Here is a 115,343-nt window from a genome sequence, read left to right as displayed (position 1 = left end):
CCTTGACCTTGTCGCCCACACGGATGCCCATGGTGTTGGGATCGATGAACCATCGTGGCCCCAGGTGCACCAGGATCTCTTCCCCGTCCCGGTCCTGCACCACCAGAGCCACCCCGGGGCTCATGCCCTCAAGGGGCACCACTTCCTTGATGGCTAGCACCGTGGCCTTGAACTTGTCCCGTTCCTGGGGATCGTAGAGCCGATCGTAAGCGCCCCCCTTCTCCCAGCCGCCCATGTCCAGCGGAGTCTGGGCCCAGGTCGGCGCGGCACCCATCCAAAGGCTGAGCGCCAAGAAGATCCACAAAACCCGAATGTGCTTGCATCGTTCCATGGTCTTACTCTCCCTTTCCTGTTCCGGTTTGCGTCAGTGGTTGGATGTGAGACGTCCGTTGTGAGAGGCGAGTGGTCCCTCTCTTCCAGGTTTGGCCCACTTCTCAATCGTCACCCATCGCATCCCGCGCAAGGCGGCCTTCTGGAACGGTCCCATGGCCGACTTTCTGCCGGTCCAAGAGGATGAGGTGATGGTAAAGGCCTTTTTTTTCCATCAACTCCTCGTGGGTTCCCTCTTCCACGATCCTACCTCCGTCCAGCACCAGGATCCTGTCCGCCCGTCGAATGGTGGACAGCCGGTGGGCGATGACGATACTCGTTCGGCCCGCCATGGCACTGTGGATGGCGCGCTGGATGCGCATTTCCGTTTCCGAGTCCACGTTGGAGGTGGCTTCATCCAAAATAAGGATGACGGGGTCTCGTGCCAACATGCGGGCAAAGGAGAGCAGTTGCTTCTGGCCCGCTGAAAGGTCGATGCCGCCTTCGCCCAACGGGGTGTCCAGTCCGAGAGGAAGGGCTTCCACCAGGTCGGAAAGCTGAGCCAGTTCCAGGATGTGTCGGAGCCGGGCTTCGGTCGGGTCCGCATCCAGGCAGACGTTTTCGCGAAGGGTGCCCGGTACGATGAACACATCCTGCATCACCAGGCCCATGCGGCGGCGCCACCACGCCGGGTCCAGGGTCCGCAGGTCGCAGCCGTCCACCAGCACGCGTCCTTCCAGGGGATCGTAGAATCGTTCCAGCAGGTTGATGAGGGTGGTCTTGCCCGCACCGGTGGGGCCGACGATGGCCAGGGTCCGTCCCGGATCCACATGGAAGGAGACGTTTCGAAGGACCGGCCGGTCCGGATCGTAGCCGAAGGTCACGTCTTGAAAGGTCACGGTGCCCTGGAGCTTTTCAAGACGCTTGGGAGCAGGCGGTGCGGGGAGATCGGGGCGGGTGTCCATGAGCTCGAAGATCCGCTCCGCCGAGGCCAGGGCCGACTGGACAATGGAAAATTTCTGACTCAATTCCCTGAGGGGCCGAAAGAAGAGGCGGATGTAGGAGATGAAGGCCACCAGCACCCCCAGGCTCACGGCCTGGCGCAGCGCTTGGCCGCCCCCGTACCAGATGATCACCGCCACCGCGGCGGAGTTGAGCACTTCGATGAAGGGGACGAACAGCCCGAAAAGATGGATCTGATGCAGGGCGGCCTTCCGGTGGGCCTCGTTCAGATCCGCGAAGCGCCGCAGAGTGTCTGCTTCCCGGCCGAAGATCTGGAGGACGGAAAGGCCGGCCAGTACCTCCTGCAGAAAGGCGTTGATTTGGGCCAGGCGGGTTCGAATCCGCCGGAAGGCTTCCCGGGCGAGCAGGCTGAACTTGAGGGTGGCGCCCAGCATGATGGGGATGAGGCCGATCAGGATAGCGGTCAGGGATGCGTCCATCCAGAAAAGAACGCACAGGATCCCCACGATGCGCAGGAGGTCGTTGAAGACCGTGACGATCACGGAGGTGAACATCTCGTGCATGTTCTGGATGTCGTTGGTGAGGCGCGTGACCAGCTTTCCCACGGGGTTGGTGCGGAAAAAGGGCAGGTCCAGTCCGATCACGTGGCGAAAAAGGTCCTGGCGGAGTCGGTGCATGATCCGCTGCCCGGTCCATTCCAGCAAGAGAACCTGGAAGAATTCGGCGGCAAAGCCCACGGCCATGAGTGCGCCGAAGAGGGCGGCGAGCTTGGAAAGCCCTTGGAGTCTCTGGGCCTGGGGGACGGCCTGGGCTGTGATGTAGCGGTCCACGCCCAGGCGCAGCAGGTAGGGCAGGGTCAGGTCCGCGGCCGATATGAGCAGGGAAAGGACCACGGCCAGGCCGATCTCCGATCCATGGGGACGCAGGTAGGGAAAGAGGCGCTTCCACAGACGCAAGTCCTGGATCTTGCCCAGATGACCTTCTTCGAAGTAGCCGTAGCCGTAGTGCATCGCAGCGTTGCCTCGGATTCCGTGCTATTGCGTCTGATGAAGCGCGATGGTGCGGTAGAAGAGGTTCCGTTCCATCAGCTGGTCATGGCTTCCCTGATCCGCCACCACCCCGCGATCCAGCACCACGATGCGGTCGCAGCCCGCCAGGGCCGCCACCCGATGGGAGACGATGAGACAGGTGCGGCCTTCCAGGTAGGGCTTGATGGCGCGCAGGATGGCGCGTTCCGTTTCCAGATCCACGGCGGACAGGCCGTCGTCGATGAGAAGCACCGGCCGGTCCAGAAGGAGGGCGCGCGCCAGGGCGATCCGCTGGCGTTGGCCGCCGGAAAGCCGCACGCCCTTTTCTCCGATCCGTGTTTCGTAGCCGTGCTCCATGGCCGTGATCTCGTGGTGAATGGCGGCCGCCCGGGCCACATCTTCGATCTCTTGGCGGGAGGCTTCGGGGCGGCCCAGGGCGATGTTGGCGGCGATGGTGTCGGAAAAGAGCGTCCCGTCCTGAGGGACGTAGGCGATGAGACGGCGCACGTCCGCCACGTTGAGGCGGTTTACGTCCGTGCCGTTGATGCGGTAGGCCCCGTCTTCTATGGGATAGAGCCGGGCCAGAACCTGGCAGAGGGTGGATTTGCCCGACCCGGTGGGCCCCACAAGACCTGTCACACCCACGGGAAGGGTGATGTGAACCCGGCGAAGCGCCGGTTCCGATCGCCCGGGATAGGCGAAGGTGAAGCCGTGCACCTGGATGGTCACCGGCGGTTGCGGGGGCGGCAGGGGGTTGGGGGGCTCTTGCAGGGCCGGGCGTTCTTCCATCAGGCCTTGGATGCGGCCCAGGCTGGTGAGGCCCCGCTGGAAAAGGTTGGCCACCCAGCCGAAGGCCATCATGGGCCAGGTGAGTAGATGCAGGTAGGCGATGAAGGCCACGAAATCACCCGTGGTGATGACGCCCTGGAGGGTAAGGCGCCCGCCGAAGAAAAGAACGAGAAGCAGGCTGGCATTGGCGGTGAGTCCCGCGAAGGGAAAGAGGGTCCCCTGGACCAGGGCGACCTTCAAGTTGTTGCGGATGTAGGCGCGGCCCACGGCGTCGAAGCGGCGGCATTGGGCTTCTTCCTGGGTATAGGCCTTGTAAAGGTGGATGGACGAAAACGTGGACCGGGCCCGCTCGGTGAGCTGGGAAAAGAGCTCCTGGACCCGCATGAAGCGCCTGTGAAGACGTGCCGACAGGAACCGCGTGGCGAAAGCCAACAGGGGCATGGGGGCCGTGGCCACCACCGTGAGGACGGGGTGGATGTAGGCCATGAAGGCCAGGGCCGCCAGGCTCATGATGACGGCGTCGGCGAAGGCCACCAGGCCCATGCCGCACGCCAGCTGTACCGAGGCCAGATCGTTACCCGAAAGGGCCATGAAGTCGCCGGTGCTCCGCCGGGAAAAGACGGTCCGGTCCAGATAGAGGATGCGCTCCACCATCTGATGGCGAAGATCCCGTTCCAGAAGACGGGAAAAACCCAGGAGCAAGATGCGCCACAGGTAGCGGAAGACGGCGATCAGCAAGGCCAATCCCGCGATCTCCGCCCCGTAGAAAAAGAGCCTGCCCTGGGTCATGCCCGGCCGGGCCAGGGCGTCCACCGCATGCTTGATCACCCGGGGGATCCAGACCTGGAGAAGATCCACGATCCACAGGGCGGCAAATCCCGCTGCCAGGCGCCCGGCCTGGTGGCGCAGGAACGGCTTCAAGACGTGGAGGGCGCCTGGGGACGCCCGGGATCCTGGAGAAGGGGGCATGGAGGGGTCCGTCAGTCGTGGTCCCACAACAGAGAACCGGATACCGAGAACAGAAACCCGCGATCCGGACGGCACCGGGTGCCGGCTCTGCTTTTGCTACCGAGCGCCGGCCGTTTCCGCCGCGGCTTGGACAGGGGCCCACTGCCGGGTGCGCAGCAGCCAGATCACCGCGTAGATCACCGGGGTGTCCAGGGCCGCGATGGTGAGCTTAACGACCCACTGACCCAAAATCAATGGCAGCACCGGCATGGAACCGTAGAAGGCGATGGTGACGAAGACGACCGTGTCGATGAGCTGGGAGACGGCGGTGGAAGCGTTGTTTCGAAGCCACAGGTGCCTGCCTCCGGTGAGCCGCTTGAGCAGGTGAAAGGCCCACACGTCGTGGTATTGGCTGAGCAGGTAGGCGGTAAAGGAGGCCACGATGATGCGCGATGTGCTGTCCAGGATCGTTCGGAAGCTCTCGTCATGGGGCCAGAAACCGGCGGGCGGCCAGGCGATGGCCAATCGCACCAGCACCAAGGAAAAGAGGAGGGCGAGAAAACCTCCCAGAACCGTGGAGGCCGCCCGCTCGCGCCCCCACAATTCGCTGATGACGTCCGTGATGACGAAGGTGATGCAATAGGCCAGAACGCCCGCGGGCACCACCAGCCCGAACACGGTGATGATCTTACTGGCAAGAACCGATGCGATCACCAGACTGCCCACGAAGAGGCTGTTGAGTACCAAAAAGGCCTTTTGATCCTTGCTTTCCATGACCGAATTCCAAGCTCCTTTCATTTGTCTGACGGTGACCGGTCCGCGGGATCCGGCGATCCGGGCGGTACCTGGCCGTGGAGGGACCGGCCCGTTACGCCTCCCGCAGGAGGCGGGCGAACTTTTTACCCTTTTCGTGGGCCACTTTCAAGTGCTCGGGGTGCTGGAGCACGTCCCCTTCGGCGTCCACGCCCCGCACAAGGAGCGAATCCCAAAGATCGGCTCCCAGTGCGTCGAAGAAGTACCGGGCGGTCAGCACCACCCCGTCGAAAAGCTTCTTTCCCCGGGTGGCCCCGGCGGCGATGAAGAATCCGCGCCTTTCGTATGCCTTGGATCCGAAGGGGGTTCCGTCGATCCAGTAGCGCTTCACCCACAGAGACTGACATCGGTCCATGAAGATCTTGGTGTGAGCGGAGACGGTGTAAAAGAAGACGGGCGAGGCCAGGATCACGCCTTGGGATCGGCGGATCGCATCGGCCACCTGATGAAAGTCGTCGTCGATGACACATCGGCCACCTTCTTTGCAGCCGTAGAGTTCCAGGCAGGGGGAGATCTTGAGGTCCCGAAGGTAAAATTCCTCAACGCGAGCGCCTTCCTGGCGTGCGCCTTCCAACGCTTTGCGGAGCAGCAACGCCGTGTTGCCATCTTTTCGGGGGCTGCCGTACAGGGCCGTGATCGTTGCCATGGTTACCTCCCAAGGCCGTGATGTGTATTGGGTTGGAAAATTTTGACACCAAACCCGTCCCGTGTCACATAAAAAGCGCCGACACCACCCATCACGGATTGTGGATGACGAAAGCGGGCGAGTCATGACGGATATGCGGGGGCGCCATCATCGTCTATCCCTGGGAAAGAGAGTGAGACGCTGCCGTTCGTTTCATTGTCTCGGCGTCCATCCCAACTGGGACGACTATGGGGACGACGAAAAGCGGGCGATCCGGCAAGCACCCACCCTCTATTACCCCAGCCGACTCTATGAAGAACTCTTTCGGGCCGGGGGCAAGGAGGTCTTTCCCCGAAACTACTACGCCTTCATGGGAAACAAGATCCGCCAGACCCAGCTCTTTCAGCTCCTGGACGTGCCCCACCCCCGCACGGGCATCTACTATGGACGGGACCGGGAAGAAAGGATCCTGGCCGACTTTTCCTTTCCGTTCGTGGCCAAAACCCCGGTGGGTTCGTCCCAGGGCCGGGGGGTGTGGCGGGTCGAGGACTCTTGCGCCTTGACGGCCTATGTGTCGGAACACAACCCGGCCTATGTCCAAGAATATCTGCCCATCGATCGGGATCTGCGCGTGGTTTTGCTGGCCGGACGGGTGGTGCACGCCTACTGGCGGATCGCCCGGCCGGGCGATTTCCGAAACAACGTGTCGTGCGGGGGGCGCATTTGCTTCGATGCCATTCCGCAGGCCGCCTTGGACTTTGCCCGGTGGGTGGCGAACGTGTGCCGGTTCGACGAGGTGGCGTTGGATCTCTGTCGGCACCACGGCCGGTGGTGGGTGTTGGAGGCCAACATGGCCTACGGCTTGGAGGGCTTTCATCGACGGGGTCTGGATATCTACCAGATTTTCAGGGAGCTGGACGAGGGAGGCTGGCTATGACCCGACCGGAACAGGCGGCTCAAAACCTGCAGCGGGTGAAGGAAAAGGTGCGCGAGGCGTCCCGGGTGGTGGTGCTCACCGGAGCGGGGATCAGCGCCGAATCGGGGGTGCCCACCTTCCGCGGGGCGGGCGGTTTGTGGCGTCAACACAAGGCCACCGATCTGGCCACGCCCGAGGCCTTCGCCCGGGATCCTCAACTGGTCTGGGACTTTTACAATTACCGACGCGAGGTCCTGGCGCCCTTGCAGCCCAATGCCGCCCACAAGGCCCTGGTGGCGCTGGAGGCGGCCAAGGAATCCTTCGTGCTGTTGACTCAAAACATCGACGGATTGCACCAGGCGGCGGGAAGTGAAAACGTGTGGGAACTGCACGGCAATATCTGGCGCGTGCGCTGTTCCCGGTGCGGGCAGCGCCGGGAAGACCGCCGGGTGCCGATTCCTTTTCCGCCGCTGTGCCAGGACTGCGGCGGTATGTGGCGCCCCGACGTGGTTTGGTTCGGGGAATCCCTGGATCCGGATCTGCTCCGCCGCGCCTACGAGGCCCTGGAGGAATGCGATGTGATGTTGGTGATCGGTACCTCCGGGGTGGTGCAGCCCGCGGCGTCCATGGGCCTATACGCCAAAGAAAACGGGGCGTTCGTGGCCGAGATCAATCTGGAGCCCACCCCGTACAGCCGGGCCCTTTCGGTGAGTCTGCAGGGAAAGGCCGGCGACCTGGTGCCCCGGGTGGTGGGCTGAAGGGCCCCGGCCTTGGCGACTGTTTGAACGGGTGGGCGCTTTGCGGCGCCGGCCCTTTTCGGGCAGGCCCTCAGATGTGGTCCAGAGATGCTCGCAGTTCCTGGAGGCGGCGCTTCACGGCCTCCAGTTGCTTCCATTGCGCATTCAGTTGCTCGGTCATCTGATCCAGCTCCGTGGCTCCCGCCTTTTTCATCTCCACGGCCTTTTCCAATGCCTGGCGAATACTTGCCGCGGTGGCGTCGATCTTTCCATTCAGGTTCCAGCGGAAGTCCAGAAAACTCTGCTGAATGCGGTATTTGAAGTCGCTGCGCACCCGCCCGCAGTTGGCATCGATCCGCTCCGGCAACTTCTTCAAGATATCCTTGAGCACCTTCGCCTGGGAAAGGCTCTTGGGCAGCAGTCGATGGGACAGGAACTCCAAGGCCTTGCCGATATCGAAGAAGCGGGGGCGGTCTCCCAGCAGGTAATAAAAGCGCGTCTCCGTGCTGATGGCCTCGTCGGCCGTTACCTGCTCGAAGGTCAAATCGAACAGTTTGGCGGAGGCCGCCTGCAGGTTGGCAATGATCTCATTGGCTCGGTCGGAAAACCGCTTGGAAATTTCCCCGTAATGTTCATTGAGGCGCTCTTCCTGGCGCACGATCCATTCGTCGAAGCTACGAACGATGCCCTCGCGCAGGGCGTTTTCCATCAGCTTCACATACTCGCCGGCCGGCAGGTGGCGGTTGCTTTCGCCGGTCTTTCGCAGATCTTCCAGCAGTTCCGGAATCGTCTCCTTGCGGAATCGGTCCATGTCCCGATCCAAAAGGTCCATGAGCCTCTTGATCTCGCCTTCATAGAGGTAGTCGTTATCGTGCTTCTGGTCGAGGATCCGCTTGAGTTCCCGGTCGAAGAGCTGGATCTTCTCCTCCAACTCCTGAAGGGGCGTGGCCGCGGCTTTTTGTTCCAGCTTGATGGCAAACTCTTCGTCCGCCAGATACTTGAAACCGCTCTGCAAGACCGACTGAAGCAACACCTTGCCCTTTTCCCGGGTGAGGAATTGGCCCAGCACCTGGTCGAATTCGGGCAGACGACTTCGCTGCAGCTTCTCCTCATCTCCGGTCAGCTTGCCTTCCAGGGCCAGCTTGGCCGACAGGGGGTGGATCTCGATGGACGTGTTGCCCAACGCCTCCTGGATGACCGCCTTGGAAAAAGCCATGGATTCCAGCAGGTCCGCTTCGTCCACATGATCGATCTTGTTTTGGATGAAGAAGATCTTTCCGACATACTCCCGGATATCCTTCAGGAAATCGATTTCTTCCTGGCTGATGGGAGGATCCGCCGCGAAGAGAAACAGGGCGGCGTCCACTTTGGGCAGAAAGTTGTAGGTCTCCTGGGTGTTGTTGGAGAAGATGGAGCCCACCCCCGGGGTATCGATGATATGGACGCCATCCTTTAGATAGGGCGAGGGATACGTGATCCGGACCTGCACCACCTGCTTTTCGTTGCCGGGATTGCCCTTTTCGGTGACGTAATCCGCCAGCTCTTCTCGGCCAACGGATCGCTTGTCTCCATTTTCGAAATGGACTTCCATGTGCTCGTCCTCTCCATGGCTCAGGACGGTAACGATGGAGGTGAGCGGTACCACGGCGGTCGGCAGCAGCCGGGTTCCCAGCAGGCTGTTGATAAAGGTGCTCTTTCCCCGTTTGAACTGGCCCAGCACCACCAGATAGAATTTGTTTTCCAAAAGCTTGCGCCGCAGAGCCTCCACGTTGTCACCGACGGCTTGGTCCGCGCGAAGTTCGGCCAAGCCCTTGAGATCCTCCAAGGCGGAAAGCAGATTCTCCGATTCGTGTCGAAATCGTTCGAGCATCATGGACAACCCTCCTGGAAAAACGCGACAAAGTCTCACGATAGGGGCTTTGTTTGGATCTCCAAAAACAAAAAACCCCATCGGCCGTGGCGGATGGGGCTCGCCCCGTCCTGCGATACAGACTTCCCCCACCCGCGTGAGTAGAAGTCATCATCCCAGAACGTGAGGGCGTTTCAGGCAGACTTCATTGCCTTTCGTTTTTCGACTTGTTAGCAGTCGCATGAAGGGATGTCAACTTGTTCGGTGTGCGCAAGGGCCTGTGGGCCCGTACCGCCATGCCTAGCTTTGCCATCAGACGGGGGCCCATGAGTCGCCGGCGGGGGAGAGGGCCGCCTGGGGGGTGTGGAATAAAGGGCGGTGTTCAGAGTTTTATGTGGCGCCGGTTCAATTCTTTCCAGTCCAGGCCGGCCTCGGTGACGATGCGCATGGCCCGGTTCCGGGGTGGAATGTTGTAGAAAAAGAGGCTCACGGCCAGGATCATGCCGAACCATTTGGCCTGTACCGTGCGATGGAAGAGGGTGACGAAAGCCAGGTAATAGAGCGATACGGCCAGATACATGGTGCGCTGGTAGGCGGTGGCCAAAAGGCCCTTCAATCGTTCCACTTCCGCCGGCTCAAGCTCCGGGAGGGCGGTCCGGTCGATCTTGGCCAGGCCGCGTTCCCGTGCCAGGTAGATGCCGGTGAGCACAACGGCGGCAACCAGGTAAAGCGCTCCTTGAAAAGTCATCTGCATGGATCCGGGCCTTCCGGTTTTCTTTTTGGGGTGGATGAGCCGCCTTCACCATGGCCGGCTCGCTTGGGGTGAGATAAGGGGGCCCCCGGCCGAACCGGAGAGGTTCGGCCGGTGCCGAGCTCGCAGCTTACGGTTTAGCGTACTGGGCGATGTTGGGAATCTGCATCCCGTGATGGAACAGATAGGCGATGATGGCCGCCACCGGGACGATGAACAGGAACAGGGCAACGAAGTAGACCCAAACCATCTTACCGAACTGGGCTTCCCTGAGCTTTTGGAAGTCGGTGATGACGCCGAGGCTCAAGAAGGTGAGCATGAAGAAGAGCTTCCGCATGCCCTTCTCGATGGGAACCGCTCCTGCCTTGACCGACTTGAGGAAAGGCATGGCTTCCGGAGCGCCGCTCTTTCCAGGTCCGAAGTAGATGGCCAGAAGGAACAACCAACAGAAGAAGTAGCCCAGAACGAATTTGGGAAACCGGTGCCACACTTCCGATGCGGGCACCGTCTCCCCGGGAACCCGGTCGATCTTATACACCCACACCATGGCCAGCACGAAGGCCCAGATGCCGATGAACATGTCGATCCACACCTTGGTCATCACCGCACTGGAGGTGATGATGCCCGAGGGCCACTGCACCTTGCCGTTGGAGTCCGCTTCGATCTTGTTGCGCATGAGTTCGTCCATGAGCTCTCCGGCTGCGGCGTCCGCCCCGTCGGTCTTGACCGACATACCCATGGCGGCTCCGGCCACCAGCGGATCGTTCGTGGTCGGCCACACATGGGTGAACAATCCCGGGAGCACCACCAGCTCGATGACGGCCCAAACCACCACCAGGGCGGAGACCATGATGGAGACCACGGGTCGGGCCCGCACCGCCCCGCCGGTGGCCACGGCCGCCGACACGCCGCAGATGGAAATGCCGGAACCCAGGACAGCCGCGGTCTTACGGGGCAGCTTGAAGATCTTCCGGGCGATAATGTAAACGCCGGGCCAGAAGATCATGTAGGCCACGATAGTGGCCATGCAGCCGGCCAGGAAGAGATCGAAGGTCAGCCCAGCGGCCTGCTTGCCCAGGTGTTGGGACATGGAAGACATCTTGATGGGCAGGTATCCCAGCTTGACGCCCAGGGTGACGATGGCCGTCTTGATGTACCATTCGGGCTTGGCCGCCTCCGTGAGAAACTCGGCGAATCCCTTAAAGAAGTTGCCGATGATCAGACCCACGATCAGGGCCAGGATAAAGGAGCCGCCGCCGCCCAGCGACAAGGCGAAATTGAGCCCATACTTGTGCATCTTCATCTTGTTGGCGGTGATGAAGGCATGGTGACCGACGAACCAACAGGCTATGGTGAGGAAGTAGATGATGGTCCAGCCGGCAAAGAATCTCTTGAGGTTCCACTTCATGCAGGCCGCGCCGATGCAGGTGGCGATGGTGAAAATCACGTAGGTCCAGATCACACTCCACCAGCCCAAGCCGGCGTAGAAGTCCTTGGCCGTCACGCTGTACTTCTTGCCGAGGGCGTAGAAGGCCCCGCTGATGGCCCCTTTCTTGCCCTCCGGAGAGAACACCCAGCTGGTGGGGTACGTGATCCACCCGACCAGATCGATGCCCGCGATGTTGACTAGGGAGAGGAAGAAAAACGCCAGACCCAGCCAGACCGCCCACCAGTCCTCCTGGGTCAGCATGCCCGTGTACCATCTTCTTTGGTCCTGGGTCATGTTGCATCTCCTTTCAAGATAAACGCTTCGTCGTCTTATGGTTCGCCTAGCCGTTTACCCAGATCACCCGATTGAAGTAGTGCTGAGAATATTGTCGGATCCACTGGGGAATGGTCGACATGTCGAAGGCCATCCAAACCTTGGCCTTTTCCCCCGAGCTCACGAGGCCCTGCTCCGTCAAGGTTTTGCGCACCTTGGCGTCCAGGTCTTCCAGCTCTGGAGCCGACAGGGTGATGGCCCGGTTGGATGCGACCCATTCCCGCCCATTGTGGGTCAGGGAGAATTGGATGGTTTTCATGATCGCCTCAATGGAAAATCGAAGTGGGAACGATAAGCAGCCCGATGATGAGTGCGACTGCCGCAATGGCAAACGACCACAATACCAGTTTGGTTTCGATGGGCGCCCATTCTTCCGCCCCGGCCAACACGTCCTCGGCTTCCAGGGCCGATCCGGTGAGGGACCCGGTCCCTGCGCTCTTGTCCATGGGATCTTTCGTTCCGGTTTGTGCCATGGTTCGACCTCCTTTTCTGAATGTTGTTGAATCCGATGACTCACCTCATTGCCTGCCCCCCGCCTTGTGGCAGCGCCCCAACAGACGGGTTTCGGCCATCCCGCCTGTGATGGAAACAGCCCATGTCCTGCCTGTTGGGCCCGGTTGAAGGCTCGGGGCGTCCCCCAGGGTTCTAGCCCTGGTCTGGATCCGGAACATGGGCCGAGACCCGGCCCGGATCTGCAAATGGGCAAAGAAAATGCCAGAAAAGGGGGCATGGGCAGGAATCTTGCAAACGGCTGTTTTTGTGTGAGAAAAAGAACGGAAGGTCCCATGCCCTGGGACGGGGACCCACGGGAAAGTGCCTCCGGGCGTTGGCACTGCCTCCGAGAGTTGACACCTCAGGTGCTTCCATCTTTTCTGCGGCCTGCGTTCGCTATAGAATCCCGCGCGGACTTGCGGTGGGGGTGGTCCTGGCGGTGGACGGGCCGTTGGGGTTCTCGGTAAGAAGGGCGTGCGCCCTGGGGGAAGGGGCGGACGGATGGTGCCGGAGGGATCGACCACGGCCGTGATCCCAATCGCCCGCAAGACGGCTCCTGTGGAAAGCCCCTGGGGCCGTGTCAGACAGCCTTCCAGCTCAGGAGTGGCCCATGAACAGTCCCGAACATCATGAAACGAGCGGTCGCTCGGTCTCCAGGCGTTGGTCGCTGAGTATCCAACAAAAGTTTCTGATCGGCACAGCGCTGATCCTGCTTGTCTTCTGCGTGCTGTTAGCCGCGCTTCTCTATGTCCAGGAAAAGAACTTGCTGGCGGAGACGGCCTACAACAAGTCCGAAATGGTGATGGCGGCCGTGGAGGCCAACCGCAATTACGTTCGCCACGTTCTCCGGCCCAAGATGTATGAGGTCCTGGGTGAGGATGCCTTCGTCCTGGAGGCCATGTCCACCTCCTACGTGAGTCGGGCGGTGATGGACCGGTTCCGGAAGACGCTTCCCGAATATGCCTATCGGCGAGTGGCGATTAATGCCCGGAATCCCAGCAGCGAAGCCAATCCGTTGGAACGAGAGATGATCCGCTATTTCGAAACGGACCGTTCCCGAACGGAGTGGCACGGAATCGTCAAGTTGAACGGGATCTCCTACTTTTACCGCTTCAAGCCGGTCTACTTTCAGGAGAGCTGCATGCACTGTCACGGGGACCCATCCCAGGCCCCCCAGGCCCTTGTGGACCGCTACGGGAAGGACCGGGGTTTTGGAAGAGAGCCGGGGGACGTGGCGGGTGTGACGGGAGTGGGAATCCCGGTGGAAGTGGCCATGGCCAAGATCAAGGGCATGGCCTTGTCCGTCGGCATGGTGGGCTCTGTTTGTGTGGCGCTGCTCTATGCCGTGCTGAGTTTCTTTTTCAACCGGGTGGTGGTCCACAACCTGAAAGACCTTCTGGGTATCTTCCAGCGGGGGCTGTGGACCGACGCGGAACAGAGGGAATTGGCTCAATCCATGGAGACCCGCGATGAGATCCAGGAACTGACCATCCTGGCCCGGACCATGGTGGGCCGTCTCAACGAAGCCCGGCGCCGCCTGGAACTCCACTCCGAAAACCTGGAGAGCATGGTGGCTGATCGGACTCGGGCTTTGCAACGATCCCAGGAAAGGCTCCGCCGGCAGGTCATCCAACGGAACCGGGAGTTGAAGACGCTCAACAGCATCGCCGAAATGACCACCCAGGCCAGGCGTTTGAGTGATATTTTGCCGGAGGTGCTGGAAAGGACCCTGGAGATCGTTCCGGCCCACGGGGCCGCCATCTACCTGCTCAAGGAAAACCCGGACCGCCTGGAGCTTCAGATTGCCAACAATGTGGACGATCCCCTTCCGGTCCTGCAATTTGACGCCGATCGATGCGCGCTGATTTTGGAAGAAGACCACCCGGACTATCCCACATCGCTCAATGAGGCCGCCTGCGGTCAGGTGAGCTTTTGCGAGGAGGCGGAGGGGGCGGCCCACCTCAACATTCCCCTGTGCTGCCGAGGCCGGGTGCTGGGCGTCATGACCTTCCACCAGGTGGATCTGGATGGTGTGAAGCCCGAAATGCAGGAGCTGCTCTTTTCCATCGGCCGCCAGATCGGAGTGGCCCTGGAAAGCCTGAACAACCTGGAAAAACTGCTGCAGAGCAAGGAGCTTTTGCAGACGGTGGTGGACGGCATCACGGATATGCTCGTGCTGCTGGACCGGGAAGGGCGTATCCGCATGGTGAACAAGGCCTTTCTCCAGCGGTTCGGCTTGGACATGGAGCAGGTGACGGGCCGGCGGTGCACGGAGGTGCACGTGGAGGGAGGGTGTGCCTTTTCCCCAAGCAGTCTGGAGGAGGTGCTTCGCACCGGCACACCCAAAACGGAGGAGGCTCACAACCGGCAAGGGGAGGTGTACCTGATCCACCTCTATCCCGTTTTGGACGAATCGGGGCGAGTGGATGGGCTGATCCAGTATGCCAAGGACATCACGCATCAGAAACGGGTGGAGCAAAAGATCCAACAGACGGAACGGCTTGTGGCCCTGGGCCAGCTCACGGCGGGATTGGCCCACGAACTCAACAACCCGCTGGGCGTGATACTCTGCTACACGGACCTTTTGAAGCGGCAGATGGCCGACTTTCCCATGGGGCTCAAGGACGTGGGAATCATCGAAAAACATGCCCTCAATTGCCAGAGGATCCTTTCCGATCTGCTCAAGTTCGCCCGGGGCCAGGCCGGCACCGAGCCCCGGCCCGCTTCCCTGAACCAGGTGGTGGAAGAAGTGGTTCAGATGATGGGCCACCAGTTTCGAAAGCGGGGGATCCGGGTGGAGCTCCACCTGGCCGACGATCTGCCGGAAATCCCTCTGGATGTGGAACGGATCAAGCAAGTTGTGGTCAATCTGCTCATGAACGCCCGCCAGGCCGTGAACGGTCGTGGGCTGGTGCGCGTTACCACCCGTCGCGATGGGGATGACCTGGAAATGCGCGTTTGGGACGATGGCCCTGGCATCGACCCGGCCATTCGGGACAAGATCTTCGATCCTTTCTTTTCCACCAAGAGTCCCGGGGAGGGAACGGGCCTGGGCCTTTCGGTGAGTTATGGGATCGTGCAGGACCACGGGGGAGACATCTCCGTGGAGAGTGAACCGGGACAGTGGACGGAATTCATGGTGCGCCTGCCGCGGGAAAGGAAGCCATCATGAGCAACGTGCACAAGGCGAGACTGCTCATTGTGGACGACGAAGAGGATATGCTGACGGGCCTTCAGCGCCTTCTGGGCTACGAGATGCCCCACGTGACGGTGGAGACCACGTGTCGCCCCTCGGAGGCCGTCGCACAAGTGGACGCGGAACTCTACGATGTGGTGCTTTTGGATATTCGCATGCCGGAAATGGACGGCCTGGAGGTCTTGCAGGCGCTTCGCCAAAAGGACCCGTGGCTCACGGTGGTCATGATGACCGCTTATGGAACCATCGAAGTGGCGGTGGAGGCCATCAAGAAGGGGGCTTACGATTTCGTCACCAAGCCCTTCGACAGGCAGGCCCTGATCCGCGTTTTGGAAAAGGCCATCGAGCGGAATCGCCTGATCCGGGAAAACCTCAACTTGCGGCGGCGGGCAGAAGAAAAGCCGCCTCTTGGGCAGTTCGTGGGCCAGTCGGTCCCCATGAGGCGTCTGTACGAGCGCTTTCAGGCCGTGGCCCGCACCGACTACGCGGTCTTGATCCGGGGAGAAAGCGGCACGGGAAAGGAGCTGGTGGCCCAGGCCGTGCACAGCCTGAGCCGACGTCGCCGGCGCCCGCTCATCTCCATCAACTGTCCGGCCATCCCGGAACATCTGCTGGAAAGCGAGCTCTTCGGCCATAAGAAAGGTGCCTTTACCGGGGCGGACCGGGATCATCGGGGCATCTTCGAAGAGGCCCACGGCGGAACGCTCTTCCTGGACGAAATCGCCGACATCCCGGTGAGCGTGCAGACCAAGCTGTTGCGTGCCCTTCAGGAGGGCGAGATCAGGCCCCTGGGGGACGTGAAGGCCAAGCAGGTGGACGTTCGCATCCTGTCGTCCACCAACCAGGATCTGGAGCAAAAGATCCGGGAGCGCACTTTTCGTGAAGATCTCTTCTACCGCCTGAACGTGGTGACGATCCAAACGCCGGCGCTTCGCCAGATCCGGGAGGACATCCCGCTGCTGGCCACCCACTTCGTGCGCATGGCCTGCGATGAAATGGGCGTTGCGATGAAGCGCTTTTCCGAAAACGCTCTGGAGGCGCTCATGGAAAGGGATTGGCCGGGCAACATCCGCCAGTTGCAAAACGTGGTGCGCCAGGCGGTCATGTTTTCTCCTGAAGACGTGATTCGATACGAGGACTTGCGACGGCTGGACGCGGCCTCCGAAGGCTGCCACGGCCAAAGAACGGACGCCTTGGAACCGGACGACGGGCGGTTCATGCCCTACAAGGACGCCAAGGAACGGGTTGTGGAAAAGTTCACCGTCCGGTACGTGAGGGATGTGCTGGAACGCACGGAGGGCAACGTATCGCGGGCGGCGGAGATGAGCGGGCTCACCCGGGCCGCCCTTCAGAAGATCATGCGCCGGTACGGGATCCGCTCCGAAGACTACCGCGCCCTTTCCAGCCACTCGCGGGCGTGATCCAGCGTCTTTTCCGTGATGGTGACGCCTCCCAGCATGCGCGCCAGCTCCTCCACCCGTGCCCGGTCGTCCAGGCGGGTGACCGAGGTGCGGGTGGAGTCCGCATCGCTTTCCTTGTGGACACGGAAATGGTGACGGCCGAAGCAGGCGATCTGGGGTAGGTGCGTGATGCACTGCCTATTGAAAAAAGACCGGCAGGGCGGAGATGGTGTGGAGACCAAGCCCTTCGGGGGCACCCCCAGTCTTGGGAGCGACCTTACCCGCGGTGCTTTAAAATCAGGCCGACGGCGAGAGGATGGCTTCCTCCGGCCCCTAGCTCAAGGATGCCAAGCGCTGTTCACTGCCTCGGACTCCACCATCACACCTTCCGTGCCGTCCAGGTGCACCTTGGCCGCCATTGGAAGGGGTGAAGAGGCTTTCGGTTACGGACTCAATCCATGGTGACGCCGAAGACGGAAACATCATATCTGTGGAACAGGCTGTCGCGGGTGACGATGCACAATCTTTCCAGTTGAGCCTGGGCGATCATCATTCTGTTAAAGGGGTCGCGATGGTGCATTGGGAGAGCGCCAACCGCATAAGCATGATCAGCGGTGATGGGCAAAAGCTCGAAGCCCTGATCTTTGAGGACGGGGTAAAAATCAGCTGGAATTTCCAGTTTTCCAAGCGCCTGTTTGATCCGTATTTCCCAGATCGCGGCAGCACTCACAACGACAAGGTTATCGGGATCTGCGATAGCGTTTCGTTCGGCATCGGATAGGGAAGGGTTGTCGTCCAGCCACCACAGAAGCACATGCGTATCAAGAGCAGATTCATTGGTTCACCATGCCGAAGGCTTCGGCCATATCATCCGGGAGCACGTCGAAGTCATCCGCGATTTTAATCTTTTCCTTTAAGGCGCCGGGACGGCGCGGCTGGCGGCTTTTCTCATACTTTACAAGGCGGGCCACCGGCTTTCCGGCCTTGCCGATAATCACTTCTTCTCCGGCCATGACTTTTTCAACCAATGCCGACAACTGCGCCTTTGCCTTGGAAATATCGGTAATCTGCATCGCAAGACCTCCTGCTCCTTTATATAGCCTGACCAGACCAGACCACTTTGTCAAGCGGGTTTCATAATGATCAAATGATAGCGCTTGCGGATTCTGGCTATCACGTGGCGAACCCTCTTCTCGACCGTATTGTCGTTGTTGCTATGTGAATCTCCAAGGCGCCGCCGTGCCCCTGTTCACGGATTTCTCATCACGGATAATGTGCGCGTAATAGTTGCGTTGCCACACAACACCCCCCGATGTGCCCTGCCGGCCGTTGATACGCCGGGTAACGGCGGATTTGAACGCACGGATGATTGTGGGGATGGAACCGGGCAACGGTTTGCCGGATTGTTCCACGGTAGGGGCACGGCGCCGCCGTGCCCCTACATCTCGTTTTCCTCCTCTCTGTCTGTGCAGTTAACAGATTCAGAGGAAACTTCTAATTCCATCTGAAGTATAACACGATCTACCTTTTGGGTTAAAAGCATGCAGTATGTGTTGCATGAATAACTTCACTAGACCCTACCTTTAGCTCATTAGGTGGGTTGTTTTGCTGGCAAACCGCTCAGTTTAGGCAAAGCCGACTGTCCTCGGGACTCCGATGGTGTCTGGGGCGCTATGGCGCGATAAAAGGGTTGTGGAAAAGTTCACCGTCCGGTACGTGAGGGATGTGCTGGAACGCACGGAGGGCAACGTATCGCGGGCGGCGGAGATGAGCGGGCTCACCCGGGCCGCCCTTCAGAAGATCATGCGCCGGTACGGGATCCGCTCCGAAGACTATCGCGCCCTTTCCAGCCACTCGCGGGCGTGATCCAGCGTCTTTTCCGTGATGGTGACGCCTCCCAGCATGCGCGCCAGCTCCTCCACCCGTGCCCGGTCGTCCAGGCGGGTGACCGAGGTGCGGGTGGAGTCCGCATCGCTTTCCTTGTGGACACGGAAATGGTGACGGCCGAAGCAGGCGATCTGGGGTAGGTGCGTGATGCACAGGACCTGAAACCGTTCCGACAGCTGCTGGAGCTGACGTCCCACCAGCTCCGCCGTGCGTCCTCCGATGCCCGTATCCACCTCGTCGAAGACCAGCGTTTCCGCTTCCCCCTGGTGGCTGAGAAGCGTCTTCAAGGCCAGGAGAATCCGCGAGAGCTCGCCGCCGGAGGCCACTTTGGCCAGGGGCTTGAGGTCCTCACCCGGGTTGGCCGACAGAAGGAATTCCACCCGGTCCACGCCCCGGGCCGTGGCCGCCGTTTCCCATGCCTTCAGGTCCCGGTCGGGAGGCGGCTGGACGGCGGCCTGGAAACGGGCCCGAGGAAGGTCCAAACGGGCCAGAACCCGCTCCACATCCTCCTGGAGGCGTTCGGCCGCTTCTTTGCGTCTGTGGGAAAGCGCCCGAGCCAGCTCCCGGTAGGTGTGGAAGGCGGCGGCGATCTCCTTTTCCAGCTGCGACTCTTCCCATTCCACCTCCCCATCGGAGGCCAGTGCCTGGCGCAGTTCGTCTCGCTTTCGGATCATGTGCGCCACCGAGGGGCCGTACTTGTTGGCCAGGCGGCCCAGAACGGCCAGCCGATCTTCCACCTGCGCCAACCGCCCGGGGTCGAACCGAATGGAGGACAGCACCTCCTGGAGCCCGTGGCTGAGTTCTTCCATGTGGATGCGAGCCTGTTCCACGTATTCCTGAAGGCTTTTGCGGCTGGGGTCGATGTCCACGATGGTTTGCAGATGCCGGTCGGTTTCGTCCAGCCGCTCCAGAACCGCTCCCTGGTCCCGGTAAACAAGGCCGTAGGCGGCGGAAGCCGCTTCGTGGAGAGTTGCTGCATGTTTCAAAAGCCGTCGTTCCGCCTCCAGGGTCTCGTCTTCGCCTTCCTGAAGTTGGGCGGCTTCCAGTTCCTGGAGTTGGAAGCGCATGAAATCCAGTTGCTCTTGCCGTTGGCGCTTCATCTGGCGCAGCCGCTTCAGAGCCTCTCTCTTTGCGGCCCACCGCTGGAAGGCCTGGGCCACCTGGGCCGCATCGTCGCCCAATTCCCCGTAGCGGTCCAGGAGCTCCAGATGGACCTCTGGATCGAGCAGGGTCTGGTGTTCATGCTGGCCGGAGATGGAAATGAGGCCCTGGGCCAATCCCTGAAGCTGCTGGACGGTGGACAATTGACCGTTTATAAAGACACGGTTTCGACCGCTGCGTGTGATGGTGCGCTTGATGAGAAGTTCCGTGGCGGGTTCCAATCCTAGAGGTGCCAGACGGGAGCGCAGAACCTCGGGGCTGTCGAAGGTGAAGATGGCCTCCACCGTGGCTTCTTCAGCGCCCGTTCGGATCATCTCCTGGGAGGCCCGGCTTCCCAGAACCAGGTTGACGGCGCCCACCAGGATGGATTTGCCGGCCCCGGTCTCGCCCGTCAGAATGGTCAGCCCCGGGTCGAGGGAAAGGTGCAGGCGGCGGATGATGGCAAAGTTGTGGACGATCAATTCACTGAGCACGGTGGGAGCTCTCTTGAACGATGGGGAAAGACGTTTTCTCTCGCCTCAACATCTGCTAAGTTCACCTCTTTTGCTCAATCCACAGCAGCAACGCCGGAGAAAGGACGGATGTCATCATGGGCAACTGGCTGAAGAGAGTCAAGGAGCGATTCCTTCCGGCCCCCCAGGAAGGATCGAGCCTCAAGGAGGATCCCTTCGGTTTTTCCGTTCCGGGACGCCCCCAGTTCCTGCTTCGTCCCCTTTTTGAGAAGCTCATGGCCAAGACGGCCATCCCCCAGGACCAACAGGAGATGCTGGAATCCTTGGCACGGAAGGGGACCGTTGTCTATGCCCTCAAGTACCGGTCCCAACTGGACTTCGTCTATGTGAACCTGCGGCTGCACCAGCTGGGCCTTCCGGCCCCCACCTTCCTGTTCGATCTGCGTCCCTACTTCTGGCAGAAACGCTGGTACACCCTGAAGCTCATCGCGCACAATTTCGCCCGGTTTCTAACCCGGGACGGCATCCCGGACCCTTACACCTCGGGCCAGTATGAAAAGCTGGTGAGACAAGGCCGTTCGGGGATCTTCTTCCTTCTGGGCGAAAAGGGCTATTACCAGCGAACGGTCATGGTGCAAAACGACCCGCTGGAGCACCTTTTCGATATCCAGAAAAAGATGGATCGCCCCATCTACGTGGTGCCGCTCATTCTGCTCTACAGCCGGGATCCCGGCAAGCAGCGGCGGGGGTTGGGGGAGATTGTTTTTGGCAACCCGGAACGGCCGGGCCTTCTGAGGAAGCTGGTCTCCTTCATCCGGAGCTATTCCTACGCGGTCATGGAAATGGGAGAGCCGGTCAATCTGCAGGAGGTGCAAACGGAGCTCTCCGAGGATCTGTGGGAACGGCGAAAGCAGATCTTTGAACTTCGGCGCGGGCTCATTGAAAGCATCGACGAGGTGCGCCGAGCCATTGTGGGGCCCCAGCTCAAGACCAAACTGGAACTCAAGGAGATCATCCTCCACCATCCCAAGCTGGAAGCCTTCATGCGCCGCCGGGCCAAGTCTTCGGGCGAGCCCGTCTGGAAAATCCGAAAAGAGGCGGACGAATACCTGGAAGAGATCGCCGCCGATTACAGCTATACGCTGATCCAGATGGGCGAGAAGGTGCTCACCTGGATGTGGAACAACCTGTTCGACGGGATCGAGGTGGACATGGCGAGCCTTAACCGGGTGCGAAAGGCCGCGCGCCACAACACCCTCGTCTACGTGCCCTGCCACAAAAGCCACATCGACTACCTGATCCTGTCTTACATTCTCTTCACGAACAACCTCTATTCCCCCTTCATCGCCGCCGGAAAGAACCTTTCGTTCTGGCCCCTGGGGCCCATTTTCCGCCGCGGAGGCGCCTTTTTCATCCGGCGCACCTTCAAGGGCGCTCGGTTCTATGCCGAGGTCTTTTCCCTGTACGTCAAGACCATGGTGCAGTGCGGGCACAACATTGAGTTCTTCATTGAGGGAGGCAGGAGCCGCACGGGGAAGATGGTTCTGCCCAAGCTGGGACTCCTGTCCATCCTGATCCAGGCGGTCCAGGAAGGCTTCTGTGACGATCTGGTCTTCGTGCCCACGGCCATCTGCTACGATCGCATTCCAGAAGAAGAGGTGTACGTCCACGAGATCAAAGGAGGCGCCAAGCAGGATGAAAACCTGGGGCAACTGGTTCGGGCCCGCCGTTTTCTCAAGAAGCGATACGGCCGGGTGTATGTGCAGTTCGCCGAACCCATGTCGTTGCAGCGCTATCTGGAACGGAACCGCTACGACCTGGAAAAGATGAGCGGCAAACTCCGCCATGCCATGTACCGGGATTTTGCCTATCGGATCATTTCCGCCATCAACGACGCGTCCCTGGTGACTCCCCATGCCCTGGTGTCCGCGGCCCTCTTGTGCCGATCCCGGCGCGGGGTTTCCAAAGGGGAACTGCTCACCACGAGCCAAAGCTTCCTGCGGTATCTGGAACAGAACAACGTGCGTTTTTCCCGCACCTTCCGTCTTTCCGAGCAGGTGCTGGACGAGACCATCCGGGATCTGGTCAAGAGCAAGATGCTGGAGCGCCTGAAAGACGAGGACGACGATCTGGAAGATGAAGTCTACACCTTGGAGGATTCCAAGCGGCTGGCGCTTGAGTACTACAAGAACAATGTGATCCACTTCCTGCTGCCGGCGGCCTTTGTGTCCACGTCCATCCTGAGCCAGGAGACGTTCCGGTTCAGCCTGAGCCAGATCCTGGAAGACATGGCCTTCATGAAGGATCTGTTCAAGTATGAATTCGTCTACGACATGGACGTGAGGGATACCCAGCTGGGCAAACGCGTGCTGGACATCTTCGAACGGCTCGGATGGTTGCGCCACCTGGAGCCCGCCGAGGATCAGCCCTATCTGCTCACCCACCGCGGTCTCACGGCCGCTCACGCCTTGCATGGGCTCATACGAAACTTCTTCGAAACCTACTGGCTCGTGCTCCGGTGCATGCGCTACGTGGAAAAGAAGCCCTATACCGAAAAGGATTTCGTCAAGAAGATCCTGGCGGCCGGGGAAAAGAACCTGAAGCTGGAACTGATCGAAAGACCGGAATCGGTGTCCAAGATCGTCTGCCGAAACGCCATCACCTACTACGTGGAAAAAGGCCTGTTGGAGCGGCGCGTCCACGAGACGAAGGGGCGGGACAAGACGGTGGAAAAGTTTGAGTTTGTAGGGGATCGGCAGTTGGTGCAGTTTTATGGACGTCAGATCAGCCGCCTGATGCGCGCCCCGCATCTGGCCCTGCAATAGGGGACCGGGAGGCTCGGCATCTTCGGGGCCAGCCGTACCGGCAAGGAGAGCGCTCCAGGAGAGGATTCCTGCTGAAAGAAAACGTGCGTCCGCTCTTCGTCTGGGAGGCTATCCTGGAGCGCTGCCCAGGCCTTGCCGCAGTAGGGGCGGGTTCTGAACCCGCCCCTCCAAGGCTCAAAAAGAGCCGCAGCTCAGCATGGCGGTCAGCCCCGCCCGCAAGGCCTTGTCTTCAGCGCCGGCCACATCGATCGCTCCGGCGGGACATTCCGCCGCACACACGCCGCACCCCTGGCAGACTCCCGGGTCCACCCGAGGGGGCCCCAGCCCGCGCACCTCGATGGCGCGGGCCTGGCAAACCGCCACGCAGCTCAAACACCGGCTGCAACGGCTCGGATCGATGGCGGCCACAAAGGCAGGCCGTTCCAGCTCCCCGGCCCTGAGGACGGCCAGCATCTTGGCGGCGGCCGCATCCCCTTGAACCATGGCCTCGGGGATCGTCTTGGGCGAATGGCACTGCCCGGCGATGAAGATCCCTTCCACGCTCGTTTCCACAGGGGCCAGTTTCACGTGTTTTTCCAAGAAAAAGCCGTCGCGGGTGAGCGGCACCCGAAGCAGGGCGGACAACGTCCGGTTCTCCGGCGAGGGCACGGTGGCGGAGCTCAAGACGAGAAGATCCACCCGGTCGTGAAGCCGCCGACCGGATCCCGGATCCCGCCAGCGGATATCCAGCGTGGATCGGCGCCCGAAACGCGTGGCCGCCACCTGCGGGGGATGGTCTTCCTCGTAGCGCAGGAATTGGATCCCCCTCTTCCTGGCCTCTTCATAAAGGAGCTCCGCCGTGCCGTAGGTGCGCACGTCCCGATACAAAATGGAGATGTGGACGTGGGGATGCCGTTCCTTGATCTCCAGCGCGTGGGAGACCGCCTGCTGGCAGCAGGAACGGCTGCAGTAAGGGCGCTCGTCGTTGCGGGATCCGACGCACTGGATCATGGCCACTCGCCCGGATCTGCCCAGGTCCAAGTCTCCCCGGGCCAATTGATCGGCCAACTCCGCCTGCGTGACAACGGCGGGATGGGTGCCGTAGCCGAAGAGCCCTTGGGGCTTGAGCGGCTGGGCTCCCACGGCGATCAGGACCACACCGGCCCGGTGATGCAGCCGGCGGCGGCCACTCTCTGGATCCGGAGACTGGACTTCCCATGTGAGGTCGAATCGGCCCAGGGATCCCGTGCAGGACAGCAGGCGGGCCCGGGTGAAAACCTGGATCCGGGGGTGCGTGCGAACCCGGCCGAGAAAATACCGGTAGAGCCGGTCCAGGTTGAGTTCGGGGCGGCAGCAGAGGGCGTGGCGTAGACGTCCTCCCAGCTGCTCCTCGGCTTCCACGATGAGGCATTCGTGGCCCGCATCGGCCACGTGGATGGCTGCGGTCAGTGCCGCAACGCTGCTTCCGAAAACGACCGCCGATTTGGCGATGGGCAGGTGTTGTACGGGCGCCGCCTGACTTGCCGTCACCTGGGCCACCACGCCCTCAATCAAGGCCTGGGCCTTGCGAAACGCCTCCTGCGGCCGTTCCTTGTGGACCCACGCACACTGTTCCCGAATGTTGGCCATCCTCACGTAGCCGGGCGGAAGCCCCGTCTTGGCAAGAACCGCCTGAAAGACACCCAGGTGGGTTCTGGGCGAACAGGAAGCGACCACCAGGCGGTTGAGTCTCTTTTGGATCGCCGTTTCAGCCATTCGGCGGGTGACGTCGGTGGAGCAGCTGAAGAGATTTTCTTCCGCATGGGCCACCCTGGGAAGGCGAGCCGCCCATTGGGCCAGCGACGCCGTGTCCAGCACGCCGGCGATGTTCGTTCCGCAGCGACAGATGAAGACACCGATCCGGATCTCCTGGTGCCCCCCGCCTTGTTCCGGCGTCCGGGAAGCGGCCCGCTCCGCTCCTTCTCGACCTTGTGCTTGTGGCTGGAGCGACGGCCCGTGATCGTGCCGGCTTACCGGCAGGCCGTTGAAACGGAGCCGCTTGGACGCGACGATGGCTGCGGCGCAGGCTTCTTGGACCGTGGTGGGAATGCTCTCGGGTCCCTTGATGGTTCCGCACACGTACACGCCGTCCCGGGGGGTGGACACGGAATGGTGTGCCTTGATGGCTGCAAAGCCCAGGGAATCTCTGGGAAGTCCCAGTCTGTCGGCCGTTTCCTGGGCTTCCGCCGACGGGCGCATGCCCATGGCCAGGACCACCAGGTCCGCTTTGGCAGTCCACGGACGGGCACCGTCGCTTCCCTGCAGTTGCAACCCACCGGAATCTCTCAGTGGAACAATCTCGCCCACCTTGCCTCGAACGATCCGAACCTTGTCCAAGGCCTGCACGCGGCGGAAGAAGGGTTCGCACTCGCGGCCGTGGGCTCGGATGTCCATGGCGCAGATGGTGACGGATTCCACATGGGGCATCCCGGCCAGGATCGCAGCATGCTTCAAGGTGGCCGAACAGCAGTAGCTGGAACAATAGGGGACTCCATGCACGGGATCCCGGGATCCCGCACACTGCACAAAGGCGATGTGCCGCGGTGGGCCGTCGAGCCCCGGTAGATCCAGGATGCCGCGCGTGGGCCCCGTGGAACTCAGATACCGTTCCAGGGCCACATTGGTGATCACCTGGGGCAGTTCCAGCCACTGGGGCGTGGCCAAGCTGTGGCGATCCAACAGGTCGAATCCGCCGGCCAGAATGACGGCGCCGGCCTCCAGCTCCAAGAAACGGGGCTTCTGGTCGAAGTCGATGGCCTGGGCGGGGCAGGCCTTGACGCACTTTTGGCACACACCGTGGGTGAAATGCAGGCAATGATCCGGGTCGATGGCGTGCACGCTGGGAACGGCCTGGGGATAAAGGGCCCGGATGGCCTTGGTGGTGCCCAGATGCACATTGAAGGGATCAGGGACCTTCACCGGGCATTTCCGATGACAGGTGCCGCATCCGATGCATCGGTTCGGATCCACGTATCCGGGTCTTTGTGTGATTCCCACGCGGAAGGAACCGGCACATCCGGTCACCACGTCGACGCGCGAGCGGACCAGCAGCGTGATGAGCGGGTGGCGGTTGATGGCGTAGAGGCGCGGGGACAGGATGCACATGGAACAGTCCAGGGTGGGATAGGTCTTATCCAACTGGGCCATGTGCCCGCCCAGGGCCAAATCCCTTTCCACCAGGACCACAGGATGGCCCAGGTCGGCCGCCTGGAGCGCCGCATGGATTCCCGCCACGCCGCCGCCCACCACCACGATGCGCTGATGTGCACCGGCGGATGGAAGATCGGTCCTGTTGAGACCCTCACCCATTCATCTCCCCCAGTGAGTGCTGAACCATGTCTTCGAATTCACAGGAATCGGAGGGATCCTGAGCCATGCAGCGTTCCAGCACGAGGATCCGCAATCGCCTCAGATGCCTCTCGCTCTGTTCGATCCGTTGCGCCGTGGCGGGATCCAGGTGCCCCGCCTCTACTGCCATCTGGCGGAGCACCCTGTCGATGTCGGCAAAGCGAACCCCCTGGGGGCAATGGAAGGAACACCGGTGGCATTGCATGCACAACCAGATGAGCCGCGATTGGAGAACCGTCTCCTTGAGTCCCATGCGCACCCACTGGACGATACGAGCGGGACTGAACTCCTGGTCCACGCTGCTCACCGGGCACGTGCCCGTGCAGATGCCGCACTGAAAACACAAAGACAGGGTATCGCCCCCGGGGCTGGCGCACACCTCGTCGGCAAAGCTCCTATCCCCCTTGTGGAGGTCCAGATCGAGCACCTGTTTTTCCATGATCGCTTCCGCTGTGTGCTGTGGTTAGGGTCATCACACCAAGACGATCGCCTGCGTGGGACAATGGTCCTGGCACTTGCTGCACTTGTCGGCCGCCTGCAACAGGCGCGTACACAAATTTTCATCGGCCAGGACAACCTGGCCGTTGACGACCCGCAGGGCCACCTTCTCGTCCGCAGCCGGACCTTTGCCCAATCGGCAGGCGGCGCTGTTGGCCAGGTTGTATTCGCAGACGATCACGCAAATGCCGCACCCGTTGCACCTGCTCACGTCGATGAGGTGCCCGGACTTGGCGCGCCGGGCCAGTGAAGCCAACAGCTCCTGCAAGGCCGCCGCCTTTTCCGCGTAGGCCGGCTCCTGCAGGACCGGGCATTCGGCCGTCGTGAGGTCTCCGGAAAGGAGGAAGCCGGCGAAGTCGGCACAGGTCATGCCGCACATCTGACAGTCCGTTTGGGGCAGACATTCCACAATCTTCTTCAGCACAGAACGTCCCCTTTCCACGGCCCGGCGAAGCGTTCAATGGTCCGAGCCCGCAGGCTCATACCGTCTTCGAGAAAGGCCAGATCGGCGTGGTGGGCCGATTCCGCCGGTTGGGGCCAAAAGCGCCCAGGGCGGGAAGGATCCAGGCCCCGATCGTCGCGATAGACCGTTCGGCCTCCGATGAAGAGCCGATGACAGCGGCTCAGGGCGTCGGCCCAGTCGGCCGGCGTGTCGTCGCAGGGTTCGGGATGGAGAGCGATGTTGGCGCGGGCGCCGGGCTTCAGGTGGCCCCGGTCCTGGAACCCGAGGGCCCGGGCGGGGTTGAGACGTGTGAGGCGAAACCAGCCTTCCACCCCCCAGGTTTCCACCACGGCCTCCACCAAGCCTCGCCAGTTGGCAATAAGGGCCAGGTTGGCATGTTGGCAGGACAGGGACGCCTGGTGGATCGTCCTATCCGTCACCCAGGAAAGGATGCGGGCCTCATTTCGGAAATCCTTGGGTTCCGTGACAACGGCTTGCAGCAGGAGCGGGGCTCCCACGTCCCAGCACCAGGGGCCCAGGGGGCCTTCCGGAGTCGTCCAGGTGAAGGCCAGACCTGGATCCGGCCAGGGGAGCCCCAGGTCGAAGGTGAAGGGGAGGGGACCCTGGTGCCCATGCGCCACATCATCGAAGGGGGACAGGTCCGAGCTGGACGCGAGCCGCTGCAGGTGCACGCCGGGAAATAGGCCCGGCATGTGGTCTTTTTCCATCTGGGCGGCCGGGATGACGAGCGGTCCGGGCATGCCCTCGAGAACTTCCTGGAAAAAGCGGAGGGCTTCGGCGGGCGATTTTTCCTTGAGCTTGTAGACCTCCAGCCGGTAGCGGATCCCCGGTTCCGGAAGAAAGAATCCGCGGCCTTGGAGCCGATTCGTCAGGCATGCAAGGGCCTGGCGGGCGCCGTCCGGATCCTTTTGTTGCACCCAGATCGCCAGATCGTAGACAGGCAGGGCGAGCCCGATGGAACGGTCCAAGGCCGGAATCCGCTCCCAGTCGCCGCGCACGGTTCTAAAAGAAACGGGCATGGCCCAGGGCTCATGGACATGGCCGTATCCCCTCTGGGCATAGCGTTCGGCCAGCGAAAAGGCGTCGGGGATCATCCCGGCGGCGCACAGCGTCCAGGCACCGGGAACGGCCATGTGGGCGCAAGGGTCCATGGCGGCGGCCGTGACCAGAAAACCGCGGGCGTCGATCTCCCGGTCCACCGATGGCGCCTCTTTCGGGTCCGCCACCCGTCCGTCCAGAAGGACCACGTCGGCGCGTTCCCCGTAACGGCCGCTTGCGGGGTCATAGAGGGTGCCGGATCGAAGCAGGATCGCCCCTTTGCTCATAAGCGCCTCACGGTCCCAAGCGAAGCCATTGTTGAAAGATCTCCACGTCCGAGGGCTGATCGGCGGTGCGGATGTGCTCCACGCACACCCCCACGCCGTCCATCCGAACGGCGTCCCCTGATGTGTCGATTCCCAGAAGTCCCACGTCCATCACCACTTGAGCCTCGGCCGTGGTCTGGGTTTCGTAGGTGGACACGGCCACCGTGGGAATGGACAGGCGCCCGATGGAGTCCTTCTGCTGTTCGGTCAAAAACCAAAAGCAGTCCCCCGAAACGGACAAAAGCACGTCCCCCGGTCTGGGTTCCCAGCGGCGCACGTCTCCCTCCAGGGACCATTCGGGACGGGACAGACCACCGCAGGTCACGAATTGGCGGATGAAGCCCAGGGTGTTGAAATCGGAAGCCAGGGGCATGAAGAAGGTGGGGGCCTGGCGATTCAGTTCCTCCACCCAGGAACACAGCTCTTCCAAAAGAGCGCCGCCCGCCTCGTTATGGGTCGTTCCCCGTCCCGCAAAGAACACCCGATACGAACTCTGTTCCAGTGCCTGGAGGACCTTCTTGACCTCCTTTGGAGAAACGCCGCTGGGCCGCGGGTCGGACCGCCCCTCCCAGGCGGCTCGAAGCCCCGCCACCAGCTCGGGCTCCTCTTCGGGGCGAACCACCAGCAGCGGGGTGATGCGTTCCATTTCCGTGTGCTGAATGTCCACAGTAAACGCGCGACGATCCTCCTGGCCCCGTTCCGTAAACCGGCCCCTTGGAAACAGGGCGTAGCGGGCCGGCAGCCGCGGGCAGCTCCTCAGGGGATTGGCTCCCCAAAAGAGCACGAAATCGGCTTGGTTCCGCACTTCCTCCAGGGTTGTCATGGGAACAGGGTGCTGGCCATAGATGTGCAAGGCCGTTTCCCACAGGGGGCCTTCGGAAGGAATCCAGAGAGTCGGCCGGCCGCGGCGCAGGTCCAGAAGGGCCGAAATGGCCTGCTGGGAGAGCTGGCAGAGTCCATAGACCACCACCCGGGAGGCCTTCGCCAGGATCTCCGTGGCGGCATCCAGGGCGCCTTCCAGGTGGGTAGGCGACCAGGAGGTTGCGCCCGTGCGGACGCGAGGGCCGCGGCATCGCTTCCTGGGAAGCCCTGCGCCATACTTCTTGTCACCCGTAAATCGCGCCAATCCCCACTGGCAGACGTTCGCCGCCTCAACCACCTGCCCGTCGCGCACGACCAGGTCGATGTCATCACAAAGGCACGCGCAGCCGCAACACACTTGGGATGTCAACCGTTGCTCACCCATGGTTCCTGCTTCGGTCGGTCCGTAATCCGTGATCCCTGTTCCAGGGCCGTCTTTGCCCGGACTCGGGACTGCTGACCCCACGGTAACGTCTTGCGCCGATGTGGTGCTCAACTCTGCGCTTCTTCTTTCCGCCGGGCCGCCAGGGCCCCCGTCTTGCGAAGCCAACGCGCGGCTTCCCCAGCGGCGGCACCGGCCTCCGTCACCGTCTGGGTGATGTCTCGCGGGCCGTGGCAGCTTCCGGCAAGGAAGACACCGGGGGTGGTGGCCGCCACCATGCCCCCCCAGTGGTGGGCTTCCTTATAAAACCCGTAGCGGTCCCAGTGCGGAGGCCGGCGCAGCACCCAATTTTCTTGGGCCTCGGCCGCTTCCAGACCGACGGCCAAAACGGCCAGATCCGCGCTCCATTGCTGGCGTCCTTCGCCGCCCGGCGCCTCGTAGTGGATCCGGAGGCGCCCATCGTCACCGCGTTCGATCCGATCCGGAAGGCTCTTGATGAACCGGATTCCCCTCTGCCGAGCCCGTACATAGAGGCCTTCGAAGTTTTTTCCCGTGGCCCGAACATCGTTGTAAAAGATGGTGACCTGGGCGGAGGGTTGGTGTTCCAGAACCAGCATGGCCTCCTTGATACTGGCCGTGCAGCAGTAGCCTGAGCAGTACGGCAGGTACCGTCTGTTCCGGGAGCCGGCGCACTGGATGAAGGCCACCGCGGCGGGCGAGTGGCCGCTGGGGGTGATGAGCCGTCCCTGGGTAGGCCCCGTGGAACAGACCAGGCGTTCAAATTCCAGGTTGGTGAGCACCTCCGGGTAATGGTTGTAACCGTAGGGGCCCAGCCGGGCGGCATCCAGGGGCTGGGCTCCCCGGGCCACAATGATCGCTCCCGCGTTCAGACGCCGTTTCTGGGGGGCCTCGGTCAGTCGGATCGCGTCCCGCTCGCACGCCTGCTCACACAGCCCGCAATCGATACAGTAATCCTTCTGGATGGCGGATCGCAAGGGAACCGCTTGTTCAAAGACGATTCCCACCGCCTTGGAAGGCCGAAGGCCGGCATTCCAGGGACTGGGAATGACCACCGGGCACACTTCGGTACAGGTCCCGCAGCCCGTGCACTTGTCCATGTCCACGTGGCGAGGCTGCTGCACGATCTCCACCAAAAAGTTCCCCGGGGTCCCGCTCACCCGCCTGACCCGGCTGGAAGGGATCACCGTGATGAGGGGGTGGGAGATGGTGTCCACCAGGCGGGGGCCCAGGATGCAAATGGAGCAATCCAATGTGGGGAAGGTCTTGTCCAGCTTGGCCATGAGCCCGCCCAAGGACAGATCCGCCTCCACCAGGGTCACGGGAATGCCTATGCCGGCCAGATCCAAGGCCGCCTGACACCCGCCCACACCCCCACCGATCACCACAACCCGTTGGGGGGGCTTGGCCCGAAACCTTTGGGGGAAAGGCCCGGATCCGTTGGGCAGGGGAGGGCGGCAGCTGGGCTGGGACCGCCCCGACCGGGAGTGCCAATGGGACTGAACCACGCCCGCCAAGGCGGTTTCGTCGGACACCTGCTTGAGGTCCAGGATCATCCATCGAGCCTGGGGGTTGTCTTGGAAGTAGAGATCCAGCACTTGACCCAAGAGGAAACCGGAACAGGCGCCCACCAAAACATCCACCGGGCTGCTGCGAAAGGCATGGAGATGTCCTTCCAGGGTGGAAAGGTCACAGAAGTGCTCCACCACCTGGGTGGGGACTCCCGAAGCGTTGAGCACGGACGCCGCCCGGGCCACATCCACGTGGGGGTGGCGTTCCGGGCATCGGCACAAGATGACCTTGGGTGCATTCATGCGTTACGCTCTCCCGGGATGCGAACTGGGAAAGGGTCCGAGAAAGGGCGGTTCGTCCTTTCCATCACCGTTTTCGCCTTGTCGTGCCGGGACGTTGTCCGGCAACAGCCAACATCCCTGAAACCATACGAAATGCGTGCTGTCTTCACTAGAAGCGCTCATCCCCAGTGTTTTCCTGGGGGCGTGTCCGAGAACGCCCAGATTGCTCCCGGCGGGCCCGTGCGGTCGGCCTGGCCAGGCCGCCGTGGGGGCGGGTTCCGAACCCGCCCCTACAAAGCTCAAGAAACATCACATGGCACAGTGGCATTGCATGTGCCAGAAAGGCGCAAAAGGCCAAGAGGCCATTGTCAGACAGCCTCGTGGGACGTCTCCTCCGTTTCCACAGCCTCTGCCAATCGGCGGATGGTCTCCTGGAAGACCGGGCCCTCCGTGGCCGAAATCCACTTCAAGGAGAAATGGTCCGGGTTGTGGCCTTTCTTGGCCAGCAGCCGCCGGATGCGCGGCACCCGGCTTTCGAAGCGCAAGTTGCCATTGATGTAGTGGCAGTCGCCGGGCGGATGACAACCCGCCACCAATACCCGGGCCGCTCCGCAACGAAAGGCGTGGAGAACCAGGCGCGAGCTCACCCGGCCGGAACAGGGAATCCGGACGATGCGCACGCGTTCCGGATAGGACAGCCGCGCCACGCCGGCCGCATCGGCACCGGCATAGGCGCACCAGTTGCAACAGAACGCCAGGATCTTTTCCTGGGGCCTTTCGGCCAGCGCCGCTTCCACGGCCGCCCGCAGCGCCGCGTCGGAATAGCCCAGATGGTCTGCAGCGCCCGTGGGGCAGCTCCCGGCACAGACGCCGCAGCCCTTGCAAGGGGCCGGCTCCACCCGCGCCTTCTGCTTCCCATCGGCCGTTTCGTAAAGCTCAATGGCCTGGTAGGGGCATTGGGATACGCAGGTGCCGCATCCCACGCACGTTTCCGGATCGATGTGCGCCACCATCCCATCCAGGCGCAGGACGTCCTGGTGCACCAGTTGAAAGGCCTTGGCGGCGGCCCCCACGGAGGAAGCCACCGATTCCCGCACGTCCTTGGGGCTCTGACAGGATCCGGCCAGAAAGACCCCTTCGATGGCCGTCTCCAAGGGATGCAGCTTGGGATGGGACTCCAGGAAGAAGCCGTCTTCGCTGGAGGCGATCCGGACCTGGCTTCTCAAGGTCTCCGCATCGCTCTGAGGTCGCAAACCCACCGACAGGACGAGACGATCCACATGGTTGTGGGTCACGAGCCCCAGAAAGTCGTCCGTGGCTTGGACCACCAGTCCGCCGTCTCCGTCCGGGGAAACCTCCAGTACCTGCCCGCGCTGGAAGAGGACGCCTCGGCGCCGGGCCTCCCGGTAGAGGTCTTCTTCCTGGTCCTTGTCGTAGAGGCGGATGTCCTGGTGGTAGACCGTCACCTCCATGCCCAGGGAGCGGAGGGCCAGGGCCTGCTTTAAGGTCACGGCGCAACAGATCCTGGAACAATGGGGGTAATCCGATGGCAGGCGGGATCCCACGCATTGCTGGAAGGCCACCCGGCGCACGCCGTCCAAAGGGGCGGGGCGCTTCGTGGGGGCTTCGGCGGCCTCCTTGAACATCCTTTCCAGTTCCACCGTGGTGAGAACCTGCTCCAGCGCCGCGTGGGGATAGCGTTCCTCTTCCGGGCGGTAGGGCTCGAATCCGGACGCCACCACCACAGCCCCCGTTTTCAGAACCGCTTCCTGGGAATGATGGCGCAACGTGGCCTGAAAGTTTCCCACGTAACCGGCCAAGCTCTCCAGGGTCCAGCCCAGGCGCACATCCACCAGGGGATGGAGCAAGGCTCGACTCACCAACGGGCGGATGAAACAGGCCAGGGGATCGGTGCCCGGCACCCCGATGCCCCAGTCCAGTGCGCGGCCTCCCAGGCGCTGTTCCCGTTCCAGCAGAACCACCGGAACACCGCAGTCGGCCAGTTCCAGCGCGGCGCTCAGCCCCGAGACGCCTCCCCCGATCACCAAGGCGTGGCGCGTGACGGGCACCAGCCGATCCTCCAGAGGGGTCGCCAGACGAAGTTTGGCCAATCCCATGCGGATCAGATCATAGGCCTTGGGCAAGGTCTCCCGGCCGCTGTGCACCCATGAGCAGTGCTCGCGGATGTTGGCCATTTCCAGTAGATAGGGATTGAGCCCTGCTTGGGTGATGGTGCGACGGAAGGTGGGTTCATGGAGGCGAGGAGAACAGGCGGCCACCAGGACCCGCTCCAGACCCCATTGGCGAATGTCGTCTTGGATCTCCTTTTGTCCCGGTTCGGCACAGCAAAACATGTTGGTCTTGACGAGCACCTGGTCTCCCAGATCCTGCTCCAGGCGCTCGCGCAAGGCCTCCACGTCCACGACACCGGCAATGTTGCGGCCGCAATGGCAGATATAGATCCCGATTCGACTCATGACATCCCCTCGAGGGTGTGTAGGACCATCCCCCGGCACCACTTCACGAGGCGCTCGCCAGAAGGCTTTGTTTCAATCGATCCCAAAGGGCACATTCCCTTTCTTGGATGAGGCAGATGTCTTCCCGTATCACTTGGATCGCATCCTGATCGCAGATATTGGCGCAGGCTCCGCATAGGGCGCATCGATCGCGCAGCAGGGTCACGTGGCCGTCCCGGCGTTCGATGACCTTTACCGGACAGATATCGATGCACAGGCTGCAGTCCGCGGGGCACTTGTGGGCATCCAGGCGCACCCGGCCGCGGAAGATCGGATGAACCTGGATGGACCCGTACTGGCACGTGTCCAGGCAGTGCATGCAGCGGAGGCATGCCCGGGGATCCGGCGCCGTTCCTTCCGGGGTGGCCTGGTACACTCCCCGGGGACACGTTTCCACGCAACGGAAACAGTACTTGGGGCACTCCTCCAGGCGGTTTTCCACCAGGCGGCGCTGCTGCCGACACCAGTGTTCGGTTTCCTCCGCCACGATCTCACATCGATGCGGGCACTGGTCCACGGCCACGTGCAGCTTGGGGGGTATGGGGGGCAGCCCTCCCGAGCCGCGGAGAAGCTCCTTCGGTTCGCCGTCGTAGCGCAGAGAAATGGCCTCCACCGGGCACACGTAGGCACAGACTTCGCAAAGCACGCAACGCCGCTCGTCCAGATGGACTTCCAGGCCGTCCTCGTCGGCCTCCACCCAGATGGCCTGGTGGGGGCACGTCACGGTGCACAAATCGCAATGGATGCATTGCGTGCGATCGATTTCCAAGGACAAAGTGTGGTGATAAAAGCGGAGGCTGTAGAGGATCCTGTGGGCGTCTTCTCGTTTCATGGCCTCTTGGGGGCAGCCGGCGGCGGTTGAAGTCTCATCGGCGACGTCTTTTTCTAGCACACAAACAGTTCTCATGGGAAGGGCGACCTGGAAGATTCCCGAGGCTTCGTTGGTGCTGGGGGCGATGATCCCGAAGGCCTATTCGCTTTCCTTCTCACACCAGCGGCCCACGGCTTCCACCCAGGCCTCCAGCTGGTCCCCATAGGCATCCAAGCGCACTTCCATTCCACAGGCCCTGCAGACGACTCGGGCGTTGGCTCACCGGCCTTGGATGCGGGCGTCGCCGCCGCAAAAGAGGCACGTCAATTGGAGAGGCACCGGGTCGTTGCTTTGGTGTGCGTCCATCCCGTTGATCCTCGCTCATGTTTGGCGCGGGCTGTCCTCAAACAGTCCAAACACCGCATAGCACCGGGGCGTAGCTTCGTGGGAGCTTCCCGAACAAAGGGCTTTCGAGCCTGTCCGAGAACGCCCAGGTTGCTCCCTGAGGGCCCGTGCTGTCGGCCCAACCTTCGGCGGTAGGGGCGGGTTCCGAACCCGCCCCAGCTACAAAGATCAAAAAACATCGCCTGGCACAGTTGAATTGCATTTGTCAGAAAGGCCAAGAGGCCCTTGTCAGACAGCCTGCTTCCATAAGGAGCCGAAGAAGAATCCGCTCTGTTTCGCATCCCCGGCGTTTCCGGCACGCGGGACGGCGCGCACCGAAGCCCGCCAAACGGCCTCAAAGATCTATTTGGACAGCGGCAAGTTCTAGATCACCACCAGGTCTTCCGGGGTGATATTGAGGGAATCCAGCCCGTCCCGGGTGACCACGTAGGTGTTTTCATAGCCCACGATACCCAGGCCTGGAAAGGCCCACTTGGGCTCGAAGGCCAGAGTCATTCCTTCCTGCAGCACCATCTTCTGACCGCGCGCGATGAAGGGAAGTTCGTCCACTTCCAAGCCCAGACCGTGGGCCAGAAAGGAAACCCCGCTGTCCTCGGGGCCCATGAAATGCCGGCGCTTGCCGGCCTTTTCCACCAGGGCCACGGCGGAATCGTAAAGCTCGCCTGTGACGGCGCCGGGCTTCGCGTTTTCCCGCAGCCACTGGTGAAGATCCCGGCACAATCGGTAGGTGTCTCGGAGGACAGGGTGGGGCGCCCCCAGGCTGAAGTTGCGCGTCTGATCGTTCAGGTAGCCGTGGTGGTTCATCATGGTGTCCACGCTGAGAAGATCGCCCCGTTTGAGAGATCGCCTGCCCGATCCCTGGCCGAAGGCGGGGCTGATGCCGGCACCTCCTGTGGGGGCGTCGGCGTAAGACGGCGTGGCCGCTTCCGGCCCGGAAAGGATGTGACCGAAAAAGATTTCCAGGTTGAAAGCCCGCACCCGTGAAAAGCCCAGATGCCCGTTGAGAAGCGCCACCCGCTGGAGCTCCGCCATGAGCTCCCATTCGCCCATGCCTTCCCGGGCAAGATCGGGAACGGCCTGAGCCACCGCATGGGAAATTCGAGCCGCCTCGCGCATCATGGAGATTTCCCAGGACGACTTGACCATTCGGATCTGTCGGATCAGTCCCCCCACGTCCACCAAGTGATCCTTGGGCAACAGCTTCTCATCGAAGAAAAAGAAGGTGGCGGCGGGAAGAACGTCCAGTTCCAGGCCCAAGGTGCGCGGCGCCGGGACGCCCACGGCTTCTTCCACCAGGCCGGGAAGTTCCTTGAGACTGCCGAGGGGAAGAATGGGACGCAGGGGGGACTGTTGTTGGGCGCGCTGCACATCCCGCCGAACGGCAAAGATGGGCTGGCCTTCGGCGGGAACGATCAGGTAGCCGTCCTGGACCGTCCCCGTGAAGTAGTAGAGGTCGGTGTTCTGGCGCAGGATGGCGGCGTGGACGCCAAGCTTTTTGAGACCTGCCTGAAAGGTCACAAGACGTCCGGCGATCTCTTCCGACGGAACGATCCGCATGGTCTCCTCCCTCAAGGTCCTGCTCATGGTCGCACTCGCCCCGTGTCTTGGGCGCCTTGACGAAACCTCAGGTCGTTCGGGGACTTCCCGCACACGATCCGGGCGGTCGGCGATCCGATTCGCAGCCCCGACCGCCCTTGCCGCAGACCGAGGCCTGATTCCCGATCGCGCCAGACGCATCGCCTTGAACGAATCATGGATCCCGGGCCTTCTCAATGAAGGATCGCAAGAGATCCACGGAAAGATCCGAAACGGCGGGAACCACCTGGTCGGCTTGCCCCAGGTCGTCTTGGGAAAACGAATGGGCCACCCCCACCACAAAAAGCCCAGCGGCTTTGGCGGCCTCGATCCCCGTGGGGGTGTCCTCGATCACCAGGCAGCCGTTCGGAGGGCCTGAAGAGGTCGTTGGCAGATCCCCCCGGTCCCTGAGCCGCTTGACGGCCAGGGTGTAGCTTTCCGGGTCGGGCTTGCTGTGGGCCACGTCATCCGCCGTTACCAGCACGGGGAAATACTCCTTCAGACCCAGGGTGTGGAGCATGAGTACAATCTCGTCTCTCACGGCTCCCGATGCGATGGCCAGGGGCAACCCCTCCCGGTGAAGGTCGCGCACCAGACGGTGGACGCCGGGAAAGGCTTGGAGGTCCTGGGAGACGAGACGCTTGAAGGCCGCCTGCTTTTCCTGGAGCAGACGCTCAAAGAGCTCCGGCGAAAGCGGGCGCCCGGCATCTTGGAAGACGGCCCGAAAGGCGTCCCGGTCGTCAAAGCCGATGTATCGCTCCGTGTACACAGCATAATCGTGCGTCAGGCCGAAGGGGGCCAGTACCTGCATGAAGGCCTTGTAATGGAGGGGTTCGGAATCCACCACCACGCCATCGAAATCGAAAATGACGGCCCGCAACGGATGCATTGGAGAGGGCACGTGGAAAGCTCCTTTTGTCCAAAAACTTGCATGGATTGGGAAAACAGTCCAAGAGCGTTCACCGGGGCCATGATACCAGAAGACGGGCATTTTGCAATTGAGCCCGGACGCGCCATCACGAGTAGGAAAAACGGCCGCTCTTGCAGCCCATCAGCTGTCCGGTTCCCATGGGTCGTAGGGGCACGGCGCCGCCGTGCCCCTACATCTCGGCCCGATTTCGCGATTTGAATTCTCATGCAGCCTTGTAGGGGCGGGTTCCGAACCCGCCCCTACAAGGCTGGCCAGGCCGACCGCACGGGTCCGCAGGTGGCAATCTGGTCGTTTTCGGACAGTCTCCCGGGGTGGGGGCGCATGGGTGGGGGGCTGCACCAGGGGAGGTGCAAGGATCGCTGGAAAAAGGGGCAGGGGGAGCGCCACTCGGCCCGTCTGCCCCGCGCTTGGATCACCAGATCTCTGCGCTCAGGCGGGATTCCAGCACGCTGCGTTCTTCTCCCGTGAGCGTTCCCAGGCGCTGTTCGAGCCAGGCGATGTCGCCCGAGAGGATGGCGCACCTTTCCGCCGTGGTGAGTCGCTCGGGCAGGGCCTTGGAGCCGTCCTGAAGGAGCGAGCGGGCCTTTTCATGGTCGTTGGCCGCCTGGGTGAGCACCCGCTCCACTTCATAGGGGTGGACGATGGGGTCGGCGCAGAAGGGATGATCTTTTCGAAGCCCCACGGCCTGTACCACCGCGTCGATGATCTGGCGGGGGGTGAAGGGCTTTTCCAGGTAGTTGGCGGCGCCCGATTTCATGGCGTCCACCGCCGAGTCCACGGAGCCGTATCCCGTGATGACGACGACCGGCACATGGGGCTTGGTCTGCTTGATCCGCTTGAGCACATGGAGGCCGTCCATCTCCGGCATGCGGATGTCCGTGAGGACCACGTCGTAGTTTCGGCGAAGCGCACGGTCCAGACCCTGACGTCCGTCCCGGGACAAATCCACGGAAAAGTTTTCTCCCCTCAAAATGGAGGCGATGGAATCCAACACAATGTGTTCATCGTCGATCACCAGTGCGTTCAACATAGCCCGTTCTCCTTTCTTTTCCGCCCGAAGGCGAAAGTGGGTTCCGATTGTCATGGGTGGAGGCGTTGCGGCCTCTCTTGGTGGCCGACCTTAGAAGCATGATGTGTGCCAAAATGCCGAACCACCTGGCCCGAGGCGCTGAAAAAATCTTTCACATCCCGGTGCCCGAAGGGGCCGAACCGCGGAAAGCCTGGCCCACACACCTGGTGGGAAGCGTGGTCAAAAAGGGCCTGGTGAAAGGGGGTGCGGGCGGGCGTCGGCTGTCCAGGGCCTGCAGATCGGAAGAGAAGGGGACGGGGGCGAGGCCCAAGGATGTGGGAAAACGCCACAGGAGGGCATCCCTAAAGGTCTGCCGTTCTGTGCAGCGGTCCATGGGGCGAGGCTCGGAGGGGAAGGTGTGGCGATGCACCACAGGGGTGGCGAAAGACCTCCATCCGGGCGGCCGGAGGGCTTCAGTCCGTATCTTTTGATCTTTTTGTGCAGCGTGGTCCGGTCGATTTCCAGGACCCGGGCGGTTTGGGAGATGTTCCACTGGAGGCGTTGCAGCATCTTGTGGATGTGGCGCTGTTCCACTTCCCGGAGGCTGAGCGGCTCGGGGTCCTGGTGCGGGCAGGAGGGCTCCCGCGGTTCTTCCGGAAAGGGAAGGTGCCAGTCTTCCAGGGTGGGACCGGCTTGCAGGGCCACGGCTCGAGCGATGGTGTTTTCCAGTTCGCGGACGTTACCCGGCCAGGAATAGGCCTGCATGCGCTCCACGGCGGCTGGGGAGATCCTTTGAAAGTCGCGCCCATACTCATCGCTGAACCGCTTCATGAAGGCGGCGGCCAACAGAGGCACGTCCTCGACCAGGTGGGAGGGGATCCCCGGTCCGGAATCCTCCACCAGAATCCGGGCGCTGGCCCCGGCCGTACCCCATGCGATGGAGATCCGGGCAGGGCGTTTCCCAGGGGTTTCCTGGACGGCCTCCACGGCGTTGGTCAGCAGCGCCCGCACCGCCCGAAGGAGCGGGCCGGGGCAGGCCAGGATCGTGGTCGGTTGGCGGGGAAGGTCCACATCCACCTGGAGCGGGGCGGGATCCAATGGGTCTGGTCGGGATAGGGACTCTTTCAAGGATCTTTCCACCAGAGCGGTCAGGTCCACCGCCTCCCGGGCCAAGGGGGTTTGGGGCAGGTAATCCAAGAGGGCCTTGGCCAAGGCTGCCCACCGTTGGGCGCTGGGTTCCAGCTGGGTTAACAATTCCAGAAACTCCGGGAGTACGGGGGGAACCATGGAGGTGGTCTTCCTGGAAGCCAGTTTGGAATAGGTGTCACGCCGGTGAGGGCGTTGTTGATTTCGTGCACCAGCGGCCGGGAGATGGCCATGTGGTGTTTCTGAAAAGTTGTGGTGGTTCCGCCTTTCATGGGATAATCTCCACCTATGGTGGATCCTTATCCCGTATGGGGCCGCCACGGCCGCACGATCGGCAGGGCCTTTTGTCCACGCAGCGGCGGGATGAAGTGGCCGTGGCGAGTTAGGAGAGATGCTTTCGTGAAGATCTTGGAAAAGACGCGCACCAAACTCATCGTGAGCTTTCTGGGGGTCTCCTTCCTGGTCGGCATGACGTCGCTCATCGTGGGGGCCCATCTACTGTACCAGGCCTATGTGAGCGAGGCTTCGGGACGTATCGAGACCGATCTCAATGCCGCCCGCCTCATGGTGGACGACCAGGTGCACCAGGTCCAGCTGGGGCTGGAAGCCGCCCTCGGGGACATGGGCTGGACCATGTCCGCCGATGACGAAAGACCGGTGCGGTTGTTGCGCCTGCTGGAAAACCTGGCGCAGAAGGCGGACTTGGATATGTGCGGGGTGGTGGATGTGCGCGGTCGCGTGGTGGCGCGGATCGGCCCCGACCCCTTTCCCGTGGCGACCGACTATACGGATCATCCCCTGGTGGGCCCGGTGCTCAGAAATGAACGGGCGGTGGCCGGGCCGGTGGTGATCCCTGTGGCCTGGCTTGCGGAAGAGAACCCCATGCTGGCCCATCGGGCACGGGTTCCCATCTTTTCGGCGGGAAAGGGCCGGCCTGGGGAAAACGGCCAGGCGTTCGTGGAAGAGGGGATGCTCCTGGCGGCGGCCGTTCCCGTCTTCCACGGTGACGCCCTTTGGGGGGTGGCCTATGGGGCCGTCCTGGTCAACGGCAATGCGGAGCTGATGGATCGCATTCGAGACACGGTCTTTCGCAGAGCCGAAGGCGGCCGGCCCCAGGGTACGGTGACCCTTTTTCTTGGCGATCTTCGCATCGCCACCAACGTGAGGCTGGCCGATGGAGGGCACGCTGAAGGAACCCGAGCCCAGGAGGACGTCTCCCGGCAGGTGCTGGAGGAAGGGCGATCTTGGGTGGGGCGTGCCTGGGTGGTGGGGGATTGGTTCATGACCTCCTATGAGCCCCTGACGGATGCCGCTACAGGGGACCGCATCGGCATGCTCTGTGTGGGTGTTCCCGAACGGCCTTACGTGGATGTGCGCAACAAGGCCTTGCTCACCTTCATGGCCATGAGCCTGTTGGGGATTAGCACGGCCATCGTGATGGGATCCATCCTGGAGCGTCGGATCATGTGGCCGGTGCATCAACTCATCAAGGCGGCCCGACAGGTCTCCCAAGGGGACCTGTCGCCCCAGATCGAGCCCGTGTCCCACTCCGAGCTGGGGGTGCTCCAGAAGACCTTCAAGGACATGCTGGCGTCCATTCGGGAGCGGGAAAACCGCCAGCGCCAGGAAACGGAAGACAAGCTCTTCTTGGCCCAGAAGCAGGCCAGCGTGGGGCGTTTGGCAGCCGGCGTGGCCCATGAAATCAACAACCCCCTGACGGGTGTGCTCACCTTCAGCCACCTGTTCATGGATCGCCAAGACCTGCCGGATGATGTGCGTGAGGGGCTCAAGACCATTGCCGACGCCACCGAACGGGTTCGAAAGATCGTCAAGGGCCTGTTGGACTTTTCCCGCCAGACGGCGCTGCATCCGGAGCCCACGGACCTCAATCGGCTCATTCTTTCCACCGTGGCTCTCATGGAGAACCAGGCTCTCATCAAAGGAGTGGAATTGAAGTGTCTGCTTGCCGAGTCCTTGCCCCCATTGGTGGTGGATCCGGAGCAGATGCGCGGGGTCTTCATGAACCTGTTGATCAACGCCCTGGATGCCACGGCAGCGGGCGGGACCATCACGGTGACAAGCCGCACGGAGAGCCGCCCGGACCAGGACGGCGGGGAAAGGCCGGGGGTGAGCGTCAGCGTGGTGGACACCGGTTGCGGGATCCCCGAAGAGCACATGGGAAAGCTCTTCGATCCCTTCTTCACCACCAAGCAGGTGGGGCAGGGAACGGGCCTGGGCTTGTCCGTGTCCTACGGGATCGTGGCGCGGCACGGCGGGCGGATATTCGTCAATACAGCGGTGGGCAGCGGAACGACCTTTACCGTGTGGCTGCCTCTTCAACGGGATGATGCGCGTGAGTGAAAAAGACTCGATCCTGGTGGTGGACGATGATCCCATCGTGCTCCAAAGCTGCCGGATGGTGTTGGAGACGGTGGGCTATGACGTGGTGCTGGCCGCCTCCGTGGACGAGGCGCTGGAAAGGCTTCCCGGCCGGAGCTTCCGGGCTCTGGTGCTGGATCTCAAAATGCCGCGCCGGGATGGGATGCATCTGGTGGGATGGGTTCTGGAGAATCGTCCGGATCTGCCCATTGTGATGATGACCGGCTTTTCCACGCCGGAAACCATCGAGGAAGGCTATCGCAAAGGCGCGTCGGTGCTGCTTGCCAAGCCCTTTACGCCGAAGGAGCTGCTGGCGGCGCTCAACACCGCCCTGGGCGGCCGATGAAATGGCGTGGAACATGGACAGGCTGGTGCCCCCGGCAGGATTCGAACCTGCGACACCAGGATTAGGAATCCTGTGCTCTATCCTCCTGAGCTACGGGGGCGGGAGTTGAAAAGCAGACCGTCCATAGCACAGCCTGGGGGTGGTGTCAATCGCGGCGGGAAGATGTCCAAGGCTGAGCGCCATCCATCGTTTCCTGGGCAAAAGCCCCATGTGCCAACACCTGGACCCGCACAACGCAGGATGCCACCGGCGCACCGATCCCTGGGGGCGTTTGTGGGTCTGCGACAGGGGGAGGCCACGTCAGGGGCTGGGCGCTAAGGGACCGGCTGAGGTATATTGTGAGCATTCTGGGTTGAAGCAGGCTGCAGGGGCAATGGCAGGCATCTTATGATGGTGTGAATGCAAGCAAAAGTGGTCCTGACATGGGGGCCGCCCCAGGATCCCCTTTTCCGGCGCTGTGCGTGGGGGATACCTGGAAGAGGCATGGAAGAGATGGATTGGAGATCTCCGGAAGAGGAACGGGCGTCGAGGGCCAAGATCCAAGCGGAGCCCCTTCGCGCATTCGTTAAGGAAGTCCTTGCGCGCCATCCGTCCTTCGCTTCAAATCCACTGGGCGACTGGAAAGATCTGGTGGGGGAGCACGTGGCCCGGCACACGGTGCCACGATCCCTCAAGAATGGACGCCTCGTGATCGTGGCCCGGGACGGTGTGTGGAAGCACCACCTGGAAATCAATAAGGAGGCTCTGCGCGAAAGAATCAACGCCTTGTGGAAAAAGGAGGTGGTCCGGCAGATCGCGGTGCGAGTGGGCGAGGTGGAAGAGCTGAATCCCGAGCTGGACGCGAACTATCGGCGTCTTCAGAAGATCAAGTCGAAGAAGGTGCCCCGCAGACGGAAAAAGCCCACGTTGCGTCCCCTGACCCCTGAGGAAAAGAAACTGCTGGCATCGCTTTCAGACCCGGAACTGAAAAAGATGGGCGAGCGCTTGCTCCGGCTCACCCCCGCCGAGGCCGACTCCGCCAAGACGTGACGAACCGTTCCAAGGCCGCAGGCGCTCATGAAAAGAGCGTCGTCCAGGCTTGCCACCCAGCGACTCTTCACCTCCGAAGGGTGTCTGACAATGGCCCCTTGGCCTTTCTGACAAATGCGATGCAACTGTGCCAAGTGATGTTTTTTGAGCCTTGGTGGGGCGGGTTCGGAACCCGCCCCACCAAGGCTGTCTGAGGATTCAAAAAGCACCACGGGGCCAGTGAAATTTCAACTGGTCAGAAAGCCACAAAAAGGCGAAAGGCCATTTTCGGACACGCTCCTCAGGGGGCTTTTCCGGCTCCGTGGAAGTGGCCGTGGATCCTTTCCGCCAGGCGGCGCGGCATGCCGGGCACCCGGGCCAGTTCTTCCAATCCCGCACGGCGAATGGCTTCCACATCGCCGAAGTGCTTGAGCAGGGTCTGCCTTCGCTTGGGGCCCACGCCGGGGATCTGGTCCAACTCGGAGGAGAGGAGCTCCTTTTGGTGGCGCCGCTGATAGCCGGAGATGGCGTAGCGGTGCGCCTCGTCGCGGATCCTTTGCAGGAGATGGAGCACCTCCGGATGGCGGGTCAAGAAGAGGGGGTCTTTTCTCCCCGGCAGGTAAACCTTTTCGTAGAGGCCTCGGCCCTCTTGGCCCAGGTCCTTCTGCCTTTCCTTGGCAAAGGCCGCCACGGGGAGTTGCTCCCTCCAGCCCTTTTCATCCAGAAGGGCCAGGATTCGATTGAGCTGGCTCTTGCCGCCGTCGAGCAAGAGCAGATCCAGGCGCCGGGCCAGCGCTCTTTCCTTTTCCAGGAGGCGCTCCACCGTTTCGGCCATCATGGCCGGATCATCCGGTTCCGTCTTGGTCCGGATCCGGAACCGGCGATAGTCTGCGTAGCGCGGTTGCCCCTTGAAGAAGACCACCACCGATCCCACGGCGTGGCGTCCCTGGAGGTTCGAGATGTCCACGCAAGCGATGGTGTGGGGGATGCGGGGCAGATGAAGGCGGGCCTGAAGGCGTGTGAGCAGGGCGTGGGCGGCTTCGGGTGCGGCCGTGCGGGCCTTGGCCCGCTCCATGGCGTTGCGCTGGGCCAGGTCCAAGAGGGCGCGGCGGCTTCCCCGTTGAGCCGCCCAGATCCGAACCTTGCGGCCCGAAAGATCTGAGAGCCATTCGCTCAGGACCTGATGTCCGGCGGGCAGGGACGGAACCAGGATCTCGCGGGGGATGAGTCTTCCCTCGGCGTAGAACTGCTGAAGAAAGGTTTCCAGAAGTTCTTCCGGCTGTTCCTCCACCTGTCGGAAGGAATAATCCCGCTGTCCCACGATGGCTCCATGACGGACGAAGAGAACGGCTATGTGGGCGGAATCGTTCTGAAGGTGAAGCCCCAGCACGTCTTGGTCCACCATGCGCTCGGAGACCACCACTTGGGCCTCCAGCATCTCTTCCACCGCCTGGAGGCGATCCCTGTAGAGAGCGGCGCGCTCAAAGTCCAGGGCCTCGGCGGCTTCCTGCATGCTTTTGCGGATCTGTTTCTGCAGCCGATCCGTCTTTCCCCGCAGGAAGAGGATCACCTCGTCCACCATCCGCCGGTATTCCTGTTCCGTGACCTTTCCCGCGCAGGCTCCCAGGCATCGCCCGAGAGAATAGTTGAGACACGGCCGTTTTCTGGCCAGGAGCTTCTTGGACTTGCACTGACGCAGAGGAAAGATGCGGTTGAGCACCTTGAGAGTCTCCCGCAGGGAATGGGCGGAGTGGTAGGGGCCGAAATAGAGAGCTCCATCCTTCTGAAAGCGGCGCACGATTTGAAGCCTGGGAAAGGGCTCCCGAAGGTCGATCTTCAGGGCGGGATAATTCTTGTCGTCCCGAAGGATCACGTTGTAACGGGGCCGGTGCCGCTTGATGAGGCTGGACTCCAGAAGGAGGGCCTCCTTTTCCGTTCGGGTCACCACGAAGTCCAGCCGGGAGGCCCGGCGCACCAGGGCCTGGGTCTTGAGGGGCAGGGAGTGTTGGGGGCGGAAGTAGCTGGCCACGCGCTTGCGCAGGTCGCGGGCCTTGCCCACGTAGAGCACCTGTCCGGTGGAGGCCTTGAAAAGGTAGACACCGGGCAGATGGGGAAAGGTCTCAAGGTCCACCTGGAGGGGCTGTTCCGGGCTGTCGTCCTCCCCGCGGTGTTCCGACTCCAGGGTCCGAGGCTCTTTCCGGGTACTTTCGATTTCCTCTTCCTGCTTCACTTTCATGAGATCCGAAACTTCATTTCTACAGACCGGGTGGGCATCTTGGTTCCCGTGCCACGCCGTTGTGCCAGGATGAAGAAGGCCCCCGCGCCGTTTCCTCACGGCCTTTCCCGTCGGGCCGTCGGGTGGCTTCTCGACCACGATCCTATAACACTTCGGTGCCAATCCGAGAAGGGCGACCGACCCGGGAGCAGCTGCGGGCGTTTAGCGTGAGCGGAGGCGGCCTGAAGGTGGGTTTGAAGGCAGGGGCGAAAAGACTGGACAGGCGAAAGCTTTTTTGCTAGAAGGGCTCCGTCGGTCGGGACGTGGCTCAGTTTGGTAGAGCGCTGCGTTCGGGACGCAGAGGTCGCTGGTTCAAATCCAGTCGTCCCGACCAGAGAATGGGAAAAAAGCCGCCCTGAAACGGGGCGGCTTTTTTGTTGTGCCCGGGCCGTAGATGGTGGATGCACGCGCCGGTATCTTTTGATGCGTCCAGGATCTGCCTTACCTTCCGGGCCAGATCCGCCGTGGAGGAGAAGGGGACCTTGCCCGCTACCTTCGGGGCCATGCCGCGCTCGATGTCCGCCGCTTTCAGCAGCCCGAAGTGCCGCGGCGGATCTTCCGATCGGTCATGAAGGGGGCCCCATCGATGGACTCGAAGGCTGTCCGGTTTGAGATAAAGGGTTATGGCGGCCACCGCGGCCGGGCAACTTGTCCGAGAACGCGGGGGACGGGCGTTTTTTCGTGGCCCGGTCCTTTGGGTCTGCGTTAGAAGTTCGGAGGTGGCACGGGGCGGCGGGTGCTGTCCGCCACTTCCTGTACCCACGCTTTTTGCGAATGTATCAGCGGGTGGACGGGCCATGGGACAATTGATCGTTTCTGTGGGCTGGAATGGCATGGCGTTGGCCGCCGACGGTCGCGCCGTGAGGGTCCACCAAGATGGCCAAAAGGAGGTGGTGGCCGTCCGGAGACTCTATCCGCTGGGGACGCACGGCGTGCTGTTGGTGGCCGGGGGGCCGATGGCGGTGGGGCGTGTGAGGAGGCGGGTTGAAGGGGCCCGTGGGCAGGACGTGCAAGGCCTGAAAGATGTGGTGGGCGCCGCACTGCTTGAGGCGGCACAGGGCGGGGAGGTGTTCCGACGCGAAGAAGAGGTGAACGGCCCCTTGATCGTTGTTCTGGCCGGATGGGATGTGGGCGGGGAACGTGACGGTCTGAGCGCGTGTGCTGTCTCATGGTCGGAGACGGGGCTCACGTGGGAGCCCATCCTGGATGCGTGGATGTTTCCGCGAAGAAGGGTGCAGGAAGCTCGCCTGAAAAGGATGGCACGCCGAAATCCGTCCGCCCAGGAGATGCTCCAGGAGATGCGCCTGATCCTGCACAACCTGACCTGGCTCAGGCAAGAGGTTGGCCCTCCCCATGCCTACGGGTTGCTGACCCGCGAAGGTTTCAATGGCCTTGGCTGAGGGCGTCGCGCTGCACGTATTGACCTTGGTGGACTTCTTGGCATAAAACAACCCAAAAGCGCATCCTTTGGCTAAGCGATGGTACATTCCGAATCCGAACGTCGAGGTGATGGTGAAGATCACGTGCGAAGGATGTAAGTCCTCGATCAATGTGCCGGATGAAAAGATACCGGCGGGCAAAGCGGTGCGGGTCGTCTGCCCCAGATGCCAGCATGCCAATCTGGTGAAATCTTCCAAGTCCCAGGAACGGGCCCCCTTGGAGGTGCCTCCGCAGGCCCTGGAGCCGGAGGACCTGGACGAAGATCTGTTCCTGGATGCTCTCCACGAGGGAGGCAGGACCGCGCTTATCTGCACCGGAGATTCGGATCGGGCGGGGAAGCTGGAACAGCTCGTTTCGGAGATGGGATTTGGGCCCATTACGGAACCGGATCCGGACCGGGCGGTTCGCCGCCTACGCCATGGCGGCTACGATTTGGTGATCCTGGAGGAACCCACCGGAGCGGACGACCGAGCCCGCGTGCTGCTGGGGTTTGTGCAACATCTTTCCATGGCTCAGAAAAGAGAATCCTTCTTCTGCCTGCTCACGGAGCATGAACGGAGCATGGACTCCTTTGCCGCCTTTCGCAGGCAGGTGGATCTGGTCATTCATCCCAACGATCTGGAAAGGGGCAAGATGCTCCTGGAGCGGGAGCTCAAGAGCAAGAAGAAATTTTACCGCGTGTTTCAGGACGCGCTGAACGAAAGGGGGCAGATCTGATCGGGCCAAAGTGGAAGAAACTCTTCAAGCGGAGCAAGAAGGACGGACGCTCCAAACACTTTCGGGCGCGTATCGAAAGCTGCGTGACCACGATCCTGGAGCTGGATCACAAACTGGGCGAGGGCAAGATTCGCCCGGAAATCATTCAGCAGTTTCAGCGCTTGAAGGAATCCCTGCGGCATGTATCGGACGATACGGTGGACGAGAACGACATCTTCCGCATTGAACAGGCCACCAACCAATTATTGGAAGAGATTCGAATGACATACGGAAGCGAGAAGCCCCTGAGCCTGTTCAACGGCAGCCCCCATTGAAGACCGCGCTCTTTTCTCACCGCCTTTTCCCCAACCCTGCCCTCGTCTCCATCCGGGGCGCCTATTTGGCCGGCTGGCCTGCCGCCAGAGCGTGTGAACGTGAAGAAGAAAGGCGCGGAAGCCCCCCGGCCATAAGCGGCAAGCCCCTTGCCGTTCTCCCTTACGGTTGCTCCCCGGCCAGCTCATGGAAAAGGGCCACGGCGGAACGGATCCCCTTCCTGAAGTCTTCCAAGGAAAACCTTTCATTGGGTGAATGGGCTCCGTCGTCGGGGCGTCCCCATCCCAAGAGCAAAATGGCCTCCAAGCCCAATTCTTCCTTGAACAGGTTGACGATGGGGATGGATCCCCCCTCGCGGATGAAGACCGGGTCTTTGCCGAACCCCGTGCGAATGGCCCGGGCGGCAGCCTGCACTTGGGCAAGATCCCTGGAAACCAGCACGGGCTTGGCGCTGTGCAGGTGGGTGACTTTCACCTGCACGCCGGCTGGGCACACCTTGGCCACATGGGCCCGAAACAGTTCGGCGATTCTGTCCGGATCCTGATTGGGCACCAGCCGCATGCTCACCTTGGCTCCCGCCTTGGATGGGATCACCGTCTTGGCCCCTTCGCCCGCAAAGCCCCCCCACACCCCGTTGATGTCCAGGGTGGGTCGCGCTGTCTTGCGTTCCAGCGGGGAGTATCCGTCTTCCCCGTAAAGATCTTCCACGCCCAGATATTCCTGGAGCTGGTCCACATCCAGAGGAAGCTCGGCCATCGCTTTCCGTTCCCACTGGGCCAAGTCCACCACCTGATCGTAGAAGCCGTCGATGGCCACGCGGTCTCCGTCCGTCTTCAAACTGCACAGGATGGTGGATAGGGCCTGAATGGGATTCATGACCAGGCCGCCGAAGCTTCCCGAATGGAGGTCCACCCGGGGACCTGTCACATCCAACTGCATATAGGCCAAACCGCGAAGGCCGTAGGTGATGGCGGGCACGTCCGGGGCAAACTGGGCGCCGTCGGAGATGGCGATGGCGTCGGCTTGCAGCAGTTTCTTGTGTTGGCCTAGGAAGGCTCCCAGATGGGGACTGCCGATCTCCTCCTCGCCTTCCACCAGGAGCTTCACATTGATCGGCAGTTCTCCTCGGACGGCCATCAACGCTTCGATGGCCTTGAGGTAGGTGAAGACTTGCCCTTTGTCGTCGCTGGCCCCGCGGGCATAGACGAATCCATCCCGAACGGTGGGGCTGAAGGGAGGCGTGACCCATTCATCCACGGGTTCCGGGGGTTGCACGTCGTAGTGCCCGTAGATCAAAAGGGTGGGGCGGTCCGCATGGGGACAGTGGGAGGCCAAGATTACCGGGTGGCCGTCGGTGGGGTAGAGCCGGGCATCCAAACCGAGCCGCTGGCACATGGCCGCGATCCATTCGCCGGCCCGCTGTACATCGCCCTTGTGATGGGAATAGGTGCTGACGCTGGGAATGGAAAGGAGTTCCACCAGCTCCTGCACGTATCGTTCGTGATTGGAATCGATCTTTTCGAAAATATCGTTCAAATTCATGAAGGCTGCTCCTTTGTGAAGATCTTTCCGGCTACGGCTCTATCCTGACGCCCCTAGCATACTCCCTTTTGTGGTTCGTTCCTAGGAGCTTGTCCGAAAATGGCTCTCCGCCCCAAGGTGCAGGTGCATTTCCATTTCCTCCGTGGCCGCGGGGATCGGCTGCCCGCTGCAATGATAGCAAAGCGCTTTGGGCGCCTGTCCGGGGAACTTGGGATGCGATTGGGATCGGCGGCAATCCAGCTGCCACCCCATGGTCGCCCCTCGTGTGATTCCTTAGTGCCTTGGCGCGCCCCTTTGCATGGGACAAACGGGCACCCACGCGTTGACCGGACGTGGCGGGTGCTTTAGGATCGGTCCAGCTTCAAGAGAAGGTTTTCAGCGAAAGGATGACCATGGCGGTACGTTTTGAGATCGTCTCCGGGGTGGATCGTGTGGACCCGGACCTATGGAACCGGCTGTGCTGGAATGCGCCTCCCATGATGGAGTGGGAGTATCTCTATTGTTTGGAAAAATCCGGTGTGTTGACGGAAGAGAGGGGCTTTCGTCCGCGGCATGTGTTGATCTACGAAGGGCGGGACCTGATCGCCATCGCCCCGATGTACGAGCGGCTGCGGCCCTGGGTGGAATTCGGCGACGGAGGCCTGCTGCGGTTTTTGGGGGAATTGACGGGTCACCCCTACCACGTTGGGCTCATGGCCACCGTGCCGCTGACTCCCGTGCCCGCCTACAAGGTGCTCTACGGCAGGAGCCAGGATCCCAGGCGCCTCTATGCGGTGCTGAGCGATTACATCGATTTTCTCTGTGATACCAACAGCCTTGCCACCTCACGGATCTATTTCTTCGTGGATTCGGCTCCGGGAGTTCATGACGTATTGCTGGAAAAGGGTTATGTGGGGATTCGGAGTGAATACTGTCTGTGGACCAATCGGGGGTATGGATCCTTCGACGACTTTCTTCAATCGTTTCGGTCCAGCCGAAGGCACAAGATTCGGCGGGAATTGAGAGACATCAAGGCCCAGGGCGTCGGGATTGAGATCCTGCAAGGGGACCATGCCCCGGACGCATTCTACGACAGGATGTACGATTTCTATATCCATACGTGGCGCAAATACATGGGCCGGGATATCCCGCCCTTCCTGAACCGAAGGTTTTTTCACCTACTGGGAGAAAGATTTCGGCATCGCACCCTATTCTGTGCGGCCCGACGCGATGGGGATCTCCTGGCATTGGCCGTCTTTTATCGCAAAAAGGACTTTCTCTACGGTCGTTATTGGGGAACGTTTAGTTCCGTTCCCTTTCTGCATTTTGCCACCTGTTACTATCAACCCATCCGTTATGCCATTGAAGAGGGCATCCAGGTATTCGATCCCGGATTCGGCGGGGAGCACAAGTCGTACCGGGGATTCGCCAAGGCCTCGGCCCAGCACTACATCAAGTTCTACGGCGACGAGGAAGCCCGCTTCGCCCATTCCATCCTGGGCCGTCTCCGTGGATCGACGGGGCAGATTCCGCCCCGATGAGGTTCCTCAAAGAGACAGTCACCGCCGGGCCCACTGCGGGATGGGTGAGGAAGGTGTGAGGCTTGCGCCGCTTGGCGTCCTCGGCCCGTGATCCATCTCCTGGTGGCCATGGTGGTCCCAGGACGCATGCAAAGGCTGGATGCTACGGGGACTCGCCGGAGGGTGCTTCCTTTTGGATCACCAAGGCCTCCAGGTTTTGTTCCCGGTTGAACCGGGCTGCAAACTCGAGGGCTTCCTGGCGGGAGGCGAAGGAGCCCAGGGTCACCCGGTACCAAACGTCTTGGTCTCCCATGGAAACACGCTCCACCTGGGGCTGGTAGCCTTCTTTTTTCAGACGATCCGCCATGGACAAGGCGTTTTCCCGGTGCCGCATGGACGCCACCATCAGCGCGTAGGTCCCCTCGGACGATTCCGGAGCGGGGGTTCCGTTGGCTTGCCCCTGGGTGAGGGCCGACGAGCCGTCCTTTTGTGCCGGCGCGGGCTGGGCGGAGGGGCCCGGAGATACGCGCGGCGCTTTGTTCGTCTCTTGCGGAAGGGTCTTTTCAAATTGGAGGGAAGCCAGGATCTTTTCCGGCGGCAGCCAAGTGTCCGCGGCGTGGGGATCGGGCGCAGGGGGTGGGCGGTCCAGGCCCAACAGATGGGCCAGGGGCGGGGGCATCCAGGAGACGTCAGCCCCCTGGGGTGAGCTGGTTCTTCCCACCAGGATCCCCGCCACAAAGATCCAAGCCAGGCACACCAAGAAGACCAGGGCACACACCACGCATTGGCCGAGGGTCAGCTGTAGGGATAGGCGGACGCGTGGCCGGTCCCTCTGGGTGCCGCGTTTGGATGCTTGTGCCTTGTTGCGGGCCATGAGTGCACCTCGCCCTCACAGGCAGAAGACGACTACATCTTTTCCGGGGCATCCACCCCCAGGAGCCCCAGGGCGTTTCGGATCACCGTGCGCACCGCAGCCGCCAGATAGAGGCGGGCCTGGGTGGTCGCTTCCTCTTCTCCCAGGATCCTGTTCTGGTTGTAGTAGCTGTGAAAGCACGAAACCAGCTCGTTCAAGTAGTAAGGGATCCGGTGCGGCTCCAATTGGAGCGCCGACGCCGCCACCACCTGGGGATATTCGCCCAGTAGTTTCATCAGTTCAAGTTCTTTGGGGTGGGTGAGGGGGGAGAGGTCCGGTGGAACGCTCCAGGAGCAGGGAACCCCTTTTTCCCGGGCCACCTGAAAGACGCTGCACAAGCGGGCATGGGCGTACTGGACGTAGTAGACCGGGTTGTCGTTGCTCTGCATCTTGGCCACTTCCAGGTCGAAGTCCAGGGGGCTGTCGGAGCGGCGGGTGAGGAAGATGAAGCGGGCCGCATCTTTTCCCACTTCGTCCACCACCTCTCGGAGGGTGACGAACTCACCCGCTCGGGTGGACATGGCCACGGGCTTTCCTCCGCGCAGCAGGTTCACCAGTTGCACCAGGATGATCCGCAGGTCCGACGCCTTGCGCCCCAACGCCTGGATGCCTGCGCTCATGCGCGCCACATAGCCGTGGTGGTCGGCGCCCCAGACGTCGATGACCGTATCGTAGTCCCTTTCGAATTTGTTCTTGTGGTAGGCCAGGTCGGCGGCAAAATAGGTGGTCAAGCCGTTGGCTCGAACCACCACCCGGTCCTTCTCGTCGCCGAAGGCGGTGCTCCGGAACCATTTGGCTCCGTCCTCTTCATAGATGTAGCCGGCTTGTTCCAGGGCCTCGATGGTCTTTTGCACTTCCCCTGCATCGTGCAGGCTTTGTTCGCTGAACCAGACGTCGTGGCGGACGCCGAAGGCTTCCAGGTCTTGGCGGATGCCGTCCAGGATGTGGTCCCCGGCGTACTTGGTAAAGAAGGGCAGGGCCTCGTCCTCGGGCGTGTCCTTGTAACGATCCCCCATCTGACCCACAACCTCCCGGGCCAGATCCTTCATGTAGTCGCCCCGATAGTGGTCGTCGGGAAAATCGATGGGAACTCCCAGGGCTTCCAGGTACCGCAGGTAGAGGCTTCGGCCCAGGGTCTGCATCTGCTTTCCTGCGTCGTTGATGTAGTACTCCTTGTCCACCTGGTAGCCGCATGCGCGGAGGATGTTGGCCAGCACATCGCCGATGGCGGCTCCCCGGCCGTGGCCGATGTGCAGCGGGCCCGTGGGATTGGCGCTCACGAATTCCACCTGGAAACGCTTCCCCCCTCCCAGGTCCTGCAGGCCGTAGGCGTCGGCCTTGGCGTGGATGTCTCGGACCACATCCGCCCAGGCCTCCGGGCGGATGAAGAAATTGATGAATCCCGGGCCGGCGATCTCCACGCTGGCGAGCAGTTCGTGGCGGCCTTCCATCCTGTCGATGATCGCCTGGGCGATCTCCCGCGGGTTGCGTCGCAGCGGCTTGGTCAGGACCATGGCCGCATTGGTGGCGTAGTCACCGTGATCGGAAATCTTGGGAATTTCCAGCTCCACCCGCAGGTCTTGCTCATTGGAGATGCCGGAATCCCGCAGCAGGTCCTGGACGGCGCGCTGCAGCATGTGCGTGAGTCGTTCGCGGATCAATGCCATGTGTGGGTCCTCCCATTGGGTACGTTGGTGACAAAGACACGCTTTATAGACCCGCCCGAATCAGGATGCAAGACCGGCGCTCGCATTGACAAAGAGGCGCTGTGGATTCTTGCCCACATTGCAGTAGATCTCGTAGCTGATGGTGCCGCAAAGGGCTGCGATTTCGTCGGCGGTGATCCGTTCCGATCCCTGGCTTCCCAGCACCACCACTTCGTCGTCTTCCCGCACCTCGGCGATGGCGCTGACATCCACCGTGATCATGTTCATGGAGACGCGTCCCACGATGGGAGCGCGCTGCCCGCGGATAAGAACGGAACCCTTGTTGGAAAGGAGGCGCGGAAGCCCGTCGTCGTATCCCACGGGAACGGTGGCCAAGCGCATGTCCTGGGGGGCGGTGAAGGTTCTACCGTATCCGATGGGATGTCCTTGGGGGACTTGTTTGACCTGGACCACGCGGGCCTTGAGGCTCATCACGGGCTTGAGATGTGCCGGGTGATGAAGCTCATGGGAAGGAGGCGATCCGTAGAGCATGATGCCCGGTCGCACCAGCTGGTGGTGGGCTCCGGGCAGATCCAGTGTCCCGGCGCTGTTGGCCATGTGGGCGTAGGTGAAGGGGACGCGGTGCCTTCGGAAAAGATCCAGCGCCCGGGAAAAGCGCTCCATCTGCAAAGCGCTGTAGTGTTTGTCCCGCTCATCGGCGGTGGCGAAATGGGAAAAGACCCCTTCCACCTCCAGGTGCTCGAAGCCTCCCAGTCCTTTCAAGAAAGATTCCAGCTCCGACAACGGCACGCCGAGCCGTCCCATGCCGGTATCCACCTTCACATGAACCTTGGCCCGGGTTTGCAGCTTGCGGGCGGTGTCATTGAGCCTTTGCGCGTGATCGAGCCGGTACAGAGCGGGCCGGATGCCGAGACGAATGGCGTCTTCGCAGTCCTGGGCCTCAATGCCGACCAGCACCAGGATGGGCTGGGTGATGTGCGCATCGCGAAGGGCCATGGCTTCCCAGAACTTGCTCACGCCGAAAAAACGAGCGCCCATGGCGGCCAGTTCCCTTGCCACGGGAACCATCCCATGCCCGTAGGCGTCCGACTTGACCACGGCCAGGATCGCCGTGTCCTTCGAAATTCTGTCCTTGGCCTGCTGAAAGTTGTGTCGCAAAGCCGCCAGATCGATTTCCACCCAGTTGAGTGCCACTGCATCCTCCCTGTCTTCGACTCGTGAAACCGGATCGGCCGTTCTTTACAAAACAAAGAGGCTATGATAGGGCATCGGCGCTTGATTGCCAAGAAAATCAAATGGATTGCAATAGGAAAGGCGGACCCGAATGGACTACCTTCTCACAGCGTTGGGGCTTGTGTGCTTTCTGGAAGGGCTTCCCTATGCGGCCTTTCCGGATCGGATCAAGCAGTGGCTGAAGCACATCGCGAGGCTCCCTTCCGATCAGCTGCGGCTTATGGGCGGTGTTCTCATGGCGGTGGGATTGGGACTGGTCTATCTGGGACGCCGGCACGGAGCGCCTTGAATGGCCTACAACCTGGACGATTACGACTACGCGCTACCCCAGCACCTGGTGGCGCAGCACCCGGATGCCAGTCGGGATGCCTGCCGGTTGCTGGTCCTTCACAGGACGACCGGGGCTGTGGAACACCGGTCCTTTTCGGATGTGAAGGACTATCTTCGCCCCGGAGACCTGCTGGTGGTCAACGACACCCAGGTGGTGCCCGCCCGGCTGTTGGGGCGAAAAGAAACCGGGGGCCGCGTGGAGCTGCTGGTCCTGGATCCCTATCAGGACCCGGAAGCGGGCCGGCGGGAAGGCTACACCTGCCTTGTCAAGGCATCCAAGCCGCCCCGCAAGGGAATGCGCCTCCGGCTGGAAGAAACCCTGCAAGTCACCGTACTCTCCGATCCAGTGGACGGCCGGGCGCGGGTGCTCTTCCATTGTGACGATCTCTTGGACGCCTTGGAAAAATGGGGCAGGGTGCCGCTTCCGCCCTACATTGAGAGGGACAATCGCGCGCAGCTGCATGAGGACCGGCACCGCTATCAGACCGTCTATGCACACCGCCCCGGGGCCGTGGCGGCTCCCACGGCGGGACTGCACTTTACGGAGGAGTTGCTCAGGGATTTGGAAGGCGCTGGGGTTCGTACGGCCAGGCTGACCCTCCACGTGGGCTATGGCACCTTCGCGCCCATTCGCGTCCGGGATATCCGGGAACACACCATGCACGCCGAATACGCGGAGATTTCCTCCCAGGCGGCCGAGGCGGTTCGTTCGGCCCAATTGGAGGGACGGCGGGTGGTGGCGGTGGGCACCACCGTCGTGCGGACTCTGGAATGGGTGGCCGCCCGTTGCGGGGAGGTCCGGGCGTGGTCGGGCCTTTGCCGCCACTACATCTATCCCGGGTATCGCTTCCGGGTGGTGGACGCCATGATCACCAACTTCCACCTGCCCAAGACGTCGCTCATCCTTCTGGTATCCGCCTTTGCGGGACGAGAAAGGATCCTGGCGGCTTACCGCCAGGCGGTGGAGCGGCGCTATCGATTTTTCAGCTATGGCGACGCCATGCTCATCCTGTAACCCCTGGGAAAGGACATGCTGGTGCATTTTGAACTCATCTGCCGGGACAGGGAATCACACGCCCGCCGAGGGCGCTTTCGCACCACCCACGGGGTGGTGGAAACCCCCGTCTTCATGCCCGTGGGGACGCAGGCCACCGTCAAGAGCCTGACGCCTCAGGAGGTGGAAGACCTGGGGGCTCGCATCCTCCTGGGCAACACATACCACCTCTACCTGAGACCCGGGGCGGAACGCATCGCCCGGTTGGGCGGTCTCCACCAGTTCATGGGTTGGAAAGGCGCCATCCTGACCGACAGCGGCGGGTTTCAAGTCTTCAGCTTGGCAAAGATCCGCACCATCGAGGAGGAGGGGGTCTCGTTTCAGTCCCATATCGATGGATCCCGCCATGTCATCACGCCCGAAAAGTCCGTGGAGATTCAGGAAGCCCTGGGATCGGACATCGCCATGTGCTTTGATGAATGCACGCCTTACCCGGTGACCTACGCATATGCCAAGGCCTCCATGGAGCGGACGGTGCGGTGGGCTCGACGCTGCCTGGAGGCGCATGGGAGGGAGGACCAGGCGCTGTTCGGGATCGTTCAGGGTAGCACCTTTCTGGATCTGCGCAGGGCGTGTCTCGAACAGCTGGCGGCATTGGACTTGCCCGGCTATGCCATCGGGAGCTTGTCCGTGGGGGAGCCCAAAGAGGAGATGTTGGCGGTCCTGGAAAACGTAGCTCCGCTGCTGCCTGCCGACAAGCCTCGGTACCTGATGGGCGTGGGGACGCCCGAGGACTTGGTGGAGGGGGTTCGTTGCGGCGTGGACATGTTCGATTGCGTCATGCCCACACGCAATGCCCGCAATGGTATGCTCTTCACCTCTTGGGGATCGATCCAGATCAAGAACGCCCGCTATGCCGATGATCCGCGTCCCATCGAAGACGGATGCGGGTGTTACACCTGCCGCCACTTTTCCAGGGCGTACCTCCGCCACCTGTTCATGGCGCGCGAGCTCCTGGCCTATCGGCTGAACACCCTTCACAACCTGCACTACTATCTGGGCCTCATGGAGCAGATCCGCCACAGCCTGGAAGCGGGGGCCTTTGCCGAGTGGCGGCGCCGATTCTACGCGAACCGCGACGGGGGTGGGACCAGCGATTGACAAAACGGGGAAAATATCGTTTAAGGGTTCGATTGCCCAATGGGAAGCGTTTTCTTGTGGAGCAGTGAATTAAATGGAGGAATCGATGGATCTTTTCAGTGTGGCTCACGCTATGGGTAGCGCAGGACAGGGAGGCGCAGGACAGGCGGCCGGAGGCGGCTTGGCGGCCTTTGCACCCTTGATCCTCATGGTGGTCATCTTCTATTTCCTGCTGATCCGGCCCCAGCAGAAACGCCAGAAAGAGCACCGCAACATGCTGGCCAACCTGAAGAAGGGAGACGTGGTGGTCACCCAGGGCGGCTTGCAGGGGAGGATCACGGGGCTTACGGATGCCGTGGTGACTTTGGAAATCGCGGACAAGGTCCGCGTGAAGGTTCAGCGAGGCTACGTGGCTGCGCTTCTGAGCCGCGGGGAAAACAAGGCGGAAAACGGCGCCTGATGCTCCATGGCAGCGGATCGGCCGGAAGGTGATGCGGCTGTCGGAAGGGATCGTTCCTTCTGGAAACGGTCGTGAAGCGGAAAGCATCCTGGGAAGTTGGCTGACAATGGCCTCTTGGCCTTTGGGCCCTTCTGACAAATGCCATTCGACTGTGCCATGCGATGTTTTTGAGCTTGGTAGGGGGCGGGTTCGGAACCCGCTGCTACTCCCGCAAAGTTAGGCCGACAACACGGGCCCGCAGGGAGCAACCTGGGCGTTATCGGACAGGCTCCTAGGGGCAGCCCGCTTGGGCTCGCTCCGGACTCAGGGCGCTCCCAAGGGAGTGTTCACATGTTTTGGCGGGTCACGACCACGGATGGGACGGATCGTGTGTTGTATTAAGGAGGACGTGGATTGAAGGACTTACGGTGGCGAGCCATTCTGATCGCTGGGGTGATGCTGGTTGCAATCGTCTACCTGCTGCCGTCTCTCAATGCCTCCTTGCCTGCGTGGTGGAAGGAGACATTGCCCAATGACAAGATCCATCTGGGCTTGGACCTGCAGGGAGGGATGCACCTGGTTCTGGAAGTGCAGGCGGACGAAGCTGTGCGCACGACGGTGGAGCGCCTGGTGGATGAGATGAAGGATACCCTGCGCAGTGAGCGGATTCCCTTTCGGACCATCAAGCGCACCAAGGGCGGGGATATCCAGGTGGAGTTGGCCGACGCGGGCGCTCTGGACTCCTTGAGGTCTCTGGTCGAAAAGCAGTTTCCGATCCTGGATTGGGTGGCGGCGGCAACGGAAGAGGGTGCCACCACCGTGCTTTGTCGTATTTCCGAAAAGGAAGCGGCCCGCATCCGGGATCTGGCTGTGAAGCAGGCATTGGAGACCATCCGCAACCGCATCGACCAGTTTGGTGTGAGTGAGCCGGATATTCGGCCGCAAGGTGAGGACCGTATCTTGGTGCAGCTTCCCGGGGTCAAGGATCCCCAGAGGGCCATCGATCTGATCGGAAAGACCGCCCTGTTGGAATTCAAGCTGGTGGCCGAAGGGGTGGATCCCAACGCCAAGTCCCTGCCGCCCGGTGTCCGCGTCCATCCCATGAAGCGATTCGATCCCAACACGGGCCGGACCTTCGAGACCAAGATCGCCCTCAAGGACCGCACCCTCATGACCGGCGAATACATCACCAACGCCAGCGTTCGGATCGACACGCAATACAACACGCCGTACGTGGCACTGGAGTTCGATCCGCAAGGCGCCCGCCTGTTTGAAAGGATCACCGGGGAGCATGTGAAGGAACGGCTGGCCATCGTGCTGGACGGTGTGGTGTATTCGGCCCCGGTCATCCAGGAAAAGATCGGCGGAGGGCGCGCCAGCATCACGGGGTCCTTCAGCATGGAAGAGGCCCGGGATCTGGCCATCGTCCTGAGAGCGGGCGCGCTGCCGGCCCCTGTGACGATTCTGGAAGAGCGGACCGTGGGCCCCTCCCTGGGCGCCGATTCCATCCATCAGGGCTTTCTGTCCATGGTGGTGGGATCTGTGCTGATTCTGCTTTTCATGGCCGTTTACTATCGGGTCTCGGGGGTGATCGCCAACGTGGCCCTTGTCCTGAACGTGGTGCTGATCATGGCCGCCCTGGCGGCGTTCCGGGCGACCCTCACCCTGCCGGGCATCGCGGGTATCATCTTGACCATCGGCATGGCGGTGGACGCCAACGTGCTCATCTTCGAGCGCATCCGTGAGGAGCTGCGGCTGGGCAAGACGCCGCGGGCCGCCGTGGATGCCGGGTTCGCTCGGGCCACGCTCACCATCCTGGATGCCAACATCACCACCTTGATCGCCGCCGTGGTTCTGTTCCAGTTCGGAACCGGCCCGGTCAAGGGCTTTGCGGTGACCTTGAGTATCGGTATCGTGGCCAGCCTTTTTACGGCCATCATCGTCTCGCGGCTCATCTTCGATTACCTGTTGGTCCAGAGGCGGGTTCGCTCCATCAGCATTTAACCGGTCCGTTTGGGGTGCGAGAAGGAGAAGAAGACGACGACCATGGAACTCATCAAGCCGGACATCAACGTCAATTTTGTGGGCATGCGTTTCAAGGCCATCACGCTTTCGGTGGTGGTGATTCTGCTGGGTCTGGCCGCTCTGGTGTGGCGCGGCGGATTGAACCTGGGCGTGGATTTCGCCGGGGGAACGCTGGTTCAGGTCAAGTTTCAGGAGACCACGACGCCCGAGCAGATCCGGGGAGCCCTCAAGGACCTGGGGATCGGCCGCAGCGCCATCCAGCAGGTGGGCGCCAGGGAAGACAATGAATTTCTGGTGCGAGCGGACGTGAAAAGCGCCGAAACCAAGAGCGTGGGCGAGGCCATTCAGGAACACCTGGACAAGGTTTTCGGCCCAGGCAAGTCGACCATTCGGCGCGCGGAAATGGTGGGGCCCAAGGTGGGCAAGGACCTTCGCCAGAAGGCCCTGTTGGCCATCTATTACTCCCTGCTTTTCATCGCCCTGTACATCTCCGGGCGCTTCGAATTGAAGTGGGGGACCAGCGGCATCATGGCCGGCGGTCTCTTGGCGGGGGTGTACGTATTGCGGCTGTTGGGCATGCCTCCCACGTACCTGATCATTGGGGCCCTGCTGCTCACCGTGGTGCTCTGTTGGGTGCTGCGCCTGCCCTATGCCTTGGCTGCGGTGCTCGCCCTCATCCACGACGTGCTCATCACCCTGGGGGCCTTCGCCATCACCAACAAGGAATTCTCCCTGACCGTCGTGGCCGCCCTGCTCACCATCGTGGGCTACTCACTCAACGATACGACCATCGTCTTTGACCGCATCCGCGAGAACCTGAGGTCCTCCAAGCGGGAAGACTTCAAGGTGCTGGTCAACCGGAGCATCAACCAGACCATGAGCCGGACCATCCTCACGTCCGGAACCACCCTGGCAGTTGTTCTGTCGCTCTTTGTGCTGGGGGGCACGGTGATTCACGATTTCGCCTTTGCGCTGCTCATCGGCGTGGTCGTGGGGACCTATTCGTCCATCTTTATCGCCAGTCCCCTTCTCATCCTCTACCAGGACTGGGCCCCTGGAGGGCAAGCTCGAAGGAGCCGGACAGCCGCCCGCGCCTAGGATGTTGGCTGACAATGGCCTCTTGGCCTTTTGCGGCTTTCTGACAAATGCAATTCCACTGTTCCATGTGATGTTTTTTGAGCTGTTTAGGGGCGGGTTTGGAACCCGCCCCTAAAAGCATGGCAAGGCCAGCAGGACAAGCCTGCTTGAAAGTCCCAACCTTCCGTCCGCACAAGAAGGGGGCATCCTGGCCCCTTTGGGACTAGGTCCAAGCGCTTGTCCGAAGTCGGCCTTCTTGAAGTGGAGGCCGCTGCGCGCGGCTTTTGTAGGGACAACCCGCGGGATTGTCCCTATTTTCGTTTTTTTTAAGGGATAACGGTGGCACGTTTCCCTGCGACGAACGCCCCGCGACGATGGATGCACCGTGGAATCATGCCGATCCAGGGCCGTCCCCATTCAATCCGGCATTCAGCAGCCCATGGGGTGATGGGTTCTTTCGTTTTCCTTTCCTCTTGAGGGAGGCGGGCTGGGCTGAGGGTGTAGTTCGTCAGGCAGATCGGGCCCGTGGGGGACCAGGGCCCGATCGCTCTTGACAGCCATGTGTGGGCATCCCTTATTGGTTGACCCAGACGGCCTGATGACGAAAGTCGGTGAGGATCTTCTTGGTGAGCGAGCTTTTGAGAAATCCCCAGGTGCCCCCGGAGCCACCGTGGCCGAGCACCAAGATGCCGGCACCTGCCTGGCGGGCGTAGGCGAGGATTTCCGCGGGAAGCTTTCCCCGACTGGGTTGCACGCAGATGCGGATGCGATCGGGGGCCACCTGCGCATCCAGGGCCATGACCTGCGCCTTTTGAAAGAACGTGGCATATCCCGTGCCGCTGGTGCGGATCCAGCGTTCCAGGGAAGGCTCCAGCGGGTCCAGGGGAGAGGTGAGGGGCTGGGAGGCCTTCTTGGAAAAGTGGACGATCTCCATCTGGGTGGGGGTCTCTTCGAGCATGAAAAGCGCGTGGTCCAAGGCACGCAGGGAGGGATCGTTGTCCGCCAGGAGAACCAAGGCCTTGGACGGGTCCACCTCGTCGTCCACGAACCAAATGGGGCTGATGAGGCAGTGATGCAAGAGGGCGGACGTGTGATCTCCCTTGAGGAAGCCTTCCAGTCGTGAACTCGTCTGCTTTTGGAGAACGACGGCGTCCACCCGCTTGATGTCCGCCAGGCGGCAGGCGTGGTGGGCCACGCTCAATTCCTTCTCCTGGACGAATTCGTGGATGACCTCCTCAGTGAATCCGGAATCCACCAGCACCTTCTTGGCTCGCGCACAGGCCTTGCGAGCGGCCTCCTCGCGCGCCGCCACAAAGGCCTTTTTCTGAGCGATCTGTGCATCGGTGCGGTTCTTTTCCTTGTAAACAGGGGGGAGGGGAGGCGTCAGGTAATGGAGGGTGAGGCTGATGTGGGAGCGGTCGGGATAGAGGCGTGTCAGGAAGCGAATGGGCCTCAGGGATTCTTCGGTATCGTCAATGGGAAGGAGAAAGGCCTTGGGTAAGAGTTCCATGGTGACCTCCTGTCCTGGCGACGTGGTGAACGGATGTGGGCTCGCCTTGAAGGGCCACTTCGAATTGGGTTGTTTCCAGAATGGCAGGTTCCAGGCGGTTACGCAATGTTTGTTTCACAAGATCCGGGTGGTTGTTCACTTCACTCAGGTGGGCCAACACCACCACCTGCAGCTCCACGTGGTGGATTTGACCAAGCAGTTGGCAACTGTCCTCGTTGCTGAGATGACCGTGTCGACTGCGGATGCGTTGCTTCAGGTGCCAGGGATAGGGTCCCTGGAGCAAACGGTCCATGTCGTGGTTGGCTTCCAACACCAGACCATGGCAGCGTTGCAGTCGGGTGCGCACAAGCTGGGTGGCGGTTCCACAGTCGGTGCAGACGCCCAGCCGGCAGCCACCCTGTTCCAGGATGAACCCCACCGGGTCCGCCGCATCGTGGGGCAACGCGAAGGGATGGATTGTCAGGTCGCCGATGGAAAAGGAACGACCCGGCTGAATGAGGTTGGTGTGTGCCAGTTCCCCCACGGAGCTGGGCATGGATTCCAAGCTGCCTTGGGTTAAATAGACGGGCAGGTCGTAGCGGCGGCTGAGCACCCCCACGCCTCGCACATGGTCGCTGTGTTCGTGGCTGACCAGCAAGGCCTGAAGGCTTCTGGGGCCGATGGGGCTTTGGGAAAGGCGCCTTTCGATCTCCTTGCCGCTCAGGCCGGCGTCCAGAAGGACCCAGGTGGTGTTGGTTCCCACCAGGATCGCATTTCCCTTGGATCCGCTGGCTAGCGCCTGGAAGAAGAGGGCCATGGGTTCCTCTCAAAAGCTGGTCAATGAAAGCGGCGATCCCAAGTCCGTAAATCCCGCGTCCTGTGACAAGGGATGGGGAGCGCCAACGCATTCGGGCGGTCTGGGTCGTGATGGGCCTTGTCCACGTGGCGGGGCCGGTTGGAAATCCGTCCCACAAAGACAAGCAGGTACGGCGCCTTGCATCCCGCCTTGGGCGGAGACGCCCTGTTTCGTGCCCCGCCCTTCACCGTGTATTGCTTGCGGCTTTCCTGGGGTTGGGAGCGGTTGCTCCTTTCCCCGACCACGAGGGCATGGGGGCCGTCCGGCTGCAGGAAAGAAGGGCATTCGCCTCTCCACGAGAAGGCCTCAGGAGGATTGGGCGACGGCCTCAAGCGGCGGGGCCGGGAAGCACCTGTGGAGAACCTCTTGGGTCACCGGGCCCAGGAGCGTGACAGCAGTGCTTTCCGGGCGATAGACGCTTTGCAGCCAACGGCGCACGTCCTCGGTGGTGACGTTGTCGATCTGTTCTTCCACTTCCTGAAAAGAGACCCAGCGACCAAAGACGATTTCGTTCTTGGCCAGCCGGTTCATGCGTGAATCGGTACTCTCCGCATTCAGGTACATGCTTCCCTTCAGGTACTCCTTGGCGGCGCTCAGCTCTTCTTCCGTGATGGACTCGACGACCAGGCGGGCCATCTGGTCCTGGATCACGCGGGCGGTCTCCTCCACCTGGGACGGGGCCACGGCCGCGTAGATGCCCATCAGACCCGTATCCTCGTGGGAATTGGCGAAGGAATAAACGGAATAGGCCAGCCCTCTCTTTTCCCGGACCTCCTGGAAAAGCCGGCTGCTCATGCTGTTGCCCAGGACCACGTTCAGCACATGGCTGGCGAACCGGTCGGGGTCCGAATGGGAGCACCCCGGAAAGCCCAGGCACAGGTGCACCTGCTCCAGGTCCTTGGCCACCACCTGCCTGTGGGGGTGCAAGGCCGGCGGTCGCCTCTGGGCAGCCGATTCGGATCCGGGCAGATCGCTCAGGGTCGGGCCCAGCAATTCCACGAAGGCCTGGTGTTCCACAAGGCCCGCGGCGGCCACCACGATCCTGGGGGGCCGGAAGCGGCGGGTCATGTAGTCCAAGGCCTTTTCCCGGTCCAGGGCCCGCACCGTCCCGGGAGTCCCATAGATCGGGTTGGCCAGTGGGTGGTCCTTCCAAAATTCCTGTTGAAAAAGGATGTGGACCAGATCCTCCGGGGAATCTTCGATCATGCTGATTTCCTGGAGGATCACCTGGCGCTCCCGCTCCATCTCGTCGGGCGCAAAGGTGGAATGGAGAAAGATGTCGGTCAGCACATCCACCACCAAGGGCAGGTGGGTGTGCAAGACCTTGGCGTGCACGCAAACATTTTCCTTGGATGTGAAGGCATTGGCGAAGCCGCCAACGGCATCCAATTCCTTGGCGATATGGAGCGCGGAACGCCTCTGGGTGCCCTTGAAGAGCATGTGCTCGATGAAGTGGGTGATCCCTCTTTCCGGGCCCCGCTCATCGCGGGACCCCACGTTCACCCAGATGCCCATGGCGACGGAGTGGACGGACGGAATCCGTTCCGTCACCAGGCGGATGCCGTTGGTCAGCGTCGTTTTTTGAACCAAATCGCCCTCTCAGCTCTTCTTTCGGCCCTGAGGTTTTTCCAGCACGGCCTTGCGGCTCAAGCGGACTCGGCCTTCCCGGTCGATGTCGATGACCTTGACCAAGACCTCGTCGCCTTCCTTCACCACATCCGTCACCTTCTGAACCCGCTTGTGGTCCAGCTGAGAGATGTGGATGAGGCCATCGGTGTTGGGCAGGATCTCGGCAAAGGCGCCGAAGTCCGTCACCTTGGTCACCCGGGCCATATAGACCTGTCCCACCTCCGGTTCCTGGGTCAGAGCGCGGATCTTGTCGATGGCCTTCTGGCAGGCCTCCTTGTCCGGGCTCATGATCACCACCCGGCCCGAATCCTCGATGTCGATCTTGGCCCCGGTTTCGGCCACGATGGATCGGATCATCTTGCCGCCCGGCCCGATCACATCGCGGATCTTGTCCGGGTTGATCTGGATGCTTTCCATCCGGGGCGCATAGGGGGACAGTTCCGAACGGGGTTCGGAAAGGACCTGGCGCATCTTGCCCAGGATGTAGAGGCGGCCGTCCCGTGCCTGGGCCAGGGCTCGCTTCATGATCTCGCGCGTGATGCCCGGGATCTTCACGTCCATCTGGATGGCGGTGATCCCACGCTCATTGCCGGTGACCTTGAAGTCCATGTCCCCCAGGTGATCTTCATCTCCCAGGATGTCCGAGAGGATGATGAAGTCGTCTCCCTCTTTCACCAGCCCCATGGCGATGCCGGCGACCATCTCCGAAACCGGCACTCCGGCGTCCATGAGAGCCAGGCAGGCGCTGCACACCGAGGCCATGGAACTGGATCCGTTGGATTCCAGCACCTCGCACACCACACGGATGGTGTAGGGAAACTCTCCGTTGGAAGGCAGGATGGATCTGACGGCCCGTTCGGCCAAGGCCCCGTGGCCGATTTCACGCCGGCTCGGACCGCGCAGCGGGCGAACTTCCCCCACACAATACGGGGGAAAGTTGTAGTGCAGCATGAAGGACTTGAAGGTCTCCCCGGTCAGCGCCTCGATCTTTTGTTCATCGCTGGAAGAGCCCAGCGTGGTCACGGCCAACACTTGGGTTTCACCGCGCCGAAAGAGGGCCGATCCGTGGGTGCGGGGCAGGGGACTGGCCTCGATGCTGAGCGGGCGGATCTCGTCAAAGGCCCGTCCGTCGATCCGACGTCTTTCACGGACCATCATACCCCGCACGATCTCCTTTTCCAGGACCTCCAGGACGTGCTCCACATCCTTGTGCTGCTCCGGGAATTGCTCGGCCACCGCCTCCAAAACCCGCTGCTTCAGGGCCTTTTTGGCGTCCCTTCGTTCCAGCTTGTCGGCGATGGTCATGACGTGGGCCATTTCCTCGGTCGCCAGCTGCCGCACGGTTTCTTCCAGGTTGGAATCCACGACCGGTTCAGGAATCTCGTCCTTGGGCTTGCCCACCAGGCGGCGCAATTCGTCCTGTGCATCCAACAGGGGAAGAATCGCCTTGTGCGCCACATCGATGGCTTCCAGCATGTCGTCTTCCGGGACGAACTGGGCCCCGCCTTCCACCATCACCACGGCGTCGCGACTGCCCGCCACCACCACGTTCATGTCGCTTTGTTCCAATTGGCTGGTGGTGGGGTTGACGATGAACTTTCCGTCCACGCGGCCCACGCGCACCGCGGCGATGGGACCGGCGAACGGGATGTTGGAGATGTGCAGGGCCGCCGACGCGCCGGTCATGGCGGCCACGTCGGGTTCATTTTCCTGGTCCACGGACAGGACCGTGGCGATCACCTGCGTCTCGTAGAAATAACCCTTGGGAAAGAGGGGCCGGATGGGCCGGTCGATGAGGCGCGAAGTGAGCGTCTCCTTCTCGCTGGGCCGACCCACCTCGCGGCGGAAGAAGCCCCCCGGAATGCGGCCCGCGGCGTAGCTCATCTCCTGGTATTCGACCATCAAGGGGACGAAGTCGATGCCTTCGCGCACCCGATCTTCCTTGACGGCCGCCACCATCACCACCGTGTCCCCGTATCGCACGAAGACCGATCCGCTGGCTTGTCTGATGGCGTGACCGGTTTCCAGAATGAGCGGCCGTCCGCCCACTTCCACTTGCACTGTCTTTTTCATAAATGACTTCCTTTGTTGACTCCGTCGAACTCACACATACCGGCCGCTTAGCGGCGCAGGCCCAATCGCTCGATCAGAGTGTGGTAGCGATCGATGTTTTTCCTTTTTAAGTAGTTGAGCAACTGGCGCCTCTGGCCCACCAGTTTCAAGAGGCCGCGTCGGGAATGATGGTCCTTCTTGTGGACCTTGAAGTGCTCCGTCAGGTACTTGATCCGCTCGCTGAGAATGGCGATCTGCACTTCCGGCGACCCCGTGTCCGAAGGATGAATCTTGAAATCCTCGATGATCTCCTTTTTCCTTTCAGGCGTCAGAACCACGGTTGTTCCTCCTTTTGCGTTGATGTGCCTTGTCAGGGTTGGTGAAAAATCCTCAGACGACGCTCTCCGGGTTGTGCGGCGGGCCACCAAAGGGCCAGCAGCGCGTTGTCGGAGCCCATCAAACGAACGGGGCCAATCTGTCCTTCCACAACCGCCGCGTGGGTATCCAGCCACTGTTGAGAGAGATGTCCGCGTTGTAGCTGTTCCCGTAGGGTCGGTTCCTCGATCACCAAAGCAGGCAGATGGGAAAGGGCCGCGTGGAGCGGAATCAGATGGGATGTCCACTCCATGGCGCCGCGCCAACCCTTGAGCGTTTCCAAGGACAATGCGTCCTCCAGGGCGAACGGCCCGCTGGCCGTGCGCCGAAGAGCGGTGACGTGGGCGCCGCAGCCCAACTGCGCCCCCACGTCCTCCGCCAATTGCCTCACATACGTTCCTTTGGAACAGGTAATGTCACACTCCACGTCCGGCCATTGGTACCGGATCACTTGCAGGCGATGGATGATCACTGGCCGTTTGGGCCGTTCCACGGCGACGCCGGCCCGGGTCCATTCGTAGAGGCGCCGGCCCTTGACCTTCACGGCCGAAAACTTCGGCACCTGCTGGAGCTGCGGGCCTTCAAAGGCTCGAAGCGCCTCCACCAGGGCCTGGTGGCTCACCGGGGGGCCGTCATAACGACCCGTTATCCGGCCGGTCCGATCCAGGGTGTCCGTTTCCACGCCGAGCCGCATGGAAAACCGGTAGCTCTTGTCTTGACCCACCAGTTGGTCCGCGATACGCGTGGCCTCGTTGACGCACACCACCAGGAGGCCCGTGGCGAAGGGATCCAGGGTGCCGCAATGGCCGGCCTTCTTCCATTTGAACCACTTTCTCAACCGGTGGACCACGTCATGGGACGTCCACCCTTCGGGCTTGTCCACCAGCAAAAGCCCGCTGGGCATGGGCTCCCTTTTGGGGGCGTGGCCCACGGTCTGGGCCCCCGTACCGGATGAGGCTCCGCATCTCATCGCAACGCCTCTTGATTCGCCGTACGCTGTAGCAACCGGACGGCCTCTCGCGTCACGGCATGGCGCACCTGCTCCAGGGGTCCCTGCATGCGAAACGCCGCCGCGTGCCGGTGCCCGCCGCCACCGTGGGCTCGCGCGAAGGCCGCCACATCCACAGGGGACTTGGAACGAAGGCTCACGTGGACCACCTGATCCACGTCTTCCCGGAACAAGACGGCCATGACCACGGTCTTAACGCTGCGCAGGTGATTGATGAACCCTTCGGCGTCCTCCCGATTGGTGTGGGTTTGTCGGAACATGGCCTGAGTCAGCTGGGCCGTGGCCAGGCGGCAGTCCGCATGGTATTCCACCGTCTCCAACACCTTGGCCAGGAGGTGCAGCCGTCCCGGGGACGCGGAGTCATAGACGCGGCCGGCGATGAAGGCCGGTTCCGCCCCACGCGCCACCAGCTCCGCCGCCATCCTCAACACTTTGTGGGTGGTGTTGGAAAACCGGAAGGATCCCGTGTCGGTGAGAATGCCCGTGTAGAGCTGCTCGGCCATGTCCTTGTCCGGTTCCACCCCCAGATGGCGGCTCAGGGTGTAGAGCATCTCACAGGTGCTGCTGGCCTGAGGGTCCACCCAGGCCACGGTGCCGAAGGGATCGTGGTTCACGTGGTGATCGATGTTGACGATCACAGGTACCCTGATGATCTTTTCGGCCAGAACGCCTCCCACCCGCTGCAGTTCGCCACAGTCCACGAGGAAGGCCGCATCGTAGTCCGCATCCGGATCCCACGTGTGCCGGATGGATTGGACGCCTGCCAGGAAATCATGGCCCGGCGGGGGAGGGTCCTGGCAATAGGCGTCCACCTGTTTGCCCAGCTTCCGAAGAAGGGTGGCGGCGGCCAGCAAGGCCCCCACGGCGTCGCCGTCCGGGCGCACATGGGTGGCCACGGCACATCGCTTTGCCTGCCGGATGGCCTGCTGGATGTCGTGCAACACGGAGACCCTGTTCTCATTCATCGTGGCGCAACTCATGCAAAAGCCGCTCGATCTTTTCGCCGTAATCGAAAGATTCGTCGTAAAGGAACGTCAGGGTGGGCAAGTACTTCATGTGGACCCGTTGCCCCACTTCCCGGCGGATGAAGGGCGTGGCCTTGTCCAGGGCCGCCGCCGCCTGGTCGCGTTCCTCGACTGTCCCCGTCATGCAATAGAAGACCTTGGCGTATCGCAAGTCGTCGCTCAGCTTCACGCCGGTGATGGTGATCTTGGTCAGTCGGGGATCGCGCACGCGCCGATAGAGCAATTCGGCAATGGTGCGTTGCAACACATCTGCCACGCGATCCGCTCTTTTGTATTCCATGGTTCCTCACAGACCTCCGCTCATAGGGAGATCAATTCAATGTCCGAATCCTCCAGGTCCGCCAACCCCAGGGATTCCATGTAATCGATGACGCGGTCCAGGAGGGAGTTGAGCACGCGGGAGTTGTTCCCGATGACGGCCACTCCCAGTGTCGCCCGCTGGTACACGTCCAGATCTTCCACCTCGGCGATGGAGACCTGGAACCGATGCCGGCTCTTCTCGATCAGGCTCTTGACCACCTTGCGCTTGCCCTTGAGGGAGTGGTTGTCATGGAGCCTGAACGTAATACGGGCGATCCCTACGGTCACCGACATGCGCGTTTCCTTCAATGCCTGGCGTTCGCCATCCCCGGCGCCACGCGTCGTCGTGACAACGGAGATCCGGAATTTCAGCCCGCGCTTGAGGGCTCCCCCTCTCGGCGCAAGCGACGCGCTTGGAAAGTCTCGCACAAGGCCTTGGAGCCTGTCCCACAATGGCCTTGCGGCCTTTTGGGGGATTTCTGACCGGCTGAAATTCCGCTCTGCCTTCTGGCTCCGTTTGCGCCGTGTGGGGGCGGGTTCGGAACCCGCCCTACGGCGGCATGGCCAGGCCGGCGGCACGGGCCCGCCTGGCAGTCCCAAGCCTTCGTCCGTACAAGAAGGGAGCAACCTGGCGTTTCCAGGCAAGCTCCTACGCGTTTCCATCCTCCGGACCGAGGGTCGGCTTCACCTCCACCATCTTGTACACTTCGATTTGGTCCCCCACCTTGATGTCATTGAAGTTCTCGATGGTGATGCCGCACTCGAAGCCCGCGCTGACCTCCCGGACGTCGTCCTTGAAGCGTTTCAGCGAGGCCAGTTTGCCGTCCCACACCACCACGCCATCCCGAATGAGGCGGACCTTGGCGTTGCGCTCCACTTTGCCGTCGGTCACATAACAGCCGGCAACGGTACCGATGCGGGAGATGTGGAAGGTCTGACGCACTTCGACCCGGCCCAGCACCTCTTCCCGGTAGTCGGGCTCCAGAAGGCCCACCATGGCTTCCTTGATGTCGCTGATGATCTGGTAGATGACGTCGTAGTAGCGGATGTCCACCTGTTCCTGCTCGGCCAGCTCCTGTGCCTTGGCGTCTGCCCGCACATTGAAGCCGATGATGATGGCGTTGGACGCCGAGGCCAGCATCACATCGCCTTCGGAGATGGCGCCGGTTCCGGCATGGATCAAAGAAACTTTCACCTCCTGGGTGGAAAGCTTCTGGATCGAATCCCGAATGGCTTCCAGGGAGCCCTGAACGTCGGATTTCAGGATGACGTTGACTTCCTTGATCTGGCCTTCCTGGATCTGTTCGTAGAGTCGCTCCAAGGTCACCTTGGTGGACCGGCTCAACTCCTTTTCCCGATGTTTCATCTGGCGGTGTTCCGCCACCTGTTTGGCCTGCTTTTCGTCGGCCAGCACGATGAAGTCATCTCCGGCGTTGGGCACTCCCGACAGACCCAGGACCTCCACGGGCACCGACGGGCCGGCCTCCGAAATGCGCCGGCCCTTGTCGTCGAACAGGCTGCGCACCCTGCCGAAGTAGGTGCCGCACACATAGACGTCGCCTTCGCGAAGCGTGCCTTCCTGGACCAGCACGGTGGCCACCGGGCCGCGGCCTTTGTCCAGCTTGGCCTCAATGACCCGGCCCCTGGCGGGCTTGTTGGGGTTGGCCTTCAGTTCCAGGAGCTCGGCTTGGAGCAGCACCATCTCCATCAGCTCCTCGATGCCCATGCGCTTCTTGGCCGAAATCTCCACCATGGTGGTATCGCCGCCCCATTCTTCGGGAATGAGGCCGTGTTCGGCCAGCTCCCTCTTCACCCGGTCCACGTTGGCGTTGGGTTTGTCGATCTTGTTGATGGCCACCATGATGGGCACCTGGGCCGCCTTGGAGTGGTTGATGGCCTCGATGGTTTGCTGCATCACGCCGTCGTCGGCGGCCACCACCAGGATGACCAGGTCGGTGACCTTGGCGCCACGGGCGCGCATGGCCGTGAAGGCTTCGTGGCCCGGCGTGTCCAGGAAGGTGATGCGCCCGCCATCCATCTCCACAAAGTAGGCGCCGATGTGCTGGGTAATGCCGCCCGCCTCTCCGTCGATCACGTTGGTATGGCGGATGGCGTCCAGCAGCGAGGTTTTTCCGTGGTCCACATGGCCCATGACCGTGACCACGGGGGGACGGGGCTGCAGGTCTTCGGGCTTGTCTTCCGTGGCCTGCAGGATGTCTTCTTCCTCGAATCCCGCCTTTTCCACTTCATAGCCGAACTCGGAGGCCACCAGGGCCGCGGCGTCGAAGTCGATGGCCTGGTTGATGTTGGCCGGAAGCCCCAGAAGCAGCAGCTTCTTGATGATCTCCGTGGCCTTGACGCCCATCTGCTTGGCCAGATTGGCCACCGTGATGGCCTCATCGATGCGGATGCGGCGCTTGGCGGCTTTGGGGACGGTGGCGGCCGGCTTTGGCGCCTCTTTGGGCGCTCCCTTCTTGGAGGCCCCGCGGCCCCTTTCCGCCTGGGCCCTCAGCTCTTTTTTGGAATAAAGGTCTTCGCGGCCCACCACTTCCTTGCGGGCCCGGCGCGGGCGTTTGCCTGCATCCTCTTTGTCGCTTCGGACCTTCTTCTTTCGCAAAGGCTCGCGGCTCACCTGTTCGTCCGGAGCGAAGCGGGCCGCGGGAGCGGGGATCTCCGGTTCTTCCTCCGCCTCACCCGGTATGAGCTCCGGCAAACGGATGATCTTGGCCGGCTCGTCTTTACGCCGCTTGCGTTTGCGCCGCTTGCCCTTCTTCTTTTTGGCGCGGTCCTCCTCCTCTTCGGCAGGACCTTCTTTTGCCGCCTCTTGGGGCGCCTCTTGGGCCGGCTGTTCTTCCGGGACCGCTTCCTTGTCCGTTGTCGGTTCGGGCGCTTCCTGTGGTGGCGCTGCCGGCTCCGGGGCCGCCTCCGTTACCGGCGGGGTATCGGCCGGCATGGCCTCTTCCGGGACGCCTTCCGCGCTCGGCTCGGCGGGTTCGGGGGTGGAAGGGGCCGGTTCGGGTTCCGAGGCCTCTGGGGTGGCGACTTGGGGGGGGGCGATCGCCGCGGCGTCCGTTTCCTCCGCAGTGGGGGGGGCTGCGTGAGGTTCGGGCGCTACCGGCATCTCCGGTGCTGCCTCCGGCGCGGCTGTCTCGGTGGAGGGAGCCTCTTCAGGCGCGGGGGGCGTTTCCGGCTCGGCTTCCGCCGGGGAGATTTCCACCGCCTCTGCCGCGGGCGGTTCCTCCCGGCCGTGCTCCTGGATGGGCGGCGCCTCTGCGGAGACCTCCACGGGTTCAGGTTGCGGTTCGGCCGGCGCCGGTTTGGGTTCTTCCGCCTTCTTTCTTCTGCGGATGACACGCCGACCGATACGCTTTTCTTCCACCTTCTCGGGAGTTCCCGCCTGAAGATGCGCGCGGATCTTGGTCACCGCCGAATCGTCCAAGGCGCTCATGTGGTTCTTGACCGGGATGCCCAGTTTGAGGATCCGATCAATGAGCTCCTTGCTGTTCATTCCCAATTCTTTTGCTAATTCATGCACCCTGACTCGTGCCATGCAACCGTCCCCCCTGTGTCCAAACACTTTCTATGCAAGCCGCCTAGCGGCCTGTTTCCATTCCGTTACGCGTTCATGGTTGTGTGTCCTCCTGAAAGCCGCCGTCCGGGGGCGTCTCGTCCCGGTCTCCAATCCAACGTTGCAGGAGTGGAGATAGGCTGGTGGCCCGGCCCCGGAAGGCCCTCTGGATGCGCCTGTCAAAGGCCAGACCTCCCAGACAGTCACGGCACACATAGGCGCCCCGGCCCGGGTGGACCTGGCGCGGATCCGGAACCACCCGGCCCCGCTCGTCCAGCGCCAGGCGCAGGAGCGTGGCCTTGGGCTGCCGGGATCGGCAAACCAGGCAGGTTCGATGAGGGATATGGTGCGTTCGTCCCACACTCAGTCGCGGCTCCCGTCCTGCGAGGTTTGGGACTCCTCGGGAATCTCATCGCCCGGGTCGTCCATGGCTTCCTCTTCCATGGGAGGAGCCTCCGCCGGCTCGGCGGATTCCTCCACCGTCTCCTCTTCCTCCACGGGGGCTTCCATCTCGTCGTCCCACTCGTCTTGGTCGTGGAATCCGTACTCCAGAAGCTCCCTGGCCTGGGTCTGCATGGCCGCCAGAGCCGCCTCGGAAAGGTCGATGATGGACTGGAGCTCTTCCAAGTCCGCTTCGCAAAACTCTTCCAAGGAGGTGATGCCCGCCTCGTAGAGCCGATCGGCCATCTCTTCGCTCAGATCGTCAACGTGAAGGAGCGACTGGTAGCCTGCCTGCTTTTGTCTCTCGTAGCGCGCTTCGCTCTTCACGTCGATGTGCCAGCCGGTGATCCGGGAAGCGAGCCGCACGTTCTGGCCGCGCCGTCCAATGGCCAGGGACAGCTGATCATCCGGCACCACCACTTCCATGCTCTTGTTTGTCTGATCGATGATCACCTTGGTGATGATGGCCGGCGCCAGCGCGTTCACCACGAACTTGGCGGGATCCATGTTCCAGGGCACGATGTCGATCCTTTCACCGCGCAGCTCCTGGACCACCGCCTGGACCCGAGATCCCTTCATACCCACGCAGGCTCCCACCGGGTCCACGTTCGGGTCGCGGGAGACGACGGCGATCTTGGCGCGGGAGCCTGGTTCCCGAGCCGCCGCCAGAATGCTCACCGTCCCGTCCGCCACTTCCGGCACTTCCATGCGGAAGAGCTGGATGAGAAAATCCGGATGGGTCCGGCTCAGAATGATCTGGGGGCCCTTGGTGATCTTTTTGACATCGAGGATGTACGCCCGGATTCGGTCTCCCTGGCGGTAGATCTCGCGGGGGATCTGTTCCTTGACGGGCAGGATGGCTTCGGCACGGCCCAAATTGACGATGATCCCGGAGCGATCCACCCGCTGCACGATGCCGGTGATGATCTCCCGCCGGCGGTCCTTGTATTCTTCGTAGGTGGCCTCCCGTTCGGCATCTTTCATCTTCTGAATGATGACCTGCTTGGCGGACTGGGCCGCGATGCGCCCCAGGGTGTCCGTGTCCATGCGGATGCCCAGCTCGTCGCCCAGTTCGCTTTCGGGATCCAGCGCTTGAGCCTCCGCCAGGGAGATCTCCTTGTCCGGGTCGGTGACCGTTTCCACCACTTCCTTGAAAAGAAAGGCCTCCATTTCCCCGAACTCTTCGTTGAAGCTCACTTCAACGTCGATCTTGGACCCATAGCGCTTCTTGACGGCCGATTTGACGGCTTCCTCCAAGGCTTCGATCAGAACGGTGCGGTCGATTCCCTTTTCGCGACTTACCTGGTCGACCAACCGCTTGAGAGGTTCCCTGTCCATAATCTGTTATCTCCCCGAAAGGTCCTTTCTTCGCACGCCCGGTGCCGACCCCGTGAGTGGGTGCGATGGTTCGCGTGGCCTTCAAAGTCTCTGCGAATCGAAGTAGCGCAGCCGGGCCCTTTCTATGTTGTCTATGGCAATCTCATGAACGGTCCCATCGCATTCCACCTGAATCGTCTCGGGGCAGGCATTCCGGAGCGTTCCTTTGAAGTTTCGTCGCCCTTCCAGTGCCTCGCGGGTTCGTACGGAAACGACTTGACCCGTGTGATCCCGAAAGTGCTCCCACTTTCGCAAAGGGCGGTCCAGCCCGGGCGAAGAGACCTCCAGGTGATAGGGGCCGGAAATGGGATCTTCCACATCCAGAAGATCGCTCACCACCCGGCTCACCAGGGCGCAATCTTCCACGGTGATCCCTTCCTCCCGGTCCACGAAAAGCCGCAGCACCCAGCCGTGACTCTCGCGCCGGTATTCCACCTCGATCAGGTCCATTCCTTCGGCCCGAATCACCGGCGTGGCCAGGGACCAAAGGCGCTCAACAACCTGCCGGGATCTGTCCTCCGCTTTTTTTGTGCCCGTCATCCATGCTTTCCCATCGCCGGATCTGCTACAAAAAAAAAGTGGGCAACTTGCCCACTTCCAGTAGCAGACGAATGATCAGTGGAGATCCGGCTTTAGTGCAAAACCCAACTGCGTTCGCAAAAGACCGAGTTGAACATCGTCATCCACCAATCGAAGTCAGCGCGTGCCCTGCTTGCCGGGCCCAACGCCAACCTCAATAAGGGAAGCCTTCCGCTTCTGGAAGGGTGAGCGCCTTGTGGGCTGCTGGAGCGGGCAACGGGACTCGAACCCGCGACCCCAAGCTTGGGAAGCTCGTGCTCTACCAACTGAGCTATGCCCGCCCATCCGCCACAGCATGCGAAGTGTAATGATGAGGCCGCATGAAGTCAAGGGATAATTGCTCGGCCTTGGGACCATATCCGCTTCTCTTTTTCCCCTCCAGTTGATAGGGATTCTTGGGTGCGGGTCACGGTCCGCCCATGACGCGTGGCCCGCATCACCTGGGGACGGCTGGGAGCTTGTGCCGGAACGCCGTGAGTCAAAAAAGGCATCGGGAGGAAGGAGGCGGTCTTGGATAGAAGGCATCCACGGGTATCGGCCGGTTACGAGCTGTTGGACCATACGGCGGATGTGGGACTGAGGCTTCGGGCCCGCAGCCTTGAGGAGCTCTTCCAGGTGGCGGCGCACGCCTTCTATGAACTCATGGTGGATCGCACCCGAGTGGAAGACCGGGAGCGCAAGGGTGTGGCACTGGAGGCGGCGGCTCTGGACGAACTGCTGGTGGCATGGCTTTCCGAGCTCCTCTTCTTGTTCGAAACCGAGGCCTTTTTAGGGAGGTCCGTTCACGTCCATCTGGAAGAGGGGAAGACCTGGCGGCTTCGCGGACAAATCGGCGGCGAACGCCTGGATTTTGATCGTCACGAGTTACAATTGCTCTACAAGGCGGTTACCTACCATCAACTGAAAGTGGAACAAGACGCGCACGGGTGGCACGCTCAGGTGATCTTCGATGTGTGAACCTTCGGTCCGGGAACGGGCTTATAAGTTGGGAGGAGGCAACATGGCGGCCAAGAAGGGATGGAATGTGGAGCGATTGGACCCGTGGCGTTGGAAGATTCCGCGCCAGGGGAACATGAAGACGGACGGTTTGGTCTATGCCACGGAAAGGATGATGGCCTCGATCCGGGAAGAACAGGCTTTGGAGCAGGTGAGCAACGTGGCCTGTCTTCCCGGGATCGTGGGCTCGTCCATGGCCATGCCGGACATCCACTGGGGTTACGGCTTTCCCATCGGCGGGGTGGCGGCCTTCAGCGTGGAGGAGGGCGTGGTTTCCCCCGGAGGAGTGGGCTATGACATCAACTGCGGTGTCCGGCTTATGACCACTCAGCTCACATTGGACGAGGTGGGAGGCGAAAGGATCAAGGACCTGGTTTGCGCCCTTTTTCGAAATATCCCTTCCGGCGTGGGTTCCTCCCGCAAGGATATGAAACTCAAAGACGCCGAACTGGATCGCGTGCTGCTCCAAGGGGCCGCCTGGGCGGTGTCCAAGGGCTTTGGAGACCCTTCCGATCTGGAAAAGATCGAAGAAGGGGGATCCATCCCCTGGGCCGATCCGTCCAAAGTGTCCCCCAGGGCCCGGGAACGGGGCCGCTCTCAACTGGGCACCTTGGGCTCGGGAAATCATTTCGTGGAAGTGGGAGTGGTGGAAGAGGTGTTGGATCCCCAGGTGGCTCGGGTCTTCGGACTCCACCTGGGCCAGATCACCGTCTTTGTGCACACCGGATCCCGGGGTTTGGGCCACCAGGTCTGTGATGATTACATTCGACTGCTGCTCAAGAGCGCCTCCAAGTACGGCATTTCCCTGCCCGACAAGCAGCTGTGCTGCGCACCGGTGGAATCCCGGGAGGGGCGGGACTATCTGGGCGCCATGGGAGCGGCGGCCAATTTCGCCTTCGCCAACCGCCAGATGATCACCCATTGGGTGCGCGAGACCTTTGAGCAGTTCTTCGGTGCCTCGGCGGACCGGCTGGGACTTCGACTGCTCTATGACGTGTGCCACAACATGGCCAAGATCGAAGAGCACCACGTGGAAGGGCGCCTGCGCAAGTTGTGCGTTCACCGCAAGGGAGCCACCCGGGCCTTTGCGGCGGGCCATCCCCAAGTGCCCGCCACCTACAGGGCCGTGGGCCAGCCCGTGCTCATCCCGGGGGACATGGGCCGTTACAGCTATGTGCTGGTGGGAACCGATCGGGCGATGGCGGAAACCTTCGGAAGTACTTGCCATGGGGCCGGCCGGGTGCTCAGCCGCCACCAGGCCATCAAGTCTTCCAAAGGCCGGAGCATTGCCCAGGAGATGGAACAAAGAGGGGTGTTTGTGATGGCGGCCGGCAAGGCGACCTTGAGAGAAGAGATGCCCGAAGCCTACAAGGACGTGAGCGATGTGGTGGCCGTGGTGCACGGAGCCGGCATCAGCCGGCCGGTGGCTCGGCTGAGACCCCTGGGTGTTATGAAAGGGTGAAGAAATCAGCGGTGGGCCCGTGGCAATGGGGCGGTCTGGGAGCCGCCCCTTTTGTCCTGTGGGCCCCAGGGGAACAGGGTTCCAAGCAAGTTCATCGGGCTTTCCCCGACAGCTCCTCAGGCGCGATGACGCCGTCAGGGTTGAATCTCCAGGATCTGGTAGTTGCGTTCTCCCGCCGGCGTGAAAACGGTCACTTCATCGCCCTCCGTTCGTCCCATGAGGGATCGGCCCACCGGGGAATGGATGGAGAGCCGGCCGTTGGCCACATCGGATTCGAACGGGCCCACCATTTGAAAGCGATGGGTTTCTCCCGTGTCCACGTTTCGGACCACTGTCCAGGTGCCGAAACCCACTACCTTGGAAAGAAATTTCCGACCCACAAAGATCTCACACCGGGCCAATTGGGTTTCCAGATCATGGATCTTTCGAACCAGGACCGAATGGTTTTCCCGGGCCAGAAGATATTGCTGGTTGTCCGCCTTGACCCCATACAGCCTGGCCTCTTGGAGTTCTTCCAGCACCTGGGGCCTGACCACGCGACGCAGGTGCATGAGCTTCTGGGCCAGGTGCCGGTATCCGTTTCGGGTGATGGGTACCTTGTCCATGGTCCGGCTCTCTCAGGTGAAGAAGTCCTGGGGCACCGCCCCCCGGTCCAGCAGACTCTTGAATAGGCTCAGGGCGATCACGGTCTTCCCGTCCGTGATGGTTCCCCCATGGACCCTATGCCACACATCGTCCCACGGTAGGATCTCCACCCGTGAGATCTCGTCCGTATCGTGGCGCCGGGCCGTTTTGTCCAGTCCCGATGCCGCATAGATGACGATCTCCTCGTTGGAATAGCCGATGGCCGGATGGTAGCGGAACAGGGGGAGGAACCGCTGGGCCTCATAGCCCGTTTCCTCCATGAGTTCCCGTTTCGCGCAGACTTCCACGGATTCGCCGGGATCCACCTTTCCCGCGGGAATCTCCAGGGTTTCGCGTTGGATGGCGTAGCGCCACTGGCGCACCATGAGCACGTGCCGACCGTCGTCCACAAAGGGAAGCACCGCGGCCGCCTGCGGGTGATCCATCCGAATGCGTTCCGTGATGCGCCCGGTTCTCAACCGAACGGCGTCCAGATGGGCACTGAAATGGTGGGCATGGATGCTGCCCAGGGTCCGAATGCGTTCTTCCATGGTCGCTCCAAGGAAAGTGGGTTGTGGTCGGATCCAGTAAAACATCCTTTTCGCTTTCGAATCAAGGTCGATCCAGAAGACCGGGGGAGGGTTGCTTTGGAGATCGTCCTGAAGGGGGCTAAAAGGAAGCGTCTCGGCGGGATCGTCTGGCCTCGGGCATGGGGAGACGGCCCGCCCCCCGTGGCGTGTCCATGCCCTTGACCGGAACAGCCTCGGCACAATGTGCGTGGGATTCCGGCAAGGCCCTGAAACGAAAAACCCATCCTGGCAGGCGGGAGGCAGTCTGCGCCCTCGCTCCAGGGACGGACCAGACCTCTGGCCGTTGGCCTTGCGCGCTGCTTCGCGCCGGTTGAACGGTCATCCCGCCCACGGGTCCAGGCCCGCGGGAAAGGCCGAGGGTGTTGCCCCTTTTTCGCCCGCTCGAATCGGGCCAAGCGGCGTCGCATAAAGACCGGGATTCCGGAGTTGATCTGTCGGGCAGGGCGCGTGATCCGAAGCGGCCGTCGGCTGAAGCTGCAGTTGGGTCGGCATTGTCCCGCTTTTGAGGCTTTTCGAAGTGTTTATCTCAAATTTTGCCCAGCGTAGAAATCGCCTCCGCAAAGGCTTGCAAGCTCCTTTGGCCATAAGGGGGTGCGGTGTGTCCAAAAATGTCTGAGATGGCATCGTCATGAGGGCGTTTCAGCGCTTGAAAAGGCGATGCCCCAAAAAAGTGGCTGAATCAGGGCGTCGGTGACCCCCCAAATGGGTTTCGAATCCATGTTGGGCGATCCACCCCATCACATTTCACTGATTCAGCCTTGACTTGTGGAACAATAGTATGCTAGTTGAGCTATCCATGAATCGTTTCAGGTAAATGGCGATTGTGCGGAATAGGCTGTTATGTGCTGAATTTAGTGGATACTTAAAATGAACGAAAAGAAGTTTGATCCTAAAAAATTACAGAAATTGAATGATCCTAGGAGATTGGAAGATATACCTCCAGGTTATGTTTGGGAGAGGTTGAACATAACAAAAGCAGATGTACTTGTAGAAATAGGTGCTGGAACAGCATTTTTTGCTATTGCTTTTCTTAAGCACGCCAAAGCTTCGAAAATCTATGCCTGTGATGTGTCAGAAGTAATGATCAACTGGGTAAAGGAAAATGTTGTTCCAAGGTTCCCCAATATAATTCCGGTAAAAACTGAAGAGCATTCCATTCCACTTGATGATGCAATGGCAGACTTGGTGTATATGATCAACCTCCATCATGAATTAGATAATTCAACTCTGACACTTGAGGAATCCTATAGAATATTGAAACCTGGTGGGAAGATTTTCATTGTTGATTGGAAAAAGGAAGATATGCCAGAGGGGCCTCCAACGGAGATCAGATGTTTGCCGGGTCAAGTCAAGGAAGAATTAATGAACTCCGGATTTAACCGTGTGAACATTTTTGGTGAATTACCAAAACATTTCTTGTTAATCGGGGAAAAGACCATTGAACCACATAACAAGGCGAGTGCAGCCGACGCAAAAAACCGCGCTGCTGATTAGCGATGTTATGCCTAGGTGAAAGGAGATTGAAATGGAAAAAGTGCTTAAGGGTTTTACGCTAGATTATTTTGGAAGTGGAAAACATAAAATAACACCGGAGAAATTCTTCGATATGGAGGAAGTTGTTCTATTGGATGTTCGGTCAAGAGAAGAATCGGATTCCATCTCTATAAAATTGGGACATCACTCTAATGTGACATCACTAAACATACCGATTAACGAAATTCCTGACAGAATTGCTGAAATTCCAAAAACTAAACTGATAGGTGTATTTTGCCCTGCACAAGTGAGATCTTCTATTGTCTATGCCTATTTACTGTCAGAAGGATTCCCGGAAGTCCGAATTATTGAAGGTGGATATTCTGCTTTGACCGAAGCTCTGAAGCCGGGGAAGGTTCTCAAGGCCATTAAAAGCAAAAAGTGAAAAGAGGTTGTCTAGATGGGACATCTTATCATAGTAAGTTCTCTCATTTTAATTGTTGCTGTTGCTATGACAATGGTCGGTAAAGGCGGAGGGAACTTCTATGTTGTGATTTTAGCCATTGCCAATATCCCAATGCACGAGGCCGCGACAACCGGTCAGTTTATTCTTTTTTCGGCTTCTGTTGCGGCAATGATTGTTTTCCAAAAAAACAAGTCAGTATCATGGTTATTGGCTGTTCTGATCGGAACATCCACCGCCCTGTCGGCGCTCGCAGGAGGATATTTTTCACACTTGTTCAGCGGTTTTGCATTGAAGATTATATTTGCTATTATGCTTTTCATAGCCGGGATAGTAATGCTGATTCCTGTCACAGAGAAAACAAAGACGTCCAATAAGAAGCAATTGGGAATTATAAAGATCAAATCTGGTGATGAAATTTATCATGTAAATTTATGGTTTGCTTTGCCGATCACTGTTTTAACAGGTTTTGCTGCTGGAATGGTCGGAGTTTCAGGAGGGTCTTTTCTGGTTCCGCTAATGGTTTTGGCTTGTGGAGTACCAATGCATACAGCGGTCGGAACAGCATCTGCGTTAATTGCAACGACGGCTTTCATGGGATTTGCCGGACATGCCGTCCAAGGCGATTTTAATCCGTTATGGGCTGTCCCACTAGCCTGTGTTACAATAGTGGGAGGAATAATAGGTGGGAAATTTGCTTTGAAGTCAAAACCAAAAAACTTAAAAAGACTCTTTGCTTATACAAACTGGATTGCCGCTCTCTTTATGATTTTTAACGCACTTCATACAAAGGGTATGATATAAAGTGGGCATAACCAATCACTGCACTGAATTTATACTCCGCTGTGTTCCGTAAAAACCAGTGAGTTCAAACGCTAGCCCGACAAGCGGAGCTGCGAACAGTGCAGGAGCCAAGGACATGCGTACGTACAATGTGATCGGCGGACGGGATCCCGGCACGGGGGTTTAGGTCGGTTCTTCGGTTCCGGGCCGGCCTTGGGCCCACCGCCAGGGAGCCATTTTCGATGAGCTTGAAAAGAAGAGGTCATCGAGATGCTTCTCGAAGACGATGATCTGAAGCTTCAGTTCGAGTTTGTCGCCCTTCAGATTGTCCAGGTCGCGTGACCGATGGTTTTCCTTTGCGGTCCTGAAGCCCTGCGAGGTGGCAACCCTGTTGGTCTGCCTCGGCTTTCGGGAGGTTCGACAGCGCGGGATCCCTCGTTCGTACCGGCGCCCTGATGGACGCGCCACCATGGTTCCTTTCAGCGCGGGTCGTGCCATTTCACAAACGTTGCTTCTCAAGATTGCTTGGGACATGGGCATCACCGTCGACGAGCTACTGCAACGTGACGGAGGGCGGGTTAACAAACCGCTTCAGCCGAGCGGCTTTGCCGGCGGCTGGGCGACAATCCGTTCTGCAAAAGAGAGGATCTAGGCCTATGCGTCCTCCAAACGTTATTAAAGAAGCTCAAGACGGATGTTGATCGATGCGCCGCACAACGAGAGGCCTGACTGCAATTGTGATTTTAGTCGTGTGGCTGAGTGTCGGCACGGGTGCTTTTGCTGGCGGTGATTTCGTGTACCGACCGAAGTTTGCCTTGTCCGGGCCAATTGCTTCCAACTTGCGGTGGACGGGCTCACTGGAGCCGAAAATCACGAGCGACGCACAACAGGCAGGCGAGATTTCTCTTGTTGGCGGCCTGTGGTGGAAACCGATGGCTCATGTCACAGTTGAGCCGCAGTTCAAGTATGTGACCAAAGGAAAAGATGGCAACTCCAATGAATCACGACCGCGGATCTCATTGGAACTGGACGACAAGGCCGGACCATTCAAGATCGCGGTCAGAAACCGTTTTGAATATCGCATGAAGGAGCACAAGGACGCATACTGGCGCTACCGGGCCCGTGCCAAAGTCAAGTTCCCAAAAGTCGCGAGAGTGACGCCCTTCTTGTATGAAGAGGTGTTTTACGAGTTTGGAGACAAAGACGAGCTTGACGGAAACGAGGCCGGAGTCGGTGCCGGCATCCGCCTCGGGAACCGACTGGCCTTGGACGTAGATCTCCGGTGCCGCCATTCAAAACATGGCGGACGGTGGGGAACGGGGGATATCCACCTTCTGACGGTCCTCAAGTACGATTTCTGAACAGGCCGAGATCAACATGATTTGCAGAACAACGGCGTGAAACGAGGGTTACGCCGGACGTTAAACAACTACCTTTCCTTCTTTCTTACGCGTTTCAACCGTTTCCTGCTGGGCCTTCTTGGCTGGTTCCTGGGGCGGCGGCCTTCATGAGGGAACTGAAGAATTCCTGTATGTTTATGTTCTTGAGTTGGCCGTTGTGGTGTTTGTTTTTGGCCGCGATGAGGTCCTTGCCCGAGGGATTCGTCAGGTTGGTACCCGGATCCAGCGCGTCCAGGAAATCCTCCACGGGGGAGGCCCTGCTGTCCGGGACTTTCTCACAGCGAGCTGGCTGCTCTCGAAGGTGCTCCTGACTTTGGCTTCCTCTCTTGCCTCCGCCTGGTCTTCCATGGTCTGCGCGGTAGGAGGTATGCTGCGTCTGTTTGTGCGTGAGCGAACGCAAGATAGATTCGATGCGGCAGAAAGGGGTTGGGCCGGTGCCTTGGCGCCCAGCGCTTCGCCGAAAACACTCAAGGGACAGCTACGCTGGTGCTGCGGCGTTTGGAATGCGAGGGCTGCGCGGGGAAACGCTCAGTGAGAAAGACCTTGGCGCCCAGGAGGCTGCTCAGCGCGCCTCCCGGGCCGTGAACGTACGTGTCTCAGTCCTTGGGATCGCTCGCATCATCTTCCGAAACTGGGCGGGCCGCTTTCTGAGCCCTTCCGGGGCGGCCAGCTGGTTGTCCGGGAGAGGAGAGGCAGGGGCTCGGGCTCCGTCCCTTCAGGCGCGGAAAGCTCCTCCGGAGAGGGGCCGTCCGGGCCCGTATCCCCTCGCTCTTTTTGTTCCGACCAGGAGCTTTTCAGCGGCCTTGCGACTTCTCACCAACTCCAGGAGTCCAAAGACCAAGGCCCGCATCTGGTCGGCCTGGGCACTCAATTCTTCCGCAGCGGAGGCGGATTCCTCCGAATTGGGCGCCGTCGTCTGAACGGCGCGGTCCATTTCGGCCACCGCCCGGTTGATCTGGGCGATGCCTTCGGCTTGTTCCCCAGAGGCTTGGGCGATTTCTTTGACCAGCTGAGTGATCTTGGCGGTGTTTTGGGTCAGCTGGGCAAACAGGGCGTTGGTCTCCTGCAACTGATCGGAGCTGTCATTGATCTGGTCCAGGGTCTTGTGCAGGAGGTCTCCCGTTTCCTTGGCCGCATCGGCCGCGCGCAGGGCCAGGTTGCGAACCTCGTCGGCCACCACGGCAAAGCCCGCTCCCGCCTCGCCTGCGCGGGCGGCTTCCACGGCGGCGTTGAGGGCCAGAAGGTTGGTCTGGAAGGCGATCTCCTCAATGGTTTTGACGATCTTTTGGGTCTCTTCACTGCTGCTTGTAGCGCGGCCCATCTTGACGATCAGCTCGTCCATGGACAGGTCGGCCTTGCGAACGATCGCCGACGCGCTGTCCATCAAATCCTTGGCCTCCTTCGCATTTTCCGCGTTTTGACGGGTCATGGAGGCCAGTTGTTCCAAGGCCGACGATGTTTCTTCCAGGGACGCCGCCTGTTGGGATGCTCCTTCGGCCAGGGACTGGCTGGCGGAAGAGACTTCATGGGAGGCGGCGGCCACCTGCTCCGCCCCTTTGTTCAAGCCGTCGATCACCCGGGTGAGGGGAGCAGTGATGTGGATGCTGACAAAATAGCCGATCAGCCCGGCGATGAGTCCCAGGGACAGGGCGTGTTTGTTCGGCCACATCGTGGATGGCGAAATGCGACTGAACGCCTATGGGAAAATCGTCTGCGCGAAATGGTTCCAAACCGCCCAGGTACGGCCATATGTGGTGTTGTACGAAGACGAGTTCGTGGTGATGCCCAACCCCATGGCATCATTTGGATTGTGGATGATGTAGGGGCACGGCGGCGCCGTGCCCCTACCGTGGAACAATTCGGCAAACCGGTGCCCGGTTCCATCCCCACAATCATCCGTGCGTTCAAATCCGCCGTTACCCGGCGCATTAACGGCCTGCAGGGCACATCGGGGGGCACTGTGTTGCAACGCGATGATTACGCGCACATTATCCGTGATGAGCAATCCCTGAACAAATGATGGAGAGCGCCGTCGAGGACGGGGCAATGGTCCCGCCCACGGCCCCTGGCCCTTTTGGATCTATGTATCGGCACGGGCCCGGAAGGAGTTGGAATTTTTTTTAATCGCCCGCCGCTTGGGCAGACGGGGGAGCAAAAAGCACAGTCAGTCCAGGACTTTGTGAAAAATTTCTTGACGCGGGACGCCCCACGAGGCATGATGGTGCCACCGTTTGCTCCTTCTCGCTCCCGCGGCGGCGCGTGCTCGTGTGAGATTGGTTCCGGCGAAAATGAGACACAGGCAGGTGTCCTATGAGGCGACCGGCGGTTTTTCTCAACCCCACCAAAGATCTTAGCCCGCAAGAAACGGCCCGTCTTCGCCAGGTCATTGACACATACGCCGGCAAGAAGGGAACGCTTCTACCTCTTCTCACGGAAGCCCAGGCCGTCTGCGGCAACTGGCTCCCGGCCAATGTGCTGGCCGAGATCGCCGATGCCTTGGATGTGCACTTGAGCTATCTGTACGGCATTGCCACCTTCTACACCATGTTTTCCCTTCAACCCCGGGGACGGTTCATCATTCGGGTGTGCGCATCGCCGGCCTGCCACATCCTGGGGGCCGAAAACCTGATCCAGGTCCTGGAGGAGGTCCTGGGCGTAAGGGAAGGGGAAACCACCCCGGACGGACTCTTCACCCTGGAACGGTCCTCGTGTCTGGGGGTGTGCGAAGTGGCCCCCGCCATGCAAATCAACCAGGTGGTCTTCGGCCATCTCAGCCGGGAAAAGATCGAGAAGGTGATCGCCGACTACCGGGCGGGCTCCCCGGTCGATTTTCGAACGCTTCCCGGATCCGGCGGTCGGGTGCGAAAGGACCTGGACGTGCACCGCAAGGCGGTGCTGCTCCAGGGCGTGGGTGAGGTGGATCCCGAAAGTATCGACGACTACCTGAAACTGGGCGGCTATGAGGCGCTGAGAAAAGTCCTCACCTCCATGGCTCCGGAAGACGTGGTGGAGGAGGTGAAGGAGTCCGGACTGCGCGGACGGGGAGGAGCCGGCTTTCCCACCGGACTCAAGTGGTCGTTCACCCTGCCCATCAAGGCTCCGGAAAAGTATGTGATCTGCAATGCCGACGAGGGTGAGCCGGGGACGTTCAAGGATCGGTACATCATGGAGGGAAACCCACACCGGTTGGTGGAGGGGGTGATCATCGCCGGTTATGCCATCGGAGCGAACAAGGGATTTATCTACGTTCGAGGCGAATACTACCTTTCCATGTATCGCTTGCAAAAGGCGGTGGAACAGGCCCGGGAGCGCGGCTTTCTGGGACAACGCATCCTGGGATCGGATTTCAGCTTCGATATCGAGATTCGGGCCGGGGCGGGCGCCTATGTGTGTGGAGAGGAAACGGCTCTGATCGAGTCCATCGAAGGACTTCGGGGCAACCCGCGGGTCAAGCCCCCGTTTCCCGGGGTAAAGGGCTTGTGGGAAAACCCCACGGTTGTGAACAACGTGGAGACGCTGGCCAACGTACCGGCGATCCTTCGAAACGGGGCCGCCTGGTACCGTTCCTTCGGTACGGAGGATTCGCCGGGTGTCAAGCTTTACCAGATCTGCGGCCATGTGAACGAGCCCCAGATCGTGGAGGCTCCTTTGGGACTGACGCTCCGCGAGCTCATCGAAGGCTACGGCGGCGGGATGCGGGACGGCATTCCCTTCAAGATGTGCCAGACGGGCGGAGCGTCTTTCGGCTTTTTCACCGCCGAGCATCTGGACACGGTCATGGATTATGCGTCCATGCAGCAAAAGGGCGGGGCGCTGGGGTCGGGCACCATGCTGGTCATGAACGAACAGACCTGCGTGGTGGATGTGGTGCGGAACATCATGCACTTCTTCCAGCACGAGTCGTGCGGGTTCTGCACGCCGTGCCGGCGCGGCACCCGGGTTCTCTACGACACGCTCACGCGCATCGCCACCGGCGAAGGCCGGGAAGGCGATCTGGATCTCATGATCGATCTGGCACGGACCATGTCGGCCACGGCCAACTGCGCTCTGGCCATGTCTCCCATCTTTTTTGTGAAGACCTCCATCGAGCGGCTCAGGGAGGAGTATCTGGCTCACATCGTGGACAAAACCTGCCCTCTGGGGGTCTGCCCCGCCTGAACATTGCGGAGGTGATGCATGACGGCTGTCTACATTCCGGCGCTTGTCTATCTGGGGGTGACCATGGGAGTCATGGCGGCCATCCTGTTTCTTTCCGCCCGCGTGGGCCGGCGCCGGATCACCCGGGAAAAGATGCTCCCCTACGAGTGCGGCATGGACCCTCTGGGAAGCCTGGAGATCCATTTTCCCATCAAATTCTACGTGGTGGCCATGATCTTCATCATTTTCGACATCGAAACGGTCTTCCTCTACCCGTGGGCGGTGGTCTTTCGTGATCTGGGCTGGTTTGGCTTCGTGGAGATGGTGCTGTTCACGGCGGTGCTCCTCATCGGCCTGCTCTACCTCTACCGGAAGGGGGCCTTGGAATGGGAATAGAAGAACGGATCCAAAGCCAGGTGCTCACGTCCACCCTTGAGCGGTTTGTCAACTGGGCCCGCAAGTCTTCCGTGTGGCCCGCCACCTTTGGCCTGGCGTGCTGCGCCATTGAAATGATCTGCACGGCGGCCAACCGGTTCGATATCGCCCGGTTCGGCATGGAGGCCTTCCGGGCGTCGCCCCGGCAGGCGGACCTGATGATTGTGGCCGGCACGGTCACCAAAAAGATGCTTCCGGCCGTGATCCGGATCTATGAGCAGATGCCGGAGCCCAAGTGGGTCATCGCCATGGGGGCGTGCGCCTGTTCGGGGGGAATCTTTCGAAGCTATGCGGTGGTTCAGGGCATCGACCGTCATCTTCCCGTGGATGTGTATGTTCCCGGGTGCCCGCCGCGGCCGGAAGCGCTCCTTTATGGAATTCTCAAGCTCCACGAAAAGATCCAAAAGGATCCCTTCCTCACGCGCAAGGAAGGGCCGGTGCACGTCCCGGCGGAGGTCCAGGTGGTCGCGGAGGCGCGCTCATGAGCCGACCGGAAGAGAGCCGCTTGTGGATGGAACAGGTTCTGGAGGACTTGTCCTCCCATGGGGTCCTGGAAAAGGGGGTCTTTCGGGACCAATGGTGGGTGGCGGTGCCTCGGGATCGACTGCGGGAGGTCATGGAAGCACTTCGGGACCGGTGGGGCTTTCGGTATCTGAGCGATGTGACGGCGGTGGATCGCTTGCCCAAGGAGCCCCGATTCCAACTGGTCTACCACGTGTGGTGTCATGAACAATCGGCCCTTTTACGGGTGAAGACGTGGGCCGCGGGGGATCCACCCGCGGTGCCTTCGCTCACCCCCCTGTGGAGCGCCGCCGATTGGCTGGAACGGGAGGTTTACGATCTGTTCGGAATCCACTTCCAAGGACATCCGGATCTACGCCGGATCCTTCTGCCGCCCGACTGGGAGGGACATCCTCTGAGAAAGGACTATCCCACGGAAGGGCCCGACTGGGATTTGGACTGACCCGGTATAGGTCTTCGGAATCCATCAACCCGGCATCGAGCCGTTGTGGAAAGGCCCATGAGTCAACACCCGGAACGTCTCATTGTCAATGTGGGACCCCAGCACCCCAGCACCCACGGCGTGCTCCGCGTGGTGGTGGAGTTGGAAGGCGAGGTGGTGGTGCGTTGCACGCCCGACATCGGCTATCTGCACCGGGGCATCGAAAAGCTCATGGAAGCCCGCACCTACCAGCAGTGCCTGCCCTTGACCGACCGCATCGACTACCTGGCGGGATCGGCCAACAACCTGGGATTCGTCCTGGCCGTGGAAAAGCTTCTGGGGGTGGAAGTGCCGCCCCGGGCACGTCTCATCCGGGTGATCATCGCCGAAATGACCCGGATCGCCAGCCACCTTTTCTGGCTCGGCACCCACGCCCACGATCTGGGTGCCATGACGCCGCTTTTCTACGCGTTTCGAGAGCGCGAACAGCTCATGGACCTTTTTGAGGCCGTGGCCGGTGGACGCCTCTTTCCGTGCTACTTTCGCATCGGCGGACTGGCCCGCGATCTGCCGGAGGGATGGACCACGGAAGTCCGCCGGTTCTGTCGCACCTTTCCGGAAAAGATGAAGGACTACGAGACGCTGCTCACCCACAATCCCATCTGGATCCGGCGCACCCGGGACGTGGGGGTGCTCACCGTGGACGAGGTGCTCGATTATGCGTTGAGCGGACCGGTGGCCCGGGGATCGGGCATCGCCTGGGACGTGCGCAGGGCCGATCCCTATTGCGGCTACGAAGAATTCGATTTTCAGGTGCCCGTGGGACAAAACGGGGACACCTACGATCGGTACATGGTGCGAATGGAGGAGATGCGCCAGAGCTGCCGGATCATCCTCCAGGCGCTGGACCGCTTGCCCCAGGGGGACATTGCGGTGGACGACCCCACCGTCACCTATCCCAAGAAGACGGATGTGTACACCAAGATCGAATCCCTCATCCAGCACTTTCTGCTGGTGGAGGAAGGCATCCGGGTCCCCGAAGGAGAGGTGTTCCACCATACGGAGGCGCCCAAGGGAGAGCTTGCCTTCTATATCGTGAGTGACGGCACGTCCAAGCCGTTCCGGGCGCGTGCCCGCACCCCCAGCTTCGTGAACCTGCAGGTGTTGAGCAAACTGGCCGAAGGGCGTCTCTTGTCCGACCTGATCGCCCTCATAGGGACCATTGACATTGTCTTGGCGGATGTGGATCGGTAGCGATGATTACGGTGACCATCAACGGAAAGGCCTATGAGGCCCAGCCGGGCATGACGGTGATGCAAGTGGCGGACGCCAACGGCATCCGCATCCCCAGACTCTGTTACCACAAGGCGCTGAGTCCCATCGGGGCCTGCCGCATCTGCGTGGTGGAGGTGAAACCCGGACCGCCCCGTCCCGTTCCCGCCTGCACCACGCCGGTGGCGGACAAGATGCAGGTGGTCACGGAATCGGAGACCCTCACCCACTATCGGCGGGAGCTGCTGCAGCTCTTGCTGATCAATCATCCCCTGGATTGCCCCATCTGCGATAAGGGCGGGGAATGCGAACTGCAGAACCTGACCCGCGAGCTGAAGATTTCCCAGCAGCCCTACCAGGCGGCCAAACTCACGCCCCAATACGACAGTCAGTCCCCCTTGATCGAGCGCTATCCGGATCGCTGTGTGAACTGCGAACGGTGCGTGCGCGTGTGTCGGGACTGGGTGGGAGCGGCGGCTCTCTACTTCGACAACCGGGGCTACCGCACGGCGGTGACCGCCGGCGGCCGGGTCATGGACTGCGAATTTTGCGGGTCCTGCATCGGGGTGTGCCCCACGGGGGCCATCATCGACAAGACCTTCAAGTATTCGGCGCGTGCCTGGCAGCTCCAAAAGGAGGCGGCCGTCTGCCCCTACTGCGGCGGAGGTTGCCACCTGGTGCTGGAAACCAAGAAGGGGCAGCTCAAGCGGGTGACGGCCTCTTTCGACGAGCCGGTCAACGGCGGCATCATCTGCAGCCGCGGCCGCTTCAGCCTGGACATCGTCCAGCACGAAAGGCGTCTCACGGAACCCCTGATCCGAAAAGACGGGGAGCTTCGGCCCGTGGCATGGGAGGAAGCCTTGGACTTCGTGGCGGACCGGATCCGTGAGATTGGAAGCCGTCACGGACCCTTCGCCCTGGCGGGAATCGGATCGGCCCGGGCCACCAACGAGAGCAACTACGTGTTCCAGAAGTTTTGCCGGGCCGTGCTGGGCACGGCCCATGTGGACACCACCGCGGCCCTGGATCACCAAAAGATCCTTCGGGCCTTGGTGCACGTGCTGGGACGGCCCCGGGTGACCTGGGCCGACGGCGAAGGCACGTCCCACCGGGCGATCCGGGAGGTTTCCGGGTTTCAGTTGGCCTTGGGAACCCTGGACGACTTGGATCGGGCCGACACCGTTCTGGTGGTGGGTTCCGACGTGAAAAAGGAGATGCCGCCCCTGGTATGGCGCATCAACCAGGCCCAGAAACGCAAGAGCCTGCGGGAGCTGCTGATTGTCAGTTCGCGGCACACCCGGTTTCGCTCGTCGGCTCGATGGAGCGGAACCTGCCGGCCGGGCGGCGCCGGGTTCGTGATCCTGGGAATCCTCAAGGGGCTCTTTGAGACGGGTGGCGAGAAACTGCGAGGGCTGGGGGACTTTCGCAGGGAAGAGGTCCTTCGCCGCCGCCTGGACGCCACAAAGTGGGATCTGGTGCAGGACGCCACGGGACTGGACCGGGAACGGATGGTCTTCCTTGCGGATCGCTTGCTGACGGCCGAACGGCCTTCTTTGGTGGTGGGCTACGATCTGGCGGGGCTTGGAGACGGCTACGACGCCGCCTGCTATGTGGCGGACCTCCTGCTGGTCCTGGGCAAGAAACTCAAGCTGCACCTCACCGCCGAAAAGGCCAACACCCAGGGCTGTTCGGACATGGGCGTGAGTCCCCACTGGCTGCCGGGATATGCACCCCTGGAAGACGCGGACCGCTTTGAGGCGGTCTGGAAGATGGAGGTTCCCCGGGATCCCGGCCTGACCTTGGCGGAAATCGTGGCGGCCGCAGCCGGCGAGGGCCCCAGCCCGATTCGGGGCCTGTGGATGGTGGGCACCGATCTTTTCGGCACTTCTCTCAACCGCTCGGCGGTGGAAGCGGCCTTGGAGCGCCTTGAGCTTCTCGTGTGTCAGGAGGCCTTCCTGAACCCTACCGCCGCCATGGCTCACGTGGTCTTTCCGGCCCGTCTGGCGGTGGAAACGGAAGGGAGTCTCACCAGTGGGGAACTGCGTGTTCAGCGCCAGGAAGGCAAGACCTTCGCCTCGGGGCCCCGGGACGACTGGGAGATCCTGTGCGAAGTGGCCCGAAGGCTGGGTCGGCCCATGGAGTATGCCTCAGCCGCCCAAATCTTTTCGGAAATCTGCCAGGTGTTTCCCCACTACGACCAGTATGGCCTGCCGGACATCCCCGCGGAGGGGTTCTGGTGGAATCGCCTGTATCGGACCAAGTACGGATCCATGGGCTGGCGCCGAGTGCTGGACCCCAGCCTCAAGGCGGTCATCCCCTGGCTGGAGATGCCGCCGCAGGTTTCAGAAGAGTATCCCTTTCTGCTTCTGGTGAGCCGGTCGCTTTTCCAGTCGGGAACCCTCAGCCGTTACGGGCTGGGTGCTCGAACCCTGGAGCCCCAAGGGCTTGCGTGGCTCCATCCCCAAGACGCCCGTGATCTACAAGTGAAAGAGGGGGAAAGGATCCGGGTGGCATCGGCCTCGGGCTCCATCACCGCTCCGGTGGGGCTGGACCGGCGGGTACCCCGCCGAACGGTGCAGGCGAGCTTGCATTTCCAAGACCTGCCGGTCCAAAGGTTGACCGACGGGGGGATCGTCTATCCGGTGCGCGTCATCCCAACGGCCGAGGTGGAGCCCGGGCAAGGATAAAAAGAGGTCGGTATGGATTGGATCGTTTACGCTGTGATCACCCTCGCCAAGACGGCCCTGCTGCTCTTTGTGCTGCTCACGGCGGTGGCCTACGCCACCCTCATGGAGCGGAAGGTGCTGGGGTTCATGCAGTTGCGCCTGGGCCCCAATCGGGTGGGGCCGTGGGGGCTGCTCCAGCCCTTGGCCGACGGCGTGAAGCTCTTTTTCAAGGAAGACATCTCCCTGCCGGTCGGTGAACCCCGCTTGTATGCCGTCGCCCCATGGGTGACGGCGGTGGCGGCCATCACGCCGTTTTTGGCCATTCCCTTTGCGGACACGGTGGCACCGGAAACCGTGCAGATCTTTGGGCACACGGTGGATCTGGCCCGATACGGGCTGCACCGGGGTGTGGTGGCCGACCTTCCCGGTGCGATCCTCTTCATCCTTGCCATCTCGAGCCTTTCCGCCTACGGCGTGGTGCTGGGCGGATGGGCCTCCGACAACCGCTACTCCTTGCTGGGCGGAATCCGCGTCACGGCCCAGATGATCAGCTACGAGCTGTCCCTGGGGATGGCGGTGGTGGGGGTGCTGCTGGTGGCCGGATCCATGAGGCTCACCGAAATCGTGGACGCCCAGGCCCGGATGCCCTTCATCGTCTATCAACCGATGGGCTTTATCCTCTACCTCACCGCGGCCTTTGCGGAAACGTGCCGCACGCCCTTCGACCTCATCGAATGCGAAAACGAACTGGTGGCCGGCTACCATACCGAATACAGCTCCATGAAGTTCGGCCTGTTCCAGCTGGCCGAATACGCCCACATCATCACCGTGAGTGCCATTGCCGTCACCCTCTACCTGGGCGGATGGCAGGGGCCGTGGTTGCCCTCCGGTCTTTGGTTCGTCCTGAAAACAGGGGCGCTGGTTTTCTTCTTCATCTGGGTTCGGGCCACCTATCCCAGGGTGCGCTACGACCAGCTCATGACCTTCGGCTGGAAGGTTCTCTTGCCCTTGTCCTTGGCCAATATCCTGGTGACGGGATGCGCCGTGGCCATGTGGGGATAAACGGGGAGAGCAACAAGCTGAAAGGGCCAAGGGCCGGGGAAACGGTGCTCGGGTTGCCGCGGGGAGCGAAAGGAAGGCCATGATCGGACCGTTGCTCAAAGGGCTGGGAAAAACCCTGGAACAGATGTTCCGAAAGCCCATCACCATCGAGTACCCGGAAAAGAAACGGGAGGTGTCGGAGCGCTTCCGGGGCCACCCCCGACTCCTTCGGGACGAAACGGGGCGGATCAAGTGTGTGGCCTGCCACTTGTGCGAAACCATCTGCCCGTCCAAGGCCATCACCGTGGTGCCGGAAGGCGGCCCGCAAATGCATGACAAACATCCACGGGAATTTATCGTGGACCTGGCCCGGTGCATCTTCTGCGGTTTTTGCCAGGAGGCCTGCCCCAAGGGGGCCATCATGCTCAACCGCAAATACGAACTGGCCCAATACCGGCGCGATGTCTTGATCTACGACAAGGAAAAGCTCTTGGAAGAGTAGGGGGCAAGGCGGGAAGGACAAGCGATGGAACTCTTTCTTTTCGTGATCTTTTCCCTGTTGACCGTGGGCAGTGCCGCGGCGGTGGTCTGGCATCCCCATCCGGTGAAGAGCGCGCTCTTTCTTATCCTGTCCTTCTTTTCCATGGGCGGATTGTACCTGCTGTTGCAGGCCGAGTTTATCGCGCTCATGCAGGTGCTGGTCTATGCGGGCGCGGTCATGGTGCTCTTTCTTTTCGTCATCATGCTCTTGAACCTGAAGCCGCGTGGAGAAGACCGAACGGCCTTCAAGGTGCGCATCCGCTGGGCCGGCCCCCTGGCTCTCCTGTTTGTGGGAGGCGTCCTGACGGCCATGACGGGAGCCTTGGCGCGCGTGGCGCCCGCTGGCGCTCAGGGCCCTGAATGGGTGGTGGCCCAGGGCGGCAACATCCGGGCGCTGGGACGCCTTCTTTTCACCCGGGGACTGCTGCCCTTCGAGGTGACCTCCATCTTGCTGCTCGTGGCGGTGGTGGGGGTCATGGTGTTGGCCAAGAAGGAAAGACGCTGAAAGAAAGGCGGGAAGATGGTGCCGCTTCATGGCTATCTGGTGGTGAGTGCCCTGTTGTTTGTGATCGGCGTAACGGGCGTTCTGGTTCGACGAAACGCCATCGTGATCCTCATGTGCATCGAGCTGATGCTCAATGCCGCCAACCTCAGTTTTGTGGCCTTTTCCCGGGAGCTGCAGAACTTGAGCGGTCAGATCTTCGTCTTTTTCGTCATGGTGGTGGCGGCGGCGGAAGTGACCGTGGGCCTGGCCATTATCGTGACCCTGTATCGCAATTGGAAGACGATCCACGTGGATGAGATTCGAATGCTGAAAGGATAGATCCTCCCCGGAACGGACAAGCGACCAAGGAGCGAAGACATGGACAGTGCGTGGCTCATTCCAGCATTCCCCTTTGCCGGGTTCGTCCTCAACGGCCTGTGGGGACGGCGGCTGTCCAGAAAACAGGTGGGGATGGTGGCCTGTGGGGCCATGGCACTGGCCTTTGCCACGGCCCTTGGACTCTTCTGGTTGCTCCTGCGCCACAGCCCCGATCAGCGGGTCTGGGAGCCGGTCTACTACACCTGGATGGCGGTGGGCGATTTCTCGGTGAACGCCTCCTTTCTACTGGATCCCCTGACCATGGTGATGGTGTTGGTGGTGACGGGGGTGGGCTTTCTCATCCACATCTATTCCACGGGCTACATGCACGACGACCCCGGCTACGCCCGATACTTCGCCTATCTCAACCTGTTTGCCTGCGCCATGCTCATCCTGGTTCTGGCCGGCAACCTGTTGGTCCTGTTCGTGGGCTGGGAAGGGGTGGGCCTTTGCTCCTATCTGCTCATCGGCTTCTGGTACGAGAAACAATCCGCGTCCGATGCCGGTAAAAAGGCCTTCATCGTGAACCGCATCGGCGATTTCGGCTTTCTTCTGGCCATCTTTCTCACGTTCTGGACCTTCGGAACCCTGGATTTCCGGGAGATCTTCCACGCGGCCCTGCTGCGGTTCCAGCCCGGCGATGGGGTCGTGACCGCCATCACGCTGCTCCTCTTCGTGGGGGCCGTGGGCAAATCGGCCCAATTGCCTCTCTACGTGTGGCTTCCTGACGCCATGGAAGGCCCCACGCCGGTTTCCGCCCTCATCCACGCGGCCACCATGGTGACCGCCGGAGTGTACATGGTGGCCCGCTGTTCGGTGCTGTACGCCCTGGCCCCGCTTTCCATGGGGGTGGTGGCCGCGGTCGGCTGCGCCACGGCCGTCTTCGCCGCCACCATCGGGCTCGTGCAAAACGACATCAAGCGGGTGCTGGCCTATTCCACGGTGAGTCAGCTGGGCTACATGTTCCTGGGCTGCGGCGTGGGGGCCTATGTGGCGGGGATCTTTCACCTGATGACCCACGCCTTTTTCAAGGCGCTTCTCTTTCTCGGTGCGGGCAGCGTGATCCATGCGTTGGGCGGAGAGCAGGACATCCGTCGCATGGGCGGGCTGCGTCGGCAGCTGCCGGTGACCTTCTGGACCTTTCTTGCCGCGTCCCTGGCCATCTCGGGGATCGTCCCCTTCGCCGGTTTTTTCAGCAAAGACGAGATCCTCTTTGAAACGTTGGTGACGGGCCACGGCGTCCTTTACGTTCTGGCGCTTGGCGGTGCGGCTCTCACGGCGTTCTACATGTTCCGGCTGGTGTTTCGGACCTTCTTGGGCGAAAGCCACGTGGATCCTGAGTCGGCCCACCACGTCCACGAAGCACCGCTCAGCATGGCGGTCCCGCTCATGGTTTTGGCCGTGCTGTCCCTGGTGGGCGGCTGGGTGCAGGTGCCGATGCTGGAAAACGGGAAGCGTTTGGGCCGTTTCCTTGCTCCCGTCTTTGAGGACGCGGAAGGCCTCCTGACCGAGGGGACCGCCCATGGGTCCCACGCGTCCCTTTGGACAGAAGGGGTCTTCATGGCTCTTTCCGTGGTGGTGGCCCTGGCGGGCATCGGGTTGGCCTACCGCTGGTATGTGGCCGACCCGACGCGGCCGGAAAGGGTGGCGGCCAGATTCTCTCGGGCCTACCGGTGGCTTCTGAACAAGTACTATGTGGACGAGTTGTATCAGGCCGTTGTGGTGGAGCTGCTGAAGCGCCTGGCGGAAACCGTCCACGAGTGGGTGGACCGGGCGGCGATCGACGCCGTGGTGGACGGGGCCGGCGCCTTCTTCCGCCACGCCGGAACGCATCTTCGCCGCATCCAGACGGGACTGGTCCAGCACTACGCCCTGTCGATCCTGGCGGGAGCATGTCTGCTGATTCTGGCGGCCCTGGCCGTTTAGACGGCCCCTGCAAGGGCGTTGCGGGCCAAGTACAAGGGATGAGGTTATGGACAACGTCTTCTTTCCCATTCTGACGGCCATGGTGTTCACGCCGCTCCTGGGCGCGGCGATCCTGGTCTTCGTGGACCGGGAAAACCCGACGCTCCAGCGCTGGGTGACCCTGCTGGCCATGGCGGCCGTCTTCGTCTTCGCCTTGATCGTCTACGGAGGCTTTGACCCGACTCGCACGGGGATGCAGTACGAGGAATGGGCTCCGTGGGTTCCGGCCTTGGGCATTTCCTATCATCTGGGAGTGGACGGCATCAGTTTGTTGCTCGTGGCGCTCACGGCCTTCTTGGGGCCCATCTGCGTCCTGGCCTGCTGGCGGGACATCCAGGAACACGTGAAAGAGTTTCTGGTTTGCTTGCTGCTCCTGCAAACGGGCATGCTGGGGGTCTTCCTGGCCCTGGATCTGGTCCTTTTCTACCTCTTTTGGGAGGTCATGCTCATCCCCATGGCCTTGCTCATCCTGGTCTGGGGCCATCCGGCCCGGCGGGTCTATGCGGCGGTCAAGTTCTTCCTTTACACCATGGCCGGATCCGTCTTCATGCTGGTCGGCATCCTGGTGCTCTACTTTTACCAGGCCAAGACAACGGGAACCTATTCCTTCGACCTGATGGACTTCATGGCGCTGCGCCTTCCTTTCCGACTCCAGCTGTGGCTCTTCGCCGCCTTCGGGATCGCCTTCGCCATCAAGGTGCCCATGTTTCCCTTCCACACCTGGCTTCCGGACGCCCACACCGAAGCGCCCACAGTGGGAAGCGTGGTGTTGGCCGCCGTGCTCTTGAAGATGGGCACCTACGGCTTTCTGCGCTTCAACCTGTCCCTCTTTCCGGAAGCCTCTATCTTTTTTGCCCCGCTCATGGTGGTGCTGGCCCTGGCCGGGATCGTCTACGGCGCTTTCATGTGCCTGGTGCAGAAGGATCTCAAGCGCCTCATCGCCTATTCCAGTGTGAGTCATCTGGGCTTCGTCATGCTGGGGCTCTTCACCTTCACCCTTCAGGGCCTTCAGGGAAGCCTCATCCAGATGATCAACCACGGGCTGAGCACCGGGGCCTTGTTTCTGCTGGTGGGAATGATCTACGAGCGGCGCCATACTCGGATGATCGCCGACTTTGGGGGCCTGTCCACCCCCGTGCCCCGGCTGGCCGTCTTTTTCATGATCGCCACGTTGGCCTCCATCGGGCTGCCGGGCTTGAACGGGTTTGTGGGGGAGTTCCTCATCCTTTTGGGCACCTTCAAAGTCAAGCCGCTGTGGGCTGCGGTGGGTGCCACGGGGGTCATCTTGGCCGCCTGGTACATGCTGTGGATGGTCCAGCGGGTCTTTTTCGGGCAGGTGCAAAGCGATGAAAACCGTCTCATGGCGGATTTGGTCCCTCGGGAGGTGGCCCTGCTCGTCCCGGTGGTGGCCTGCATGGTGTGGATCGGCGTGGCGCCCACTCCCTTTTTGAAAAAGTCGGAACCTGCCGTGGGCCGGGTTCTCGCGCGGGTGCAACGGGTGCAGCACACAGCCCACCTGAACAGCACGTGGAACCCGGAATGTCTCGTTTCCTGGTACCTGGCGGATCGAAAGTGAGGCGACGTCCATGTCGGTGGTGGAAGCCCTATACCAGTGCAGCGGCCTTCTGGCGGTCCTTGTTCTCTTCGCCACGGGAGTTCTGATCCTGCTCCTGGACGCTTTTTCTCCGCTGGGGCGCAAAGGGCGTTTGGGAAGCGTGGCCGTCGCCGGGACGGTGGCGGCTTGGTTTGCGGCATGGCAGAGCCGGACCACGGGGGAAGCCCTCTTTTCGCAGATGGTGGTGTGGGACCGCTATGCGCTCTTCGTAACGTCGGTGATCCTGGCGGGGGCGCTCCTGGTGCTCCTATTGTCTTTGGACTTCCAACGCCGGGAGGGAGCCGAAACGGGAGAATACCACGCCCTGGTCCTTTTTGCCGCCACGGGCATGATCCTGATGGCCCAGGCGGTGCACTTCATCATGGTTTTCCTGGGCCTGGAAATCCTTTCCATCAGCATTTACGTGCTGGTGGGGCTCCCACGTCACGAACGGCGGGCCAACGAGGCCGCCTTGAAGTATGTGCTTCTGGGCGGCTTCGCCTCGGGGTTCTTCCTCTACGGCCTCACCTTCCTCTACGGCGCCACGGGGTCTCTGACCATGACGGGCCTGACTGCTTATCTGGGTACCGGCGGGCCGGTCTTCAACACCTATCTCCTTCTGGGGACGGCCCTGGTGCTGGTGGGATTTGCTTTCAAACTGGCCCTGGTCCCGTTTCACCTCTGGACCCCGGATGTGTACGAGGGCGCACCCACGCCCGTCACCGCCTACATGGCCGTGGGGGTGAAAGCGGCGGTGCTGGCGGCCTTGGTGCGCACCTTCTGGGAGGCGATCCCGGCTGTGGCGCCCCATTGGAACACGGCCCTGTGGATCCTGGCGGCCGTGACCATGACGGTGGGAAACGTGATGGCGCTGAACCAGCCAAGTGTCAAACGGATGCTCGCCTTTTCGAGCATCGCCCATGCGGGATACCTGCTGGTGGCGGTGGTGGCCGGGTCCCAGTCGGGCGTGACGGCCCTGCTGGTCTATCTTCTGGCCTACACCGTGATGAATGTGGGCGCCTTTGGTGTGATGGTGGTGGGTCAGAGGAAGGGAGTGGCTGGGGAGGCCTTGGTGGACTTTGAAGGGCTGGGCTTTCGGTCTCCTTTCCTGGGGGCGGCCATGGCGCTCTTTGTCTTCTCCCTGGCGGGCATCCCGCCCACCGCCGGCTTTCTGGGAAAATTGCTGGTCTTTTCGGCGGCCGTGGAAGCGGGTTATACATGGCTTGTGATCGTGGCCGTCATCAATTCGGTGGTTGCCGCCTACTACTACTTACGGGTGGTGATCGCCATCTATAGAAGGCCGCAGACCGCTGAGGCCGGCTCCATGGAGGTGATCGAGCTATCGGGAGGGGAGCGGGCGGCCCTGATCCTGGCCGGCCTGCTCACCCTGGCAGTGGGGGTGCTGCCCCAGCACTTTTGGCAGATGGCACGGCATGCCGCTCTGGTGCTGGGCTGACGGCGGTCGCGCGGCATGATTCTTTCTTCCGGCAGACCGGGACGACGGAGGTGAAGAGCCAGCGTGAGGAACGGGTGATGGGTGACCCTGGACGCCTCACTCCACTTTCTTACAAAGGATGGACTATGGAAGAGCAAAAGAACAAGGCGCAGGTGCAGAAGGCGTTGACCCTGGTCCTGCAAGGTCTTTTGGACAGCCTGGCCGAGCCGCAAGTGGCCGAAATGGTGGTGGATCGCCTGGCCAAGAAAGTGCAAGAGAACGGCTGCTGCCCTCTGAACGTGCAGGACGTATCGGATTTGGAAGCGTGTCCTTTCACCGCGCTCAGCCTGGAATGCTTTCAACGTCAGGCCTTTGTGGCCGGGGACATCGACGAGGAAAGCGTGGGCATGCTCCGGCTTTTCAAAAACCCTTATTTACAGGGGTTCATGAACATCAGCCGGACGGTCACTTCCACCCTGGAATACCGAAAGGTGCTCCAGGTGATCGTGGAGGAGGTGACCAAGATCTTTCAGGCCAAGGGCTGCACGCTTCTTTTGCTCGACAAGGACAAATCCCGTCTCGACCAGGCCGCCGCCTATGGGCTCAGCGAGAAGTACCTGGAAAAAGGCCCCGTGGATGCGGCAAAGAGCATCGCGGAAACCACTTCGGGAACACCCGTTCAGATCTACGACGTTCAAAACGACCCGCGGGTTCAGTATCCGACCGAAGCTGTTCTGGAAGGGATCGGGTCCATCCTGGCGGTGCCCATCGTCATCCGCGACCGGGTGATCGGCAGCATGCGGATCTTCACGGAAAAGAAGCGGCGTTTCCACAAGTACGAAGTGGAATATGCCATGGCCGTGGCGGAGCAGTGCGGGATCGCCATCGAAAACGCCATCATGTACAGCAAGGGAAAGGAAAAGTACCGCTCGCTCCTGTCCGAAGTGCAAAACTGGATGGAGTATTGTGCCTATCGCCCCGAATAGGCAGGGTCACCGAAGGCGGTGGACCTGTTCGGTCCAGTCGATGGCTTCCAGGTAGCGGGACGTGAGGACTCCCGGCTCGATCTTGAGGCCGCTGCAGATGCGGCTGACGGCTTCCCAGTGGGCCTTTTCATATCCTAGGACGACCTCGTAGAGAACCCGGTAGCGATTGAGGGTTCCCAGCAGCGCATCCTTGATTTCATCCTCCAAGGGCACGTCTTCCAGGGCTTCCGCCATGGGCCGTCCCAACAGGGTGTCCACCACCGAAAAGATGCCCATGAGAAAGAGCTGATCCGCCTCCTTGGCCATACCCACCAAAGGTGCCAGCAGTTCCAAGAACCGGGCCCTCACAAGGGAAAGGCGCAGCAGCTCTTGGGGGTCTTTGGTGGTCAGGCGGGTATAGACGGAAAGCGTGGCCCACTTGCGAAGTTCCCTTTCTCCCAGCAACGCCACCGCGTGGCGTACCGAGCCCACCTTGTGCCGGAAGGCGAAGAAGGCGGAGTTGACATAGCGCAGCAGCTTGTAGACCAGGGCCGGGTCCTGCTTGATGACCTTTTCGAGAGCGTCCATGTCCAGGTCGGGACGGTTGAGCTGCTGGATGAGGCGCAGGGCGTTGACCTTATAGACGGGGATGTCCTTGCGGGCGATGATGACCGGTCGACTGAAGAAATACCCCTGAAAGAGAGAAAATCCCGCCTCCAGGGCCTCCTGAAACTCCTGGCGGGTTTCCGTCTTTTCCGCCAGAAAGCGCCCCACACGGTCTCCGAACCTTTTTATGATGTGCCGACGTTCTTCCGGAGCGGTGAGGCGCACGTCCACCTTCAGGATGTCCGTCAAGGGCAACAGGGGAAGGTGCTGCACGTTGTCCAAGACAAAGTCGTCCAGAGCCAGGGTATAGCCTTCCTGCTTGAGACGACGACAGGCCTCCACCACTTCCGGGAGCGGCTCCACGCTTTCCAGGATTTCGATCACCGCCCATTCCCTCGGAAGATAAAAAGGCGCTTCCTGGAGCAGCAGGTTTTGTGTGAAGTTGACAAAGGCCTTGGCCCCGCCGGTGAAGGAATCGGTGCCGCTGAGCATCAGGAGGTTTTGGATGACGGATAGAGTCGCGCTGTCGCCGTCCACGATGTGACTTTCCGGATCGTCTGGGTTGGCCCTGAAGAGGATTTCGTAGCCGAAAACCCGAAGCTTCCGGTCCAAAATGGGCTGGCGGGCGATGAAGGTGTTCTCTCCGGGGAGATCGTGGGGTGCGGAATGTTGGGGATCCCGGGAGTTCGGTCGGGAAGAGGGCTCTGAGGCTTTGTTCCGCATAGTCATCCGCTCGTGACGTGGCGTGCGTAAACGATTCGCTACCCTTGCACCGGAGGCGTTCCCATGAAGTGGGTGGTTCTTTCTCTTCTCACGGCGGCCGCGTCGGCCTCCACGGATGCCTGGACCAAGAAGTTCTTTGGCCGCCGCAGCGCCATGGAAATGGCCGTTTTCCCCTTGGCTTACAGTCTTCCGCTCTTTCTGGGAACGCTGCCCTTCGTGACGGTGCCTCCGTTGGACACCGTCTTTTGGTGGAGCTTTGCCGCTTCCATCCCGCTCAACTGCGTCGCCTTCTACCTGTACATGGCGGCCATCCGACAGTCCCCTCTCTCCTTGACCCTTCCCTTTTTGTCTCTTACGCCGGTCTTCATGATCGTGACCGGTTTTCTGGTCCTGGGGGAGGTGCCTTCCCCGGTGGCCGTGGGCGGAATGCTGGCCGTGGTCGGGGGCGGGTATCTGCTGAACGCCCCTTCCATCCGCCGGGGCCTGCTGGGGCCCTTGGCCGCAGTCCGAAGGGAACGGGGCACCCTTCTCATGATCTCAGTGGCCTGCATCTACAGTTTCTCCGCCGTTGTGGGAAAGAAGGCGATCCTTCATTCCTCACCTTTCTTCTTCGGCATGTTTTTCTTTCCACTTCAAAACTTTCTTCTCCTCGTGTGGGCGTTTGCCACGAAGAGCGTGGACAGACGTTTGCTCGTTTCCCGAAACGCCGTGACGAAAGGGGTCTTGGTGGGCCTTTTCTACTATTGCCACGTGCTGTGCCATGTGTGGGCCATCTCCCTGACGCAGGCCTCTTATATGATCGCCCTGAAGCGCCTGAGTGTTCTTTTCGGACTGGTCTATGGCGCTCTTCTTTTCCGGGAAGAACATCTCCGTTGGCGGTTTGCGGGGGCCGGTGCCATGGTTGCGGGAGCGGCTGCCATCGCGTTGGCTGGGGGCCATTGATCAGGGGCGGTAGAAGGGTCGTGTGATCCCTGCCGGCGGTGTCGTGGTGTGGGGAACCGTTCCGGTCTCCTAGAAATTTCACAAATTCCTACTTTTGTGCTCAAGATTTGTTTCGCGCCTGCCGACCCAAGAGTTGAAAGGTGATCTAGACCTATAAAGGGAGGGTAGCATCATGAGTGTCAAGGACGGAAGGCAGGGCGGAAGACGTTTCAAACTGCGCACGAAGATTCTTTTCGTGGGCTTGTGGAGTGTGGTGGCCATCGCCGTGGCGCTCACCTGGGCGGCCTGGAAGATGGAATCCGTCATGATGGCGGAAAAAAAGATTGCCACCCGGCACGCGGTGGAAGTGGCCTATTCCATGTTTGAAAAATACCACGCAGCCGCCCAATCCGGGAAGCTCAGCGAAGAGGCTGCAAAGAAAGCCGCCCTGGAACAGATCGCGGCCATGCGGTACGAAGGCAAAAATTATTTTTGGGTCAACGACATGGCCCCCGCCATGGTCATGCATCCCATCAAGCCCGCTTTGAACGGCAAGGACCTGAGCGGCTTCAAAGATCCGAACAACAAGCTCCTCTTCGTGGAGTTTGTCAAAGTCTGCCGGGAAAAGGGCGCGGGGTTTGTGGATTACATGTGGCCCAAGCCCGGTTCCGACAAACCGGTGCCCAAGGTGTCCTACGTCAAACTCTTTCAGCCTTGGGGCTGGATTGTGGGATCCGGCATCTACGTGGATGATGTGAAAGCCCAGGCCAATGCCATGCGTCTCACAATGCTGTTGTTCCTGGCGGCCTTGGCTGCGTTGGCACTGATCGGCACTTGGCTGGTTTCCCGATCCATCACCAAGCCCATCCACACGGTGGCGGACGGCCTGAACACCGGCTCCGAGCAGGTGGCGGCGGCCGCAGCTCAAGTTTCGGCGGCGGGGCAGTCCCTTGCGGAAGGTGCGTCGGAACAGGCGGCCTCCATTGAGGAGACGTCCTCCGCGCTGGAAGAAACGTCTTCCATGACGCGTCAGAACGCGGACAACGCCAACCAGGCCAAGTCCATTGTGCGCGAGTCCGATCAAGACATTCGCGAGGCCAAGGAAGCCATTGAGGAACTGACCCGGGCCATCGAGGCCATTTCCAGCGCCAGTCAGGAGACGCAGAAAATCATCAAGACCATCGATGAGATCGCCTTTCAGACCAACCTGCTGGCACTCAATGCGGCGGTCGAGGCCGCCAGGGCCGGCGAAGCGGGAGCGGGGTTCGCCGTGGTGGCGGACGAGGTTCGAAACCTGGCCATGCGCGCGGCGGAAGCCGCCCGAAGCACGGCGGGGATCATCGAGGATACGGTGCGGAAGGTGGAGGGCTGCTCTTCGCTGGTGGACAAGACCAACGGTTCCTTTGCCAAGGTGGAAACCGGAAGCCGTAGGATCGGGGAGCTGGTGGAAGAGATCGCCGCCGCCAGTAACGAGCAGGCGGAAGGGATCGAGCAGATCAACAAGGCCGTCTCCGAGCTGGATCGCGTGGTTCAGCAAAATGCCGCCCATGCGGAGGAGACGGCGTCCGCATCCAATGAACTGAACCACCAGGCCGAGCGCATGCGGCGGTTCGTGATGGAGCTGCTCACCATCGTGGGAGAGAACGGGGATCATGGCGGCGCTGGTCACTCCAAGCCGCCGGCGGCTGCATCCCGCGCGTCCCAGCAGATTCCTGCCAAGCGAAGCGAAAAGAAACCGTCGAAAAGGAAGACCGCGCCGGCAGCGGTGCGAAAACCCGAAGAGCTCATCCCCTTCGATGAAGACGGCGATTTTGCGGATTTCTGATGCTCGAACGCGGCACGGCACAAAAGGGGGGCGGTTCCCACAACCGCCTCCTCCGCCGATTGCCGGGGAGACCATCCGGGAAAACGAAGAGCCCCATGGGAATGCGCTTTCCGGCAGGGCATCCGGGGCATCCAACCCATCCGCCTTTGGGAGCGCAGACTTTTGTGACAATAGAGCGCTAGTCCAATACTTGAATCCTGGCTCCCTGTCCTGATGGAGGCGTGGTATAAAGAAATGGATGGCTTGCAGGTTGGATGGGCAACTGTGGAGGGGACGCCGTGGCAGGGACGGGTGTGGAAAAGCGCCTGGATTGGCTCCGTCAGATTCCTCTTTTTCAAGGGCTGGCGCAGGAGCGCCTTTTGGGCTTGGCCCAGATTTCCACGGAAAGGGTCTTTTCCAAGGGCGAGACGGTCTTTTCCCAGGGGCGAAAGGCCAAAGGCTTTTTCGTGCTCGTCGACGGCCGAATCAAGGTCTTCAAGGTGTCTCTGGACGGTCGCGAGCAGATACTGCACCTTTTTGAAGGCGGGGAGATCATCGGCGAGGTTCCCGTTTTCGCCGGGGGCAGCTATCCCGCCCATGCCGAAGCCATTTCCCGGTCCACCCTGATCTATGTTCCACGAGACGGTTTCGTTCGACTGATCCGCGAGGATGCGGATCTGGCCATGGAGCTTCTCGCCGTTTTGTCCAGACGCCTCCGCCGATTTACCGCTCTGGTGGAAGATCTTTCCCTCAAGGAAGTTCCGGGCAGGCTCGCCGCCTACCTCATTTATCTGGCCGAGCGAAACGGCGGCGACCGGATTCAGCTGGACATGACCAAGGCCCAGTTGGCGGCTCTTCTGGGCACCATCCCCGAAACCCTTTCCCGCATCTTTTCCAAGCTTTCCGGAGCCGGGCTTTTGGCCGTGGACGGCCGGACTCTCACCTTGTTGGATCGTGAGGGGCTGCAGGCTTTGGCACAAGGAGAAAAGGTGTTCTGAGGCGGGGCCGCAGTCCAGACGCCCTGTTCCATGCCGAGGTGATCACAAAAGGCCTACGGGGCCACTTCCTTTGCCATGGCCACATGAGGGCCAGAGGAAATGAGGGCATCTATTGCCGGAATCGCTCAGTTAAGGTTGCAAGTGAAGGATCCGAAGGGTGCCGAAGAAATACGGGGACCGTGGAAGGGGTTGCACCAGGGTCCGGGGTGGGTGTCCCACATATGACACGGCAAAAGGAGTTTGAGATGCAACGCAGGGAGGACGAAGACAAATACCGTCTTCTCGTGGAACATCAAACGGACCTGGTGGTCAAGGTGGACCGGGAAGGGCGGTTTCTTTATGTGAGTCCCTCCTATTGCGACCTCTTCGGCCAGAAGGAAGAGGATCTGCTCGGCCGGAGCTTTGTGCCCCTGGTCCATGAGGAGGATCGAGAGAAGACCCTTAAGGAAATGGAAAAACTCCATACTCCTCCCCATACATGCTACATCGAACAACGCGCCATGACCCGCCATGGGTGGCGATGGCTGGCCTGGTCGGATATGGCCGTCTTGGATGCCCAGGGGCAGGTGGAGGCCGTCGTGGGGGTCGGCCGGGACATTACGGATCGCAAAGAGGCGGAGCTTGCCCTGGCGGAAGCGGAACAGCGGTACCGGTCTCTGGTGGAAAACACCCTGGACGGCTTCTTCGTGGCGGACATGGAAACCTGGCGCCTGATTTTCCACAACCAGCGGATTTTGGAGATCTTCGGGGCCGAGGAAAGCGAGCTTCCGGGTCTGGACGTTTGGAGGCTTCTCCATCCGGGCGATCGGCAACGGGCGGCCCAGAACTTGGAACGAACGATGCGTGGGAAAAGTCCCCCCCAGGCACCTCCCAGAGTGTACCGGTTGAGGAGACGGGACGGGAGTTACTTCTGGGCCGAAATATCCACCTCCACGGTTCTCCATCAGGGACGTTGGGTGCTCCAAGGGGTTTTGCGGGACATTACGGAAAGAAAGAAGATGGAAGAGCGTCTGATGCATGCCCAGAAGCTGGAAGCCATCGGCGTTCTGGCGGGGGGCATTGCCCACGACTTCAACAACCTGCTCCAGACCATTCAGGGTTTTTCCGAATTGTTGCTCATGCGTTGCGCAGAGGATGAGCAGGTGCGTAAGAGCGCCGAAAGGATCCAACAGGCGGCACGGCGGGGAGCCGAACTCACCCGTGGATTGCTCACCTTCAGCCGGCGCATGGAAACGCACCCGCGCCCCACGGACCTGAACCACCTGGTGCTTTCTTTGCGCGGAATCCTGGAGCGGACGCTGCCCAAGACGATTCACATCCGTGTGGCACTGGCTTCGGAACTGCCGCCCGCTCTCATCGATCCCACGCAGATGGAGCAGGTCCTCATGAATCTGGCCCTCAATGCAGCGGACGCCATGCCCGACGGGGGGGAACTGGGAATCGAGACCGCCTTGGAAGAGGTCTTGGATCCGGTAGATTCAGGGGACGGGGATGCCCTGCCACCCGGGCCCCATATCCGCCTGACGGTATGGGATACGGGCCATGGCATGGATCCGGAGACCCTGCAGCATGCCTTCGAGCCCTTTTTCACCACCAAGGGGGTGGGTGAGGGCACCGGTTTGGGGCTGGCCATGGTCTACGGGATTGTTCGGAATCACCGGGGGCATATCCGGTGCACCAGTGAAAAGGGGAAAGGAACCCGGTTCCACATCCTGGTACCGGTGGCTACGGAGGCTGTGGCGGAAAGCGCACCGAGGCCGCTCGGGGCCGACTTGCCCGGCGGGACCGAAACCGTCTTGGTTGTGGATGACGAGCTAGCCATCCTGGAACTGGCCGAAAACGCGTTGCGGGAAAAGGGCTACCAGGTTTTGACGGCCTCAGACGGGGCTTCGGCCCTGGATGTGCTGGAACGGGAAGGGAAAAGGATTTCCCTGGTGGTGCTGGATCTTGTCATGCCCGCCATGGGAGGGGAGCCGTGTTTGGAAGAAATGGGCCGTCGGGGCATCTCCTGTCCCGTGGTGATCGCCAGCGGCGCCGGGTTGGATCCCGCAAAGAAGAAACGCCTTGAAAAGGCGTGTCACGCCTTCATCAAAAAGCCCTATGACCTCCAGGAATTCCTCACGACCGTCCGGCGGGTCCTGGACGCTTGCGAAGAAAATTCCTCCCCGTGCAAGGGACCCTGTCGCTCCAGGGAGAGCGGTTGAAAAGCCTATTTCCCTACCAGTAGCGCCATGGGAAGTCCGGCTGCGGCACAATGTGGCAGGGTTCTGGGCCCCTCACGCTCTCCGGGATCCCACTTCCCCACGGGTCGGGATCGCAGATAACGCAATGGGGACGACGATTCACGTGGCCATGAAAAAAGCCCCCGCCGGAGCGGGGGCTGCGGGGTTCCACCGTGGATGGGTGGATCAGCCGATGGCGTTGTAATAGGCGGCTTCGGAAACCGTCCCCCACGCACTCACCTTGGCCTTGAAGGCCTTGAAGGCCTCATGGACCTTGCGGGCCATGGGATCTTTGTCGGCTTCTTCTTCAATCGTTTCTTCCGCCAGTTTCCGAAGGGCTTTCAGGACTTCGTCGGGGAAGCGCACCAGCTGGACCTTGTGTTTCTTGACCAGGGTCTGGAGGGCGGCACCGTTTTGGGCCTCAAACTCGCACAGACTCCACAGGTTGGTCTCCGCGGCCGCTGCGTCCAGCACGGCCTGCAGATCCTTGGGCAGGCTGTCGTAGGCCTTCTTGTTGAACATCACCTCCAGGGTGGTTCCGGGTTCGTGCCAGCCGGGGTAATAGTAGTACTTGGCCGCCTGGTAGAATCCCATGCGCAGGTCGTGCAGGGGACCCACCCACTCGGTGGCGTCGATCACTCCGCGCTCCAGCGAGGTGTAGATCTCGCCTCCCGCCAGCAGGACCACCGTTCCTCCGGCCTTACTCACCACCTTGCCGCCCAAGCCGGGGATGCGCATTTTGAGGCCCTTGTAATCGTCGATGGTGTTGATCTTCTTGTTGAACCAGCCGCCCATCTGGACGCCGGTGTTGCCCTGGGGCCGGGACACCACGTTGAAAGGAGCGTAGACTTCTTCCCAGAGTTGCAGACCGCCGCCGGAATAAAACCACGCGTTCATTCCCTGTGCGTTCAGCCCGAAAGGTACGGCCGAAAACCACTGGGCGGCCGGTGTCTTGCCCGCCCAATAGTAGGAAGCTCCGCTACCGCATTCCACGGTGCCCTGGGAGACGGCATCAAAGGTGCCCAGGGGTGGGACCAACTCTCCGCCGGCGTACACGTCGATCTTGATGCGCCCCTCGCTCATCTCTTCCACGCGCTTGGCGAAGCGCACCGCGCCGTCCTGGAGCACCGGGAGCTCAGGCGGCCACGTGGTGACCATGCGCCACATGTACGTCTTGCCCTTGGCCCACACGTAGGGGGCGTTGACCGTGGTGGCCGCTGCAGCGGTTGCTGTTCCGACGCCGACCTTTTTCAGGAAGTCTCTTCGGTCCATTCGTTCCTCCTCTTCTGTGAATGTTGGTTGGATAGGGCCTCCATATACCGCGAAGTGACAAGACTCTAGGAACGCCGTAGCCTTCCAAGGGCACGGGAACGACGGAATCAGGCCGATCCTGACCGTGCTGGCACTGGCGTGGGTTCTGGTGCGGTGGAGTGAGCGTGAAAAAGGGCACCGCGGGAGGACGGCGAAGTGTGAGTTCTGAGAACATGCCGAGTGCCGCATGTACGAGGCATCTATCTAGCACGGTTGTTTTGAAATGGCAAACATTGTGCCCCAAAGCACGACTTTGTGGCCATGGGGCGGTCCAAAGGGCCCAGCATAGATGATGAGGATTGGACGGGTCCTGCCGGAGCAGCGGTTCGATTGTCAGATCCTTAGGATCCGAAGACCACTCGCGGCAGCCACGTGGCAAAAGAGGGGAAAAAGACCAGGGTGAGCAAGCCCAGTAACTGCAAGATCACGAAGGGGATGATCCCGCGGTAGATGTGGCCGGTGGTGATCTCCGGGGGGGCCACCCCTTTGAGGTAGAAAAGTGAGAACCCGAAGGGGGGCGTCATGAAAGATGTCTGGAGATTCACGGCAAAAAGGATGGCGAACCAGAGCGGATCGAAGCCCATGTGTTTCATGATGGGAGCGAGCACGGGGATGTGGATGAAGGTGATCTCGATGAAATCCAGGAAAAAGCCGATCACGAAGACGATGCTCATGCAGATGAAGAGCACGCCCCACTTGCCGTAGGGGATGTGCTGGATGTAGTTGCGCACCCAATGGTCACCGCCAAGGCCGCGGAAGACGAGGCCGAAGGCGCCCGCCCCCACCAGGATGATGAAGACCATGCAGGTGAGCCGGGTGGTGGTCTGCATGACCTGGCGAAGCATGTCCATATTGAATCGCCTGTTGGCGGCGGCCAGGATCATGGCGCCGGAAGCGCCCACGGCGGCGGCTTCCGTGGGAGAGGCGATGCCCGCAAAGATGGACCCCAACACGCTCACCATAAGAAAAAGCGGCGGCACAAGGGCGCGCATCACGCGCTTGAAAAGGCCGGCTTCCAGGATGTCCTCCCATTCCTGACGGGGGATGAGGGGAGCCCAGTCGGGTTTGATTCTCGCGATGATCACAATATAGAAGATGTAGAGCAACACCAGGACCAGCCCGGGAATGACGGCCCCAATGAAAAGATCCCCCACCGACACGCCGATGATGTCTCCCAAGAGAACCAAGACGATGCTGGGGGGAATGATCTGCCCCAGGGTGCCCGACGCGGAAATGGTGCCCGTGGCCAATTCGGGCTGATAGCCGCGTCGCAGCATGGTGGGGAGGCTCAAGAGCCCCATGGTGACCACCGTGGCGCCCACGATGCCCGTGGAGGCTCCCAGCAGGGCGCCCACCACCACCACCGAGATGGCCAGCCCTCCCCGCAGGCGCCCGAAAAGGAGCGCCATGGTTTCCAGGAGCTCCTCGGCGATGCCGCTTCGTTCCAGCATGACCCCCATGAAGACAAACAGGGGCACGGCCAGCAGCGTGAAGTTGGTTATCACGCCCCAGATGCGCAGGGGCAGCAGGTTGAAGAAGTTCCATCCGAAGCCGATGAGACCGAAACCCAGGGCGGTTCCAAGTAGGGTGAAGGCCACCGGAAAGCCGAACATGAGCAGGATGGTGAGAACGAGAAACATGATTCCGGGAAGGGATTCCATCATCAGTGCGCGCCCTCCTTCCTTTCGGGATTGAAATCCGATTCGATGCCCAAAATCACCATGAGACTGCGAAGGGTCAGGGGAACCCCTTGGAGGGCCACCAGGACAAAGCCGATGGGGATCATGGCCTTGAGGATGTAGCGGGCGGGAAGCCCTCCCGGGTCGGGGGAGCCCTCGTTCACGGCCCAGGAATTCATCACAAACCGCCAGGACGTGGCGATGATCAGATAACAGCCGGGGAACAGGGCCACCAAGGCGCCGATGAAATTGATCCAGGCTTGGGTCTTCTTGCTGAAGCGCTGGTAGAAGACGTCCACGCGCACGTGGTCGTCATAGAGCAGGGTATATCCGGCTCCGATGAGGAAGAGCACCCCGAACAGATGCCATTCCAATTCCTGGACGAAGACGAAAGTGGTTTTGAAAAGATAGCGCATGATCACATCCACGGTGACCACCAGCACCATGATGAGCGCCACGTAGGAGACCCCGCGGCCCACGGCCCTGTTCACGGAGTCCACTCTGTCGCAGAATCTTGCCAGCCAATGCATGGGTTCTCTCTTCCTCCTTTGCTTGCCGTTGCTCAGAGCGCCAAGGCACACGACGGAAAGACGGCCCCCCGATGTCCCCTGGGGTCGGCTCCCGCTTCCAACAGCCCGGCGTCTTCGCGGGCCACCGCACAGATGAAACCCAGGATCCAAGGCTCGGTGACCTGGATCAGGTGGCCTCGTGCTTCCAGTTCCTTTCGCGTGGCTTCCGGGATGCGACATTCCATCCGCAAGGTTCCCGGCTGAGCCTCGTGGGGATGGAAGGTTCCCGGAAAATGATCGGAGCAGACCTTGGGTGTTTCCAGGGCTTCCTGAATGTCCATGCCGAACACCGTGCGATTCAGGAAAAACTGGAGGGTCCACTGGTCCTGCTGGTCGCCGCCCATGGTGCCGAAGGCCATCCAGGGGCGTCCGTTACGGAACGCCAAAGACGGGCTCAGTGTGGTGCGAGGGCGTTTGCGGGGAGCCGCCACGTTGGGGTGGGCGGGGTCCAGATAGAAGGTCTGAAGCCGTGTTCCCAGGGGAAAGCCGAGGGAAGGGACCACCTCGTTGCCCGAGATCCAACCGCCACTGGGGGTGAGGGCTGCCAGGTTGCCGTCCCCGTCCGCCACCGCCACATGCACGGTCCCGTAGCCCCAGCTGTCCCAGAAAAAGATGCGGTCGGGGTCCAGCAGGGCCTTGCCGCCAACCGGGTCGCCGGGTCGATGCTCGGAGCTGGCACGACGCCGATCGATCAGGGCCCGGCGCTTTTCCGAATATTCAGGGCTCAGCAGCCGGTCCAATGGTACATCCACGAAACGCGGATCCGAGTAATACTGCTCCCGATCGGCGAAAGCCAATTTGGCCGCTTCCGTCCAGATGTGGAGGTAGTCGGCGCTGTTGGGCTCCAGGGATTCCAGATGGAAGCCTTCCAGCAGGCGAAGCATCTGCAAAAAGACAGGACCCTGGGACCAGGGGCCGCATTTGAAGACCCGGGTGTGGCGGAAATCCACGAAGATCGGCTCTTCAAACAGGGTCTCATATTCGGCCAGATCCTCCATGGTGAGAAACCCGTCCCTTTCCCGGACGAACCGCTCCATCTCCCGGGCCATGTCTCCCCGATAGAAGAGGTCCCGGGCGGCTTGAATCCCCCCGGGCCGATCCCGGCCGTGGGACGTAGCGGCCTGGGCCAGTGCATCCAACACCTGAGCGTAAGCGGTGTTGGTGAAGCGGGAGCCCACCTGCAGGGGTTCATCATTGGCGCTCAGGTAGAGACGGGCGGAGGCGGGCCACTGGTCGGCAAAGAGTGAGGCGTTTTCTTGGATACCGAACTTGGGCATGTGGACCAGCCCCAGGTGTACGGGGAAACCCTCCGATGCCAGCTGAAGTGCCGGCTGGACAATGACCTCCAAAGGAAGACGCCCGAACCGGGCCAACATGTCCAGAAGGGCTGCCACGGCCGCCGGCGTTCCGGCCACCTCCACGCCTCTCGGCGGCAGGAGATCCCATCCCCGTTTCCGGTAGGCCTCCAGGGTCGCTCGCCTGGGGGCCTGGGTGTTGCCGTTGATGGAAAAGACCCGGCGGTCGGCCGCGGAGTAGACCAGCATGGGGCATTCGCCGCCGAGGGTGAACATGTGCGGGTTCACGAGACCTTCCACGAAGGTGGCCGCAGCGGCGGCATCGAAGGCATTGCCGCCTTCGTGAAGGATGGCCGCAGCCGCCTGAGCGGAAAGGTAGTGTTCGGTGGCCACCGCCCACCGAAATCCCTGAACGGGCTGCAGGTGGGCCTTCTGGACCGATCCGGAACCGAACTCACGCATATCTTCCCCTTCGTCGATCGTACGCCGTCGTTGGATCCCTGCCGGGAAGCCCCGAATCAGTCCCCATGGGAGGGCATGACCGGGGGGCGGCCGTGTCCAGGAGGTTGTCTCACCATGGCCTCTCGTCCTTTTGTGGCTTTCTGGACAGTTGAAATTCCACCGGCCCCGTGGTGCTTTTTGCATTCTCAGACAGCTTTGTAGGGGGGCAGACCCCGCCCCTACGGCTGAAACGCCAGGCCGCCGGCACAGGCCCGGCTGGTAGCCCCAAGCTTGTACAACAAGAGAGCAACCTTGGCGTTTTCGGACTGGCTCCTAGCCACGCGCGACGGGGTGGAAGCGGGGAATGGGAAGTGAAGGTTTCTCCGTCACTGAACGTGGAACGGGAGATGGATACCCCGAAGCCTGCTGTGCGCCCATCGCAGGGTGCTCGAACCGACCCTGCGCCGCCCACTCTAAATACGGGACTCCTTTCAAAAATTCAAGAGTGGACTCATGGGGATTCTTCGCCTATAGATGCGGTCTTGAAAATTGAGCGGTTGGATGAGCCGCTACGAACGGAAAAATCCCAGTAAGAATGTAGGAAGAGCGAGAGGGGAGGCGGGCGCGGTGCGATCCTTTGTCAAGAAGTATTGGTTTCTTACGGGGCTGATCCTGGCATCGGGCGTGACGCTTGCGGATGGAACCGGGATGGTGGCCCAGGCGGGTCGGTGGCTCCAAGCGCACCGCGGGCCCGATCTGGTGATTTTCGCCATCTTTTTCTTTTCCGGCACGGCCCTTCAGACCGAACAGGTCCGTTCCGGACTTTCGGACTTTCGAGTGACCGCCGCGGCCCTGGCGGTCATTTTCCTGGTCTCCCCCCTGTGGGCCAGGGTCCTGGCCGAACTGCCGCTGCCCCCGGGCTTGATGATCGGTCTGTTCTTGGTGGCGGCCATGCCCAGTACGCTGAGCAGCGGCGTGGTGATGACCGGGGCTGCGGGCGGGAACATGGCCAGCGCTCTCATGATCACCCTGCTGGCCAACTTTTCGGCCA

The 115,343-nt window shown here is 61.3% G+C and carries 97 protein-coding genes, 3 tRNA genes, 1 pseudogene and 1 riboswitch (2 of these 102 only partly in view); of the genes and pseudogenes, 47 read left to right on the top strand and 54 right to left on the bottom strand.

The genetic code is table 11. The features are described 5' to 3' along the window. The 5 genes from B9A12_RS04810 to B9A12_RS04790 all read right to left on the bottom strand — a co-directional run. Nucleotides 1-331, bottom strand: the 5' portion of a protein-coding gene (locus B9A12_RS04810; protein WP_084056745.1) for a MamS/MamX family magnetosome protein. Its footprint begins 161 nt before the window's first position; 331 of the gene's 492 nt are visible here — the first part of the coding sequence; the start codon lies at nt 329-331; its stop codon lies off the left edge, out of view. A gap of 103 nt (nt 332-434) precedes the next feature. Continuing rightward, nucleotides 435-2,282: an ABC transporter ATP-binding protein gene (locus B9A12_RS04805; protein ID WP_084056744.1), complete on the bottom strand. Its 1,848-nt coding sequence runs from the start codon at nt 2,280-2,282 to the stop codon at nt 435-437. Between the two features lie 24 nt (nt 2,283-2,306). Next, on the bottom strand, nt 2,307-4,010 hold the full coding sequence (locus tag B9A12_RS04800) for an ABC transporter ATP-binding protein (protein ID WP_170920352.1): 1,704 nt from the start codon (nt 4,008-4,010) through the stop codon (nt 2,307-2,309). 144 nt (nt 4,011-4,154) lie between these two features. Then, nucleotides 4,155-4,811 carry a queuosine precursor transporter gene (locus B9A12_RS04795; RefSeq protein ID WP_084056742.1) on the bottom strand — a complete coding sequence of 219 codons (657 nt, stop codon included), beginning with the start codon at nt 4,809-4,811 and terminating at the stop codon, nt 4,155-4,157. 94 nt (nt 4,812-4,905) lie between these two features. Continuing rightward, a complete protein-coding gene (locus tag B9A12_RS04790) occupies nt 4,906-5,496 on the bottom strand; it encodes a flavodoxin family protein (RefSeq protein ID WP_084056741.1) in 591 nt (196 codons plus the stop codon). A 124-nt stretch (nt 5,497-5,620) separates the two neighbouring features. Here B9A12_RS04790 and B9A12_RS04785 point away from each other — a divergent pair, with 124 nt between their 5' ends. Continuing rightward, nucleotides 5,621-6,412: an ATP-grasp domain-containing protein gene (locus B9A12_RS04785; protein ID WP_084056740.1), complete on the top strand. Its 792-nt coding sequence runs from the start codon at nt 5,621-5,623 to the stop codon at nt 6,410-6,412. Next, nucleotides 6,409-7,149 (top strand): SIR2 family NAD-dependent protein deacylase, encoded by a 741-nt coding sequence (locus tag B9A12_RS04780; protein ID WP_084056739.1) that lies wholly within the window; start codon nt 6,409-6,411, stop codon nt 7,147-7,149. Before B9A12_RS04785 ends, B9A12_RS04780 begins: the two co-directional genes overlap by 4 nt. 70 nt (nt 7,150-7,219) lie before the next feature. On the opposite strand, the gene B9A12_RS04775 is transcribed toward B9A12_RS04780, so the two are convergent. From B9A12_RS04775 to B9A12_RS04755, 5 genes are all read right to left on the bottom strand, one after another. Next, nucleotides 7,220-9,001, bottom strand: coding sequence for a dynamin family protein (locus B9A12_RS04775; RefSeq protein ID WP_170920350.1), 1,782 nt, complete (start codon nt 8,999-9,001; stop codon nt 7,220-7,222). Between the two features lie 131 nt (nt 9,002-9,132). After that, nucleotides 9,133-9,199, bottom strand: a riboswitch (Fluoride riboswitch). 160 nt (nt 9,200-9,359) lie between these two features. Further along, nucleotides 9,360-9,731: a hypothetical protein gene (locus B9A12_RS04770; protein WP_084056737.1), complete on the bottom strand. Its 372-nt coding sequence runs from the start codon at nt 9,729-9,731 to the stop codon at nt 9,360-9,362. A gap of 127 nt (nt 9,732-9,858) precedes the next feature. Then, entirely contained in the window at nt 9,859-11,451 is a 1,593-nt protein-coding gene (locus tag B9A12_RS04765) for a putative sulfate exporter family transporter (RefSeq protein ID WP_084056736.1), read from the bottom strand. Nucleotides 11,452-11,497: 46 nt separating this feature from the next. Next, complete coding sequence (locus tag B9A12_RS04760; RefSeq protein WP_084056735.1) at nt 11,498-11,749, bottom strand: DUF5395 family protein; 252 nt, start codon at nt 11,747-11,749, stop codon at nt 11,498-11,500. A 7-nt stretch (nt 11,750-11,756) separates the two neighbouring features. Continuing rightward, the gene (locus B9A12_RS04755) at nt 11,757-11,963 is read right to left on the bottom strand and encodes a hypothetical protein (RefSeq protein WP_084056734.1); all 207 of its coding nucleotides are present in this window, start codon (nt 11,961-11,963) and stop codon (nt 11,757-11,759) included. A 629-nt stretch (nt 11,964-12,592) separates the two neighbouring features. Here B9A12_RS04755 and B9A12_RS04750 point away from each other — a divergent pair. Together B9A12_RS04750 and B9A12_RS04745 are read left to right on the top strand one after the other, a co-directional pair. Next, a complete protein-coding gene (locus tag B9A12_RS04750) occupies nt 12,593-15,154 on the top strand; it encodes a c-type heme family protein (protein ID WP_084056733.1) in 2,562 nt (853 codons plus the stop codon). Then, complete coding sequence (locus B9A12_RS04745; protein ID WP_084056732.1) at nt 15,151-16,599, top strand: sigma-54-dependent transcriptional regulator; 1,449 nt, start codon at nt 15,151-15,153, stop codon at nt 16,597-16,599. Before B9A12_RS04750 ends, B9A12_RS04745 begins: the two co-directional genes overlap by 4 nt. Here the strand turns inward: B9A12_RS04745 and B9A12_RS04740 are convergent. The 3 genes from B9A12_RS04740 to B9A12_RS04730 all read right to left on the bottom strand — a co-directional run bounded on the left by B9A12_RS04740 (nt 16,566) and on the right by B9A12_RS04730 (nt 17,651). After that, nucleotides 16,566-16,820: a hypothetical protein gene (locus B9A12_RS04740; RefSeq protein ID WP_139796490.1), complete on the bottom strand. Its 255-nt coding sequence runs from the start codon at nt 16,818-16,820 to the stop codon at nt 16,566-16,568. The two genes, B9A12_RS04745 and B9A12_RS04740, sit on opposite strands and share 34 nt — an antisense overlap. A gap of 209 nt (nt 16,821-17,029) precedes the next feature. Next, on the bottom strand, nt 17,030-17,392 hold the full coding sequence (locus tag B9A12_RS17860) for a PIN domain-containing protein (protein ID WP_084056730.1): 363 nt from the start codon (nt 17,390-17,392) through the stop codon (nt 17,030-17,032). A gap of 19 nt (nt 17,393-17,411) precedes the next feature. Further along, complete coding sequence (locus tag B9A12_RS04730; RefSeq protein WP_084056729.1) at nt 17,412-17,651, bottom strand: type II toxin-antitoxin system Phd/YefM family antitoxin; 240 nt, start codon at nt 17,649-17,651, stop codon at nt 17,412-17,414. Between the two features lie 619 nt (nt 17,652-18,270). On the opposite strand from B9A12_RS04730, the gene B9A12_RS04720 reads away from it, so the two are divergent. Continuing rightward, nucleotides 18,271-18,444, top strand: a complete 174-nt coding sequence (locus tag B9A12_RS04720) for a helix-turn-helix domain-containing protein (protein ID WP_212636825.1) — start codon at nt 18,271-18,273, stop codon at nt 18,442-18,444. Here B9A12_RS04720 and recN read toward each other — a convergent pair. Further along, entirely contained in the window at nt 18,411-20,099 is a 1,689-nt protein-coding gene (gene recN, locus B9A12_RS04715) for a DNA repair protein RecN (protein WP_084056727.1), read from the bottom strand. The genes B9A12_RS04720 and recN overlap by 34 nt on opposite strands. Nucleotides 20,100-20,215: 116 nt before the next feature. Between recN and B9A12_RS04710 the strand changes: the two genes are divergently transcribed. Next, nucleotides 20,216-22,903: a 1-acyl-sn-glycerol-3-phosphate acyltransferase gene (locus tag B9A12_RS04710; protein ID WP_084056726.1), complete on the top strand. Its 2,688-nt coding sequence runs from the start codon at nt 20,216-20,218 to the stop codon at nt 22,901-22,903. Between the two features lie 174 nt (nt 22,904-23,077). Here B9A12_RS04710 and B9A12_RS04705 read toward each other — a convergent pair whose 3' ends face one another. The 12 genes from B9A12_RS04705 to B9A12_RS04650 all read right to left on the bottom strand — a co-directional run bounded on the left by B9A12_RS04705 (nt 23,078) and on the right by B9A12_RS04650 (nt 40,182). Then, nucleotides 23,078-26,230 carry an FAD-dependent oxidoreductase gene (locus B9A12_RS04705; RefSeq protein WP_084056725.1) on the bottom strand — a complete coding sequence of 1,051 codons (3,153 nt, stop codon included), beginning with the start codon at nt 26,228-26,230 and terminating at the stop codon, nt 23,078-23,080. Further along, nucleotides 26,223-26,708: a 4Fe-4S dicluster domain-containing protein gene (locus B9A12_RS04700; RefSeq protein ID WP_084056724.1), complete on the bottom strand. Its 486-nt coding sequence runs from the start codon at nt 26,706-26,708 to the stop codon at nt 26,223-26,225. The genes B9A12_RS04705 and B9A12_RS04700 overlap by 8 nt, the downstream gene beginning before the upstream one ends. A gap of 33 nt (nt 26,709-26,741) precedes the next feature. After that, on the bottom strand, nt 26,742-27,191 hold the full coding sequence (locus tag B9A12_RS04695; RefSeq protein ID WP_084056723.1) for a 4Fe-4S binding protein: 450 nt from the start codon (nt 27,189-27,191) through the stop codon (nt 26,742-26,744). Continuing rightward, a complete protein-coding gene (locus tag B9A12_RS04690) occupies nt 27,185-28,555 on the bottom strand; it encodes an amidohydrolase family protein (RefSeq protein ID WP_084056722.1) in 1,371 nt (456 codons plus the stop codon). The genes B9A12_RS04695 and B9A12_RS04690 overlap by 7 nt, the downstream gene beginning before the upstream one ends. Nucleotides 28,556-28,562: 7 nt before the next feature. Next, on the bottom strand, nt 28,563-29,840 hold the full coding sequence (locus tag B9A12_RS04685) for a hypothetical protein (RefSeq protein ID WP_084056721.1): 1,278 nt from the start codon (nt 29,838-29,840) through the stop codon (nt 28,563-28,565). A 107-nt stretch (nt 29,841-29,947) separates the two neighbouring features. After that, complete coding sequence (locus tag B9A12_RS04680; RefSeq protein ID WP_084056720.1) at nt 29,948-31,669, bottom strand: 4Fe-4S binding protein; 1,722 nt, start codon at nt 31,667-31,669, stop codon at nt 29,948-29,950. Between the two features lie 347 nt (nt 31,670-32,016). Beyond that, entirely contained in the window at nt 32,017-34,125 is a 2,109-nt protein-coding gene (locus B9A12_RS17760; protein ID WP_084056719.1) for a hydrogenase iron-sulfur subunit, read from the bottom strand. A 43-nt stretch (nt 34,126-34,168) separates the two neighbouring features. Beyond that, nucleotides 34,169-34,996 carry a 4Fe-4S binding protein gene (locus B9A12_RS04670; RefSeq protein ID WP_170920349.1) on the bottom strand — a complete coding sequence of 276 codons (828 nt, stop codon included), beginning with the start codon at nt 34,994-34,996 and terminating at the stop codon, nt 34,169-34,171. Between the two features lie 747 nt (nt 34,997-35,743). Continuing rightward, nucleotides 35,744-36,937, bottom strand: coding sequence for a M24 family metallopeptidase (locus B9A12_RS04665; RefSeq protein WP_170920348.1), 1,194 nt, complete (start codon nt 36,935-36,937; stop codon nt 35,744-35,746). Nucleotides 36,938-37,130: 193 nt separating this feature from the next. After that, nucleotides 37,131-37,856: an HAD family hydrolase gene (locus tag B9A12_RS04660; RefSeq protein WP_170920347.1), complete on the bottom strand. Its 726-nt coding sequence runs from the start codon at nt 37,854-37,856 to the stop codon at nt 37,131-37,133. 442 nt (nt 37,857-38,298) lie between these two features. Next, nucleotides 38,299-38,916 carry a response regulator gene (locus B9A12_RS04655; protein ID WP_170920346.1) on the bottom strand — a complete coding sequence of 206 codons (618 nt, stop codon included), beginning with the start codon at nt 38,914-38,916 and terminating at the stop codon, nt 38,299-38,301. Between the two features lie 219 nt (nt 38,917-39,135). Beyond that, nucleotides 39,136-40,182, bottom strand: a complete 1,047-nt coding sequence (locus B9A12_RS04650; RefSeq protein ID WP_084056714.1) for an AAA-type ATPase lid domain-containing protein — start codon at nt 40,180-40,182, stop codon at nt 39,136-39,138. A 258-nt stretch (nt 40,183-40,440) separates the two neighbouring features. On the opposite strand from B9A12_RS04650, the gene B9A12_RS04645 reads away from it, so the two are divergent. Together B9A12_RS04645 and B9A12_RS04640 are read left to right on the top strand one after the other, a co-directional pair. After that, nucleotides 40,441-42,402: a sensor histidine kinase gene (locus B9A12_RS04645; protein WP_170920345.1), complete on the top strand. Its 1,962-nt coding sequence runs from the start codon at nt 40,441-40,443 to the stop codon at nt 42,400-42,402. Then, nucleotides 42,395-42,766: a response regulator gene (locus B9A12_RS04640; protein ID WP_170920344.1), complete on the top strand. Its 372-nt coding sequence runs from the start codon at nt 42,395-42,397 to the stop codon at nt 42,764-42,766. Before B9A12_RS04645 ends, B9A12_RS04640 begins: the two co-directional genes overlap by 8 nt. A 23-nt stretch (nt 42,767-42,789) precedes the next feature. On the opposite strand, the gene B9A12_RS04635 is transcribed toward B9A12_RS04640, so the two are convergent. Continuing rightward, nucleotides 42,790-42,866 (bottom strand) — tRNA-Arg (locus B9A12_RS04635). A gap of 383 nt (nt 42,867-43,249) precedes the next feature. Between B9A12_RS04635 and B9A12_RS04630 the strand changes: the two genes are divergently transcribed. Next, on the top strand, nt 43,250-43,795 hold the full coding sequence (locus B9A12_RS04630) for a DciA family protein (protein WP_170920343.1): 546 nt from the start codon (nt 43,250-43,252) through the stop codon (nt 43,793-43,795). A gap of 280 nt (nt 43,796-44,075) precedes the next feature. Here B9A12_RS04630 and uvrC read toward each other — a convergent pair whose 3' ends face one another. Continuing rightward, complete coding sequence (gene uvrC / locus B9A12_RS04625) at nt 44,076-46,010, bottom strand: excinuclease ABC subunit UvrC (protein ID WP_084056710.1); 1,935 nt, start codon at nt 46,008-46,010, stop codon at nt 44,076-44,078. Nucleotides 46,011-46,306: 296 nt separating this feature from the next. On the opposite strand from uvrC, the gene B9A12_RS04620 reads away from it, so the two are divergent. The 4 genes from B9A12_RS04620 (at nt 46,307) to B9A12_RS04600 (ending at nt 48,520) form a co-directional block, all read left to right on the top strand. Beyond that, nucleotides 46,307-46,383 (top strand) — tRNA-Pro (locus tag B9A12_RS04620). Nucleotides 46,384-46,846: 463 nt separating this feature from the next. Beyond that, nucleotides 46,847-47,449, top strand: coding sequence for a hypothetical protein (locus B9A12_RS16640; RefSeq protein WP_139796488.1), 603 nt, complete (start codon nt 46,847-46,849; stop codon nt 47,447-47,449). 109 nt (nt 47,450-47,558) lie between these two features. Next, on the top strand, nt 47,559-48,206 hold the full coding sequence (locus B9A12_RS04605) for a zinc-ribbon domain-containing protein (protein ID WP_084056707.1): 648 nt from the start codon (nt 47,559-47,561) through the stop codon (nt 48,204-48,206). Between the two features lie 83 nt (nt 48,207-48,289). Then, on the top strand, nt 48,290-48,520 hold the full coding sequence (locus tag B9A12_RS04600; protein WP_084056706.1) for a hypothetical protein: 231 nt from the start codon (nt 48,290-48,292) through the stop codon (nt 48,518-48,520). Nucleotides 48,521-48,680: 160 nt separating this feature from the next. Here the strand turns inward: B9A12_RS04600 and B9A12_RS04595 are convergent, their stop codons facing one another. Continuing rightward, the gene (locus B9A12_RS04595; protein ID WP_084056705.1) at nt 48,681-50,060 is read right to left on the bottom strand and encodes a dipeptidase; all 1,380 of its coding nucleotides are present in this window, start codon (nt 50,058-50,060) and stop codon (nt 48,681-48,683) included. Nucleotides 50,061-50,452: 392 nt separating this feature from the next. Here B9A12_RS04595 and B9A12_RS04590 point away from each other — a divergent pair, with 392 nt between their 5' ends. Next, nucleotides 50,453-51,580: a GNAT family N-acetyltransferase gene (locus B9A12_RS04590; protein WP_170920342.1), complete on the top strand. Its 1,128-nt coding sequence runs from the start codon at nt 50,453-50,455 to the stop codon at nt 51,578-51,580. A 142-nt stretch (nt 51,581-51,722) separates the two neighbouring features. Here the strand turns inward: B9A12_RS04590 and B9A12_RS04585 are convergent, their stop codons facing one another. The 3 genes from B9A12_RS04585 to alr are packed head-to-tail and all read right to left on the bottom strand — an operon-like array spanning nt 51,723 to nt 55,333. Beyond that, on the bottom strand, nt 51,723-52,433 hold the full coding sequence (locus tag B9A12_RS04585) for an SPOR domain-containing protein (RefSeq protein ID WP_084056703.1): 711 nt from the start codon (nt 52,431-52,433) through the stop codon (nt 51,723-51,725). Nucleotides 52,434-52,465: 32 nt separating this feature from the next. Continuing rightward, on the bottom strand, nt 52,466-54,139 hold the full coding sequence (gene argS / locus B9A12_RS04580) for an arginine--tRNA ligase (protein ID WP_139796487.1): 1,674 nt from the start codon (nt 54,137-54,139) through the stop codon (nt 52,466-52,468). 60 nt (nt 54,140-54,199) lie between these two features. Continuing rightward, nucleotides 54,200-55,333: an alanine racemase gene (gene alr, locus B9A12_RS04575; RefSeq protein ID WP_084056702.1), complete on the bottom strand. Its 1,134-nt coding sequence runs from the start codon at nt 55,331-55,333 to the stop codon at nt 54,200-54,202. Nucleotides 55,334-55,463: 130 nt separating this feature from the next. On the opposite strand from alr, the gene B9A12_RS04570 reads away from it, so the two are divergent. From B9A12_RS04570 to secF, 6 genes are all read left to right on the top strand, one after another. Continuing rightward, the gene (locus B9A12_RS04570) at nt 55,464-55,661 is read left to right on the top strand and encodes a DUF2065 domain-containing protein (RefSeq protein WP_084056701.1); all 198 of its coding nucleotides are present in this window, start codon (nt 55,464-55,466) and stop codon (nt 55,659-55,661) included. Next, nucleotides 55,662-56,717 carry a tRNA preQ1(34) S-adenosylmethionine ribosyltransferase-isomerase QueA gene (queA, locus tag B9A12_RS04565; RefSeq protein ID WP_084056700.1) on the top strand — a complete coding sequence of 352 codons (1,056 nt, stop codon included), beginning with the start codon at nt 55,662-55,664 and terminating at the stop codon, nt 56,715-56,717. Nucleotides 56,718-56,732: 15 nt separating this feature from the next. Next, nucleotides 56,733-57,857 carry a tRNA guanosine(34) transglycosylase Tgt gene (gene tgt / locus B9A12_RS04560; protein WP_084056699.1) on the top strand — a complete coding sequence of 375 codons (1,125 nt, stop codon included), beginning with the start codon at nt 56,733-56,735 and terminating at the stop codon, nt 57,855-57,857. An 85-nt stretch (nt 57,858-57,942) separates the two neighbouring features. Next, nucleotides 57,943-58,296 (top strand): preprotein translocase subunit YajC, encoded by a 354-nt coding sequence (gene yajC / locus B9A12_RS04555; protein WP_084056698.1) that lies wholly within the window; start codon nt 57,943-57,945, stop codon nt 58,294-58,296. Between the two features lie 393 nt (nt 58,297-58,689). Beyond that, nucleotides 58,690-60,279: a protein translocase subunit SecD gene (gene secD / locus B9A12_RS04550; RefSeq protein WP_084056697.1), complete on the top strand. Its 1,590-nt coding sequence runs from the start codon at nt 58,690-58,692 to the stop codon at nt 60,277-60,279. A 42-nt stretch (nt 60,280-60,321) separates the two neighbouring features. Next, complete coding sequence (gene secF / locus B9A12_RS04545) at nt 60,322-61,398, top strand: protein translocase subunit SecF (RefSeq protein ID WP_084056696.1); 1,077 nt, start codon at nt 60,322-60,324, stop codon at nt 61,396-61,398. A 553-nt stretch (nt 61,399-61,951) separates the two neighbouring features. On the opposite strand, the gene B9A12_RS04540 is transcribed toward secF, so the two are convergent. The 14 genes from B9A12_RS04540 to B9A12_RS04475 all read right to left on the bottom strand — a co-directional run bounded on the left by B9A12_RS04540 (nt 61,952) and on the right by B9A12_RS04475 (nt 76,358). Continuing rightward, complete coding sequence (locus B9A12_RS04540) at nt 61,952-62,887, bottom strand: universal stress protein (RefSeq protein ID WP_084056695.1); 936 nt, start codon at nt 62,885-62,887, stop codon at nt 61,952-61,954. Further along, nucleotides 62,850-63,683, bottom strand: a complete 834-nt coding sequence (locus tag B9A12_RS04535) for an MBL fold metallo-hydrolase (protein ID WP_084056694.1) — start codon at nt 63,681-63,683, stop codon at nt 62,850-62,852. The genes B9A12_RS04540 and B9A12_RS04535 overlap by 38 nt, the downstream gene beginning before the upstream one ends. Nucleotides 63,684-64,028: 345 nt before the next feature. Then, a complete protein-coding gene (locus B9A12_RS04530; protein ID WP_084056693.1) occupies nt 64,029-65,312 on the bottom strand; it encodes a M16 family metallopeptidase in 1,284 nt (427 codons plus the stop codon). A 9-nt stretch (nt 65,313-65,321) separates the two neighbouring features. After that, complete coding sequence (gene pnp / locus B9A12_RS04525) at nt 65,322-67,424, bottom strand: polyribonucleotide nucleotidyltransferase (protein ID WP_084056692.1); 2,103 nt, start codon at nt 67,422-67,424, stop codon at nt 65,322-65,324. A gap of 47 nt (nt 67,425-67,471) precedes the next feature. Then, a complete protein-coding gene (gene rpsO / locus B9A12_RS04520; RefSeq protein WP_084056691.1) occupies nt 67,472-67,741 on the bottom strand; it encodes a 30S ribosomal protein S15 in 270 nt (89 codons plus the stop codon). A gap of 32 nt (nt 67,742-67,773) precedes the next feature. After that, on the bottom strand, nt 67,774-68,748 hold the full coding sequence (truB, locus tag B9A12_RS04515) for a tRNA pseudouridine(55) synthase TruB (RefSeq protein WP_084056690.1): 975 nt from the start codon (nt 68,746-68,748) through the stop codon (nt 67,774-67,776). Beyond that, entirely contained in the window at nt 68,745-69,752 is a 1,008-nt protein-coding gene (locus B9A12_RS04510; RefSeq protein WP_170920341.1) for a DHH family phosphoesterase, read from the bottom strand. The genes truB and B9A12_RS04510 overlap by 4 nt, the downstream gene beginning before the upstream one ends. Further along, nucleotides 69,745-70,092, bottom strand: a complete 348-nt coding sequence (rbfA, locus tag B9A12_RS04505; RefSeq protein WP_084056688.1) for a 30S ribosome-binding factor RbfA — start codon at nt 70,090-70,092, stop codon at nt 69,745-69,747. The genes B9A12_RS04510 and rbfA overlap by 8 nt, the downstream gene beginning before the upstream one ends. A 20-nt stretch (nt 70,093-70,112) precedes the next feature. After that, nucleotides 70,113-70,406: a DUF503 domain-containing protein gene (locus B9A12_RS04500; protein ID WP_245802345.1), complete on the bottom strand. Its 294-nt coding sequence runs from the start codon at nt 70,404-70,406 to the stop codon at nt 70,113-70,115. Nucleotides 70,407-70,761: 355 nt separating this feature from the next. Next, entirely contained in the window at nt 70,762-73,662 is a 2,901-nt protein-coding gene (gene infB / locus B9A12_RS04495; RefSeq protein ID WP_084056687.1) for a translation initiation factor IF-2, read from the bottom strand. 73 nt (nt 73,663-73,735) lie between these two features. Next, nucleotides 73,736-74,041, bottom strand: a complete 306-nt coding sequence (locus tag B9A12_RS04490; protein ID WP_084056686.1) for a YlxR family protein — start codon at nt 74,039-74,041, stop codon at nt 73,736-73,738. Between the two features lie 2 nt (nt 74,042-74,043). Beyond that, nucleotides 74,044-75,459: a transcription termination factor NusA gene (nusA, locus tag B9A12_RS04485; protein WP_084056685.1), complete on the bottom strand. Its 1,416-nt coding sequence runs from the start codon at nt 75,457-75,459 to the stop codon at nt 74,044-74,046. Nucleotides 75,460-75,540: 81 nt separating this feature from the next. Beyond that, complete coding sequence (locus B9A12_RS04480; protein WP_084056684.1) at nt 75,541-76,038, bottom strand: ribosome maturation factor RimP; 498 nt, start codon at nt 76,036-76,038, stop codon at nt 75,541-75,543. Between the two features lie 244 nt (nt 76,039-76,282). Further along, nucleotides 76,283-76,358, bottom strand: a tRNA-Gly gene (locus tag B9A12_RS04475). 229 nt (nt 76,359-76,587) lie between these two features. Here B9A12_RS04475 and B9A12_RS04470 point away from each other — a divergent pair. After that, entirely contained in the window at nt 76,588-77,034 is a 447-nt protein-coding gene (locus tag B9A12_RS04470) for an archease (protein ID WP_170920340.1), read from the top strand. A 43-nt stretch (nt 77,035-77,077) separates the two neighbouring features. Continuing rightward, a complete protein-coding gene (locus tag B9A12_RS04465) occupies nt 77,078-78,535 on the top strand; it encodes an RtcB family protein (RefSeq protein ID WP_084056682.1) in 1,458 nt (485 codons plus the stop codon). Nucleotides 78,536-78,669: 134 nt separating this feature from the next. Here B9A12_RS04465 and B9A12_RS04460 read toward each other — a convergent pair whose 3' ends face one another. Together B9A12_RS04460 and B9A12_RS04455 are read right to left on the bottom strand one after the other, a co-directional pair. Next, the gene (locus B9A12_RS04460; protein WP_084056681.1) at nt 78,670-79,140 is read right to left on the bottom strand and encodes a GreA/GreB family elongation factor; all 471 of its coding nucleotides are present in this window, start codon (nt 79,138-79,140) and stop codon (nt 78,670-78,672) included. Nucleotides 79,141-79,152: 12 nt separating this feature from the next. Next, nucleotides 79,153-79,710, bottom strand: coding sequence for an NUDIX domain-containing protein (locus tag B9A12_RS04455; protein WP_170920339.1), 558 nt, complete (start codon nt 79,708-79,710; stop codon nt 79,153-79,155). A 906-nt stretch (nt 79,711-80,616) separates the two neighbouring features. Here B9A12_RS04455 and B9A12_RS04450 point away from each other — a divergent pair. The 5 genes from B9A12_RS04450 (at nt 80,617) to B9A12_RS04430 (ending at nt 83,829) form a co-directional block, all read left to right on the top strand. Further along, nucleotides 80,617-81,243 carry a class I SAM-dependent methyltransferase gene (locus B9A12_RS04450; protein WP_084056679.1) on the top strand — a complete coding sequence of 209 codons (627 nt, stop codon included), beginning with the start codon at nt 80,617-80,619 and terminating at the stop codon, nt 81,241-81,243. A 31-nt stretch (nt 81,244-81,274) separates the two neighbouring features. Beyond that, nucleotides 81,275-81,667, top strand: coding sequence for a rhodanese-like domain-containing protein (locus B9A12_RS04445; protein WP_084056678.1), 393 nt, complete (start codon nt 81,275-81,277; stop codon nt 81,665-81,667). Between the two features lie 15 nt (nt 81,668-81,682). Beyond that, nucleotides 81,683-82,489, top strand: a complete 807-nt coding sequence (locus B9A12_RS04440) for a sulfite exporter TauE/SafE family protein (protein WP_084056677.1) — start codon at nt 81,683-81,685, stop codon at nt 82,487-82,489. A gap of 448 nt (nt 82,490-82,937) precedes the next feature. After that, complete coding sequence (locus tag B9A12_RS17270) at nt 82,938-83,120, top strand: hypothetical protein (RefSeq protein ID WP_212636824.1); 183 nt, start codon at nt 82,938-82,940, stop codon at nt 83,118-83,120. A 52-nt stretch (nt 83,121-83,172) separates the two neighbouring features. Beyond that, the gene (locus tag B9A12_RS04430; protein WP_084056676.1) at nt 83,173-83,829 is read left to right on the top strand and encodes a DUF2490 domain-containing protein; all 657 of its coding nucleotides are present in this window, start codon (nt 83,173-83,175) and stop codon (nt 83,827-83,829) included. 754 nt (nt 83,830-84,583) lie between these two features. Here B9A12_RS04430 and B9A12_RS04420 read toward each other — a convergent pair. After that, nucleotides 84,584-85,252, bottom strand: coding sequence for a methyl-accepting chemotaxis protein (locus tag B9A12_RS04420; protein WP_425430177.1), 669 nt, complete (start codon nt 85,250-85,252; stop codon nt 84,584-84,586). Nucleotides 85,253-85,511: 259 nt separating this feature from the next. On the opposite strand from B9A12_RS04420, the pseudogene B9A12_RS17940 reads away from it, so the two are divergent. The 15 genes and pseudogenes from B9A12_RS17940 to B9A12_RS04350 form a co-directional block, all read left to right on the top strand. Continuing rightward, a pseudogene (locus tag B9A12_RS17940) lies at nt 85,512-85,885 on the top strand (transposase); the annotation flags it as partial. Nucleotides 85,886-86,178: 293 nt separating this feature from the next. Then, nucleotides 86,179-88,026, top strand: coding sequence for an NADH-quinone oxidoreductase subunit NuoF (nuoF, locus tag B9A12_RS04415; protein ID WP_084056673.1), 1,848 nt, complete (start codon nt 86,179-86,181; stop codon nt 88,024-88,026). Nucleotides 88,027-88,044: 18 nt separating this feature from the next. Beyond that, entirely contained in the window at nt 88,045-88,401 is a 357-nt protein-coding gene (locus B9A12_RS04410; protein WP_084056672.1) for an NADH-quinone oxidoreductase subunit A, read from the top strand. After that, nucleotides 88,392-88,925 (top strand): NADH-quinone oxidoreductase subunit B, encoded by a 534-nt coding sequence (locus B9A12_RS04405; protein ID WP_084056671.1) that lies wholly within the window; start codon nt 88,392-88,394, stop codon nt 88,923-88,925. The genes B9A12_RS04410 and B9A12_RS04405 overlap by 10 nt, the downstream gene beginning before the upstream one ends. Beyond that, a complete protein-coding gene (locus tag B9A12_RS04400) occupies nt 88,922-89,404 on the top strand; it encodes an NADH-quinone oxidoreductase subunit C (protein WP_084056670.1) in 483 nt (160 codons plus the stop codon). Before B9A12_RS04405 ends, B9A12_RS04400 begins: the two co-directional genes overlap by 4 nt. Nucleotides 89,405-89,461: 57 nt before the next feature. After that, nucleotides 89,462-90,637 carry an NADH dehydrogenase (quinone) subunit D gene (gene nuoD, locus B9A12_RS04395; protein ID WP_084056669.1) on the top strand — a complete coding sequence of 392 codons (1,176 nt, stop codon included), beginning with the start codon at nt 89,462-89,464 and terminating at the stop codon, nt 90,635-90,637. A 2-nt stretch (nt 90,638-90,639) separates the two neighbouring features. Next, nucleotides 90,640-93,342 carry a molybdopterin-dependent oxidoreductase gene (locus B9A12_RS04390; RefSeq protein ID WP_084056668.1) on the top strand — a complete coding sequence of 901 codons (2,703 nt, stop codon included), beginning with the start codon at nt 90,640-90,642 and terminating at the stop codon, nt 93,340-93,342. Nucleotides 93,343-93,354: 12 nt separating this feature from the next. Then, complete coding sequence (nuoH, locus tag B9A12_RS04385; protein WP_084056667.1) at nt 93,355-94,383, top strand: NADH-quinone oxidoreductase subunit NuoH; 1,029 nt, start codon at nt 93,355-93,357, stop codon at nt 94,381-94,383. Between the two features lie 79 nt (nt 94,384-94,462). Continuing rightward, nucleotides 94,463-94,864, top strand: a complete 402-nt coding sequence (locus tag B9A12_RS04380; RefSeq protein WP_084056666.1) for a NuoI/complex I 23 kDa subunit family protein — start codon at nt 94,463-94,465, stop codon at nt 94,862-94,864. A 24-nt stretch (nt 94,865-94,888) separates the two neighbouring features. Then, nucleotides 94,889-95,407, top strand: coding sequence for an NADH-quinone oxidoreductase subunit J (locus B9A12_RS04375; RefSeq protein WP_084056665.1), 519 nt, complete (start codon nt 94,889-94,891; stop codon nt 95,405-95,407). A 15-nt stretch (nt 95,408-95,422) separates the two neighbouring features. Continuing rightward, on the top strand, nt 95,423-95,725 hold the full coding sequence (gene nuoK / locus B9A12_RS04370; RefSeq protein WP_084056664.1) for an NADH-quinone oxidoreductase subunit NuoK: 303 nt from the start codon (nt 95,423-95,425) through the stop codon (nt 95,723-95,725). Between the two features lie 39 nt (nt 95,726-95,764). After that, nucleotides 95,765-97,690 (top strand): NADH-quinone oxidoreductase subunit L, encoded by a 1,926-nt coding sequence (gene nuoL, locus B9A12_RS04365; RefSeq protein ID WP_084056663.1) that lies wholly within the window; start codon nt 95,765-95,767, stop codon nt 97,688-97,690. Nucleotides 97,691-97,736: 46 nt separating this feature from the next. Further along, a complete protein-coding gene (locus B9A12_RS04360; protein ID WP_084056662.1) occupies nt 97,737-99,305 on the top strand; it encodes a complex I subunit 4 family protein in 1,569 nt (522 codons plus the stop codon). A 10-nt stretch (nt 99,306-99,315) separates the two neighbouring features. Further along, nucleotides 99,316-100,779: an NADH-quinone oxidoreductase subunit N gene (locus B9A12_RS04355; RefSeq protein ID WP_084056661.1), complete on the top strand. Its 1,464-nt coding sequence runs from the start codon at nt 99,316-99,318 to the stop codon at nt 100,777-100,779. 125 nt (nt 100,780-100,904) lie between these two features. Next, nucleotides 100,905-101,744, top strand: a complete 840-nt coding sequence (locus B9A12_RS04350) for a GAF domain-containing protein (RefSeq protein ID WP_170920337.1) — start codon at nt 100,905-100,907, stop codon at nt 101,742-101,744. Between the two features lie 6 nt (nt 101,745-101,750). Here B9A12_RS04350 and B9A12_RS04345 read toward each other — a convergent pair whose 3' ends face one another. Beyond that, nucleotides 101,751-103,052 carry an EAL and HDOD domain-containing protein gene (locus tag B9A12_RS04345; RefSeq protein ID WP_170920336.1) on the bottom strand — a complete coding sequence of 434 codons (1,302 nt, stop codon included), beginning with the start codon at nt 103,050-103,052 and terminating at the stop codon, nt 101,751-101,753. Between the two features lie 63 nt (nt 103,053-103,115). Between B9A12_RS04345 and B9A12_RS04340 the strand changes: the two genes are divergently transcribed. The 4 genes from B9A12_RS04340 (at nt 103,116) to B9A12_RS04325 (ending at nt 108,979) form a co-directional block, all read left to right on the top strand. Beyond that, on the top strand, nt 103,116-103,994 hold the full coding sequence (locus B9A12_RS04340; protein ID WP_084056657.1) for an EamA family transporter: 879 nt from the start codon (nt 103,116-103,118) through the stop codon (nt 103,992-103,994). A gap of 172 nt (nt 103,995-104,166) precedes the next feature. Continuing rightward, complete coding sequence (locus tag B9A12_RS04335; RefSeq protein WP_084056655.1) at nt 104,167-105,798, top strand: cache domain-containing protein; 1,632 nt, start codon at nt 104,167-104,169, stop codon at nt 105,796-105,798. A gap of 278 nt (nt 105,799-106,076) precedes the next feature. After that, complete coding sequence (locus B9A12_RS04330) at nt 106,077-106,775, top strand: Crp/Fnr family transcriptional regulator (protein WP_245802344.1); 699 nt, start codon at nt 106,077-106,079, stop codon at nt 106,773-106,775. Between the two features lie 245 nt (nt 106,776-107,020). Next, nucleotides 107,021-108,979 (top strand): PAS domain-containing hybrid sensor histidine kinase/response regulator, encoded by a 1,959-nt coding sequence (locus B9A12_RS04325; protein WP_170920335.1) that lies wholly within the window; start codon nt 107,021-107,023, stop codon nt 108,977-108,979. A 204-nt stretch (nt 108,980-109,183) separates the two neighbouring features. Here the strand turns inward: B9A12_RS04325 and B9A12_RS04320 are convergent, their stop codons facing one another. The 4 genes from B9A12_RS04320 to B9A12_RS04305 form a co-directional block, all read right to left on the bottom strand. Continuing rightward, complete coding sequence (locus tag B9A12_RS04320) at nt 109,184-110,269, bottom strand: TRAP transporter substrate-binding protein (protein ID WP_084056649.1); 1,086 nt, start codon at nt 110,267-110,269, stop codon at nt 109,184-109,186. A gap of 380 nt (nt 110,270-110,649) precedes the next feature. Beyond that, complete coding sequence (locus B9A12_RS04315; RefSeq protein ID WP_084056647.1) at nt 110,650-111,972, bottom strand: TRAP transporter large permease; 1,323 nt, start codon at nt 111,970-111,972, stop codon at nt 110,650-110,652. Beyond that, a complete protein-coding gene (locus tag B9A12_RS04310; protein WP_084056645.1) occupies nt 111,972-112,517 on the bottom strand; it encodes a TRAP transporter small permease subunit in 546 nt (181 codons plus the stop codon). The genes B9A12_RS04315 and B9A12_RS04310 overlap by 1 nt, the downstream gene beginning before the upstream one ends. Nucleotides 112,518-112,549: 32 nt before the next feature. Then, complete coding sequence (locus B9A12_RS04305; RefSeq protein ID WP_170920334.1) at nt 112,550-114,313, bottom strand: gamma-glutamyltransferase family protein; 1,764 nt, start codon at nt 114,311-114,313, stop codon at nt 112,550-112,552. 606 nt (nt 114,314-114,919) lie between these two features. Between B9A12_RS04305 and B9A12_RS04300 the strand changes: the two genes are divergently transcribed. Further along, a protein-coding gene (locus B9A12_RS04300; RefSeq protein WP_170920333.1) for a bile acid:sodium symporter crosses the window boundary here: on the top strand, nt 114,920-115,343 show its 5' portion. 551 nt of this gene lie beyond the right edge of the window; only the first 424 of its 975 coding nucleotides appear in the window; the start codon lies at nt 114,920-114,922; the stop codon falls past the right edge of the window.

It is taken from the genome of Desulfacinum hydrothermale DSM 13146 (assembly GCF_900176285.1).
GTDB classification, from domain to species: Bacteria; Desulfobacterota; Syntrophobacteria; order Syntrophobacterales; family DSM-9756; genus Desulfacinum; species Desulfacinum hydrothermale.
This window is presented reverse-complemented; position numbering and strand designations above follow the sequence as displayed.

Excerpts from the sequence above, each read along its gene's own strand:
- B9A12_RS04335 (WP_084056655.1), top strand. The coding sequence starts at position 104,167 with ATGAGTGTCAAGGACGGAAGGCAGGGCGGAAGACGTTTCAAACTGCGC.
- nuoL (WP_084056663.1), top strand. The coding sequence starts at position 95,765 with ATGGACAGTGCGTGGCTCATTCCAGCATTCCCCTTTGCCGGGTTCGTC.
- nuoD (WP_084056669.1), top strand. The coding sequence starts at position 89,462 with ATGAGTCAACACCCGGAACGTCTCATTGTCAATGTGGGACCCCAGCAC.
- pnp (WP_084056692.1), bottom strand. The coding sequence starts at position 67,424 with ATGAAAAAGACAGTGCAAGTGGAAGTGGGCGGACGGCCGCTCATTCTG.
- B9A12_RS04785 (WP_084056740.1), top strand. The coding sequence starts at position 5,621 with ATGACGGATATGCGGGGGCGCCATCATCGTCTATCCCTGGGAAAGAGA.
- B9A12_RS04750 (WP_084056733.1), top strand. The coding sequence starts at position 12,593 with ATGAACAGTCCCGAACATCATGAAACGAGCGGTCGCTCGGTCTCCAGG.
- queA (WP_084056700.1), top strand. The coding sequence starts at position 55,662 with ATGGCCTACAACCTGGACGATTACGACTACGCGCTACCCCAGCACCTG.
- B9A12_RS04320 (WP_084056649.1), bottom strand. The coding sequence starts at position 110,269 with ATGGACCGAAGAGACTTCCTGAAAAAGGTCGGCGTCGGAACAGCAACC.
- B9A12_RS04650 (WP_084056714.1), bottom strand. The coding sequence starts at position 40,182 with ATGGTTCCCCCCGTACTCCCGGAGTTTCTGGAATTGTTAACCCAGCTG.
- B9A12_RS04325 (WP_170920335.1), top strand. The coding sequence starts at position 107,021 with ATGCAACGCAGGGAGGACGAAGACAAATACCGTCTTCTCGTGGAACAT.
- B9A12_RS04355 (WP_084056661.1), top strand. The coding sequence starts at position 99,316 with ATGTCGGTGGTGGAAGCCCTATACCAGTGCAGCGGCCTTCTGGCGGTC.
- B9A12_RS04630 (WP_170920343.1), top strand. The coding sequence starts at position 43,250 with ATGGAAGAGATGGATTGGAGATCTCCGGAAGAGGAACGGGCGTCGAGG.
- B9A12_RS04585 (WP_084056703.1), bottom strand. The coding sequence starts at position 52,433 with ATGGCCCGCAACAAGGCACAAGCATCCAAACGCGGCACCCAGAGGGAC.
- B9A12_RS04765 (WP_084056736.1), bottom strand. The coding sequence starts at position 11,451 with ATGACCCAGGACCAAAGAAGATGGTACACGGGCATGCTGACCCAGGAG.
- secF (WP_084056696.1), top strand. The coding sequence starts at position 60,322 with ATGGAACTCATCAAGCCGGACATCAACGTCAATTTTGTGGGCATGCGT.
- B9A12_RS04345 (WP_170920336.1), bottom strand. The coding sequence starts at position 103,052 with ATGCGGAACAAAGCCTCAGAGCCCTCTTCCCGACCGAACTCCCGGGAT.
- B9A12_RS04605 (WP_084056707.1), top strand. The coding sequence starts at position 47,559 with ATGGTGAAGATCACGTGCGAAGGATGTAAGTCCTCGATCAATGTGCCG.
- B9A12_RS16640 (WP_139796488.1), top strand. The coding sequence starts at position 46,847 with ATGGGACAATTGATCGTTTCTGTGGGCTGGAATGGCATGGCGTTGGCC.
- B9A12_RS04755 (WP_084056734.1), bottom strand. The coding sequence starts at position 11,963 with ATGGCACAAACCGGAACGAAAGATCCCATGGACAAGAGCGCAGGGACC.
- B9A12_RS04570 (WP_084056701.1), top strand. The coding sequence starts at position 55,464 with ATGGACTACCTTCTCACAGCGTTGGGGCTTGTGTGCTTTCTGGAAGGG.
- B9A12_RS04440 (WP_084056677.1), top strand. The coding sequence starts at position 81,683 with ATGGGACATCTTATCATAGTAAGTTCTCTCATTTTAATTGTTGCTGTT.
- nuoH (WP_084056667.1), top strand. The coding sequence starts at position 93,355 with ATGGATTGGATCGTTTACGCTGTGATCACCCTCGCCAAGACGGCCCTG.
- B9A12_RS04540 (WP_084056695.1), bottom strand. The coding sequence starts at position 62,887 with ATGGAACTCTTACCCAAGGCCTTTCTCCTTCCCATTGACGATACCGAA.
- B9A12_RS04795 (WP_084056742.1), bottom strand. The coding sequence starts at position 4,811 with ATGGAAAGCAAGGATCAAAAGGCCTTTTTGGTACTCAACAGCCTCTTC.
- B9A12_RS04775 (WP_170920350.1), bottom strand. The coding sequence starts at position 9,001 with ATGATGCTCGAACGATTTCGACACGAATCGGAGAATCTGCTTTCCGCC.
- B9A12_RS04340 (WP_084056657.1), top strand. The coding sequence starts at position 103,116 with ATGAAGTGGGTGGTTCTTTCTCTTCTCACGGCGGCCGCGTCGGCCTCC.
- B9A12_RS04380 (WP_084056666.1), top strand. The coding sequence starts at position 94,463 with ATGATCGGACCGTTGCTCAAAGGGCTGGGAAAAACCCTGGAACAGATG.
- B9A12_RS04595 (WP_084056705.1), bottom strand. The coding sequence starts at position 50,060 with ATGAATTTGAACGATATTTTCGAAAAGATCGATTCCAATCACGAACGA.
- argS (WP_139796487.1), bottom strand. The coding sequence starts at position 54,139 with ATGGCATTGATCCGCGAACGACTCACGCACATGCTGCAGCGCGCCGTC.
- B9A12_RS04430 (WP_084056676.1), top strand. The coding sequence starts at position 83,173 with ATGCGCCGCACAACGAGAGGCCTGACTGCAATTGTGATTTTAGTCGTG.
- B9A12_RS04665 (WP_170920348.1), bottom strand. The coding sequence starts at position 36,937 with ATGCGGATCGTTCCGTCGGAAGAGATCGCCGGACGTCTTGTGACCTTT.
- B9A12_RS04310 (WP_084056645.1), bottom strand. The coding sequence starts at position 112,517 with ATGCATTGGCTGGCAAGATTCTGCGACAGAGTGGACTCCGTGAACAGG.
- B9A12_RS04790 (WP_084056741.1), bottom strand. The coding sequence starts at position 5,496 with ATGGCAACGATCACGGCCCTGTACGGCAGCCCCCGAAAAGATGGCAAC.
- B9A12_RS04705 (WP_084056725.1), bottom strand. The coding sequence starts at position 26,230 with ATGGGTGAGGGTCTCAACAGGACCGATCTTCCATCCGCCGGTGCACAT.
- B9A12_RS04455 (WP_170920339.1), bottom strand. The coding sequence starts at position 79,710 with ATGGAAGAACGCATTCGGACCCTGGGCAGCATCCATGCCCACCATTTC.
- B9A12_RS04405 (WP_084056671.1), top strand. The coding sequence starts at position 88,392 with ATGGGAATAGAAGAACGGATCCAAAGCCAGGTGCTCACGTCCACCCTT.
- rbfA (WP_084056688.1), bottom strand. The coding sequence starts at position 70,092 with ATGGAATACAAAAGAGCGGATCGCGTGGCAGATGTGTTGCAACGCACC.
- B9A12_RS04670 (WP_170920349.1), bottom strand. The coding sequence starts at position 34,996 with ATGAAACGAGAAGACGCCCACAGGATCCTCTACAGCCTCCGCTTTTAT.
- B9A12_RS04400 (WP_084056670.1), top strand. The coding sequence starts at position 88,922 with ATGAGCCGACCGGAAGAGAGCCGCTTGTGGATGGAACAGGTTCTGGAG.
- B9A12_RS04315 (WP_084056647.1), bottom strand. The coding sequence starts at position 111,972 with ATGATGGAATCCCTTCCCGGAATCATGTTTCTCGTTCTCACCATCCTG.
- B9A12_RS04780 (WP_084056739.1), top strand. The coding sequence starts at position 6,409 with ATGACCCGACCGGAACAGGCGGCTCAAAACCTGCAGCGGGTGAAGGAA.
- nusA (WP_084056685.1), bottom strand. The coding sequence starts at position 75,459 with ATGGACAGGGAACCTCTCAAGCGGTTGGTCGACCAGGTAAGTCGCGAA.
- nuoK (WP_084056664.1), top strand. The coding sequence starts at position 95,423 with ATGGTGCCGCTTCATGGCTATCTGGTGGTGAGTGCCCTGTTGTTTGTG.
- uvrC (WP_084056710.1), bottom strand. The coding sequence starts at position 46,010 with ATGAAAGTGAAGCAGGAAGAGGAAATCGAAAGTACCCGGAAAGAGCCT.
- tgt (WP_084056699.1), top strand. The coding sequence starts at position 56,733 with ATGCTGGTGCATTTTGAACTCATCTGCCGGGACAGGGAATCACACGCC.
- B9A12_RS04745 (WP_084056732.1), top strand. The coding sequence starts at position 15,151 with ATGAGCAACGTGCACAAGGCGAGACTGCTCATTGTGGACGACGAAGAG.
- B9A12_RS04760 (WP_084056735.1), bottom strand. The coding sequence starts at position 11,749 with ATGAAAACCATCCAATTCTCCCTGACCCACAATGGGCGGGAATGGGTC.
- B9A12_RS04360 (WP_084056662.1), top strand. The coding sequence starts at position 97,737 with ATGGACAACGTCTTCTTTCCCATTCTGACGGCCATGGTGTTCACGCCG.
- B9A12_RS04655 (WP_170920346.1), bottom strand. The coding sequence starts at position 38,916 with ATGTTGAACGCACTGGTGATCGACGATGAACACATTGTGTTGGATTCC.
- yajC (WP_084056698.1), top strand. The coding sequence starts at position 57,943 with ATGGATCTTTTCAGTGTGGCTCACGCTATGGGTAGCGCAGGACAGGGA.
- B9A12_RS04465 (WP_084056682.1), top strand. The coding sequence starts at position 77,078 with ATGGCGGCCAAGAAGGGATGGAATGTGGAGCGATTGGACCCGTGGCGT.
- truB (WP_084056690.1), bottom strand. The coding sequence starts at position 68,748 with ATGAGATGCGGAGCCTCATCCGGTACGGGGGCCCAGACCGTGGGCCAC.
- B9A12_RS04410 (WP_084056672.1), top strand. The coding sequence starts at position 88,045 with ATGACGGCTGTCTACATTCCGGCGCTTGTCTATCTGGGGGTGACCATG.
- B9A12_RS04680 (WP_084056720.1), bottom strand. The coding sequence starts at position 31,669 with ATGAATGCACCCAAGGTCATCTTGTGCCGATGCCCGGAACGCCACCCC.
- B9A12_RS04460 (WP_084056681.1), bottom strand. The coding sequence starts at position 79,140 with ATGGACAAGGTACCCATCACCCGAAACGGATACCGGCACCTGGCCCAG.
- infB (WP_084056687.1), bottom strand. The coding sequence starts at position 73,662 with ATGGCACGAGTCAGGGTGCATGAATTAGCAAAAGAATTGGGAATGAAC.
- B9A12_RS04350 (WP_170920337.1), top strand. The coding sequence starts at position 100,905 with ATGGAAGAGCAAAAGAACAAGGCGCAGGTGCAGAAGGCGTTGACCCTG.
- B9A12_RS04685 (WP_084056721.1), bottom strand. The coding sequence starts at position 29,840 with ATGGGTGAGCAACGGTTGACATCCCAAGTGTGTTGCGGCTGCGCGTGC.
- B9A12_RS04390 (WP_084056668.1), top strand. The coding sequence starts at position 90,640 with ATGATTACGGTGACCATCAACGGAAAGGCCTATGAGGCCCAGCCGGGC.
- B9A12_RS04730 (WP_084056729.1), bottom strand. The coding sequence starts at position 17,651 with ATGCAGATTACCGATATTTCCAAGGCAAAGGCGCAGTTGTCGGCATTG.
- B9A12_RS04305 (WP_170920334.1), bottom strand. The coding sequence starts at position 114,313 with ATGCGTGAGTTCGGTTCCGGATCGGTCCAGAAGGCCCACCTGCAGCCC.
- B9A12_RS04375 (WP_084056665.1), top strand. The coding sequence starts at position 94,889 with ATGGAACTCTTTCTTTTCGTGATCTTTTCCCTGTTGACCGTGGGCAGT.
- B9A12_RS17270 (WP_212636824.1), top strand. The coding sequence starts at position 82,938 with ATGGTTCCTTTCAGCGCGGGTCGTGCCATTTCACAAACGTTGCTTCTC.
- B9A12_RS04535 (WP_084056694.1), bottom strand. The coding sequence starts at position 63,683 with ATGGCCCTCTTCTTCCAGGCGCTAGCCAGCGGATCCAAGGGAAATGCG.
- B9A12_RS04510 (WP_170920341.1), bottom strand. The coding sequence starts at position 69,752 with ATGAATGAGAACAGGGTCTCCGTGTTGCACGACATCCAGCAGGCCATC.
- B9A12_RS17760 (WP_084056719.1), bottom strand. The coding sequence starts at position 34,125 with ATGAGTCGAATCGGGATCTATATCTGCCATTGCGGCCGCAACATTGCC.
- B9A12_RS04690 (WP_084056722.1), bottom strand. The coding sequence starts at position 28,555 with ATGAGCAAAGGGGCGATCCTGCTTCGATCCGGCACCCTCTATGACCCC.
- B9A12_RS04805 (WP_084056744.1), bottom strand. The coding sequence starts at position 2,282 with ATGCACTACGGCTACGGCTACTTCGAAGAAGGTCATCTGGGCAAGATC.
- B9A12_RS04420 (WP_425430177.1), bottom strand. The coding sequence starts at position 85,252 with ATGGACAGCGCGTCGGCGATCGTTCGCAAGGCCGACCTGTCCATGGAC.
- B9A12_RS04500 (WP_245802345.1), bottom strand. The coding sequence starts at position 70,406 with ATGTCGGTGACCGTAGGGATCGCCCGTATTACGTTCAGGCTCCATGAC.
- B9A12_RS04445 (WP_084056678.1), top strand. The coding sequence starts at position 81,275 with ATGGAAAAAGTGCTTAAGGGTTTTACGCTAGATTATTTTGGAAGTGGA.
- B9A12_RS04710 (WP_084056726.1), top strand. The coding sequence starts at position 20,216 with ATGGGCAACTGGCTGAAGAGAGTCAAGGAGCGATTCCTTCCGGCCCCC.
- B9A12_RS04480 (WP_084056684.1), bottom strand. The coding sequence starts at position 76,038 with ATGACGGGCACAAAAAAAGCGGAGGACAGATCCCGGCAGGTTGTTGAG.
- B9A12_RS04450 (WP_084056679.1), top strand. The coding sequence starts at position 80,617 with ATGAACGAAAAGAAGTTTGATCCTAAAAAATTACAGAAATTGAATGAT.
- B9A12_RS04590 (WP_170920342.1), top strand. The coding sequence starts at position 50,453 with ATGGCGGTACGTTTTGAGATCGTCTCCGGGGTGGATCGTGTGGACCCG.
- nuoF (WP_084056673.1), top strand. The coding sequence starts at position 86,179 with ATGAGGCGACCGGCGGTTTTTCTCAACCCCACCAAAGATCTTAGCCCG.
- B9A12_RS04770 (WP_084056737.1), bottom strand. The coding sequence starts at position 9,731 with ATGCAGATGACTTTTCAAGGAGCGCTTTACCTGGTTGCCGCCGTTGTG.
- B9A12_RS04700 (WP_084056724.1), bottom strand. The coding sequence starts at position 26,708 with ATGGAAAAACAGGTGCTCGATCTGGACCTCCACAAGGGGGATAGGAGC.